The organism is Oceanobacillus sp. M60 (genome assembly GCF_053839645.1).
Genome location: NZ_JBSSNH010000007.1, coordinates 115,343 through 230,685, shown reverse-complemented (window position 1 = coordinate 230,685; position 115,343 = coordinate 115,343). Strand labels below are relative to the sequence as shown.

At 39.1% G+C, this 115,343-nt stretch carries 114 protein-coding genes and 2 pseudogenes (1 of these 116 cut by a window edge); 73 read left to right on the top strand and 43 right to left on the bottom strand.

Annotated features, from left to right (window positions below; genetic code table 11):
- From ACW0TQ_RS17925 to ACW0TQ_RS17895, 7 genes are all read left to right on the top strand, one after another.
- On the top strand, window positions 1–314 hold the end of the coding sequence (locus tag ACW0TQ_RS17925; protein WP_042533596.1) for an IlvD/Edd family dehydratase. 1,402 nt of this gene lie to the left of the window's left edge; 314 of the gene's 1,716 nt are visible here — the last part of the coding sequence; its start codon lies off the left edge, out of view; its stop codon occupies window positions 312–314.
- 58 nt (window positions 315–372) lie between these two features.
- The gene (locus ACW0TQ_RS17920; RefSeq protein ID WP_193064094.1) at window positions 373–1,218 is read left to right on the top strand and encodes an amidohydrolase family protein; all 846 of its coding nucleotides are present in this window, start codon (window positions 373–375) and stop codon (window positions 1,216–1,218) included.
- Between the two features lie 33 nt (window positions 1,219–1,251).
- On the top strand, window positions 1,252–2,142 hold the full coding sequence (locus tag ACW0TQ_RS17915; RefSeq protein WP_319022557.1) for a fumarylacetoacetate hydrolase family protein: 891 nt from the start codon (window positions 1,252–1,254) through the stop codon (window positions 2,140–2,142).
- Window positions 2,143–2,345: 203 nt separating this feature from the next.
- Window positions 2,346–3,935 carry a solute:sodium symporter family transporter gene (locus ACW0TQ_RS17910; protein WP_042533599.1) on the top strand — a complete coding sequence of 530 codons (1,590 nt, stop codon included), beginning with the start codon at window positions 2,346–2,348 and terminating at the stop codon, window positions 3,933–3,935.
- A gap of 789 nt (window positions 3,936–4,724) precedes the next feature.
- Window positions 4,725–5,069 (top strand): hypothetical protein, encoded by a 345-nt coding sequence (locus ACW0TQ_RS17905; protein WP_332093639.1) that lies wholly within the window; start codon window positions 4,725–4,727, stop codon window positions 5,067–5,069.
- An 18-nt stretch (window positions 5,070–5,087) separates the two neighbouring features.
- A complete protein-coding gene (locus tag ACW0TQ_RS17900; protein ID WP_368901601.1) occupies window positions 5,088–5,549 on the top strand; it encodes a GNAT family N-acetyltransferase in 462 nt (153 codons plus the stop codon).
- An 824-nt stretch (window positions 5,550–6,373) separates the two neighbouring features.
- Window positions 6,374–7,012, top strand: a complete 639-nt coding sequence (locus ACW0TQ_RS17895; protein ID WP_256706142.1) for a sugar O-acetyltransferase — start codon at window positions 6,374–6,376, stop codon at window positions 7,010–7,012.
- 294 nt (window positions 7,013–7,306) lie between these two features.
- Here ACW0TQ_RS17895 and ACW0TQ_RS17890 read toward each other — a convergent pair whose 3' ends face one another.
- The gene (locus ACW0TQ_RS17890) at window positions 7,307–8,674 is read right to left on the bottom strand and encodes an MFS transporter (RefSeq protein ID WP_256706143.1); all 1,368 of its coding nucleotides are present in this window, start codon (window positions 8,672–8,674) and stop codon (window positions 7,307–7,309) included.
- 59 nt (window positions 8,675–8,733) lie between these two features.
- Between ACW0TQ_RS17890 and ACW0TQ_RS17885 the strand changes: the two genes are divergently transcribed.
- The gene (locus ACW0TQ_RS17885) at window positions 8,734–9,096 is read left to right on the top strand and encodes an ArsR/SmtB family transcription factor (RefSeq protein ID WP_139089108.1); all 363 of its coding nucleotides are present in this window, start codon (window positions 8,734–8,736) and stop codon (window positions 9,094–9,096) included.
- Between the two features lie 186 nt (window positions 9,097–9,282).
- On the opposite strand, the gene ACW0TQ_RS17880 is transcribed toward ACW0TQ_RS17885, so the two are convergent.
- Together ACW0TQ_RS17880 and ACW0TQ_RS17875 are read right to left on the bottom strand one after the other, a co-directional pair.
- Window positions 9,283–10,464: an ABC transporter permease gene (locus ACW0TQ_RS17880; protein ID WP_368901588.1), complete on the bottom strand. Its 1,182-nt coding sequence runs from the start codon at window positions 10,462–10,464 to the stop codon at window positions 9,283–9,285.
- Window positions 10,442–11,164, bottom strand: coding sequence for an ABC transporter ATP-binding protein (locus tag ACW0TQ_RS17875; RefSeq protein WP_042533605.1), 723 nt, complete (start codon window positions 11,162–11,164; stop codon window positions 10,442–10,444). The genes ACW0TQ_RS17880 and ACW0TQ_RS17875 overlap by 23 nt, the downstream gene beginning before the upstream one ends.
- Window positions 11,165–11,526: 362 nt before the next feature.
- Between ACW0TQ_RS17875 and ACW0TQ_RS17870 the strand changes: the two genes are divergently transcribed.
- Window positions 11,527–12,189: a ribonuclease H family protein gene (locus ACW0TQ_RS17870; protein ID WP_455725882.1), complete on the top strand. Its 663-nt coding sequence runs from the start codon at window positions 11,527–11,529 to the stop codon at window positions 12,187–12,189.
- Between the two features lie 120 nt (window positions 12,190–12,309).
- On the opposite strand, the gene ACW0TQ_RS17865 is transcribed toward ACW0TQ_RS17870, so the two are convergent.
- The gene (locus tag ACW0TQ_RS17865) at window positions 12,310–15,003 is read right to left on the bottom strand and encodes a cation-transporting P-type ATPase (protein WP_193064088.1); all 2,694 of its coding nucleotides are present in this window, start codon (window positions 15,001–15,003) and stop codon (window positions 12,310–12,312) included.
- Window positions 15,004–15,547: 544 nt separating this feature from the next.
- On the bottom strand, window positions 15,548–16,987 hold the full coding sequence (locus ACW0TQ_RS17860; RefSeq protein ID WP_368901586.1) for an RNA-guided endonuclease TnpB family protein: 1,440 nt from the start codon (window positions 16,985–16,987) through the stop codon (window positions 15,548–15,550).
- Window positions 16,988–17,229: 242 nt separating this feature from the next.
- On the opposite strand from ACW0TQ_RS17860, the gene ACW0TQ_RS17855 reads away from it, so the two are divergent.
- On the top strand, window positions 17,230–17,439 hold the full coding sequence (locus tag ACW0TQ_RS17855) for a hypothetical protein (protein ID WP_193064087.1): 210 nt from the start codon (window positions 17,230–17,232) through the stop codon (window positions 17,437–17,439).
- A 35-nt stretch (window positions 17,440–17,474) separates the two neighbouring features.
- On the opposite strand, the gene ACW0TQ_RS17850 is transcribed toward ACW0TQ_RS17855, so the two are convergent.
- From ACW0TQ_RS17850 to ACW0TQ_RS17840, 3 genes are all read right to left on the bottom strand, one after another.
- Entirely contained in the window at window positions 17,475–18,950 is a 1,476-nt protein-coding gene (locus ACW0TQ_RS17850) for a DHA2 family efflux MFS transporter permease subunit (protein WP_368901585.1), read from the bottom strand.
- 486 nt (window positions 18,951–19,436) lie between these two features.
- Window positions 19,437–19,787: a protein YmzB gene (gene ymzB, locus ACW0TQ_RS17845; RefSeq protein WP_368901584.1), complete on the bottom strand. Its 351-nt coding sequence runs from the start codon at window positions 19,785–19,787 to the stop codon at window positions 19,437–19,439.
- A gap of 175 nt (window positions 19,788–19,962) precedes the next feature.
- Window positions 19,963–20,133, bottom strand: coding sequence for a YfhD family protein (locus ACW0TQ_RS17840; protein WP_084612954.1), 171 nt, complete (start codon window positions 20,131–20,133; stop codon window positions 19,963–19,965).
- 347 nt (window positions 20,134–20,480) lie between these two features.
- On the opposite strand from ACW0TQ_RS17840, the gene ACW0TQ_RS17835 reads away from it, so the two are divergent.
- The 3 genes from ACW0TQ_RS17835 to ACW0TQ_RS17825 all read left to right on the top strand — a co-directional run bounded on the left by ACW0TQ_RS17835 (window position 20,481) and on the right by ACW0TQ_RS17825 (window position 23,111).
- Window positions 20,481–20,714 carry a hypothetical protein gene (locus tag ACW0TQ_RS17835; RefSeq protein ID WP_042533609.1) on the top strand — a complete coding sequence of 78 codons (234 nt, stop codon included), beginning with the start codon at window positions 20,481–20,483 and terminating at the stop codon, window positions 20,712–20,714.
- 371 nt (window positions 20,715–21,085) lie between these two features.
- Window positions 21,086–22,609, top strand: a complete 1,524-nt coding sequence (locus tag ACW0TQ_RS17830; RefSeq protein WP_368901583.1) for a Na+/H+ antiporter NhaC family protein — start codon at window positions 21,086–21,088, stop codon at window positions 22,607–22,609.
- Window positions 22,610–22,676: 67 nt separating this feature from the next.
- Complete coding sequence (locus tag ACW0TQ_RS17825) at window positions 22,677–23,111, top strand: GNAT family N-acetyltransferase (protein WP_455725881.1); 435 nt, start codon at window positions 22,677–22,679, stop codon at window positions 23,109–23,111.
- 133 nt (window positions 23,112–23,244) lie between these two features.
- Here ACW0TQ_RS17825 and ACW0TQ_RS17820 read toward each other — a convergent pair whose 3' ends face one another.
- The 8 genes from ACW0TQ_RS17820 to ACW0TQ_RS17785 all read right to left on the bottom strand — a co-directional run bounded on the left by ACW0TQ_RS17820 (window position 23,245) and on the right by ACW0TQ_RS17785 (window position 29,516).
- Window positions 23,245–24,591: an MFS transporter gene (locus tag ACW0TQ_RS17820; protein WP_368901582.1), complete on the bottom strand. Its 1,347-nt coding sequence runs from the start codon at window positions 24,589–24,591 to the stop codon at window positions 23,245–23,247.
- Between the two features lie 222 nt (window positions 24,592–24,813).
- A complete protein-coding gene (locus tag ACW0TQ_RS17815; protein ID WP_042533613.1) occupies window positions 24,814–25,200 on the bottom strand; it encodes an ectoine synthase in 387 nt (128 codons plus the stop codon).
- A 31-nt stretch (window positions 25,201–25,231) separates the two neighbouring features.
- A complete protein-coding gene (gene ectB / locus ACW0TQ_RS17810) occupies window positions 25,232–26,518 on the bottom strand; it encodes a diaminobutyrate--2-oxoglutarate transaminase (RefSeq protein ID WP_226894949.1) in 1,287 nt (428 codons plus the stop codon).
- A gap of 8 nt (window positions 26,519–26,526) precedes the next feature.
- The gene (gene ectA, locus ACW0TQ_RS17805) at window positions 26,527–27,045 is read right to left on the bottom strand and encodes a diaminobutyrate acetyltransferase (RefSeq protein ID WP_319022553.1); all 519 of its coding nucleotides are present in this window, start codon (window positions 27,043–27,045) and stop codon (window positions 26,527–26,529) included.
- Between the two features lie 328 nt (window positions 27,046–27,373).
- Window positions 27,374–28,102, bottom strand: a complete 729-nt coding sequence (locus ACW0TQ_RS17800) for a polysaccharide deacetylase family protein (RefSeq protein WP_042533616.1) — start codon at window positions 28,100–28,102, stop codon at window positions 27,374–27,376.
- Between the two features lie 377 nt (window positions 28,103–28,479).
- Window positions 28,480–28,662 (bottom strand): hypothetical protein, encoded by a 183-nt coding sequence (locus tag ACW0TQ_RS17795; protein ID WP_042533617.1) that lies wholly within the window; start codon window positions 28,660–28,662, stop codon window positions 28,480–28,482.
- Between the two features lie 147 nt (window positions 28,663–28,809).
- On the bottom strand, window positions 28,810–29,007 hold the full coding sequence (locus tag ACW0TQ_RS17790; protein WP_052485043.1) for an amidase family protein: 198 nt from the start codon (window positions 29,005–29,007) through the stop codon (window positions 28,810–28,812).
- Window positions 29,004–29,516, bottom strand: a complete 513-nt coding sequence (locus tag ACW0TQ_RS17785; protein WP_226894962.1) for an amidase family protein — start codon at window positions 29,514–29,516, stop codon at window positions 29,004–29,006. The genes ACW0TQ_RS17790 and ACW0TQ_RS17785 overlap by 4 nt, the downstream gene beginning before the upstream one ends.
- Before the next feature lie 405 nt (window positions 29,517–29,921).
- Here ACW0TQ_RS17785 and ACW0TQ_RS17780 point away from each other — a divergent pair, with 405 nt between their 5' ends.
- Window positions 29,922–31,982: a catalase gene (locus tag ACW0TQ_RS17780; protein WP_332093640.1), complete on the top strand. Its 2,061-nt coding sequence runs from the start codon at window positions 29,922–29,924 to the stop codon at window positions 31,980–31,982.
- Window positions 31,983–32,200: 218 nt separating this feature from the next.
- Here ACW0TQ_RS17780 and ACW0TQ_RS17775 read toward each other — a convergent pair whose 3' ends face one another.
- Window positions 32,201–32,350 carry a hypothetical protein gene (locus tag ACW0TQ_RS17775; RefSeq protein ID WP_193064080.1) on the bottom strand — a complete coding sequence of 50 codons (150 nt, stop codon included), beginning with the start codon at window positions 32,348–32,350 and terminating at the stop codon, window positions 32,201–32,203.
- A gap of 574 nt (window positions 32,351–32,924) precedes the next feature.
- Between ACW0TQ_RS17775 and ACW0TQ_RS17770 the strand changes: the two genes are divergently transcribed.
- A complete protein-coding gene (locus ACW0TQ_RS17770; protein ID WP_354005206.1) occupies window positions 32,925–33,125 on the top strand; it encodes a DUF3231 family protein in 201 nt (66 codons plus the stop codon).
- A 420-nt stretch (window positions 33,126–33,545) separates the two neighbouring features.
- Here ACW0TQ_RS17770 and ACW0TQ_RS17765 read toward each other — a convergent pair whose 3' ends face one another.
- Window positions 33,546–33,761: a hypothetical protein gene (locus ACW0TQ_RS17765; protein ID WP_193064078.1), complete on the bottom strand. Its 216-nt coding sequence runs from the start codon at window positions 33,759–33,761 to the stop codon at window positions 33,546–33,548.
- Window positions 33,762–34,015: 254 nt separating this feature from the next.
- On the opposite strand from ACW0TQ_RS17765, the gene ACW0TQ_RS17760 reads away from it, so the two are divergent.
- The gene (locus ACW0TQ_RS17760) at window positions 34,016–34,642 is read left to right on the top strand and encodes a spore coat protein (RefSeq protein WP_193064077.1); all 627 of its coding nucleotides are present in this window, start codon (window positions 34,016–34,018) and stop codon (window positions 34,640–34,642) included.
- 109 nt (window positions 34,643–34,751) lie between these two features.
- Window positions 34,752–36,812, top strand: coding sequence for a catalase (locus ACW0TQ_RS17755; protein WP_256706153.1), 2,061 nt, complete (start codon window positions 34,752–34,754; stop codon window positions 36,810–36,812).
- A 79-nt stretch (window positions 36,813–36,891) separates the two neighbouring features.
- On the opposite strand, the gene ACW0TQ_RS17750 is transcribed toward ACW0TQ_RS17755, so the two are convergent.
- On the bottom strand, window positions 36,892–37,230 hold the full coding sequence (locus tag ACW0TQ_RS17750) for a DUF4363 family protein (protein WP_256706156.1): 339 nt from the start codon (window positions 37,228–37,230) through the stop codon (window positions 36,892–36,894).
- A 90-nt stretch (window positions 37,231–37,320) separates the two neighbouring features.
- Here ACW0TQ_RS17750 and ACW0TQ_RS17745 point away from each other — a divergent pair, with 90 nt between their 5' ends.
- Window positions 37,321–38,181, top strand: a complete 861-nt coding sequence (locus tag ACW0TQ_RS17745; RefSeq protein WP_256706157.1) for a DUF421 domain-containing protein — start codon at window positions 37,321–37,323, stop codon at window positions 38,179–38,181.
- A gap of 146 nt (window positions 38,182–38,327) precedes the next feature.
- Window positions 38,328–38,483: a hypothetical protein gene (locus tag ACW0TQ_RS17740; RefSeq protein ID WP_256706158.1), complete on the top strand. Its 156-nt coding sequence runs from the start codon at window positions 38,328–38,330 to the stop codon at window positions 38,481–38,483.
- A gap of 358 nt (window positions 38,484–38,841) precedes the next feature.
- Here the strand turns inward: ACW0TQ_RS17740 and ACW0TQ_RS17735 are convergent, their stop codons facing one another.
- On the bottom strand, window positions 38,842–39,006 hold the full coding sequence (locus tag ACW0TQ_RS17735) for a hypothetical protein (protein WP_256706159.1): 165 nt from the start codon (window positions 39,004–39,006) through the stop codon (window positions 38,842–38,844).
- 142 nt (window positions 39,007–39,148) lie between these two features.
- Here ACW0TQ_RS17735 and ACW0TQ_RS17730 point away from each other — a divergent pair, with 142 nt between their 5' ends.
- Window positions 39,149–40,147 (top strand): SDR family oxidoreductase, encoded by a 999-nt coding sequence (locus tag ACW0TQ_RS17730; protein ID WP_256706160.1) that lies wholly within the window; start codon window positions 39,149–39,151, stop codon window positions 40,145–40,147.
- A 259-nt stretch (window positions 40,148–40,406) separates the two neighbouring features.
- Here ACW0TQ_RS17730 and ACW0TQ_RS17725 read toward each other — a convergent pair whose 3' ends face one another.
- Window positions 40,407–40,559: a hypothetical protein gene (locus tag ACW0TQ_RS17725; RefSeq protein WP_256706161.1), complete on the bottom strand. Its 153-nt coding sequence runs from the start codon at window positions 40,557–40,559 to the stop codon at window positions 40,407–40,409.
- Between the two features lie 739 nt (window positions 40,560–41,298).
- Here ACW0TQ_RS17725 and ACW0TQ_RS17720 point away from each other — a divergent pair.
- From ACW0TQ_RS17720 to ACW0TQ_RS17695, 6 genes are all read left to right on the top strand, one after another.
- The gene (locus ACW0TQ_RS17720) at window positions 41,299–41,700 is read left to right on the top strand and encodes a DUF2642 domain-containing protein (protein WP_256706162.1); all 402 of its coding nucleotides are present in this window, start codon (window positions 41,299–41,301) and stop codon (window positions 41,698–41,700) included.
- A gap of 13 nt (window positions 41,701–41,713) precedes the next feature.
- On the top strand, window positions 41,714–41,926 hold the full coding sequence (locus ACW0TQ_RS17715) for a hypothetical protein (RefSeq protein WP_193064074.1): 213 nt from the start codon (window positions 41,714–41,716) through the stop codon (window positions 41,924–41,926).
- Between the two features lie 265 nt (window positions 41,927–42,191).
- Complete coding sequence (gene sat / locus ACW0TQ_RS17710; protein ID WP_256706163.1) at window positions 42,192–43,346, top strand: sulfate adenylyltransferase; 1,155 nt, start codon at window positions 42,192–42,194, stop codon at window positions 43,344–43,346.
- Between the two features lie 55 nt (window positions 43,347–43,401).
- On the top strand, window positions 43,402–45,180 hold the full coding sequence (locus tag ACW0TQ_RS17705) for an SLC13 family permease (RefSeq protein ID WP_256706164.1): 1,779 nt from the start codon (window positions 43,402–43,404) through the stop codon (window positions 45,178–45,180).
- 12 nt (window positions 45,181–45,192) lie between these two features.
- Window positions 45,193–45,810, top strand: coding sequence for an adenylyl-sulfate kinase (cysC, locus tag ACW0TQ_RS17700; protein WP_193064071.1), 618 nt, complete (start codon window positions 45,193–45,195; stop codon window positions 45,808–45,810).
- 417 nt (window positions 45,811–46,227) lie between these two features.
- The gene (locus ACW0TQ_RS17695) at window positions 46,228–47,220 is read left to right on the top strand and encodes a polysaccharide biosynthesis protein (RefSeq protein ID WP_193064070.1); all 993 of its coding nucleotides are present in this window, start codon (window positions 46,228–46,230) and stop codon (window positions 47,218–47,220) included.
- Window positions 47,221–47,403: 183 nt separating this feature from the next.
- On the opposite strand, the gene ACW0TQ_RS17690 is transcribed toward ACW0TQ_RS17695, so the two are convergent.
- The 3 genes from ACW0TQ_RS17690 to ACW0TQ_RS17680 all read right to left on the bottom strand — a co-directional run bounded on the left by ACW0TQ_RS17690 (window position 47,404) and on the right by ACW0TQ_RS17680 (window position 50,332).
- A complete protein-coding gene (locus ACW0TQ_RS17690) occupies window positions 47,404–48,330 on the bottom strand; it encodes a glycosyltransferase (RefSeq protein ID WP_256706165.1) in 927 nt (308 codons plus the stop codon).
- Window positions 48,331–48,444: 114 nt separating this feature from the next.
- Window positions 48,445–49,182, bottom strand: a complete 738-nt coding sequence (locus tag ACW0TQ_RS17685; RefSeq protein WP_193064068.1) for a sulfotransferase domain-containing protein — start codon at window positions 49,180–49,182, stop codon at window positions 48,445–48,447.
- Between the two features lie 7 nt (window positions 49,183–49,189).
- Window positions 49,190–50,332, bottom strand: a complete 1,143-nt coding sequence (locus tag ACW0TQ_RS17680) for a polysaccharide biosynthesis C-terminal domain-containing protein (protein WP_193064067.1) — start codon at window positions 50,330–50,332, stop codon at window positions 49,190–49,192.
- 167 nt (window positions 50,333–50,499) lie between these two features.
- Here ACW0TQ_RS17680 and ACW0TQ_RS17675 point away from each other — a divergent pair, with 167 nt between their 5' ends.
- Window positions 50,500–51,600, top strand: a complete 1,101-nt coding sequence (locus ACW0TQ_RS17675; RefSeq protein WP_193064066.1) for a glycosyltransferase family 61 protein — start codon at window positions 50,500–50,502, stop codon at window positions 51,598–51,600.
- 59 nt (window positions 51,601–51,659) lie between these two features.
- On the opposite strand, the gene ACW0TQ_RS17670 is transcribed toward ACW0TQ_RS17675, so the two are convergent.
- Window positions 51,660–52,937 (bottom strand): glycosyltransferase family 2 protein, encoded by a 1,278-nt coding sequence (locus ACW0TQ_RS17670; RefSeq protein WP_341172903.1) that lies wholly within the window; start codon window positions 52,935–52,937, stop codon window positions 51,660–51,662.
- A gap of 358 nt (window positions 52,938–53,295) precedes the next feature.
- On the opposite strand from ACW0TQ_RS17670, the pseudogene ACW0TQ_RS17665 reads away from it, so the two are divergent.
- The 5 genes and pseudogenes from ACW0TQ_RS17665 to ACW0TQ_RS17645 form a co-directional block, all read left to right on the top strand.
- Window positions 53,296–53,499 (top strand): annotated as a pseudogene (locus tag ACW0TQ_RS17665) (glycosyltransferase); the annotation flags it as partial.
- 292 nt (window positions 53,500–53,791) lie between these two features.
- Window positions 53,792–54,856 carry a C45 family autoproteolytic acyltransferase/hydrolase gene (locus ACW0TQ_RS17660; protein ID WP_341172904.1) on the top strand — a complete coding sequence of 355 codons (1,065 nt, stop codon included), beginning with the start codon at window positions 53,792–53,794 and terminating at the stop codon, window positions 54,854–54,856.
- A gap of 231 nt (window positions 54,857–55,087) precedes the next feature.
- Entirely contained in the window at window positions 55,088–56,260 is a 1,173-nt protein-coding gene (locus tag ACW0TQ_RS17655; protein WP_455725906.1) for a M20 metallopeptidase family protein, read from the top strand.
- 43 nt (window positions 56,261–56,303) lie between these two features.
- Complete coding sequence (locus tag ACW0TQ_RS17650) at window positions 56,304–56,738, top strand: hypothetical protein (protein ID WP_455725880.1); 435 nt, start codon at window positions 56,304–56,306, stop codon at window positions 56,736–56,738.
- Between the two features lie 208 nt (window positions 56,739–56,946).
- Window positions 56,947–57,870, top strand: a complete 924-nt coding sequence (locus ACW0TQ_RS17645; RefSeq protein WP_246529028.1) for a sugar-binding transcriptional regulator — start codon at window positions 56,947–56,949, stop codon at window positions 57,868–57,870.
- Between the two features lie 50 nt (window positions 57,871–57,920).
- Here ACW0TQ_RS17645 and ACW0TQ_RS17640 read toward each other — a convergent pair whose 3' ends face one another.
- Entirely contained in the window at window positions 57,921–58,964 is a 1,044-nt protein-coding gene (locus tag ACW0TQ_RS17640; protein ID WP_368901604.1) for an alcohol dehydrogenase catalytic domain-containing protein, read from the bottom strand.
- 12 nt (window positions 58,965–58,976) lie between these two features.
- Window positions 58,977–60,632, bottom strand: coding sequence for a glycerol-3-phosphate dehydrogenase/oxidase (locus ACW0TQ_RS17635; RefSeq protein ID WP_212929112.1), 1,656 nt, complete (start codon window positions 60,630–60,632; stop codon window positions 58,977–58,979).
- A 341-nt stretch (window positions 60,633–60,973) separates the two neighbouring features.
- Between ACW0TQ_RS17635 and ACW0TQ_RS17630 the strand changes: the two genes are divergently transcribed.
- From ACW0TQ_RS17630 to lpdA, 10 genes are all read left to right on the top strand, one after another.
- Window positions 60,974–61,921 (top strand): sugar-binding transcriptional regulator, encoded by a 948-nt coding sequence (locus tag ACW0TQ_RS17630; RefSeq protein WP_052485049.1) that lies wholly within the window; start codon window positions 60,974–60,976, stop codon window positions 61,919–61,921.
- Window positions 61,922–62,009: 88 nt separating this feature from the next.
- Window positions 62,010–62,408, top strand: coding sequence for a transcriptional regulator GutM (locus ACW0TQ_RS17625; RefSeq protein WP_052485050.1), 399 nt, complete (start codon window positions 62,010–62,012; stop codon window positions 62,406–62,408).
- The gene (srlA, locus tag ACW0TQ_RS17620) at window positions 62,396–62,926 is read left to right on the top strand and encodes a PTS glucitol/sorbitol transporter subunit IIC (RefSeq protein ID WP_042533638.1); all 531 of its coding nucleotides are present in this window, start codon (window positions 62,396–62,398) and stop codon (window positions 62,924–62,926) included. The genes ACW0TQ_RS17625 and srlA overlap by 13 nt, the downstream gene beginning before the upstream one ends.
- Window positions 62,927–62,955: 29 nt before the next feature.
- Window positions 62,956–64,008 (top strand): PTS glucitol/sorbitol transporter subunit IIB, encoded by a 1,053-nt coding sequence (gene srlE, locus ACW0TQ_RS17615; RefSeq protein WP_042533639.1) that lies wholly within the window; start codon window positions 62,956–62,958, stop codon window positions 64,006–64,008.
- Window positions 64,009–64,143: 135 nt separating this feature from the next.
- A complete protein-coding gene (locus ACW0TQ_RS17610; protein WP_042533640.1) occupies window positions 64,144–64,509 on the top strand; it encodes a PTS glucitol/sorbitol transporter subunit IIA in 366 nt (121 codons plus the stop codon).
- 26 nt (window positions 64,510–64,535) lie between these two features.
- Complete coding sequence (locus ACW0TQ_RS17605; protein WP_193062002.1) at window positions 64,536–65,825, top strand: NAD(P)H-dependent oxidoreductase; 1,290 nt, start codon at window positions 64,536–64,538, stop codon at window positions 65,823–65,825.
- A gap of 106 nt (window positions 65,826–65,931) precedes the next feature.
- Entirely contained in the window at window positions 65,932–66,912 is a 981-nt protein-coding gene (locus ACW0TQ_RS17600; protein ID WP_042533642.1) for a thiamine pyrophosphate-dependent dehydrogenase E1 component subunit alpha, read from the top strand.
- A 239-nt stretch (window positions 66,913–67,151) separates the two neighbouring features.
- Entirely contained in the window at window positions 67,152–68,135 is a 984-nt protein-coding gene (locus ACW0TQ_RS17595) for an alpha-ketoacid dehydrogenase subunit beta (RefSeq protein WP_042533643.1), read from the top strand.
- Between the two features lie 15 nt (window positions 68,136–68,150).
- Window positions 68,151–69,503 (top strand): dihydrolipoamide acetyltransferase family protein, encoded by a 1,353-nt coding sequence (locus ACW0TQ_RS17590; protein ID WP_042533644.1) that lies wholly within the window; start codon window positions 68,151–68,153, stop codon window positions 69,501–69,503.
- A gap of 12 nt (window positions 69,504–69,515) precedes the next feature.
- A complete protein-coding gene (gene lpdA, locus ACW0TQ_RS17585; protein WP_042533645.1) occupies window positions 69,516–70,889 on the top strand; it encodes a dihydrolipoyl dehydrogenase in 1,374 nt (457 codons plus the stop codon).
- 234 nt (window positions 70,890–71,123) lie between these two features.
- Here lpdA and ACW0TQ_RS17580 read toward each other — a convergent pair whose 3' ends face one another.
- Entirely contained in the window at window positions 71,124–72,701 is a 1,578-nt protein-coding gene (locus ACW0TQ_RS17580) for a PTS sugar transporter (RefSeq protein WP_193062004.1), read from the bottom strand.
- Between the two features lie 398 nt (window positions 72,702–73,099).
- Here ACW0TQ_RS17580 and ACW0TQ_RS17575 point away from each other — a divergent pair, with 398 nt between their 5' ends.
- The 9 genes from ACW0TQ_RS17575 to solA all read left to right on the top strand — a co-directional run bounded on the left by ACW0TQ_RS17575 (window position 73,100) and on the right by solA (window position 83,198).
- Window positions 73,100–73,927, top strand: a complete 828-nt coding sequence (locus tag ACW0TQ_RS17575; protein ID WP_193062005.1) for a mechanosensitive ion channel family protein — start codon at window positions 73,100–73,102, stop codon at window positions 73,925–73,927.
- A gap of 400 nt (window positions 73,928–74,327) precedes the next feature.
- Window positions 74,328–75,617, top strand: coding sequence for a globin-coupled sensor protein (locus ACW0TQ_RS17570; protein ID WP_052485051.1), 1,290 nt, complete (start codon window positions 74,328–74,330; stop codon window positions 75,615–75,617).
- A 62-nt stretch (window positions 75,618–75,679) separates the two neighbouring features.
- Entirely contained in the window at window positions 75,680–76,507 is an 828-nt protein-coding gene (locus ACW0TQ_RS17565) for an alpha/beta hydrolase (RefSeq protein ID WP_042533648.1), read from the top strand.
- A gap of 236 nt (window positions 76,508–76,743) precedes the next feature.
- Window positions 76,744–77,913 (top strand): ATP-grasp domain-containing protein, encoded by a 1,170-nt coding sequence (locus ACW0TQ_RS17560; RefSeq protein WP_193062008.1) that lies wholly within the window; start codon window positions 76,744–76,746, stop codon window positions 77,911–77,913.
- 17 nt (window positions 77,914–77,930) lie between these two features.
- Complete coding sequence (locus tag ACW0TQ_RS17555) at window positions 77,931–78,671, top strand: esterase family protein (RefSeq protein ID WP_455725879.1); 741 nt, start codon at window positions 77,931–77,933, stop codon at window positions 78,669–78,671.
- A gap of 114 nt (window positions 78,672–78,785) precedes the next feature.
- On the top strand, window positions 78,786–79,637 hold the full coding sequence (locus ACW0TQ_RS17550; protein WP_042533651.1) for a metallophosphoesterase: 852 nt from the start codon (window positions 78,786–78,788) through the stop codon (window positions 79,635–79,637).
- A gap of 152 nt (window positions 79,638–79,789) precedes the next feature.
- Window positions 79,790–81,526: a class I adenylate-forming enzyme family protein gene (locus ACW0TQ_RS17545; RefSeq protein WP_455725878.1), complete on the top strand. Its 1,737-nt coding sequence runs from the start codon at window positions 79,790–79,792 to the stop codon at window positions 81,524–81,526.
- A gap of 36 nt (window positions 81,527–81,562) precedes the next feature.
- On the top strand, window positions 81,563–82,036 hold the full coding sequence (locus tag ACW0TQ_RS17540) for an acyl-CoA thioesterase (protein WP_455725877.1): 474 nt from the start codon (window positions 81,563–81,565) through the stop codon (window positions 82,034–82,036).
- Between the two features lie 22 nt (window positions 82,037–82,058).
- Window positions 82,059–83,198 (top strand): N-methyl-L-tryptophan oxidase, encoded by a 1,140-nt coding sequence (gene solA, locus ACW0TQ_RS17535; protein WP_368901609.1) that lies wholly within the window; start codon window positions 82,059–82,061, stop codon window positions 83,196–83,198.
- Window positions 83,199–83,247: 49 nt separating this feature from the next.
- Here the strand turns inward: solA and ACW0TQ_RS17530 are convergent, their stop codons facing one another.
- From ACW0TQ_RS17530 to ACW0TQ_RS17510, 5 genes are all read right to left on the bottom strand, one after another.
- Window positions 83,248–84,237, bottom strand: a complete 990-nt coding sequence (locus tag ACW0TQ_RS17530) for an ABC transporter ATP-binding protein (RefSeq protein ID WP_455725876.1) — start codon at window positions 84,235–84,237, stop codon at window positions 83,248–83,250.
- Window positions 84,234–85,223, bottom strand: coding sequence for an ABC transporter ATP-binding protein (locus tag ACW0TQ_RS17525; protein WP_042533656.1), 990 nt, complete (start codon window positions 85,221–85,223; stop codon window positions 84,234–84,236). The genes ACW0TQ_RS17530 and ACW0TQ_RS17525 overlap by 4 nt, the downstream gene beginning before the upstream one ends.
- A 4-nt stretch (window positions 85,224–85,227) precedes the next feature.
- Window positions 85,228–86,148 (bottom strand): oligopeptide ABC transporter permease, encoded by a 921-nt coding sequence (gene opp4C, locus ACW0TQ_RS17520; protein ID WP_042533657.1) that lies wholly within the window; start codon window positions 86,146–86,148, stop codon window positions 85,228–85,230.
- A 17-nt stretch (window positions 86,149–86,165) separates the two neighbouring features.
- Entirely contained in the window at window positions 86,166–87,122 is a 957-nt protein-coding gene (locus tag ACW0TQ_RS17515; protein ID WP_042533658.1) for an ABC transporter permease, read from the bottom strand.
- Between the two features lie 184 nt (window positions 87,123–87,306).
- Window positions 87,307–89,031: an ABC transporter substrate-binding protein gene (locus tag ACW0TQ_RS17510; protein ID WP_226894660.1), complete on the bottom strand. Its 1,725-nt coding sequence runs from the start codon at window positions 89,029–89,031 to the stop codon at window positions 87,307–87,309.
- A gap of 299 nt (window positions 89,032–89,330) precedes the next feature.
- Here ACW0TQ_RS17510 and ACW0TQ_RS17505 point away from each other — a divergent pair, with 299 nt between their 5' ends.
- The 3 genes from ACW0TQ_RS17505 to ACW0TQ_RS17495 all read left to right on the top strand — a co-directional run bounded on the left by ACW0TQ_RS17505 (window position 89,331) and on the right by ACW0TQ_RS17495 (window position 91,804).
- The gene (locus ACW0TQ_RS17505) at window positions 89,331–90,077 is read left to right on the top strand and encodes a sulfite exporter TauE/SafE family protein (protein WP_332093650.1); all 747 of its coding nucleotides are present in this window, start codon (window positions 89,331–89,333) and stop codon (window positions 90,075–90,077) included.
- A 204-nt stretch (window positions 90,078–90,281) separates the two neighbouring features.
- Window positions 90,282–90,437: a hypothetical protein gene (locus ACW0TQ_RS17500; RefSeq protein WP_193062013.1), complete on the top strand. Its 156-nt coding sequence runs from the start codon at window positions 90,282–90,284 to the stop codon at window positions 90,435–90,437.
- 422 nt (window positions 90,438–90,859) lie between these two features.
- Entirely contained in the window at window positions 90,860–91,804 is a 945-nt protein-coding gene (locus ACW0TQ_RS17495; RefSeq protein WP_042533661.1) for a bile acid:sodium symporter family protein, read from the top strand.
- A 43-nt stretch (window positions 91,805–91,847) separates the two neighbouring features.
- On the opposite strand, the gene ACW0TQ_RS17490 is transcribed toward ACW0TQ_RS17495, so the two are convergent.
- Window positions 91,848–92,177 carry a hypothetical protein gene (locus ACW0TQ_RS17490; RefSeq protein ID WP_042533662.1) on the bottom strand — a complete coding sequence of 110 codons (330 nt, stop codon included), beginning with the start codon at window positions 92,175–92,177 and terminating at the stop codon, window positions 91,848–91,850.
- Window positions 92,178–92,488: 311 nt separating this feature from the next.
- Here ACW0TQ_RS17490 and ACW0TQ_RS17485 point away from each other — a divergent pair, with 311 nt between their 5' ends.
- The 4 genes from ACW0TQ_RS17485 (at window position 92,489) to ACW0TQ_RS17470 (ending at window position 95,584) form a co-directional block, all read left to right on the top strand.
- Window positions 92,489–93,301 carry a transporter substrate-binding domain-containing protein gene (locus ACW0TQ_RS17485; RefSeq protein ID WP_193062015.1) on the top strand — a complete coding sequence of 271 codons (813 nt, stop codon included), beginning with the start codon at window positions 92,489–92,491 and terminating at the stop codon, window positions 93,299–93,301.
- Between the two features lie 125 nt (window positions 93,302–93,426).
- Window positions 93,427–94,077, top strand: coding sequence for an amino acid ABC transporter permease (locus tag ACW0TQ_RS17480; protein ID WP_175297054.1), 651 nt, complete (start codon window positions 93,427–93,429; stop codon window positions 94,075–94,077).
- On the top strand, window positions 94,077–94,799 hold the full coding sequence (locus ACW0TQ_RS17475; RefSeq protein ID WP_042533665.1) for an amino acid ABC transporter ATP-binding protein: 723 nt from the start codon (window positions 94,077–94,079) through the stop codon (window positions 94,797–94,799). Before ACW0TQ_RS17480 ends, ACW0TQ_RS17475 begins: the two co-directional genes overlap by 1 nt.
- Window positions 94,800–94,939: 140 nt before the next feature.
- Window positions 94,940–95,584: a YczE/YyaS/YitT family protein gene (locus ACW0TQ_RS17470; protein ID WP_487247469.1), complete on the top strand. Its 645-nt coding sequence runs from the start codon at window positions 94,940–94,942 to the stop codon at window positions 95,582–95,584.
- A gap of 121 nt (window positions 95,585–95,705) precedes the next feature.
- Here ACW0TQ_RS17470 and ACW0TQ_RS17465 read toward each other — a convergent pair whose 3' ends face one another.
- Genes ACW0TQ_RS17465 through ACW0TQ_RS17455 form a run of 3 tightly spaced genes read right to left on the bottom strand, consistent with a single transcriptional unit; the run spans window position 95,706 to window position 97,437 of the window.
- Window positions 95,706–95,837 (bottom strand): hypothetical protein, encoded by a 132-nt coding sequence (locus ACW0TQ_RS17465; RefSeq protein ID WP_256706186.1) that lies wholly within the window; start codon window positions 95,835–95,837, stop codon window positions 95,706–95,708.
- Between the two features lie 18 nt (window positions 95,838–95,855).
- Entirely contained in the window at window positions 95,856–96,980 is a 1,125-nt protein-coding gene (locus tag ACW0TQ_RS17460) for an NAD(P)/FAD-dependent oxidoreductase (RefSeq protein WP_455725875.1), read from the bottom strand.
- Window positions 96,973–97,437 (bottom strand): DinB family protein, encoded by a 465-nt coding sequence (locus ACW0TQ_RS17455; protein ID WP_256706188.1) that lies wholly within the window; start codon window positions 97,435–97,437, stop codon window positions 96,973–96,975. Before ACW0TQ_RS17455 ends, ACW0TQ_RS17460 begins: the two co-directional genes overlap by 8 nt.
- 178 nt (window positions 97,438–97,615) lie before the next feature.
- Between ACW0TQ_RS17455 and ACW0TQ_RS17450 the strand changes: the two genes are divergently transcribed.
- Entirely contained in the window at window positions 97,616–98,539 is a 924-nt protein-coding gene (locus ACW0TQ_RS17450) for a manganese-dependent inorganic pyrophosphatase (protein WP_256706189.1), read from the top strand.
- Between the two features lie 145 nt (window positions 98,540–98,684).
- A complete protein-coding gene (locus tag ACW0TQ_RS17445; protein ID WP_042533672.1) occupies window positions 98,685–99,161 on the top strand; it encodes an SRPBCC family protein in 477 nt (158 codons plus the stop codon).
- Window positions 99,162–99,255: 94 nt separating this feature from the next.
- Here the strand turns inward: ACW0TQ_RS17445 and ACW0TQ_RS17440 are convergent, their stop codons facing one another.
- On the bottom strand, window positions 99,256–99,456 hold the full coding sequence (locus ACW0TQ_RS17440; protein WP_040982314.1) for a cold-shock protein: 201 nt from the start codon (window positions 99,454–99,456) through the stop codon (window positions 99,256–99,258).
- Between the two features lie 336 nt (window positions 99,457–99,792).
- On the opposite strand from ACW0TQ_RS17440, the gene ACW0TQ_RS17435 reads away from it, so the two are divergent.
- The 3 genes from ACW0TQ_RS17435 to ACW0TQ_RS17425 all read left to right on the top strand — a co-directional run bounded on the left by ACW0TQ_RS17435 (window position 99,793) and on the right by ACW0TQ_RS17425 (window position 101,527).
- A complete protein-coding gene (locus ACW0TQ_RS17435; protein ID WP_368901612.1) occupies window positions 99,793–100,122 on the top strand; it encodes a CotD family spore coat protein in 330 nt (109 codons plus the stop codon).
- Window positions 100,123–100,240: 118 nt separating this feature from the next.
- Window positions 100,241–100,810, top strand: coding sequence for an SLOG family protein (locus ACW0TQ_RS17430; RefSeq protein ID WP_042533674.1), 570 nt, complete (start codon window positions 100,241–100,243; stop codon window positions 100,808–100,810).
- Window positions 100,811–100,861: 51 nt separating this feature from the next.
- Entirely contained in the window at window positions 100,862–101,527 is a 666-nt protein-coding gene (locus ACW0TQ_RS17425; protein WP_042533676.1) for an SIMPL domain-containing protein, read from the top strand.
- Window positions 101,528–101,607: 80 nt separating this feature from the next.
- Here ACW0TQ_RS17425 and ACW0TQ_RS17420 read toward each other — a convergent pair whose 3' ends face one another.
- Both ACW0TQ_RS17420 and ACW0TQ_RS17415 read right to left on the bottom strand, forming a co-directional pair.
- Complete coding sequence (locus ACW0TQ_RS17420) at window positions 101,608–101,928, bottom strand: DUF5362 family protein (RefSeq protein ID WP_042533677.1); 321 nt, start codon at window positions 101,926–101,928, stop codon at window positions 101,608–101,610.
- Window positions 101,929–101,975: 47 nt separating this feature from the next.
- Window positions 101,976–102,989: a hypothetical protein gene (locus ACW0TQ_RS17415; protein ID WP_368901613.1), complete on the bottom strand. Its 1,014-nt coding sequence runs from the start codon at window positions 102,987–102,989 to the stop codon at window positions 101,976–101,978.
- Between the two features lie 500 nt (window positions 102,990–103,489).
- On the opposite strand from ACW0TQ_RS17415, the gene ACW0TQ_RS17410 reads away from it, so the two are divergent.
- The 9 genes and pseudogenes from ACW0TQ_RS17410 to ACW0TQ_RS17370 all read left to right on the top strand — a co-directional run bounded on the left by ACW0TQ_RS17410 (window position 103,490) and on the right by ACW0TQ_RS17370 (window position 112,136).
- The gene (locus tag ACW0TQ_RS17410; RefSeq protein ID WP_042533680.1) at window positions 103,490–103,987 is read left to right on the top strand and encodes a GNAT family N-acetyltransferase; all 498 of its coding nucleotides are present in this window, start codon (window positions 103,490–103,492) and stop codon (window positions 103,985–103,987) included.
- Between the two features lie 69 nt (window positions 103,988–104,056).
- Entirely contained in the window at window positions 104,057–104,908 is an 852-nt protein-coding gene (locus tag ACW0TQ_RS17405) for a MurR/RpiR family transcriptional regulator (RefSeq protein WP_042533681.1), read from the top strand.
- Between the two features lie 115 nt (window positions 104,909–105,023).
- Window positions 105,024–105,914: an N-acetylmuramic acid 6-phosphate etherase gene (gene murQ, locus ACW0TQ_RS17400; RefSeq protein ID WP_042533683.1), complete on the top strand. Its 891-nt coding sequence runs from the start codon at window positions 105,024–105,026 to the stop codon at window positions 105,912–105,914.
- A gap of 14 nt (window positions 105,915–105,928) precedes the next feature.
- On the top strand, window positions 105,929–107,302 hold the full coding sequence (locus ACW0TQ_RS17395) for a PTS transporter subunit EIIC (RefSeq protein WP_042533685.1): 1,374 nt from the start codon (window positions 105,929–105,931) through the stop codon (window positions 107,300–107,302).
- Window positions 107,303–107,362: 60 nt separating this feature from the next.
- Window positions 107,363–108,436 carry a DUF871 domain-containing protein gene (locus ACW0TQ_RS17390; protein WP_289584608.1) on the top strand — a complete coding sequence of 358 codons (1,074 nt, stop codon included), beginning with the start codon at window positions 107,363–107,365 and terminating at the stop codon, window positions 108,434–108,436.
- Window positions 108,437–108,661: 225 nt separating this feature from the next.
- A complete protein-coding gene (locus tag ACW0TQ_RS17385) occupies window positions 108,662–109,144 on the top strand; it encodes a GNAT family N-acetyltransferase (protein WP_042533689.1) in 483 nt (160 codons plus the stop codon).
- A 96-nt stretch (window positions 109,145–109,240) separates the two neighbouring features.
- Window positions 109,241–109,468, top strand: a pseudogene (locus tag ACW0TQ_RS17380) (CotD family spore coat protein); the annotation flags it as partial.
- 445 nt (window positions 109,469–109,913) lie between these two features.
- On the top strand, window positions 109,914–110,459 hold the full coding sequence (locus ACW0TQ_RS17375) for an NADPH-dependent FMN reductase (protein WP_042533691.1): 546 nt from the start codon (window positions 109,914–109,916) through the stop codon (window positions 110,457–110,459).
- 282 nt (window positions 110,460–110,741) lie between these two features.
- A complete protein-coding gene (locus tag ACW0TQ_RS17370; protein ID WP_042533693.1) occupies window positions 110,742–112,136 on the top strand; it encodes a DHA2 family efflux MFS transporter permease subunit in 1,395 nt (464 codons plus the stop codon).
- Window positions 112,137–112,192: 56 nt separating this feature from the next.
- On the opposite strand, the gene pdxK is transcribed toward ACW0TQ_RS17370, so the two are convergent.
- Complete coding sequence (pdxK, locus tag ACW0TQ_RS17365; protein WP_193062019.1) at window positions 112,193–113,023, bottom strand: pyridoxine/pyridoxal/pyridoxamine kinase; 831 nt, start codon at window positions 113,021–113,023, stop codon at window positions 112,193–112,195.
- Window positions 113,024–113,160: 137 nt separating this feature from the next.
- Window positions 113,161–114,198 (bottom strand): C45 family autoproteolytic acyltransferase/hydrolase, encoded by a 1,038-nt coding sequence (locus ACW0TQ_RS17360; protein WP_042533697.1) that lies wholly within the window; start codon window positions 114,196–114,198, stop codon window positions 113,161–113,163.
- Between the two features lie 144 nt (window positions 114,199–114,342).
- Between ACW0TQ_RS17360 and ACW0TQ_RS17355 the strand changes: the two genes are divergently transcribed.
- Complete coding sequence (locus ACW0TQ_RS17355) at window positions 114,343–115,011, top strand: endonuclease III domain-containing protein (protein ID WP_042533699.1); 669 nt, start codon at window positions 114,343–114,345, stop codon at window positions 115,009–115,011.
- Between the two features lie 48 nt (window positions 115,012–115,059).
- Here the strand turns inward: ACW0TQ_RS17355 and ACW0TQ_RS17350 are convergent, their stop codons facing one another.
- Window positions 115,060–115,332 carry a hypothetical protein gene (locus ACW0TQ_RS17350; RefSeq protein WP_042533701.1) on the bottom strand — a complete coding sequence of 91 codons (273 nt, stop codon included), beginning with the start codon at window positions 115,330–115,332 and terminating at the stop codon, window positions 115,060–115,062.
- Between the last annotated feature and the right edge of the window lie 11 nt (window positions 115,333–115,343).

Sequence of the window (115,343 nt, the reverse complement as noted above, 5' to 3'; positions counted from 1 at the left end):
ATGGAAGAATAAGCGGAACTTCTTATGGAACGTTGGTAGTTCATATATCTCCAGAATCTGCTGTCGGAGGACCGTTCGGATTAATTGAAAATGGAGATGAAATTAAATTGGATATCCATGATCGGCGTCTTCAATTACTTGTTGATGAAGAAGAATTAGAGAAGAGGAAGTCAAAATGGGTACAGCCAGAGCCATTTTATGATCGTGGCTATGGGTTGTTATTTGAAAATACAGTTTTACAAGCGGAGTTAGGATGCGATTTTGATTTTTTACTTCCTAAGGAATTGAGGGATGAATTAAAAAGCAACAGTTAAATAGAAGGTTTATCAACAAATAGGAAGAATCAGAATAAACGAGGAGGGGTTGCTTGCCATGATATTTGATAGTCACACCCATTTATTTGGACCTGGTCATGTAACGGGGGCGATGAGAGAAGCCTGTCAAAGAGCCTGGGGAGAAAAACATGAATTAATTGCATTACCGGAAGACCATCAAGAAAGTATAAAAGATGTAGATGGAGCGATCGTTTTAGCGTTTGATGCACCGGCAACCGGCACGAGGGTTCCGAATGAATATGTTTCTGAATATGTTTCCAAACATGCGGATAGATTATTTGGCTTTGCGAGTGTAGATCCGAACAATGATTTAGCGCCTAGTATATTAGAAGATGCAGTTAAGAATTTACATTTAAGCGGATTAAAATTGGGGCCGATGTATCAAAATTTCTATCCGGATGACAAGAAACATTTTGCCTTATATGCAAAAGCGAATGAATTAGATATTCCCATACTATTTCATCAAGGGACATCTTTTGTTCCAGAAGGTTTTTTAGATGCATCAAGACCAGCCGCTTTAGATCCCATTGCAAGGGCTTTCCCAGATTTAAAAATAATTATTGCTCATATGGGGCATCCCTGGGTTGGTGAATGCATTTCAGTAGTTCGTAAAAATCCGAATATGTATATGGATTTATCCGCTTTAGGGGGAAGACCATGGCAATATTACAATGCAATGGTATTAGCTATGGAATATGGTGTAACACATAAAATCTTTTTGGGTTCAGATTTCCCGTTCTTTACCATAACACAAACCATAGATACATTGTGGGAAATTAACGATGTTGTAGAAGGAACCAAGATGCCAAAGATTCCCGATCATATTATAGAGGATATTATACACCGGAATGTACCTGGAATTTTAAAATTGCGTAAAGGATAGTCGACATTATGAAATTGGATAGAGAGGAGAATAATGATGAAATTTTTAACTATTCAGAAGGAAGATAAAGAGGTTTTAGGAATTCAAACGGATAAAGGTATTATCGATTTCGATGAATTGCTCCAAAATCATAGGAATGCCACTATTCCAACGGATGTGATGGAAGTTATCCATGGAGGAAAAGATGCGGTGAAAGAAATAGCGAGTTATATAGAACAAGTAGAAACGGAATCGATTCGTTATTTGAAAGAGGGAGATATTCATTGGGGACCAGCTATTACCTCACCAAGTAAAATTATTTGCGTTGGGTTAAACTATCGAAAACATGCAGACGAAACGGGTTCACCCTATCCCGAAACACCGATTCTTTTTAACAAATTTAATAATACATTAACAGGACATAAACAAGCTATTAAAATTCCGAAAACCACAAAAAAGCTAGATTACGAGGTAGAACTAGGAATGGTCATTGGAAAAACAGCAAAAAATATTCCTGTAAACGAAGCACTAAATCATGTATTTGGCTATGTTACAGGAAATGATTTATCCGCTCGCGATTTACAATTTGTTTCTAGTCAATGGTTGCTTGGCAAGAGCTGTGATGATTTCAGTCCAGTCGGTCCCTATTTAGTAACTAGTGACGAAGTGGAGGATCCAAATAATTTGCAACTTAAAACGATTGTAAATGGGGAGGAAAAACAAAACTCAAATACTTCCGATATGATTTTTCATTGTGATGAGATTATTAGTTATATCTCTAAGTATATGACATTAACACCAGGCGATCTTATTTTAACCGGCACACCAGAGGGAGTGATTATGGGGGAATCAGAAGATAAACAAGTATTTTTAAAACCTGGGGATGAAGTAACTGTGGAAATAGAAAAACTAGGAAGTTTAACAAATAAATTTGTATACGAATGATTTTGAAAGCGCCTCAATTTCATCAATTTCCAATTGATTTGAGTTTCATATTAGCAAGGTAAGAGAGGTATAAAAATTCAAGAAACTGCTTCACATGGGAAAAGTAGGCGAGGAGGAATGAGCGGTTAATTCTCTACAAAAATCAATGAACGACATTAGAAAATAATTATTTTGTTAAAAACTATTATCATAGGAGGCCTTCAATGTCATTCATAACAATTATATCGTTTTTGTTTTTTATGGGATTGGTTGCTTTGATTTCTTATTTTTATACGCGAGGTGAAAACCTCCAAACTACAGAAGGCTATTATTTAGCAGGTAGAGGGCTTTCTGCATGGGTGATTGCTGGGTCGCTATTGTTAACAAACCTTTCTACAGAACAGCTTATTGGTTTAAGTGCGGAGGGGTATCAGTTTAGCTTATCTTCCATGGCATTTGAAGTAATAGCTGCCATTGCTCTTATTATTGTAGCGATATTTTTTCTTCCTCGGTATTTAAAAGGGAATATTATAACGATTCCTGATTTTCTGGCTGATCGTTATGATGAACAAACGAAACAAATTGTTACCATTCTTTTTTTACTTGGGTATATCACGAATTTAATGCCTCCCGTTCTATATACAGGTGCTATTGCATTTAATGGTATTTTTAATATTGACGAAATTCTGGGCGTCAGTAGATTAACCGCATTTTGGATCATTTCTGTCACTGTTGGAGGAATCGGTGCCATTTACGCTATTTTCGGTGGACTAAAAGCTGTTGCTATCAGTGATACGGTAAATGCAGTTGGTTTGTTCATTGGAGGCCTATTAATACCAATATTAGGTCTAGCCGTTTTGGGAGATGGTTCCATATTTGAAGGGATAACCACGATTGTTAATGATACACCTGAAAAATTAAATGCTATCGGCTCATCCGCAGAACCGGTCCCTTTTAGTACTTTATTTACCGGGTTGCTTTTAATCGGACTATTCTATTGGGGGACCAACCAACTTGTTATGCAACGTGCACTTGCAGCCAAAAGCTTAAAGGAAGGGCAAAAAGGGTTATTAATTGCGGCGGCATTTAAGTTATTCACGCCGATAATCATTATCTTGCCTGGAATTATTGCTTTTAATATATTCGGTCCTGAATTAGTACCTGAAGATGCGTATCCTAGACTTGTGGAACATGTGTTACCGAGCCCGTTACTTGGATTTTTTGCTGCTGTTTTAGCAGGAGCAGTGTTATCAACATTTAATTCAGCACTCAATTCATCGGTGACTCTATTTATGATAAATGTTTATAAGCCTTATATTAATCCAAATGCAACACAAGCGACTCTTGTACGAAAAGGAAAGTATATTGGTACTGGCATTGCCCTTTTTGCTATTATTGTAGCGCCGTTAATTGCACTGGTTCCGGAAGGATTTTTTGTTTATTTACAAACGGTCAATGGGTTATACAATGTGCCAATCTTAACAATTATAATTGTAGGATATCTGACAAAACGTGTACCTACCATAGCGGCGAAAATATCTTTAGCAGTATTTATCTTCGCTTATGCTTTAACACAATTGGTCTGGGATTTTGGATTAAATTACATTCATATCTTAGGAATATTATTTGTTATTTGTGTAGGATTGATGTTGATTATCGGAAAAATCAAACCGAGGGAAACAGAATTTGTTCTGAAAGAGAATAATTCCGTTGATGTTACAAATTGGAAATATTTATATCCGTTCTCTTTGGCGATAATCGCATCGATTCTTCTGATGTATATCTTTTTCTCTAAACTGGGTATTGCTGGGTAGATAAAGTGTGAATATTGTATCTTTTTAGAGAATCGAAGTAATGAGTAAAGTAGCACGACATACAAAAAATAATATGATGTTTATATAAAAGATGAGTTCGTAATTGAACTTACTATTGTTTTAACACATAAACATTTCAGGGTAGAAAATCATTTATATTCTTAGTAAATTTTAAGCAATGCTTAAGTTGGCAATCAAGCAAATATTAAATATAAAAATAATCACTACTTTGTAAAAAACAAGTAGTGATTATTTTTATTTATAAAGCTGTTGAGGATTTATTAATCAGATACTTCAAATTATTATTGTGGCATGTTAATAATCTTCACAGAAGCGACAAATTCTTTCTGTAATTTTGTTCTAAGCTTCTAACAAGGAATGGATTACTAAACTAACTTCAAAAATCCAAATAAGTCAAAATATATGTGAATTGAGAATAGATAAGGTAAACTAATCTTATTAAATAGAGCGGAGAAAGATATAATAAAAAAAGGAAGTTTTACAGCATTTATTTTTGTTCTGTTTTTATTTTTAATTGCTTGCAATAATGAAGAAACCAAAACAGAGAATCAAGAAAATGATCAGGAAAAGACTGCGGATGAGAAAGAGATATTAAGTGAGGAAGTGGAAGCCTCTTCTAATGTATAAGACCCCGAATAAGAAAAGTTATTTGATGTTATAAGACACAATATTTTAGCTAAAAATCAAGAGGATGAAGATAAGTTTTTGTCTTATTTCCATAGTGAGTCGCCAATAATGCAAGATGTTGAGGGAGAACTCACAAGCATCATGGATATAGGTGGGGAAACATGGATTACAGATATCGTTTTGGAGGAAAAAGAAGAAGATAACGCAATTATCTATACGTCACAAGAAACATATTTTGAAGATGAGTCCATACATAACTATCAACAAACGATACTGTATTCACTCCAAAAAGAGGATAGACATTGGAAAATCTATTCGATGGCTGGTACCGAAATCAGTTATATTGATGAATATGGAAATTTCCTGGAAGATATCTCTGGTTCTAGTGAGGGCGTCACATCCATTGATGAATTAGAAGGAGACTATGCAGCCCTTTTGAAAGAGATAGACTTGAGTTCGATAAACGAAGAGCTGACAGTGGATTAAGTGAACAGAATATTAACGATGGAGGTAATCGTCGGCCTTGGAAACTACTATTCAACAATGGAAGATTTAGACGGCGTACCGAATTTATTTAATTTATATCGTGTGTTTTACGAACAAACATCAGACATAGAAGGTGCGAAAGCGTACATAAAGCAGCGTTTAGAACACAAGGGTTCTGTGATATTTATGGTGAGAGATCATCAAATGTATGTCGGATTTACCCAGCTTTATCCGACATTCTCATCCATATCTATGAAAAAAGCATGGATACTAAATGATTTGTATGTAGATGCAGAAGCAAGGAATCAGGGAATAGGAGAAAAGCTTTTAAATAAAGCAAAGGATCTTGCTATGGAAACAGATGCGAAAAGCATTGTTTTGGAAACAGCACCGGATAATACTGCTTCTCAGGGATTACATGAAAAGAATGGATATATCCGGGATTCACAATTTTATCATTATGAATTAAATTTAAGTTAATCGCTGTTTGGATGCGTATTTGATTAAAGGGAGGACTCTATATCTTAGTAAATATAATTGGAATAAGCTCATTCATTATTATCTTAGGCATGGCTATTACACATACTTCTTTCAGTAAGGTTGTAGTTGTATTATTCTTTAGTTCTTTAGCTCTGTTTATCGCGAGGCTAACGATGGAAAAGGAAAGCCTGCTGCATGCTTTTATGGATTCGTTTGGCTTATTTTCTTTGATTGCTTTTATCGTGATTGTTATCAATTACTTTCGAAATCGTTCTGTTCATAATGAAACTTAATGAATCATATAATTAAAGGGAATAAAATCATATTAATTACAATCCGGCTAATAAATAAGCTCTCTAAAAAGGGCTTATTTATGCTTTGCTGGGAGTTTTAGAAGTATCCTATAGAGCATTAGCATTTAAACAACTACTAGTTTACTAAAGTGATATACAGCAAGTGAATCAGCGTGAGAAATAAGCAATGGAATTATGTTATAATAAGTGCGAATATTGCATAAGAATGAACTTAAATAATAAGATGGCAAAATGAAATGCCACCCTACCAAAACTGGGCAAGTCATTGAAGTAGGCTTCAAATCTTTTTAAGACTGTTTATTCTTAAATGTGAGAAAAGCAATCGAATTTTGGTCATTTACAATACCTTGGTAGTACCAATGGGCAAACAATCGTGACTTTTAGTATGAATAGCACTTGTTATGTTTGGCTTGTCTGTTTGTAGAATGAACTTTTGAAACAAAATTACAGGAAAAAGCGATTGGAACAAACTTGTTGATCCTGCGCTAGATTCCACTTAGGAGAATAAAAATGAGAGAAGAAGAAAAAATCTTTAAAGGTACCCTTTTTTCACCTGGAGAACCGGATTTAAAAAAAATAAAGCTGAGAACTCATAACCTATGCTCCGAATATAACCGCACGTTCGAAGATGAAACGGAAAAGAGACAAGCACTCATTTCAAATATTTTCCATGAAATTGGAGAGAGCAGCCGTCTGCAAGGTCCTATTTATATTCACTACGGAAAACATACAAAGATTGGTAATCATTTTTTTGCAAATTTTAATTTAACCATTCAAGATGATGCAGAGGTGGTTATTGGCAATCATTGTGATTTTGGTCCAAATGTGACGATCGTTACGCCTGTACATCCAATGCTTCCAGATGAACGCCGCGCCATTATGGATAAAGACGGTGTGCCTAAGCATATGTGTTATGCGAAACCGGTTAAAATTGGTAATGATTGCTGGCTTGGAGCAAATGTGGTTGTTTGTCCGGGAGTAACAATCGGGGATAATTGCGTAATTGGGGCAGGAAGTGTTGTTGTGAAGAACATTCCAAGCAATACCTTTGCGGCTGGCAACCCATGCAGAGTGATTAGAGAAATTACGGAACTGGACAGCATGAAACATAAGCCGGAAATTTTGGACGATAATAGAATTATAGAATAAAAATATTTCGGACTATGAAAGGCCTTACAGATTCCCGTTTAATACTGCGGGGCAAACGTAATTGGCGTAGTGGTTGTAATCAAGTTTTAAGAAAATATTCTACTCACTAAAGTAATTAATGGGCTATATTTTGAGTGAGAATAGAATCGTATTCGTACAATTTGACTTGAGTTGAGGGCTGTTACATAATCAGGTAATTGATTATGTAACAGCCCTTCTTTTATCAAAATAAAAAAGGAATCTATTTGAAAAACACCTGCATATCTTGAAAGCTTATATTTCCAGGTGGCGGCTTTATTCATGCATTCCGGATTTTTGATTGTTCAGTTTGTATGCAAATGCTAAGTATAGAAAAGCAAAGAATGAGATAAATATAATCACTACTAGAAAGTAAAGAATGGTCGTTGTATTTGCCAGTATATCCAATATAATTGAAACACTTATTACACCAAAAATACTGCCAATTTGACGTGCAAGGTTTACTAATGAAGAAATTTCATTATGATATTTTTCTCCCGTTGATAAAAAAGCTGCATTCATTAATACGGGAGCTATAGCTCCAGAAAAACCGAAAAGAATAAAACTAATTAAAATAAAAACAGAGTATGCTGCTATTGTGAAGTAGGTAAACAAAAATATACTGCCTGCAATAATAGCCAATAAGCATAGCTGCTGAGTCCATTTTTGTCCTAATTTATTGACCAGAACAGGTGACAAAAATGAGGATATTAGCATACCGGAAACCGTTAAGGGCAAAAATTTCACACCCGTCTCAAGCGAAGACAAAAATAAATGTTCCTGAAAATGAATAGAAAGGAAATACATCACTCCATAGATTGAAAAATTATAAGTAAATCCATTTATTAAGCTGGCAACATTCTGTTTTGTGAATAGTTGCCGCTCTATTACTTGTGTCTGATTATTTCTAAACTTGATACTATATGCATATCCAAAAATTAGTAAAGTGATTCCTCCTAAAGTAAATAACAGCGGTAACTGATAGATTACTTTATATTCCTGTATCATAAATACGAAAATTAAGATAAACAATGCAACCAGCACCTGTTCCTTGAAAAACATCGGAATTTTTTCTTTTTCTGTATCCTTGATTGCAGCAAGTCCAGTCCAGATGACAATTAAAGAAAAAGGAATATTGATAAGAAAGGTGCTTTGCCAACCCCACAATTCATTTAAAAAACCACCAACCATCGGCGAAAAGGCAAATGCGATGCCTGATGTTCCGGACCATATACCAAAGGCAGTCGCTCTTTTTTTTGGCTCTGTTACTGTCGATGATAAGAGCTTTGTTGCAATAGGTGCAAACATAGCTGCACCAACTCCTTGAATAATCCTAGAGATTACCAATTGTTCATAAGTGTTAGAGAAACCACAGAATAGCGAACCAACCATAAAGATTGAAATCCCCGTGATAAAGGCATTTCTTGCACCTATTCGTTTACTGAACCTGGCAAAAAATAGGATGAACGAAGCAAATACCAATACATAGCTATTTACGACCCAAGAGGTTTGTAAATTGCTTAAATATAATTGTTCTCTCAAAGGTGGAATAATTATATTTACGATATTTGTATCTAGAATAATTAAGAAAGATCCGATGCAAATACTGATTAAGCTTATTGTTTCTCGACGTGTGTATTTCATAAAAATCACCTTATTTCAATTTTTTTTGAACTGTAACTATTATTTCAAAAAAAATTGAAATGTCAAGAGGGAAATGTTATAATAAAATTATGAAAAATACTCATGTTACTGATATTTTTAAGGTACTTCAGGATCCAATTAGAATTCGAATTATTGAGATGTTGCGATTTGATCAAGGAAGGAGGGAGTTTTTTCCGGATTCATCTGAAGCAGAAGGTGGCTTTTGTCCAATGGATATCCTGACGATTTTGCAGGAAGAAGGGATCCATATTTCTAATACCAAATTGTCTTACCATCTCAAGGAAATGAAAAATACTCATGTTATTTACTTAGTCAAGGAGGGGAAACGTAATTTTTATCTGTTTAATAAAGATAGACTGGAAATGATTCAATCCTGGATAAATTTTATATTAAAAGGATAACCACGCATCAATTATTAAAATTAAAAATGTTAAACATTTTATTTTTAACAGGGATAATGAGTGGGTTCTTTAAGGCTAAATGAATAAAGAAAACTCTTTCCCATGAAAGCGGAGAAAGAGTTTTCGATTGATAATAGTTATAACAAATCCGTATTCTTTTTAACCTGCAGCAATCACATTAAATTCTCACACCTTCCGATACCGCCGCATACCCAAAATATTCAACGTTACAAAAACAACAATAAATAAAAACAAAATAGAGAGGGGAGCCAGAATCTCTCCAAATGTAAATCCTTTTAAAACAACATCGATCATCGCATTTCCTGCATAGTACAAAGGCATAATCGGCGCAATCCATTGCAGCCACGATTCCATGGTATCTACATTCAGCATTCCAGAGAAGAATATCTGTGGAATAATGACGAGCGGGATAAATTGAATCATCTGGAATTCACTGCTGACGAATGTAGATAACAGAAGACCAAGCCCAAGGGCAACGAAGCTTAGCAAAATATTAATAATAAACATGTTGGTGATGGAACCGGCGATTTCCATATCTAAAATATATACTGAATATAGGATGATAATCGCTGTCTGCAGAATAGCAAAAATCCCATAGCCGAATAAATAACCAAATACGATCTCAGATTTTCTGATTGGCGTGGATAATAATTTCTCCAATGTGCCGCTGCTTCTTTCTTTTAACATCGACATACCGGCGATTAAGAAGACAAAAAAGAATACAAAGAAGCTGACTAAAATGGGATTTAAAATTTCAAAAAAGGTATTGCTTTCATCGCCATAGATATATTCTACAGTAATCGGGTCTTCATCCATATCGATTTCAGAATCGATGTCTGTATCGATATTCGTGTCCATATTTATATCCATGTTCTCTGCGATTTCTGGAGGTAGCTGCTCCATCATTTCTTCTACGCCTGCTGACATATCTTTCATATTACTTATCATCTCATCGATATTATCCGAAAGGTCATTTAAATTTGTTTCCATTACAGCCTGTGAGCTTCCCTGAATAGCAGGACCCTCATCCATCGGGTTATCATTCAGAATGGTCAATGTCCAATTCCCATCCTTTTCCTCTAAAACACCGCTGGCATTTCCTTCTTCCAGATAAGATTGTATATCCATCTCGTTTTCCTGTTTTACGATGATATCATTATCTTCTAAAATATCGATTACCTCATCATTGACATTAACTGCAGCGATTGTTACCTCGTCATCCGGATCTGGAAAAATATAATTCAATAGCGTAATGACAAAAATAGGAGCCAGAAATAATAATGCAAGAGTACGTTTATCACGTAGAACCTGATTGCAAATTCGTTTAATCAGCTGAAGCATTCGCATATTCGATTTCCTCCAATTTTAAAAAGACTTGGTCAATATCGCTGACGCCAAAGTTCTCTAATATTTCCTGCGGCGTACCGCTTGCTGCAATTCCTTTATTTTTCATTAATAACAGCTGGTCACATTTCATGGCTTCATCCATAATGTGGGTCGTAATTAACAGCGTACTTTCCTTTTTCAAATCATGCAGTTGATCCCAGATATTTAATTTAAGCACGGGATCAATCCCGACCGTAGGCTCATCTAAAATCAAATACTCAGGCTGATTAATTAAAGCAATCGCAAGTGATAAGCGGCGTTTCATTCCGCCAGAGTAGTGGGCTACCAATTTATTTTTATCCTGTTCAAGCTGGACGAGATTCAGCGTGGACTGAACTGCCTTATTGGATATTTTCCTCCCGTACATATGAGCAAAAAATTGAATGTTTTCCAAACCGGTTAAATCATGGTATAGCGAATCACTTTGCGCCATATAGCCGATTTTGTTTAAAAGTTTACGGTTGGGAACCGCTGTATCATCGATTTGGATAGAACCAGTATCGTATTTTTCCATTCCCATCAAGCATTTAATCAATGTCGTTTTCCCTGTACCTGAAGGACCAATCAATCCGGTGATTTGATTGGCGCTAATATCTATGGAGACATCTTGCAGAATCGTTTGTTTTCCAAAGCTCTTGGACATATTGGATAATTGCATCATAAAACACAACACCTTTCATATAAAAGTGAGTACTCACTCATTATAATATCAGAGTAAGGCTATGATGACAAGAATCTTTTTGGAGAAACTGCTTGGGTTTACGATAAAAAATGATTGCAACAAATACAAAGTTTATCGGATCGCTATTCTGTCGCTTCTCTGAAAGTGGCAATGGCTGGTTTGCTTATAATCCATTTTTTGTGTATCTTTTTTATTGAAAGGGCTGATAGGATAAACATAAGCTACTGTTGGTGTTTCATTCCTTATCGCTTTTCTGACAGATGTATAAATAGAGGGTTATGGAAATACTATCGGAGAAAGAGAGCAGTTTTTCGTTTCCCGATATATAGACCGGAGGCAAAATGATGAAAGTACGAATCGAATATACCTATCAGACACCCAAAGGGGTTACTGCAGCTTTTACTTCTGAGGACATGGAGGCATCAAAAGCGTTATTCATCGTTGAAGATATAAGGAAAATGGGACGTATGAAAAATGTCGTATTCGTCGATTCTCATGAGCATACATGGAGTTTAAAAGAATTACGTAAGCAGATGGAAGAAATTCAAACAGAACCGCATGATATAACTGTTTATTTTGATGGGGGATTTGACCTCGAAACAAGCCATTCCGGTTTGGGCTGTGTCATCTATTATCAACAGAATAATACCTTTTACCGTTTACGAAAAAATGCAATGGTGGAAGAACTTTGTTCGAATAATGAAGCAGAATATGCTGCATTGCACTTGGCACTGGTGGAATTGGAGAGACTGGATGTCCATCATCTGCCTGTCTCTTTCTATGGCGACTCCCAGGTTGTTGTGAATCAATTAATGGGAGAGTGGCCTTGTTATGAGGAAGAATTAACAAAATGGGCAGATCGAATTGAAAATAAAATGAATCAATTGGGAGTTATCCCGGAGTATAAGCACATTTCACGTAAAAAGAATCGGGAAGCGGATCGATTGGCTGGTCAGGCATTGAAAGGGATGGAAATAACAAGCAAAAAAGAACTAGCGGAGTGAGGCAGGGAAGGGATTCTCTGCTTCTTTTGCATGTTAACGTCATTTGACTCCATACAGCTTGCATGATGACAAGCAGCTAATAACATTAAAAAGACAAGGATTATCCCTGTCTTTTTGTCGTTATGCTTTCCCATTTTCTTTGTTAAATGCTCTTGCAGCAGAAATCTTCCGGGTAATATATTTCTCGATTTCAATAATGGTAAAGGTCATCAATCCAATCGCAAAAGGATAGACCCAGTATTGCGCCTCGATTGGATATAAATCAAATACATTCCTTAAGAATGGAATATACGTCACCGTTAATTGAAGAAGGATCAGAACGCCCGCAAGCATAAAAGCGATCTTGTTTGAGAAGAAATCCTTATTAAATGCAAAATGTCGTTCATTTCGCACATTAAACACATGGAAAACCTGTGCGATTACAATGGAATGCAGCGTAATCGTTGTTAACTGTTCCGGTGTATAGTGTTCCGGATCACCAAGCAGGGTTACATTCATGGTCATAATGGCTCCGCCGACAAGCAATGATACGAGAATAATCCGGAAAATATAGTAGGGACTGAGCAGTTTTGCGTTAGCCGGGCGCGGCGGCCGCTCCATTGCTCCTGGCTCCAGTTTTTCGAATGCCAGTGCGAACGAAACGGTTACTGCTGTCACCATATTTACATAAAGGACTTGAATCGGGGAGAGCGGCATATTCATTCCTACGATTAAAGCAGAAACAATCAAGAATGCTTCCGCGCCATTGGTTGGCAGGATAAACAGAATCGTTTTCTTCAAATTATCGTAGACACGCCGTCCTTCCTTCACGGCATTGACAATCGTATTAAAATTATCGTCGACCAGCACCATTTCGGAAGCTTCTTTGGAGACTTCGGTTCCTTTGATGCCCATGGAAACACCGATATCTGCCCGTTTTAAGGCTGGAGCGTCATTGACACCATCACCTGTCATCGCTGTGATTTCTCCGTTTTCCTGCATGGCGGTTACCAACTGCAGTTTGTTCTCCGGACTGGTGCGGGCGAAAACATCTACCTTTTGGGCTGCAGTCAGCATCTCCTCTTCAGACATCTGGTCTAAATCGCGACCTTCGAGAACATTGTCTTGTTCGGTAATGCCCATTTGCTTAGCGATAGCCAGAGCTGTTGCCTTATGATCTCCTGTAATCATTTTCACCTGGATGCCAGCTTTTTTACAAACTTTCACTGCTTCCATCGCTTCTTCTCTAGGAGGATCCAGAATGCCAGCCAAACCAATTATGTTCAATTCTTCACAAACGTCTTCGTGATCAATCTGTGTTTTGTTGTTATCAACGTATTTATATGCTGTGCCGATAACTCTTTCTCCTTTGCTGGAGCGTACGAGCGTTTTATCCTCCCAAAGCTTGCGTTGTTCAGAACCTTCTGCCAAACCTGCCATATCAAACAGCCGGTCGGGGGCTCCTTTGACATAAATGATTTTTTCTCCGTCTTTTTCCACGAGTCCTGCCATGTATTTATAGCTGGAATCGAAAGGAATTTTAGAGAGGAGGGGAAGCCGGTCTATTTCCTGATTTGCTTTTTCTGCCAGCGTGACCAAACACCCTTCTGTCGGTTCGCCGCTGATTGTCCATTCTTCATCGTCATCTTTTCGCAAATAGGCATCATTGACTGTTAATACGTTACTTAAAAACAGTTGCAGTTCTTTATCCTCTGCAATATCTATTTCTTGATTATTTTCAAGAATTTTTCCTTCTGGTGCGTATCCTGTACCTGTAACATCCAAGTGCCTGTCGGAGAGTTCAATGGATTGGACGGTCATTTCATTTTTGGTAAGCGTTCCTGTTTTGTCCGAACATATCACGGTTACTGCTCCGAGTGTCTCTACAGACGGCAAATTACGCATAATAGCATTGTTTCTGGCCATTACCTGCATACCTAAGGAAAGAATGATGGAAAGAATAGCAGGCAATCCTTCGGGGATAGCAGCAACAATTAAGCTGATAACGTAGAGTAACAGCTCTCCAATCGGATAGTCATAGAAAACTGCTGCAAAAACAAATAATAAAGCAGCAATGCTGACGATAGCGATGGAAATCATTTTTCCAAAATGCGCTGTTTGTTTTAATAAAGGTGTCTTTAATTCTTCCACTTCTGCAATGGACTGGTTGATTTTACCGATTTCCGTATTTGCTCCGGTGGCTGCGACAATCCCTTGTCCCGATCCAGATACAACCGCTGTTCCGGAAAAAGCCATATTTAATCGATCTCCAAGGACCGTATCCTCCGGCAGGATGTCTGTATTTTTTTCGACGGATGTTGATTCACCAGTGAGAAGGGATTCTTCTATTGTCAGCCGGCTGGCGGCAGTCAACCGTAAATCTGCGGGAATTTTATCTCCTGGAGACAATAATACGATATCACCCGGTACCAGATCGCTGGAAGCGACTTCCTTGCGCTCCCCGTCACGAATAACTGTTGACTCCAAAGAGAGCATCTTTTTAATGCCTTCCAATGCTTTCTCGGCTTTGTTTTCTTGGAAATAGCCGATAACCGCATTAATCAGAACCACCATTAATATAACGACAGTGTCTGCATAATGTTCTAAAACAATCGTAAGAACAGCGGCAGCTAATAAAACATAAATTAACGTGTCATTAAATTGGCGTAAAAATTTTAGCCATTTTGGATCCTTCTCCGGCTCCGGTAATTCATTTTTTCCCCATTTTTGTCTGCCTTGTTCCACTTGCTCTTTGCTTAAACCATGCTTTATATCTGTTCCAAGCTCTGATTCCACTTGCTCTGTCTGCATGTTAAACCATTTTTTCTGTGCCATAAGCACGTGCCCCTTTCTTCCTGAACCCGTTTTATCTTTTACGAATAAATAGGAGTAAAACGTTTCAAGGAGGTTTAAACTAGAAATGAACGTTAAGGGGTGTTTTTCTGCTGCTTATGAATCGTTGATACAGAGGTAATGAAAAGTATCCAGCAGAAAATCACGCCTGATTTTTTATAGCTGTAACCATCATCCATCACCTCTTTCTATCTTGAAGTAAATGTATCCTCACTTATAATGATGAAGGATATATAAGGACAGTTCAAGGAGCATTGGTTGAAAATTTTCGACAATTTAGTGATGGTCTTTTTGTTAATACGGTATGAATGCTTTTAAAATGGAGGCAAGTAATCTGAAAGGAATTTTTACAGTACAGCTATGCGAAATGAATACTCCCACCACTTAATTTCTACTGAAATTTGAAGTGGGGGTTTCTGGGGTGTCGACTTTCAAGATGACGATTAACCACCAGTGGAGTTGACACGTTGGTGTGCTAAAAACACCCAACCCCGCTATCCCATTGGTCCTGCCTTTGGGACTACTTTTATTTGAGAATGATTGCTGCCGGTCGAAGCAGCATCTCAATGCAAGCGAAGGGTTCTTCAAATGCTTCCCGAAATATTTTCCTCATAATATTTCCGGCTCCATTGACATCGGCGTTCATCATAACTCCATTCTTGGACTGATAAAGCCCGCGTTTTATTCGCTTACCTGAAAAAGCTTTTTTTGAAGTCTTTTCACCGTAAACAGGGATTTCATCCTGATCAAGAAAGCTCGCTTTCGATGTGTAGGATTCTTCTGTCATAATGACTTTGATTCCATGTCTCTGAGCTTTGTATTCAATCATTTCCATCAAAAGACGATGCGGAATGGTTGTAAACGATTGGTTGTTTCGTTTCCCCATCTTGGCATGTTGTTTCCACGCTTTATTTTGCCCAATAATGATGGTATCAATATCCTCTTCCAGGGCTATTTTTTCGATTCGGTAACTCGCTTTATGAAATAAATCTTTGATTTGATTAAAGCGTCTGTAGTTGATTTTCTTCAATCGTTTAGACGTAAACAGACCTTCATTGGTGTTTTTACCCTGTCTAAGAATTCCGTGGTAATGCGCTTTCAATTGGTTGTAGCGTTGATTGATGGATTTGATATTTTTGCCCTTCACTACAACAGGCTTTCGTCCTGTATTGGTGACAATGGTTGCAAGGTTATCCATTCCTAAATCAACGGACATGTACCGTTTTTTCGATGCTTTCATTTTTTGTTCTGACGGTACTTGAAAAACCAGTTCTACGACGTAGTGACCATACTTTGGGATAAGGCGGACTTGTTTCAGTCTTCCTTCCGTAAACCCTAATTTACCGATGTTTAAACGTTCCTTCGTTTTAGGAAACTTCAAAAACTTATTCTCTTTTATGACACAATCTTGGTTTGAAAAAAGAACTTCTTTTTCTTTCTTACGACTATATCCTGGAATTTTTGGTCTTGCTTTAAACTTTGAAAGGTTCGTTTTATATTCTCGTAAACTGCCATAAAATGCTTTCCAATTTTGGAACACCGTTTTCATAACCCCTTGACTCGATTGCGTTGGCAGAGAGCGATAATCGTCTTGTGCCATGGATTTAAAAAGAGCATCCAAAAAATTGTAATCAACATAAGGGTTTTCTCTAGAAGGTTCTTTGAATACATGACACTTGATTTCTTTTCGTTCTCGGGCGGGTTTGGAATGTTCTTTTACGACCTTCTTTTGATAAACAACGAATTGGTTATCGTTGATTATTGGCATATGTTTTTGGATAGCGTCTAACACTTCTTCCTGAAGCGGCTGCAACGCTTTTTCCTGCGTGAAAGCTGTAAATACTTGCCGGATATAAAAATTGGTCGTGTTATGCATATTCTTTGCATTTTGACACATTTCTTTGAAATATCCGTACATACGGTGATTCATTTTTACCCATATTTGCATCGTTTGGTAATTCGCCATTTACTTTCCACCCCTCTAAAACGAACTAACGTTCTGTAATTTATTTTACTATAAAGGGAATAAAAATTCTAGCGAAAAAACCGCCAATTCACCTCCCACCTAAAATTCCATCGAATTTTTGAGGAAGGAGTCCTCTTGGCTGAAATGATAGATTGAACTAATAATAATCAAAATAGTTTAAAATAGGATTCGATATGTTAGCATGGAAGGGAATTGAAATAGAACACAGGGGTTGTGATACAATGCTATGGTTAATTTTATTAGCTGTTCTGATTTTAGGGGGTTATTTGATTATCAAAGGTTCAACCAGAGGGTATAAGATACTGGGATATGTCATTATAGGATTCACAGTTGTATTTGCAGTGGTGATTTTATCCAGTATCGGTGTTAAAACAAATAACATAATAAATGAACAGCCCTCAAATGAGGGGGATTCCATAATTGTTGATTAACATAAGAAAACCGGACCGCCTTTTGCCCGGTATTCTTATGTATCCTTAGGTGTATCCTTCGGGAAGAACCATAGAATAATAAAAGTCAGTGTACCAATTACGAATAGACCAAAGAACACCGTGTGAAATGCCTGGGTCCACCCATCCTGCATTAAAGCCAGTGTATCTGGCGGGATAGATTCTCGTAATCCTTCATTTAAAATAGCATTTGTATTTGGCATATCTTCATCGATTGCTTGCTGCTGATAATATTGCTGCAGGCGCAGATTAAGAATACCGCCTAACAATGCAGTACCGATTGCACTGCCAATGATACGCATAAACATATTTAAAGAGGTAGCCGACCCTCTTGCCTGCCAGGACACACTATTTTGAATGGCTACGATAAATGTTGTCGAAGTCAGCCCCATCCCTATTCCAACAATAAAAGAGCTGAAACCGGCATAAATGGGCCCTTTTTCTGCATCAAGCAGGAAAAAGAGAAATGTGCCCACAAATAATGCGATACCGCCAAGAAATGCTGTTTTTCTAAAGCCGATTCGTAATACCATATGACCGGCGGCAGTGGCTGCAATTGGCCAGCCAATGGATAAGGTGCTCAAGGTAAAACCGGCCACAATCGCTGATTCTTCCATGACTCCCTGTACATACGTAGGAAGAGAGCTGCTTAAACCTAAAATAATCATACCGGAAAGTAAGGTAGCGATATTGGCAACGATTATTAATTTGTTCTTCCATAAAGATAAAGGCATCATTGGCGCTGCGCATCTCTTCTCCTGCCAAATAAATAAGGAAATACAAATGACAAAGAGTCCAAGGAGACCGAGCGTTTCTGGTGACAACCAAGCCCAATTTGTACCTGCCTGTACAAACACGATAATCAGCGATGATATGGCTATAAAAAAGAAGCTTGTCCCAAGATAATCGATGGTTTTCTGTTCTTTATCCACTTTTTCATGAAAGAATAGGACAACTCCGGCCAAGCCGATAAGGCCAATCGGAATGTTCATCCAGAATATCCAAGCCCAATCAATGTATTGTACAATGACTCCTCCCAGAAGCGGGCCGGCAACAGAGGATATTCCCCAGACACTTGCTAAATAACCCTGTACTTTGGCGCGTTCTTCCAAATTATACATGTCTCCGACCATGGTAGTTACTATCGGATGAATGGCCCCGGCGCCCAGCCCCTGGATAAGCCGGAAGATAATAAGGGCAGTCATCGTTTCTGCTAATCCGCATAATAAAGAACCAATCAGAAAGATAACCACACCAATGACAAAGATTGGTTTGCGGCCAAATAAATCAGCTAATTTGCCATATATCATCGTGGTGACTGCCTGCATTAATAGGAAACTGGAAAAGACCCAGCTGTACAGCGTGAACCCGCCTAAATCGGATACAATGTTAGGCATGGCAGTGGCAATAATGGTTCCTTCAATTGCAGCCATAAACATAGATAATACGAGGGCAATAAGCACGATAGGCCGTTTGGTTTGTTTATGTACCATCTATAATTCCTTCCTTTACTCTAGCTATTTGTTTCTACCCACTGTGCAAGACTCTCTGGCCACAGGTGATTTTGCGAACTATCAAAAGTCTTTTCAAACCGCAGTACTAATCTATAATCCAATTAGCTTTATTGTAGCAGATGCTTTCTTATTTTGTAAGAAATGGAATGCCAGTTTCATAGTTCATTGTCCGAAATGCGTCAGCAGGGGAGGCTCGTTGAACAGATTTAATATTCCTTTGTTGGAAACCGGATAATCTATTCTTTGTTATGATATTTTCATAGAGGGTGAGGAACTATCAGTTAAAATGGATAGCTCCTATATTTTTCGCTTTCATTTTAAGTTGATTATAACTGCCTGCAATAATAAAGAAAACTTGGTTGTCACCTAGACTTTAAGTGACAACCTTAGTTACACTTATGCAATAAGAAAGTGTAAACTTTCTTAACTGCCAAAAAAAGGCTATTGCAGCCTTTTTACCGTCATTTAAACTAACTCTATTTTATATACTCCACGATCCGTAGTAATAAAAAACTTCTGTCCATTAAATTCAAATAAAGAGTTATCCTCCAAAGGGATTTCATAATTGGATGACGGAAGCGGTTCATCGCTCATCGTTGGCAGCGCTTCGATTTGTCCGTCTCCGTTTAAAAGTAAGCTATGTTTTGGAACATAGTCATCAATTCTGCGGGTATTCTGGTCATAGGATATGCTTTGCAGATGGATTACTGTTTGATCGATATCGTTTATTTCATGCTTTGTAATTTTAATTGTTCTTCCGTTCCACTGTTGTATCAGCGTATTAAACTCCTCAATGGATAAAAAACCGTGCTCCATAGAACAACCCCTCCTGTGTATAATTTTTCCTTTATGCAACGAAAATATACAGGAAGAAAGGAAATAAAAAGAGGGAAGGCTGCAGGCGGATTCTGAGCGGGAAGAGAAAGAGAATCTGAAGGGATAATGCAATGAAGCGATTCGGTTATTGAACCGAATCGCTCCGTTGTACCAATTATTTTTCATGTGCCCGTTTATCAGCAGCGCGGCTTCTTGCTTGAGCTTTTCTGTCTTCTGCATCAGCAAACTCATCTGAAAATTCAACATCTATGCCGTCAGATATTTGATTTTTTGGAGTTTGTGACAAAAAATTATTTTTTCTTTTCTTATGCTCATCTCTGCCCATTGGGAACACTCCTTTTAGGTTGTATATAATTGGTTAGTCGAACATTCGGCCAGACAGATTGAAGATTGCAATACATCGAGCCGCTCTGTGAAGGCAGCTGCTGCACCGCCTTATCCCCTAGATAACATAAGGGAAAACTGTACTGACATATCTGTATTTTTAACAGGTTTACGATACTTATTCATTTTTTCCGCTGGTAAAATTAGAACATACTGTACCGCTTAAACTTGTGGCAGTAATCTGTGACGGTTATTAAAATTTGTTCAAGCAGAAATTTTCGCATAATAATGTTTAGTAATCTGTTTAGAAAGGAAAAGTATTAAAAAGACACAGAGAGGTGGATGAAAATGTCCAACAATGAAAAGCGTTCTTCAAAAAGCGGAAAACCGAATCGGAATGAAGAGCGAAGAACCATGCTGGATGAACATGAAGAGCAGATGTTTGTCGATGACGTTCCATTGGAAGATTTAAAAATAGAAGCTAAGGATGAGAAACGAAAAACGAAATCGAAGGATGATTCGCAAAGTGAAAAGAAGCATAAGGAGAAACAAAATAAAGACAACGACAGTAAAAAACCCTGAGCATTCTTGCTGAGGGTTTTTTTGATATGGAGAGAATCTCTTGAAATTCATTAGAAGCTGCCATCGCAATGAATTAAGTTCTCTATAAATAAATAGACGGGTTTAACTGTGTAGCCAGTTATTCAGTATAATTATTCGTTAAAATGCATAAATATTAGGTATTTTGTTTCATTTATTTTTATCTTTTCCGTGATAGAATAAGGAACATATATTAATTAGCAATAATTTTTATTTTCAATTTATCATGGAGAAAAGCAAAACGCCACTGAATGAAGTTTCGTTATCTTATGAGATGAAATAACTGATAAGGATGTATGTACATATCATTCATACTTCATTTAGCAAAGCATCAAGAGAGAAGGAGAGGAAAGATGGAGCATATGGGATGGCTATCGCTAGTTCCGCCAATTTTGGCAGTGATTTTAGCGATTCTAACGAAAAACGTTATTATTTCATTATTTTTAGGCGCCTTTGTCGGCGTACTTATTATTGTAGGAGGAAATCCATTAACTGCGACAACCGAAACGATAGGGAATTTTCTGTTTCCGCAATTGACGGACAGCTACAATGCGGCGGTGCTTGTCCTGCTATTTTTTATCGGAGGATTTGTAGCTTTAATCGAAAAATCAGGGGGAGGCGCTGCACTTGCAGCAAAAACCGTCAAATCGATTAATTCCAAAGTGAAAGCTCAATTATCTGCCTGGCTGGGCGGTTTGATTATTTTCTTCTCTGATTTGGGAACACCTTTGATTGTAGGCCCTATTTTTGAAAAAATATTTGATAAAGCAAGAATTTCCAGAGAGAAGCTGGCATATATCATTGATTCCACGTCATCTCCAGTTGCAGTACTGATTCCTTTCATTGGCTGGGGAGTCTATATTATGGGGCTGATAAGAAGTGAATTTGATGCACTGGGAATAACCACATCGGAGTTCGATACCTTTGTTCAAGTCATTCCATTCCAGTTCTACGCTATTTCCGCAGTGTTAATGATTCCACTAATGGCCGTATTTAAATTAGATTTTGGTCCGATGGCAAAGGCAGAACGGAGAGTGAGAGAAACCGGAGAACTGTACTGGAAGGATTCCAAGCCGCTTCGGAGACCGGATAAGGAAGCGGACAGTAATCAAGAAGGCAAGGCGATTTTAATTTGGCTGCCTTTATTGGTATTATTCATTACATTGTTTGGCTTGCTTTCCACAAAAGGATTTCCATTTGAGCCGGTAGATGGAAATGACTTCCGCGTCTCGCTGACAACAGCTTATTTATTTTCGGCTATTACTATTTTTATTTTATTAATCAGCTTCCGTCTGAAAAAGTTTGCGGAGATTTTTGATATTTATACCTCCGGGATGCAAAAGATGGTGTATGTTGCTGCGACGTTAGTGCTTGCATGGTCGCTTGGAACGGTTATCAGTGAGATGGGGACAGCGAATTATATTGTAGAATTGATGCAGGGAAGAGTGCCGGCGTTTATCATACCAGCATTACTCTTTGTTATCGGGGCAATAGTTTCTCTTGCTTCCGGCTCTTCCTGGGGAACCTTCGCCATTATGCTTCCAATCGCTATTCCGATGGCGGTTGCATTAGATGCACAAGTACTTGTCTGTATCGGCGCTGTATTGTCAGGCGGTATTTTCGGAGATCACAGCTCCCCGATATCTGATACAAGTATTCTGTCATCAACAGGAGCTGGTGCAGACCATATTGACCATGTGAAAACACAGTTCCCTTATGCATTGACCAATGCAATCATTGCGATAATCGGTTTTGTGATTGCAGGTGTGACTGGCAGTCCGTGGACCGTAGTACTGACAATTGTATTGCTTGTGTTAGCAGCTTTTGTATTATCAAAGTTGACAAAAAATAAATATGAATCGAAAATGAATATATAACAGAAACATGCCTTGCTGGTGAAGTGAGGCATGTTTTATTTCAATTTTTTAAATGGAGGAAGTAATAATGCAATGGAAAAAGCCTGGTAGTGATGATTACGCTGCCTTAATTGAATTATGGGAGAAGTCTGTTTTGGCAACACATGATTTTTTAGCATCTGAGGATAGAGAGGCACTTAAGAAGGAGATTCCTGCTTATTTTCCGCAATTAGATATGAAAATGTGGTTTAAAGATACTACATTCGTTGGATTTTCCGGTGTGAATGCGTCTCAGCTAGAAATGCTGTTCTTAGACCCGGATCAAATAGGGAAGGGGCTTGGCAGCAGGATTTTAAATGATTTAATTGAAAAGGACGGTATTAAGACAGCAGATGTCAATAAAGATAATACATCGGCTATTGCTTTTTACCTGAAAAACAACTTCCAAGTTACTGGAGAGTCAGAACAGGATGACCAGGGGAGGGATTATCCGATACTGCATTTGTGTTTGAATGCGAAATAATATACGGACGTAAAATTGCAAGGTAAGGAGAACGAGTATTCTTTTTAACAATAGCATAGGAAAAAGGACCATTAAATAAAGCCGCTTGCTTCTTCGTGAAGCAGCGGCTTTATCTTATAGTAAATTATTTTCGTTAGGCAATTTGATGCTTTTTCACTGGTACTGCCCGGTCAAAGCTTGCATGTTTTTCTCTGACAGTAATAAAGCAAACAGCTCCAATCAAGCTTGGTACGGCAAATGCCATAAATGCATGCTGCGGGTCTAAATTGGTTGATAACAGGAGGGCGATGGCTACGGGAGCCATGATACCGCCAATCCGTCCGACACCGACAGCGATACTTAATCCGGTCGTACGAATTTCCCTCGGGTAAAATTCTGAAATATACGGATTCACTAAATTTTGAGTACCTACTGTACAAGCGCCGGTTAAGGTAATGATTAAATACAGTAAGAGCGAGCTTGTAGTGATGCTTAATAAAACAAAACAGAGTGAACCGATAAAAAACATCAGGATTAAGACGGAACGATGACCGAGACGATTCACTAACATCCCGCCGAATATGGAACCGGAAATTTGACCGACAGCAAGCATCAGATTAAAGGATAAGCTGGATGTCAGACCGTGACCGGCGTCCACCATAATTTGCGGCAGCCAGGTTGTCAGCCCGGAAATAACGAGCATGGAGCAGGTAACTGCAATCCAAAAGGCGATGGTACTGCTGGTCCGCTTATTAGAGAAAACCTTTTTAATCGGAATTTCCTTCGTGCTTTCCTTGAACGCTTCATATTCATAGTTATCAGAAGCTTGATAGTTACCGCCAGGATCAACTTTATTGAGAATCTCTGCAATTTTATCGCCTTTTTTCTTGGTCAGATAATAAGAAACGGATTCCGGAAATTGCTTTAAAAACCATGGCAGAGCAAGAAGCGGAATAATACTAATCCAATATAATAGTCTCCAGCCCACCATTTCCATCAAGTACATACCAATCAAGGAGGCAATAATAGCGCCGATGGAATAACCGCAATACATCGTAGCAATGGTTAATGGCCGTTTCTTCACCGGAGAATATTCACCCATAATAGCTACGAGGATTGGCATAATTCCTCCCAAGCCCAGCGCCGCAATCACTCTCATTATCATAAAGAGGGTGGGGTTCTGTGCAAACCCGGCTAAAAAGGTGAAAAGGCTGAACAAGATTAAGCAAATTGCAATCGCTTTTTTACGCCCAATAAGATCCGAAATAGAACCCAGCAGGAAGGTGCCAACCATCGTACTAATCAGCGTATAGCTGCTGATTGCGCCAGCCTCGATTCTGCTGATATTAAAATCCTCCATCATCAATGGCAGCCCAATCCCATAGATCGCCACATCGAAGCCATCAAAGGCAATGGCGAAAAAGCACCAGAGAAAGATAAGTAAATGAAATTTATTAAACTTACTGTTACCTAAAACCTGTGTTGTCTGAACCGTCCGCATGTTTAAAAAACGTCCTTTCCTTTAAATAATCGAAGTGTAATGATTATTTAAAATACTACCATGAAACCATGGTTATAAGGTAATTGTAAAAAGGTATCGTTCGCTATAGGTAAAAGCTATGTCAAAAAAGGAGAGGATAGAAGCAGTTGTTTGTAATAAATAAGGTACGTAAAAAAATCCTCTGATAGAAGCTATTCTTATCAGAGGATTTTAGAAAGTAATTTATTCTGTTAAAAGCGGATAATATCCTTCTTTATTATGCGTTTCTGTTCCAACTAACGGCGGGTTGAAGACACATACCATACGCATTTGGGTGCGTGCCCGCAGACGGTGCTTATCATTTTCATCTAGCAGATACATCGTGCCAGGCTTAAGCTGGTGTACCTCTCCGGTGGAGACCTTTTCGACTTCTCCTTCACCTTCAATGCAATAAACCGCTTCAATATGGTTCTTATACCAGAAGAAATTATCTGTCCCTGCTTTGATAATGGTATCATTCATGCTGAAGCCGACACCATCTTTATTTAAAATAAAGCGGCGGCTCTCCCAGTTTTCCGATTTTGTTTCATCTTCTGTTCCAATTAAATCTTCCAGTGATTTTACGATCATTTATAAATTCTCCTCTCCGTAAACCATATCTCTATTTTTTTAAAACATGCTTTATACTGTCTTCCAGAATGTCTAAACCTTTTACCAAACCTTCCTGATCAATAATCAAAGGCGGCAGGAATTTCACCACTTCATCATCTGGACCAGAGGTTTCTACAATAAGTCCGCGTTCAAATGCCTCCGCACAAATTTCACCTGCTAAACCTTCCTTCTCCACAGCAATGCCCTGCATTAAACCTCTGCCTCTAGCTTCTCCGTTTAACTCCGGATAGTGGTCAATCAATCTGTTGATTTCTGATTTAAGAAATGCGCCTTTTTCTTGTACAGCATTGGCAAAATCATCATTTTCCCAATTTTTCAGTGCTTCGGTTGCAGCAAGAAAGGCCATATTATTGCCGCGGAAGGTTCCATTATGCTCGCCCGGTCCCCATTGATCATATTCTGACTTGATTAACGTAATCGCCATCGGCAGACCAATTCCTCCAATGGATTTAGACAGGCAGACTACATCTGGTTTAATTCCCGCCGGCTCAAAGCTGAAGAAGGTGCCCGTCCGGCCATTTCCTGCCTGGACATCATCCACAATCAGGAGAATGTCCCAGCGTCTGCATAGTGCTTCTACTTTTTTCAGCCATTCCATGCGTGCAGCATTAATCCCGCCTTCTCCTTGAACGGTTTCCAGAATGATGGCAGCAGGGAGGGCAACACCGCTTCCGCTGTCTTCTAAAAAGCGATCCAGATAAGCAATCGAATCATTGTCCTCCACATAATTATCAAATGGCATCGAAACGGCATGATGCAATGGAACTCCGGCACCATGGCGCTTGAAGGAGTTTCCTGTCACAGAAAGGGAGCCAATCGTCATCCCGTGAAATGCATTGGTAAAGCTGATAACTGTTTCTCGTCCAGTTATTTTTCTGGCGATTTTCAGCGCGCTTTCTACGGTATTTGTACCGGTAGGGCCAGGGAACATAATTTTATAATCCAGATTTCGGGGCTTGAGAATGACATCAGTAAAGCGTTCCAGAAAATCTTTTCTGGGAATCGTAGCCATGTCCAGGCTGTGAATCACGCCGTCATTTTTAATATATTCAATTAATTTCTCCTGCATCGCATCGTCATTATGCCCGTAATTCAATGTACCTGCGCCTGCAAAGAAATCAATATATTCTTTTCCATCGGTATCCCACAGCTTATAGCCTTTTGATTTTTCAAAAACAGTCGGCCATCCTCTGCTGTAGCTTCTTACTTCAGATTCTAAATTTTCAAACGTTTTCATTTTCGCATCATTCCATGTTGCTGTTGTCAATGAAATCATTCCTTTAATTATTTATTTTCTGTAGCAATCGGTCCAATTGTAAACAGTAGCTCATCTTCATGTTCTTCCTCTTCATCCGGAAAATCATCCGTTACATAGCAGTCACTGATATGACACTCCGTATCAAGCTTTTTAGCGAGACCTTTAAATAAAGACTGAGAAGGTTGATTGGATGGAGAAACGGTTGCTTCTACATAATCAATCTTTTTACAAGCTTCGCGCTTTAATAATTGGCGCAGCATTTTCGTTGCTAATCCGTTACCTCGAGCGGAAGCATCTACAGCAACTTGCCAGATAAATAGTTTATTCGGATTATTCGGATTTTTATACCCGGAAATAAAACCGAGCGTTTTCCCGTTTTTTTCTGCAATGATGGAGGTTCCTGAAAAGATATCGCACCACATTAAGTAACTGTAGGAAGAATTGAGATCAAGCACCTTGGTAGCTTTAATCAGTTCCCAAACAGCTGCCCCGTCATCTTTTGCAGGTTCTCGAAAATAAAAATCGTTTTCTTTTTCAATAGTCATTGTCATATTATTTGTTGTGTTTGTATTAATGCTCTCACCTCCTGAGTGGATTTTTTACTTACCATATTAGATTAACATAAGGAAAAATAACGTCAAAACGCATATAACGGAGAATAACGCGATTATTCGTGATAAGAAGGGGTGAGGGTAAAATGATTGCCATTGGCTATAAATAGCTTTGAATATAACAGAAATAATCCGTTTTATAAACTTTTGGGGAAAATAAAATAATGAATTAAATAATTTATTATTGAAGAACAAAACAGCTGTCCGCTCATTTTTAGGGGAGTAAATGATTAAGGGACAGCAATAATAAAGCTTGAATTGATTAATTTTCTTTTAATTTTTCATCCATTTCCATCATTTCAGATACTGTAATGGTTTTATATTGGTTTTCAGCTAAATAATCAAGAATAAGCGGGAGAGCTTTAACTGTTTGCTCTCTTTTTCCTCCTGCATCATGAAACAGTACGACATCCCCCGGGGAGATATTGCTGATGACGTTATCTGCAATGGTTTTATAATCTACTCCGTCCCAGTCTTTCGTATCTTGATCCCAAGACCACAGTGCAACATGTAATTGGTTTTCTCGGGCTTTCTTTACAATCGCATCATTATAACTGCCGCCGACCGGCCGGAAAAGCTTTGGCCGATTTCCTGTGATGGCGTAAAGGATATCAGAGGTTTCTTTCATTTCTTGACTAAGTCTGCTGAGTTTCATGGTGTGATCATAGGTGTGATTGCCGAGTTCATGCCCTTCCATTACTTGCCGATGGATGATATCTGGGAATTTTTCTGCGTGAGCTCCGAGCACAAAGAAGGTAGCTGCGGCTTCGTATTCAGCTAATATATTGAGAATGGCAGGAGTGTATTTTGAATGCGGACCATCATCAAATGTTAAAGCAATTACCTTTTCCTCCGTTTTTGCATCCCAGAAAATATCTCCGTCTTTCTCAAAATCAAATCTATCTTTCGCATATATCTGCTCTTGGATGAATAGAAAAGCACAAGAAGTCAGAAGCAGGTAACTAATCGCATAAAATATTTTTTTCTTCATTTCACACCTCTCATTTTCAAAAAATAAGTTAAACTTTAAGTATTTATGGACGTAATTAGTTATTAATTAAATCTATTATTTGCTAAGAAGCACGTTTTTATCATAAGCAAATTTTGGAGAAGAAAAGAGGAAGGCTAAACCAACTTCTTCATTTTAAATATACTGTAAGAAAAGCTGTATAAAATGGATGACTTAAAAACGCATGATGGAAAGATGCTTCCAAGAAAAGGTTTTGAAAAGCAGGAGCAGAAAGGTGAAAAAATTAATTACTAAAAAGGCAAAACTTAATTAATTCCTCCAAAAGTTTAGCTATAAAAAGATACCTGAATCAGGATTACTCTCCAAGGATTCAGGTATCTGACAAAAACAGGGCTTAACTATTTGCGGTTGCGGTTATTGCGTCGCTCGTTGTTGTGGTTGTTGTTATCTTCGAAAGCATTCTCGTCGATAAATTCATTTTCATTGGCAAATTCCACGTTATTGATTTCTTGATTATTGCGGTTCTCATTATTGCGGTTTTTGCGTTCATTTCGGTTAAAGTTACGTTTATTGTTATCCATGGAAAGCCCTCCCATTATTCTTTATGAGAAAAACATTCATTTTTGAAGCGTTACTTGAAGCAGAAGCTTCCAGTACAAATGTCGTCCTCGAATTATATTTTACCCCCTTATCAAAAATTCACTCATTATTTCGAAAGCCATATTTTGTTATTTTTTACCGTCCAAACCCATTGGAACGGCAAGGCTCGGTGTGCCGGTTAAATTAACTGGAACAAATGGCAGACATCTTCTGATAACTTCCAGATTTTGCTCTACCCATTGTTCACTATAGATATGAGGCGTGATAGGTATGTTTGGACCGAGCAATATATCGACCTGTTTAAAAGCTTTCTCAAAACCTTTCACCAATTGTCTCCGGGCCTGCTGCGCCTGATATATTGCGGTGTTTCAGTTAAAGCGCCGGCCAGAAAGAAACTCCGTATGTCTGCAGAATATTCGTTTGAATGGGTCTGGAGCCATTGGTGGTGTAAAGCAGCTGCTTCGCCAGCCGCTATCGTATAGCCGGAAAAGGTTGATAAAGCTAATTCAGGAATTTCTACATCCACTATTTCAGCACCTAAATAGAGGAGTGTTTCCATGGCATGTTTGAAAAGGATTTCTATATCAGGGGCCAGGTCTTGGAGAAAGTATGCAGGGGTACCAATTTTGATTCCTTGGATTCCATTATTTAAATCGGATATATAATTTGGAACGGACACATCCAGACTTCCCGGATTATTTGCATCAAAACCCGCCATATAATAAAGCATACATACTAAATCAGAAACAGATCTTGCCATGGGACTGGCAGTATCTAAAGTCATAGCTGTAGGAAAAATACCATGCGTACTGACTAATCCATAAGTTGTCTTCAGACCGTAAATACCGCAGATGGAAGCGGGTAAGCGAATGTATTAAAATGTATCTGATCCAGCTGCAAGCTCATGCAAATTTTGCTTTCCGAGCATATTGCCGCTTGCTCTTACCAATTTATCTCCGGTTGTCGCATTTTTTTAGAAATAAAATCTATAAAAAGTCTGGAATGGAGTATATTCCGGCGTAAATGGAAGGTAGACAGAGACCGCGTCTCCCTTTGGACGTTCTCTTTAATCATGCTGAGATTTTCGAATATAACTTTCGATGCAGTAATCCAAAGGAATGATGTTTTTAGGAAGTACAAGGGATTTCTCATATTGTAGTAAAAATAGCGTTCTAATTTAAGAAAAATTACGTAAATATAGAAATGGTATGTATACTGAAAGGTTTGAAAGGGTGATTGTGTGGATGAGAAATCGTCAAGAAATCAACATTCTGATAATAGAGATGTTAAGCAGGACCAACTAGATCAGTTTCGCGTAAAGGATTCAGGGAAGCCGATGACAACACAGGAAGGGAAAAAGAGATCACAGGACCAGGACCAATTAAAGGCTGGTATACGCGGGCCTTCCTTACGTCAGGATTATGAGTTTTTTGAAAAAATGTCGCATTTTGTCCATGAAGAAATACCGGAAAGAGTAGTTCATGCAAGAGGCTACAGTGCTTATGGTGAGTTTGAATGTTATCAGTCCATGAAGCATGTGACAAAGGCAGTTTTTTTGCAGGAAGCCGGGAAAAAGACGCCAATAACTGTTCGTTTTTCTACGGTGCAAGGGGCTAAAGGATCGTATGACACCGCGAGAGACTTGCGCTGCAAAGGCGTTAAGCTGTATACGGAAGAAGGAAATGTTGACCTGACAACGATTGCCATGCCTGTATTAATTAATCAAGATGCGATGAAGTTTCCGGATGCGATGCATGCGTACCAATCTAAGCAATCTGATGATATCCCAACGGCAAGCGGAGCCCATGATCGCTTCTGGGATTACGTGGCTAATAACGATGAAGCCCTTCATATGGTGCTTTGGATAATGTCTGACCGCGGGATTTTAAGAAGCTATCGAATGATGGAATCATGGTCGATTAATACGTATTTATTTGTTAATGACCAGGATGTCGCAACCTTTGTGAGGTATGTTTGGAAACCTGTTCTTGGAGTGCACTCCCTGCTGCAGGATGAAGCACTGAAAATCGGCGGGCTTGACCCCGACTTCCATAGAAAGGACCTGCGAGAGGCCATTGATAAGGGGGCTTATCCTGAATATGAACTGGGTGTTCAATTAATTTCGATGGAAGATGAGTTTAAATTCGATTTCGATGTGCTTGACCCTGCAAAGTTTTGGCCGGAAGAGCTGGTTCCTGTTCAAATGATTGGTAAATTGACATTAAATCGAAATATTGATAACTACTTTACAGAATCAGAACAGGTTGCATTTAACCCCGGCAATGTTGTTCCGGGAATTGACTTTTCTAATGATCCTGTTTTACAAGGCAGATTGATGGCATATCGAGAAACCCAAAATCATCGGCTGGGCAGTTCCAATTATGCGGAATTACCAATTAACCGTTCTGTCTGTCCATTTCATAATAATCAGCGGCGGGGCTTTATGAGACAACGTATCGATGTTGACAAGGTAAATTATCATGAAAATTCACTGGCTGATAATACGCCATATACAGTGCCTCCAGAAGAGGGCGGCTACAAAGATTACCCTGGGAAAGTAGATGGCTATAAAATTAGAGCCAGGAGCGAATCGTTTAAAGATTATTATTCACAGCCGAGAATTTTTTGGAATAGTTTAACCCCGATTGAAAAGCAGCATACAATCGAAGGATTAAGTTATCAGGTTGGAAAAGTAAAAAGCGAATCTGTCCGGCAGCAGGTGGTTGATAAACAGCTTGTCCATGTTGATAAGGAAATGGCGTCCATTGTTGCTGATAACATTGGAGTGAATCGTCCAAGCGGATCCAATGTGTCTGTTTCTACAAGCTACCCTTCTCTTAGCCAGTCCAATACCCCTCGTTATGCATACACGCAGAAAGCAGGTGTATTGATTGGTGATGGTTTTGGAAATGAGGTCACTGAGACGCTTAACGTTTTAGAACAAAATGGCGTTTTTGTTGTCATCATCAGTGACAGACTCGGTACTGTTGCTGGTGCTGGAGGAAGAGAACTTAAAGTTGATGACACTTTTATTACGACAAGTCCCTATCTGGTAGACTCTCTTTATATTGTTGGCGGCAGCTCCAAGCATCAGGCAAAATTCGATTCCCAAGTTACAGAATATGTGCATACAGCTTATCAACACTATAAACCAATTGGTGTTGCTTCTACAGGGCAGCCATATATTCAAGCATCCAAAAATAATAATTTAGCTGGTGTTGTTTTTGCTGCGAATAATACAGACTTTGGAGAAGAATTTGTTTCTGCTATTGCAGAGCATCGTTTTTGGAATCGAACATAGTATGGAAAAAGAGCATTGTAAAAAGATGCTCTTTTTTATTCTTAAAATATTTCCTGGACTGAATCCAAAAGTCAGCATTTCCAACGAATATGAAAAGCATAGACCAAAGCAGTTTTGCCATTTGATAAATTGACTATTTGGGACGATTTATTTGTAATTATACGATACGCGTCGAGGTAATGGATTAGAAAATGCCATTACTAAAAGCGTTGATTTATTTAATTTTTATTATGCTCCGTTTCCTGCTGCCGTTCTTCTGAGCAGGTAAAACAATACAAGCGGCCCCGTTCGTTCACACCATCTAAAAAGCCGTCTTTACAGTAAATTTCTTTATTGCATGTTACACATGTACCTATATATTCCTTCATCCGTCTCCCTCATTTCTTCTTTGAATTTTATTTATTTGAACATGAAATCCACCGCTTTGTTTACATCGATATATCTCCATTGTATCTAAAAAGGGAACCAACATGGATAATTTTTAATTAATAGAAGCCTGACAATATGAAATGATTGATGAATGAAGGAGGCAGTTATAAAAACTGTTTCCTTATTAACTATAGATGGAATTTTTATTACGGTGCTCATGTGCCGTAATATGTATACATTCATAAAAAACCAAATACTACTTTTTAAATCGAACAATAAATATAGGGGGGCAACGCGCTAATGCCCAATAAACCAAAATGACTTCCTCAGAACTCGGTGCTCTATGGATGACATACCAATAAAAAATATTGATTCTTCGATATTTGGAATATTTTATAGAAACAGCAGAGAATGAAAAATCCCGAAAACTCACGTCAGGGTTATGAGAAGCACTTCATCCCAAAGTCGAAGAAATGGAAATGATGATTCAAGCGGAAAGCGCAGCCCCCCAAAGGATTTACGCATGAAGATGTGTACCTGGATGCACCAAGGAACTTTCCAAAGAAATTTTAAATGAGACGGGGGAAATTCTTCTTCGGGATGATATTCAAGCGCCAGGTACCTCCGGGGGGCACTGTGACAAGTTCAACATCCGCACCTTTTTCAGATAAACTTATGATGATAACAACCTTCTTTTTTTGTAACGTATCTCTTGGCACTCAAAGCTTTGGTGCAAATTTCAGTATGCGTAATGATTTGAATGCGAGTCTTTGAATAATGGCTGGATGGAGGAGCCGCCGAGAATGGATGTTTGAACAGCTAAATCAAATTCTTTTTCTTTCCTGCTCTTTAGACTTTGTTTCGGAACAAAAGGTTCAGCAATAAAAAAAGAAATCGTATCATCCGTAATTTATCACGGAGAACCGTCCGTAAAACTCCCGCCTCAAAATAAAGCGTGAAAATAAATTTATTTAGGCGGGAGATAACGGACGCTAACTCTCTGAATCACTTAGGCTAACTCAGTGGGAGAAGAACGGCAGACTAAATTCGCGACATCCTGGGACTGGGGCTGCGATTACTCGTCCCATCGTAAAGAGCTGTGCGTCGAAAGCTCCCACTGAGTGAAGTTTCGTTTTATTGGAAGAAAATGACCCGTGCACCAATCATCTGAAGCGCGGGTCATTATTTTTACTATTAAGATTCTGATTGCTGGGTCATGATGGCACTTTGAACTTGACTTACCGTTGTTTGAGCTGAAGCAATTTCAGTAGAAGCTTGCTTAATCGCTTCTTGAGCCAGTGCTTGATCTGAGGTGCTTTTTTCGATAGCCTGTGTTAACAATTCCTGCGTTAATGTAACAATTGCTTTTGCTTGAGTTAATTGGTTTACATCGATTGGTTGCTGAGCCATTAGAATCTCCCCTTTGTAATAATTATTACTTGTATATCTTGTACATATTAAAAAAATTATAAGCCATCTTAAATCCAATTTTTTCAGCTGTTGTCACATTCGAATGATGTTCAGTTTTATTCTGTAATTATTTGCTTTTCTTTTGTTCCAGCAGGCATTTCCTTTACAATTTCTTTGATGATTTAAAAAAAGCGTATATTTGACCATTATTTTAGCACCATATTATTGAAGGAAAACGAACTAGGAGGATTTTTATGGAAAACAACCAAATGCAAAACGAGCAAATGAATACAAATGCTGTCCCGCCGCAAATGAACCATGGAGGCCATGAAATGTTTGATGTTCACGAGGTATTATCAGGAGCAATTAATACAATGAACACCTTTACAATGCTGAACGAGCATGTCAGGGATCCGGAGCTTCGAGATATTTTAGAACGTCAAAAAGCGTTCATGCAAGAAGAGTATAATATTACGCTAGAATCCTTTAAAACAGGACAAAAGCCTGCACAACCTACACAAACTTATGAAATGAAGCAGGATAATCATTTCACTTATGGGTTAAAAGCTTCGCAGCCGAAAAAGCCAATGCAAGCATCCACTGAAATCAATGATGAAACGATTGCTAACAGCATGTTAAATGCCGTTAAATCAACTGTGCCAGCCAAAGCAGGAGCAGCCCTGGAGGTTACGAATCCCGTAGTTCGCAGAGTGCTTGCAGATTCAGTACCCAATTGTATTGAAATGGCTTATGAAATTTCTCTATATCAAAACAAGCATGGATATTATCAGGTGCCGCAGCTGACACCACAAGACATGATGCAGATGCAGGAAGGGTATGCACCTGCTGCTGTACCATCGCAAAAACCCCCTTTACATTAAAGAACTGGCCCCTCCTTTTTTTGAGGGGCATATTGTTTAGCTGCGATTTTAAGCAATTGTCAGCTCAAACAATAATATGACACGACATTTAGAAAGGGAGCTCGACCATATGATAAATGAAGATAAAAAAATAAATGCAAATAGTAAAAATGAACAATTAGAATATTTTCGAAGTGCGGATAGCGAGGATAAAAAGCTTACTACGAATCAAGGTGTGAAAGTATCGGAGGATGAGGAATCTTTAACAGCCGGAGAAAGAGGCCCAACTTTAATGGAAGATTTCCATTTCCGTGAAAAAATGACCCACTTCGATCATGAGCGAATCCCGGAACGTGTTGTGCATGCGCGCGGCTTCTCTGCTCATGGAGAATTCGAGTTATATGAATCGATGAAACCTTATACGAAAGCAAAATTCCTGCAAAATACGAATGTGAAAACACCAGTCTTCACCCGTTTTTCTACGGTTGTCGGTTCACGGGGTTCTAAGGATACCCCCAGAGATGTTAGAGGATTTGCAACGAAATTCTATACAGAAGAAGGAAACTTTGATTTAGTGGCCAATAATTTCCCTGTCTTTTTTATTCAAGACGGTATGAAATTTCCGGATGTTGTCCATGCCATCAAACCTGAGCCGCATAATGAAATGCCGCAAGCAAGCGGTGCACATGATACATTCTGGGATTGGGTTTCACAAAATCAGGAGAGTGCGCATATGGTTATGTGGCTGATGAGTGATCGGGCAATTCCCCGCAGCTTTCGAATGATGGAAGGCTTTGGTGTCCATGCGTTTCGATTTGTGAACGATGAGGGCAAAGCTCATTTTGTTAAGTTTCATTGGAAACCGGTATTAGGGACCCATTCCCTTGTATGGGATGAAGCGGAAAAACTAGGCGGTAAAGATCCTGATTTTAACCGCCGTGATCTGTGGGAATCCATTAATATGGGGAATTATGCAGAGTACGAGTTAGGTGTCCAAATTTTAGAAGAAAAAGATGAATTTAACTTTGATTTTGATATTCTTGATTCCACGAAACTTTGGCCGGAAGAGGATATTCCTGTACGTATTATTGGAAAAATGACCTTAAATCGAAATGTAGATAATGTTTTTGCGGAGAATGAACAAGTTGCTTTTCATGTGGGGAATGTTGTACCTGGAATCGACTTTACGAATGATCCGTTGCTGCAAACACGTTTATTTTCCTACACGGACACCCAGCTGCTTCGTCTTGGCGGTCCAAACTTTCATGAGATACCAATTAATCGCCCTGTTTGTCCGTTTCATAATAATCAACGGGATGGATTTCACAGACAAACAATTAATAAAGGGCAGGTCTCTTATCGAAATAATGCTTTAGCAGGTAATTCACCGCATACAGTAGATGAAAAGAATGGCGGGTTTGCCCACTATCAGGAAAAGGTTGAGGGAAGAAAAATTCAATCCCGGAGTAAAAGCTTTGAAGACCACTTCAGTCAAGCCAAATTATTTTGGAATAGCATGAGTAACGCGGAAAAGCAGCATATTATTGATGGATTTAGTTTTGAAGTTGGAAAAGTACAGTATAAGCCGGTGCAACAAAAGATTGTTGATATGTTTGGGAAAGTGGACCACGGGCTGGCTGCTGCGATTGCGCACAAACTTGATGTGAGCGTACCGCCTGCCAATATTCAAAGCAAGGTAACTAAAACGTCGCCTGCATTAAGTCAGGAGAACACACCAAAGTTGGCAGAAACGCGTAAAACAGCTGTTATTATTTCAGATGGATTTAATGGGGCGGAGGTAAAAAAAGTTATTGAGAATCTGCAAGCAGCCAAGGTTCAAGTTGCGATATTAAGTGACAGACTGGGTTCTATCACGGCCGATGACAACAGTACACTTAAAGCGAAGCATACGTTTCTTACCGATTCATCGGTTGTTTTTGATGCCGTGTATATTGCCGGAGGTATGAAAGCAGATAAAATGTTTGAAAAAAAGGCTAAAATGTTTATGCAGGAAGCATTTGATCATTTCAAACCGATTGCTGTCTCGAACGAAGGGGAACAGTGGTTTAAAGACAAACAATTACCAAGCAAAGCGGGTGTTGTTATCAATAAGCAGCAGCCAGATGATTTTTCCAAGCAATTTATTGATGCAATTGCAGCGCATCGCTTCTGGGACAGAAGTATATCATAAGGAATAAAAAGGGTTCTCTGCATGTGAGAGAGGCCTTTTTTCTTTAATAAGTGGCGTGTAGCTGTGTTGCCACTTTGAACTATAAGGAATAAATATCCTCCAAAAACGATTTGACAGTAGCAAGTTCAAGTCTAGTGCTTGTTGAATCATTTTCCTTAGCTGCCGCAATAAGATTGTTAATACTTTCATGCAATCCCTCATACTCATCCTCGTCACCTATTAATTGGATTTTCCATTTGTGATTTTTGAAAATAGTTTTTAATTCTTCCGCTAGAGTCGTAATTTCATCCCATTTTGGTTCGTCTAAAGATTGTTCCAGCTGATCAATGTGGTCAAAGAAATAATTCCCTCCGACTTGATTTTCGCATCCGGAAAGGACGATGAATAAAAGCGTAAAAATGATTATTTGCTTCTTCATTTCTCATTCTCCTTATTTAATGAATTGTTATCTATAGTTTGTCCGATAATACTAATATATTACGTATTTTAGTAAGGTGAGGGATAGGAGATGCCTGAAATTGTATTGGTACTAATCCGTTCCATAGCTGCTTTCTTTTTATTATTTTTAATGGCGCGGATGATGGGAAAAAAGCAAATTTCACAGCTCACTTTTTTTGATTATTGTGTGGGAATTACTATCGGTTCCATAGCTGCTACGTTGTCAGTGGACCAGAATGTAAAAATTATTAATGGATTAGTGTCACTGACTATTTGGGGGTTTTTCCCGATTATTCTAGCGTACCTTGGGATGAAATCAATTATTTTTTCAAAGATAACAGATGGCAAAGCAACGATATTAATTCGAAATGGCGAGGTATTAGATAAGAATATGAAGAAGAGTCTAGTAACAATTAATGAGCTATTAATGCTATTAAGGGAAAAAGGAACTTTTAAAGTTTCTGATGTAGAAATGGCTGTTTTAGAAACAAATGGTGAGCTGAGTGTTATGTTGAAGAGCAATCAACAGCCAGTTACTGCACAAACATTAGGGGTTCCATTAGAACAGGAGCATGGGCCTGCCATTTTAATTATGGATGGTAAAATAATGAAAAAGAGTTTGGAGAATCTCGGTTACTCGAAGGAATGGTTAATAGGAGAAATCCAAAAGCAAGGAGCTGAAGAGGTAAGAGATGTTTTTTTAGCTCAAATTGATTCTCGCGGCAGCTTGTATGTTGATTTATATGAGGACCAATATACAAAAACGGAGGTAGAAGAAAGACCACTGTTAGCAGCTTCGCTAAAAAAAATACAGGCTGATTTAGAGGGATTTTCACTACAGACAGATGATTCGGAAGCTAAGAAATTATATACTGAGCAAGCAGCTGAGGTTCAAAAAGTGCTGGATACGATCTTGCCTTATTTGAAGTGAAGGAAAAAGAATTTTGATTAAATTATGAATTACTTGTTATACTCTTCTAAGTCGTATAATAATGATTTATCTCTTACATGTTCGTGATAACTTGTCAGTGGAGACTGTAAAGGAGCGGTTAACAATAGAAGGGGGGGGAACGGCTAATGTCTATTGCCGAAAAAATAAGAAATGAAGGTATGAAAGAAGAAAAAATAAAAGTAGCTAAAAAGTTACTTCTGTTAAAAATAGATGAAGAACAAATAAAGGAAGCGACAGAACTAACAGCACAAGAAATAGAACAAATTAAGAAAGACCTATAGTCAAGATATGACGAAAAAGACATGGCATTTACTCACAAATATTTAGGAGTAAATGCCATGTTTTTTTATTACACATTAAGAAGTATAAAGAATTCAAGGAATAAAGTATAAGTGCAGTGCTTTGGATGGGGCGAGTAATCGCAGTACTTGCCCCACCTCCAATCCCAACTAAGGCATTCACAAAAGGCTTGTACTCCAGAGTATAAGGGATTCTAAGAAAGCAAAATACGCTTTCAAGACTCCCTTTAACGAATGCCAAGTTTTCTTTAAAGCCGATTCATTTCATTCGTCTATCGCAAATATCTGTAATCTTTCAGTTAAGACTTTTTCTCTCAATATCATTTCTATAATATTTACTTCAATGAATATGCGGATAAAAAGGTTCATATACAGGGTCGCTATAATATGGCGGTCTGATTTTAATCGACGGTGTTTTCCAGCTATAGTTCAAATAATGCATTTCCAGCTTTTCTGCTTTATTTTCTAATAAGCGTTTGACCTTAGGGTAAAATTCAAATTCCAACTTACTGCCTCCTTCTGTAAAAAGTTATGCTGTGTACGGGTGTGTTTTGCACATGCATGCGAAACGAAAGGGCCTAAATGCCATATTGCTTCACATATGCAGCCGCCTAATCATAGCCTATGAAAAGGAGGGGGAGATCGTTATGAAAAACAAAAATAATGACCGGGATCTATCCTTATCGGAGGAAGCGCTGAAACAAATTCGGGCATACCAGCAATGGTTTGAAGAAAATAAAATAGAAGATCCTTATCCGTATTACCCGATATACGGTAAAATTACGCAATACGAAGAGGTGCCTCTTACACAACCGGAGCAACGTCAGCTGATTCAGCCGGGCGTTGAAAAATTAATGGTGCCCAAACCAATTATTGAGAATCCAAACTATAAAGGAAGTGGAAAATTAAAGGGGAAGGTTGCGCTGATAACAGGAGGAGACAGCGGAATGGGCGCAGCGGCAGCAATTGCTTTTGCAAAAGAAGGCGCTGACGTTGCCATTGCCTATTTAAATGAGCACGAGGATGCTAATCGGACCAAAAGAAGAATCGAGGAGCTTTACCAGAAATGCTTATTATTACCAGGAGATTTACGTGAAAAAAAGCAATGCGAACATATAGTTATGGAAACAATCAATCACTTTAATAAATTGGATGTTTTATGTAATCATGTCGGAATTCAATTTCAGCAAAATGACGTGACTGAAATTACCGATGAACAATTTGATCAAACCTTCAAATTGAATATTTATTCGCATTTTTACACTACGAGAGCAGCACTGCCTCATTTAAAAGCGGGAAGCTCCATTATTGGAACGTCCTCAGTGGTTACTTATGCAGGAGAGCCTTTATTAATGGATTATGCAGCTACCAAAGGAGCTATTGTCGGATGGACACGTTCTTTAGCCAAAAACATTGCTAAACGACAGATTCGCGTAAATGCGATTGCCCCGGGACGAATTTGGACACCGCTTATTCCGGCAAGCTTTTCTGCAGATGAAAATGCCTTGACTGGAGGGAATTTATTTGGCAGGATGGCTCAGCCTTTTGAAGTAGCGCCGACCTTTGTTTACCTGGCATCAGATGATTCCAGGCATGTCACTGGTCAAGTGCTGCATGTAGACGGAGGAGAATCCACCAATTCCTAAGCGTGGTGTATATAGAAGGAAGATATTAAAAATAAATTTAATAGATATTGCGGTTTCGGATAATTTTTTCTTGAAAAATGGAAAAACATAATCAAATCCCGAGTACTTTAAAATGGTAAAGGTCATGTAATCTCCAAAGTCTATGAACAATCACTTCAAATTAATGAGGACATGAAATCTGTTTAGATAAGAGCTCAAATAAGCTTACATTCTAATTCATGAAGCCATCAAACATTAAATGAGGCTTCATGAATATTCATTATTGATTTCCTTTACCGCCCCAATCGTCCCGCTGAGGATGTTCAAATGGTTTATCTTGTTGCTGTTCATCTTGTGAAGTACCACATCCAGACACCATTCCCACAGAAAGGATGCAAGTAATTATACATAAAGTCAGCTTTTTGAATTTCATTACTGTCACCTCATTTCAATGATAGATCTCCCATCTTAATGATTTCCTTTTTCTCTAATCTTATGCTTATAAAAAGACTTATAAAAATATCATGGAGAACCGCCCGTAAAACTCCCGCCTCCAAATAAAGAGAGAAAATAAATTTATTTAGGCGGGGGGTAACAGGCGCTAACTCCAACTGAATGAAATTTCATTTTATGATTTTCGTCCAGCCCTTTGTGTTCAGAAAACGATATTTTAATGAATGTGTACAATCTAACCAATGAAAAAGAACATAAATTATTTTATATCTACATGAAAGGAGTGTTATTTATAACATGAAACAGACGTTGTTCTGAAAAGTCCATTCCACTTCCAATTAAGTAAGGGGAGAGGATTAAAGAATGTTGCTCCGATATATAGCAATAATGACTCTAAATACTGGGACAAACACTATGGTATAACTGCTGCATAAGAGGGGATACAGTCTAACCATGGCAAGTAAAGTTACAGCCGAATGGGAATCATTCAATCTTGGGAATACGTCGGAATTTCATGCGTAGAAGCGCAAATAGCAAATTCCTTGCAAAGCAGTACCCAAATGGGGAGGACAGCCCGTCTGGGTCTTGACTCTAAAAGGAATAAATGAGGAGGGATATCAGCTGTAAGCAAGGAGCAGTTGATTTCTCAATTTATGTTGTGGGTTTTCCTAGTACTAAAAAGGCGACCCCAAAAACATTATGGAAAGGAATGAACAAGCTTGGCTAATTTAACAGAACGGCAAAGAAGGTTGGTAAATTTGTTAAACCAGTTATCACAAAATTTAATTACGGCCAATAGTGCCAATGATAGCAATAATGATAGCACACTAAGTAATAATTTCTCTCTGAATTTACCAGGATTTAGTCTGGATTCTAATAATAATTTAAATTTGGGTTTTGGTAACTGGGGAGGAGGAAAACCGACCCCGCCCAGCACTCCAACGAATATTAGAGAAGTCCTGATGGGATTAGTAAACGAACAAGTGCAGGTTACTACTCCTTTTGACACAATATCTGGAACATTGCTTTCTGTCCAAGATGATTATGTTGTAATTATTGAAGCTTCTGGTGCACAAGCGCTGGTTCGAATTGAAAAAATTGAATTTGTCAGTAATTCGTAAAGGAGGAGTTTAAATGTTTCAAGCGACGTTTGCTGCTGAATTGGCTAATCGAATTGGGTCAAGAGTCGAAGTAGCTACGGATAATAATTTGATCGAAGGTATTCTTTCCACAGTTACTGCAGATTTAGCCCTGGTTATCGATGTGACAAGCGGTTATGGAGATAATGTCAAAATATATATTTCAGTAGATGCAATCAACTTCGTCCGTTTTCTTGTAGCGGCGTAAAAGATTATTTCACGAAGAATTATTGGTGGAATTTCCACTGAATAAAGTTTTTGTTTGATGAGCTTCCTATTTTAGGAGTATAGAGGGATAAAAAATACCCTGGCTTGCTTGACAGCCGGGGTATTCTATTCCGCTTCATTACTCCATGATATCTGAAAAATTTATTTGGCATCAATTGTTATTTGATATGATGTCATGCGTCAATTCAACCTATACTGTTGTTCAATATATTATTTTAATAAAACTGAAATTCGGAGGTTTTTTTATGGTCAACCAGCCACATGGCGGAAGGTTAGTCTGCCGGGAGTTAACAGGAAAGAAAAGGGAGGAAGCAATCAGAAATGCGGAAAGTCTTCCATCCATGACGGTGAATTCCTGGGTGCTATCTGATATAGAGTTGATTGGAACAGGAGGATTTAGTCCGCTGACCGGATTTATGGGGCAGGCTGATTATGAAAATGTTGTTGCGCATACGCGTCTTGCAGACGGCACAATTTGGAGTATTCCGATTACATTGCCGACAACCGAAGAGGAGGCTAGCCTTTTTAATATTGGTGAACAAATTGCTCTTAAAGGAAAGGATGGCATCATTTATGGAACCATCACCTTGGAGGAGAAGTATGCTTACGATAAAAATAAGGAAGCGCTCCATATCTATGGTACAACGGATGCAGCACATCCAGGGGTGAAGAAAGTGTATGAAAAAGAAGCAGTTTATCTTGGCGGACCGATTACATTGCTTCAGCGTCCTGATCACAGCCAATTTGCAGCGTATTATATGGATCCATCCGAAACACGGCAAATGTTTGCAGATTTAGGCTGGAAAACAATTGTTGGATTCCAGACACGTAATCCGGTGCACCGCGCCCATGAATATATTCAAAAGACTGCCCTTGAAGCAGTAGATGGGCTGTTGTTGAACCCGCTTGTCGGCGAAACCAAGTCGGATGATATTCCGGCTGATGTCCGGATGGAAAGCTACGAAGTGATTTTGAAAAATTACTATGTGAAAGACCGTGTACGCCTCGTTATCTATCCAGCCGCTATGCGTTATGCAGGGCCGAAAGAAGCGATTTTGCATGCCATTGTCCGCAAAAATTACGGCTGCACGCACTTCATTGTAGGGCGTGACCATGCTGGTGTTGGTGATTATTACGGAACGTACGATGCGCAACTGCTGATGGCACAATATGAAGAAGAACTCGGTATTCAGATTTTTCCATTTGAGCATGCGTTTTACTGTAAGGTCTGTGAAAATATGGCATCTGGAAAAACATGCCCGCACGGCAAGGAAAATCATGTCCATTTAAGCGGTACAAAGGTGCGCGAAATGCTCCGTCATGGCAAACGTCCACCAAAAGAGTTTTCACGTCCGGAGGTTGCCGATGTACTAATTAAAGGAATGGAGCGAAAACAATAAATCATGTTCAAAAATACGCTTTTTGAACATGTATGAAAAGAGGGTCTGATACCCAATGACATTGGAAATGATGTTTGTTCTGATTATACTTCTGACCATGTTTGCTGCAATGGTTTTCGAAGTTGCCCGGCCAGACATGGTTATTTTTTCCGTGCTGGTTATATTGATGCTATCCGGCATATTGACAGCTGAGGAAGCATTGAGCGGCTTTTCCAATGAAGGAATGCTGACCATTGCGTTATTATTCATTGTTGCGGGTGTGATACAGAAATCCGGTTTAATCCATCAAATGATGGAAAAATGGCTGCAAAACAGCCGCAGTCGCAGAGGTTCAATGATGCGATTTTTCGTGCCGACATCTGCCTTTTCGGCTTTTTTAAATAATACACCGATTGTGGTGACTCTTACCCCCATTATTAAAAAGTGGTGTGAAGATCGCGGAATCGCTCCATCTAAGTTTTTGATTCCATTGTCATATGCCACCATACTGGGCGGGATGATAACGTTAATGGGAACATCTACCAATCTTGTTATTCATGGTCTGCTGCTAGATTTTGGGCTGGAGGGGTTTTCGTTATTCACCTTAGCAGCCGTTGGTATTCCAGTCACATTGGTCGGGCTCATTTATTTATTTTCAATCGGATATAAATTGCTGCCGGATAACAAAGGCTTCAGCCAGAGACTGAAGGAAGAACCGAAGGAATATATTGCGGAAATGAAGGTAACAGAAGCTTTCGGGAATCCTGGCAAGCGTGTGGAGCAAGCCGGCCTGCGAGATTTAGAAGGGCTTTATCTGATTGAGATTATCCGCGGGAAGGAACGGATTTCACCGGTCAGGTCAACAACGGTTATTCAAGTAGGGGACCGCCTGATTTTTACCGGTTTGATTTCAACCATTGCTGACTTGCAAAAGATAAAAGGCTTGGAGCTGGAAACAGGGACGAATATTGATCTTGATGATTTGAGGGATGGAACAATCAATTTAGTGGAAGCCGTTGTGTCAGATCAGTCATCCCTTTTATCCAAGTCCATTAAACAGTCACAGTTTCGTTCACGGTATGATGCAGGGGTCATTGCAGTACATCGGAATAATGAACGGATTAAGAGCAAAATCGGGGATATCGTATTAAAGCCCGGAGATTCCTTGTTATTTTTGACTGGAACGGATTTTGTTGAAAAATACCAGCGGTCGAATGATTTTTTTGTTGTATCTTCGTTGGATACATCAGCAGTTCTGAAACTGAGTACGAAAAAAGGCTGGTTTTCCATTATCATGCTGCTGGGGATGATTGGGACAGTGACACTTGGGTGGCTCAGTATGTTTAAAGCAATGGCAGTAGCCGTATTGGTTTTTTTGGCTGCGAGAATTATTACCCCTCAAGAGGCTAAAAAATATGTTCATTTCAATGTTTTACTGTTGATTGCCAGTTCATTCGGTATTGGTGCAGCGATGAGAAAAACGGGGCTGGCAGAATGGATTGCAGATGTCTTATTGGATGTTGGGAAGCCTTTGGGGCTGCTGATTATTTTATTTATGATCTATTTCTTGACGAATTTGTTTACAGAAATGGTAAGCAATAGCACAGCGGCTGTTATCATGTTTCCGATTGGAATGGAAATGGCTCATACACTTCATGTCGATCCAACGGGGATAGCTGTTCTTATAGCGATAGCTGCCTCAGCAAGTTTTGTTACACCAATCGGTTATCAAACAAATTTGATTGTATATGGCCCTGGCGGATATACGTTTACAGATTACGTAAAAGCAGGACTTCCGCTAAGTCTAATCGTTATGGTGACGTCTGTTTTGATTATTTATCAACAATGGTTTTAGGAGGAATTATTTATGCCTGAATCAGAAAATATAAAATGGCATCATTCGAAAGTAACAAAAGAACATCGGAGAAATTTGAATAACCATAAAAGTGCTGTCATATGGTTCACCGGGCTATCCGGTTCCGGCAAATCGACTATTTCAGTTGAACTGGAAAAAGAATTGCATCACTTAGGCGTCAGGACTTATCGTTTGGACGGAGATAACATTCGCCATGGGTTGAATAAAGACCTTGGCTTTGGTCCGGACGACCGTAAAGAAAACATCCGCCGCATCGGGGAAGTATCCAAGCTGATGGCAGATGCCGGATTGCTTGTATTGACAGCATTTATTTCACCGTATCGCGCAGATCGTGATGAGGTACGTAACCTGATGGAACAGGGGGAATTTATTGAGGTATTTGTAGATGCAAGTATCGAAACATGTAAATCACGTGATCCCAAAGGACTTTATAAAAAAGTACGCGCTGGTAAGCTTAAAGGGTTTACTGGAATCGATGCACCTTATGAAGCTCCGGGGAAGCCGGAAATTACAGTGAATACGGATGTAGAGAGTGTAGAGGAATCGGTGCAGACAATCATTTCCTATTTGAGAATGAAAGGATACCTCATCAGTGATTCATGTAAATAAAAAATCACGCTGGATATATCACCGGAAATCAGCGGTCTTCTAAACAATCTAATAGTCTTGTTAATCTAGCTGCTTAACCTCGCTAATCTTCCAGCATTTTAATAGGATGGTTCGTCATATGCAAATGGTCATCATCTAATGAAAGGCTCTAATTATATAGACAGCAAATTTGGACCCGCAGCAGCTGCCTCTTTTATCTTTATTTAAACGTCTATCATGTACAGTCTACTAGTTTTTTCATAAATTGATTTAGAACCTATTTGAATGTAATGATGCCAGTTACTAAGCAGGGAATAAACGAACGTTGAAACCTGTTTTAGGGAAATTCCTGTCATCGAAATCATCAGTGGTGTTCGAATATATCTATTATCCTGATGATAAAAATAATAGGCATTATTCCTGGAGGAGTGTTTAAATGTGTTTCAAAATACAACGATATTGATTACCGGAGGAACCGGTTCCTGGGGACATGAACTAGTCAAAAAGCTGCTTTCCTTTCAACCGAAGGAAATAAGGATTTTTTCCCGTAATGAATTTGCTCAGGTGAAAATGAAAAGAGAATTCCTGGATAATCCTTGCTTAAAATTTGTGATTGGAGATGTAAGAGATTTTGAAGCGGTAAACGAAGCAGCAAAAAATGTGGACTATCTATTCCATCTTTCCGCACTAAAGCATGTACCAATATGTGAAGAACAGCCTTTAGAAGCGTTAAAAACCAATGTAAACGGAACGGAGAATATCATCAAAGCAAGTTTAAACCAAAAGGTGAAGAAAGTCATTGACGTTTCCACAGATAAAGCAGTGGAACCAGTTAACTTTTATGGACTGACAAAAGCAATCGGGGAAAAATTAATCATTCAGGCTGACCAATTAAGCAATCATACGCGCTTTGTCTGTATCCGCGGAGGCAATGTTATTGGGACAAATGGCAGTGCGATTCCGTTTTTTAAAGAACAGATTGTCAAGTATCATTCCGTGCCGCTTACATCCAGAGAAATGACGCGTTTTTTCCTGACGGTTTCGCAAGCCATTGATTTACTGATATATGCTTCCGAAAAAGCCGTTGGCGGGGAAATATTTGTTATGAAAATGAAAGCATGTGAGATTGTCGATTTAATTGGTGTTCTGGAAAAACACTTTGCTGAGAAAGCAATTCACATGAAGGAAATCGGCATTCGGCCAGGTGAGAAAATTCATGAGGTATTAGTGTCAAATTCGGAATCCCGGAATGCTTATAAATATGATGAAAATTACTATGTTATTTTGCCAGACAATGCTTCCGAAGAGGTGAAGAAAAGGTATGACGGCTTACCAAAGGCTGGCTTCACCCGATACCAATCGGATGATGAATTAATGTCATTCAGTGAAATTGAACAAATTCTTATCAAGGCAAATGTTATTACAGTGTAAGCTTTTTTTTAATACAACAATCTGTAAAGAGGTACAAAAGGAATGGAACATATTCAAAAACACTAATTTTAGGGATGGACCTGGGACAGCCCCCAGAAAAAAATGAAAAATAGTGAGCTCTCCTGTAAAGGAAGACTCACTATTTTTTTGATGGGTTTTTAAAATAAAAGCTAACGTAAGTCCTTATAATATGCTCCTTATCTGCCGGGATAATTGTTTTGCCCGATGAGCAGTTGAATGATGATTTTGAACAAAGCGCCAGCCAGCTTCGGTTATTTGTTCCCGTTCTTTCGGATGTTGCAGATAGTATGCTGCTTTTTCCGGAAAATTTTCCTCGTTTATATCCACAAAATGCTTTCCTGGTATCAAGCCAATCTCCTCAAGCTCTGGTAAGGCCGGTGCCATTAACAAGGTGCGGCACGCCGGTACCTCAAAATATTTAAAAGTCACAACCTGACGTACGGAGCCGCAGGCAAAAAACAATTTCGCCTGATTGATGGTTCTGGCATAATTTTCGCCAATTAATGATTGCTCCGCCTGTTCGCTTGTAAAATCTCGCCATCCGGGATGAGGACGATGATGAAAATGAGAACTGTCTTGATAATGCTGTAATATCTTATCTCTCAACGGGTAGATCTGCGGGAAGGCTATTTCACCCAGCATCATCAAATCGATTGTTTTCACATTGCCATAGTCTTTAAAGATGGAGGTATTCACGAATTGGGGGAGAAAAAATACCTGATGCTGTTTTTGGTGAGGGTAATGCTGGTAAAAATTATGCCGGCATATGACAAAGAATGTCTTGATTTGATTACGCGCTATAAACCTTCTTCTTTGTTCCACAAAACGATGCGCATCATTTACCATCAGACCTACAGGCGTGTCGATATCGGCTAAGCCTGTAACAACAGGGGCAAATGTTTTCCCTACATCATTTATAATTAAAATAAAATCCGGTTTGTCAGATACTTTACGCAATATTTTTTTTATCGGACCAGATTTTCGATACACCATTAAATTTGTCACTTTTGCTAATTCCTGCTCCAAATCAGCATAATTATTATTCGTAAAGCGAGAAGTATCGGCCGCAATCAATAATAGATTTAGCATTGGTTCATCACCCCTTCCTGAAGTAAAAACGCCTTCTAGATTTAGAAGACGTCTTGATTTAGCGTTTTATCATAGAGAACCGACCGTAAAATTCCCACTGGATGAAGTTTCGTGTTATTTATACCCTAGTCTTGATAAGGTCTTATAAAAAGCTTTATTGATTTGCTGCTGCTGTTCTTGGCTTAAAACCGATTTCCATTTATTTGCCTTGCCTTCTCTTACAAAAGGCAGCGCAGGATTGGTAAATTGCGAAGAACCATTTATATGCTCTTTTTGTTTTTCTTCCAATGCCTTCATATTATCGAAAGAAGCCCAATGGACTGCTTCATTGATTTCTTGTTCGGTTCTGTCTAAGTGTAAAAAGTTTATTATTCTTTTTGCTTCTTTCGCCGCGTCTGCAAGAAGATTTTCATATTTCACAAGCAGAAAACCTTTTTTGACCTTCTCCTGATTATCGAGCCAGCTTTCTATCTGCGTGTCCCACATTCCGGGCACAATATCGCCCTTCATAAAAGCAGCAAAAAAAGCAGCAAAGTCACGGCTTTCTCCATGATATTTCTGGAAATGATGATAATAGGAAATAACAACATCCCTTGGATCCCTTACCAGGTAAATTACTTGAGGATAGGATGGGTCATAACTGTCATGGCTCCATACAAGATGCGGGGAAGGGAGATTTTCGATTGGTTCGCTTGCTACATTCTGAATCATCTCTCCTTTCGTGGCCCAGTCCATTTTTTTTCGATATAATAATGTGGCGACGAGAAATAATAAGAAGTTATTTCCCGACTTTGGATAGGCTACGAGACAAATATCGTCTTTATGACATATATATGTTTGATTCGTTGACATGAGGTTATCATCCTTTCTGTTCATCCGTTTTATTCGGCTGAACATCTAATGAGATTGTATCCGGGTTCTCCGGATCAAATATTTCATTGGCCCAAAACAAAACAATTATTTCTTCCTCCGTTATGTTTTCAATGGAATGGGTGTACCCTGGAGGGATGTCTACTATTTCGATATTTTGATCTGTAACCTGATAGGTGATTTGTTTATCCGAATCTATCTTCCTTAATTTAATGCGTGCCGCTCCTTTAATAACACAAAATTTTTCTACTTTTGTATGGTGATAATGGTTTCCTCTTACAACACCCTGACGTGATGTGGATATAAAAACCTGCCCGGCCTGGTTTGATTTGATTAATTCAACTAAGCTTCCTCGTTCGTCCCGATGGACAGGTAATGCATAGGCTAAGTTATCCGCTTCTAAATAAGACAGATAAGTCGTGTAAAGGTATTTCGTAAATTGATCTGACAGGTCCGGGATAATCAGCGATTCTCGTACATTCTTTATTTGGTAAAGCTTTTCGGCCAGTTCTCCTACGGTTGTTTGGAAGGTCTGATCGATATCATAATATAACTTCTTTTCCGGCTTTTTCTGATCAAGACAATCTATAAAACTGTCTATGACATCATCAATATATACGAGGTCAATCTTTTTGTCAGCGTCATGGATTTCAATCTCTTTATCATGGGAAATTTCATGGCAGAAGGTAGCGACTACCGAATTATAATGCGGCCTGCACCACTTGCCGAAGACGCCTGGCAAACGGTAAATGCACACATCTGCACCAGTCTCTATATGATAATTTTGAAGCACTTCTTCTGCAGCTTTTTTACTCAAACCATAAGGTGTATTCCCTTCTGCTTGAATGGATGAGGTAAAAATGATTTTCGGTGTTTTATGATGTTTTTTTAAATAGTTGACAATGGATTCTGTAAGTCCTCTATTAACACTAGCAAACGCATCGCTGTTTGGGGGCCTGTTCACTCCTGCCAAATGATAGATAATATCCGATTCGTTTAAATACTCGTGCAGCAGTGACAGGTCGTCCCCGTGATGATATTGCCTGAGAGAAACACCTTTTACCCTCTGTAATCTATCAACCAGATTCTTGCCAATAAATCCTCCTGCACCGGTTACGGTTACGTTAATCATGTTTATATTCCTCCTGTTTCTATTACCCGCGCAATGGTCCAATTGGTGATAGCTGGACGATTGTTCAACACTTTTAAATACTTTTCTACATATTATGGAGTACGCTGCGAAATGTGAAAAAATAGGGCATAGGCAAGATTGTTAATTGAAAAAGAGGGGATGTATATATGGTAGATTTATCTATTCATACAAAGGATTGGCTGGAAAAAATAACACCAAAAGCAGATATACATGAAGTTTATAAGGAATTCTATACAGACGAAACGGTAACATATACGCTTCCAAAAGGAGATTCGCCGGAATGGGTCGACTGGGTAAAGCCGCCAACGTTTGGAGAGAAACATAGGTTTGAGAAAGCCTATGTTTCAAAGATAGAGAACGGGAGTGTGTGGATGTGCGATAAAGGAGAGGGCATGGTTTATGCACTGGCGCCTGATCACACATATTTTCACGATATGGTTTTCCATTTATATTGGAATTATTTTGATAAAATTGCAGTTAATTCCATTCCTTCGGTTTCTCCTTATGAGGGAACGCTGGGGGTATTGGCTTGGGCCGGGCATGCCAATTACTGGCATTGGCTGCATGATACGCTGGGACGCTATCATTTATTGCAGCTCAGCGGATTTAAGATAGATAAATATGTTCTACCTCCTCTGACGTTACCGTTTCAACGGGAGACGATTAAACTGCTTGGCATCCCAGAGGAAAAAATCTTACAGCTTACACCGGGAATGCATGTGCAAGCAGAACAGCTGATTTTGCCATCTGTGCCATTCAATGCAGGAACTTGTGTGAAATGGACAATTGAATTCCTCCGGAGCGCATTATTGAAGAAGGATTCCTATCGCTCCGCAAATCCCGAAAAGCGAATCTATATCAGCCGGGAGGATGCTTCGTGGAGAAAGGTTGCCAATGAAGGAAAGCTTTTGGAGCTTTTGACCAGAAAAGGATTTAAAAAAATTGTATTGAGTACGTTGACGGTAGAGGAGCAAATTGCTCTTTTTTCCTCGGCCGACGTAATTATAAGCCCAAACGGTGCCGGACTTGCAAATCTCATGTTTTGTCAACCGCGGACAAAAATCATTCAATTATTTACAGCTACATCAGACGAATTTATAAAAATTGGACAATACCTGGATTTGGATTATCATTTTTTGAAATGCAGGAATGCCAACCCCGTCTCCACAGAGCATGAAGTTATCAAAAACCTCGTGGTGGATGTGAAAAAAATAGCTGAGATTTTGAAGGAGGAAGGGATAGATTAGTAAGGAATATTTTAAAAATGCAGGCGCTCAGAGAAGCACCTGCATTTTTAAAGGCATTGTTATTTCAGCAATCTCAAAAATTCATTCCAGTCTGAACGGCTGGTTCTGGTTATGCTTTCCTTATGCTCTCGTACATTATATACTGTAAAATCATGATACTGAAAACGGTCGCTCTGAATCAATTGATTTAATACGCTCACATCCTCAAAAAGCTTTCCTTCTTTAAATGTTATCACAGGAAATCCTCCAATTCTTTTTAAAGCAGAAGTGCGGTATATCCTTGGTCCGAGAGGAAATCGATAGGAAAGAAGGTCAGCTCTTCCATGGATATGCCTTCCCTTTGCTGTTCCTTTAAAAAGAATATCTCCCGCCAGCTGCTTCCACTTTCGAAGATTTCCATATAATACGGATACATTTTCAGAGAGATTTGCCATACGTTTTTTTATATTGGAAACAGCGTCCGGATCCAGCCAATCATCTGCATCAAGTTCTAAGATGAAATCGGATGTCACGTGAGGTAATAAATGGTTGAGAGCGACAGCTTTTCCCTCGTTCTTTTTTTCAAAAAGCTTCACCAGCTGTCCGTCGTGCCATCGTTTGAGCCGGTGATAGGAATTGTCTGTTGAGCCGTCATCCATAATTAGTATCTGTTCCGGCAATTCATTTTGAAGCAGGCAGGAGACAACTGCAGTTTCTGCATGATTTTCCATATTATAATTGGAAAGGATGACAGATAGACTTGGATTTGCTGTTTGGATTTTATTCAGCTGGTACTTCTCTATGAATTTTTGTTTTTCTAATGTGCTGGTTGAATTGCTTCTTCTTGACTGCAGCACCAGACCTTCTTCATAGCGTCTTTTTAAACTTGATTTATCAGTAAGCCAGGCTGGCAAGAGAGCCTCCTTAAACGGCAGCTGGGTGTTTAATAGAAATGGCTGGTTTTTAAGAAAAGGAGCAGACACTAGTAATGGCCGATGAATCACACGGTTTCGATTCCGAAAGCCAGTTGTTAAAAATGACTCTGATTGGGAAAGATGAAGGGAATCAGCTTGTATAACTGGAGAAAGGTAATCTGTTTCATACAGAAATAATACATAGGGATTGGTGATTTTTTGGATCACATCATTCAATGTTTTCCCGGGATCATTCTCTTTGCATATAATCGATTGGATTTGCTTGATAGGAGTGAAATCTAGTATTCCTGCTAAAGACACGTTCTGTTCATGGAGAACCATCACAGAATGTAATCTGGATTCAATCCTTTTTAAAGATACTAATGCTTTATGAATTGCTGCTGCATCAGAATAAAGAATGAGAATCGCAGTGATATCCTTCAATCGGAATCCCCCGTTCTTTTACGATATTTCTATTTATCACGGAGAATCGTCTGTAAAGCTCCCGCTTCCAAATAAAGCGTAAGAATAAATTTATTTAGGCGGGAGATAACGGACGCTGTCTCCTTGAATCACTCAACTAATCCTTCAGTGGGGAAACGCAAAACACCCGCTGAATAAAGTTTCATTATATATATATGAAGCTAATCTGATTTTATCCCCTGTAAGTAATCAATGGGGTCTTCATGGTATCCTTTTCAAATTGAAAAAGGTTTATACAACCATTTTTTTATTCTCCGTTTCCGATAACAGCTTCTCAACATATATTATTATATCTTGTGTATTGGTGGTGTAGATATATATGATAAAAGTAAGCCTTTGTATGATTGTAAAAAATGAAGAAGAGGTGCTGCGGCAATGTCTGGACAGTGTAAATAACCTCTGCGAGGAAATCATCATTGTCGATACCGGTTCAACAGACAAAACGAAAGAAATCGCAAGAGAGTACACAGATAAAGTCATTGATTTTAAGTGGATCGATGACTTTTCAGCTGCCAGAAACTTTGCCTAATCGGAGAGAATTAATCTGGATGATGATACACTAAGCAGAATCATTTCCTTTCTGTCTTATTCTTTGTACACTTAGCGTATAAATAGTTATCGATTGACTAATGGGGATTTATTTTAATGTAAATAATGCTGCTTAAGTCCAGTTTTGGTCCAAAGGTCTTTTGATTTATGGTGCTGACACAGTCTAAATGAAGTGAGTAAGCACAGCTTATCTTTGTTTAAAAGATAAAAAATTAACTGAATATAGCTTCAGTTTATGAGCAGCTGCTGCGGGAGGAGGAATTAACTTGAAAAAAATATCATCAAGTGTTGTTCAATTTCGGGGAACACATTATGAATTTGGTTATCATCAAGGAACTTTATTAAAAAATCATATCTTAGTAAAGAATCGTGAAAATCAATGGAAGGTAAGAACGCCTTTATTTTCTATTGATATCAAAGAAACAAAAAGGATTTTTCAAGAAATAGCACCGGCAATATGGGAGGAATTATTAGGTTTTGGTGACGCGCTTGAATGGGCGATGGAGAGAGTACTGCTTGAATTTGGAGGGTATCGGGTAAATTTGAACCGTTCCGGATGTTCCATTATAACAGGAGCAGATTATATGATCAGAAATTATGATTATCATCCCAAAACATACGATGGCTTTTATTCCGTATTCCAACCGACGGATACAGGATACGCAGTTATAGGAGTTACGCAGAAAGTAACGGGACGTTGTGACGGAATGAACGAAAAGGGTTTAGCAATGGGATATACCTTTATGCATCGTAAACGCCCGAAAGATGGATTTGTCTGTCATATGATTGGAAGAATGATTTTAGAAACATGCGCTAATATCGAAGAAGCTGTTTCGTTGCTAAAACAAATTCCGCATCGGGGATCATTTAGTTATGTGTTGTTTGATAAAGATCATTCGGAATCAACGATTGTTGAGGCTTCTCCAAGAAATGTAGAGGTAAGGACTGGAGCATCATGCACGAATCATTTTCAAATACTGAAGAAGGAAAACCGTCATTATTTGAAGGATTCGAAAAGACGACTGGAAATTATGGAAAGCAGCTCAGCCAATCTTCTTCATGGGAAGGAAGCTTTTCAGCTTTTAAATGGAACAGAGAATGGTGTGTTTTCTAAATTATACGGGCAGTGGGCAGGGACAATACATACTACTGCGTATTTTCCATCGAAATTAGAAGCATGGATTGCCCTTGGCGGTGATCAGCAGCCGGTGAAATTTGATTTTGCATCATGGCTGAAGGGGAATGATTTCCCTGTTTCTGAAGTTACAGGAATGGTAGATACAGATATTCCTTTTGTTCATATGGAGAAGGCGGATTGGTATAAGAAATAATTTTATTTACCATGGTGTCTAAATGAGGCAGATTCACGATAGAGAGAGGAGCAGCCTCTTTTGCAGGAGGAAGCTGCTGCTCATATAATCTCACAAACCCTAGTTGACAACTCGGGATAAAATAGGTAGACTTATATAAAATTCAGAATTTATTTCTGAACATGTGTTAGGTAAGTCATATATACTATTGAGATGGGCGGAGATTAAACAGTGAGCACAGTAGATAATAAAATAATACATTCCATATTTAAAGAATTTGATGCGAACTTTGAAGAAGTAAAAGGCTGGAGAAGATATATGCATCAGCATCCAGAATTATCCTTTAAAGAGGAGAAAACAGCAAAATACATAGAAGAAAAATTAAAAAGCTTTGGTTTAGATGTTCAAAAAAATATCGGAGGGCATGGCTTAATAAGTATTTTGGAAGGAAAACAGCCCGGCAAAAAGATTGCTTTAAGAGCAGATTTTGATGCGCTGCCGATTGAAGATGAAAAAGAAACCGCTTATAAATCTACCAATCCCGGTGTGATGCATGCTTGTGGTCATGATGGACATACTGCAGCTTTATTAGGCGTGGCAAAAGTAGTAAGCCGATATAAGGAAAATCTGAAAGGAAGCATTGTTTTTGTATTCCAGCCGGCAGAAGAAACACCGCCTGGCGGAGCGAAGTTCATGATTGAAGAAGGAATTTTAGATGATGTAGATTATGTATTTGGAGCTCACCTTGCATCTGACATACCAATCGGGAAAGTTGGTGTTGGAGCAGGGTATCAAATGGCGGCAGTAGATAAGTTTGCCATTGATATTAAGGGACATGGCGGTCATGGCGCCCGGCCGCATGATACTACGGATTCACTGGTAATCGGAACGAGCATTGTCGAGGCTTTGCAAAAAATAGTCAGCCGGCAAATTGATCCGTTAAAATCAGCTGTGGTGACAATTGGTGTTTTTCAGGCAGGGAACGCATTTAATGTCATTCCTGATACAGCACGTATTGAGGGAACGGTGCGCAGCTTCGATCCAGAAGTACGTGATAAAGTAGAAACGGAAATTCGTTCGATATTAGATGGAATCACCAGTGCATTTCATGCGGCTTATGAGCTGGACTACTTAAGAGGATATGCTGCATTATTCAACCATCTAGAAGAAACAGACCTTGCCAGAGATTTATTCAAGAAAGCTTTTGAGCATGAGAATGTAGTAGAATTTTCTCCGGCTATGGGGGCAGAGGACTTCTCCTACTTTTTAGAAGCAAAGCCGGGGACCTATTTCCGGGTTGGTTCTAGAAACGAAGATGTAGCCACACATTACCCGCATCATCATCCTCGATTTGATATTGATGAACGGGCATTGGTGAATACGGAAAAAGCATTTGCAGCAATCATTAATCATTATTTATTGTAGAATAAAAAAATGCAGGAAAGTTTCAGCAGAAAGGAATTTAAGCATGACTCGGCCAAAGATATCTTTAATGGAAGCGTATATGATTGAAACAATGCGCGTAAACGGAATAACAAATGAAGAAATAATAGCAGGTGTAAAAGCTAAAGATGTATCAGGGTGGAAGCAAATAAATGAAAAATTTGATTTTGAACAGCTGATTGCATTAGCGGAAAAGGATTTAGCAGCTTTTGAAAAAGTAATTCATGATGGTTATGCTGTTAAATTTGTAACGGTTGGCGGTTTGGAGAGATTATTGAGTTTGAAATTTGGGAAAGAGGATGGAAAGGATTATCAAAAACAGCAAGCAGGGGTAATTGATTTGAATTTGGATGAACCAGCTCTGAGTGAGTTAAAGCAGATTCTTTCCCCTAATTGGAAAGTAGAAGATGGAGCAGAAGGTATTTCCGTGTTGTTGAAAGAACAGAAGGATTTTTCTTGAAACTTCCAAGGGAGCGCTATAAACCTATTTTTGGGTTTATAGCGCTTTTCAAATATCTAAACCTTAAATTAGGAAAGCATTAGGCATATTTGACTTTATACTGTATAGATTCTATGATTAATATAAAGAATAAAGGAAGTTTAATAATTAGTATTTATAAACTGTGAAGAGAGCGGATGTTATGCTAAGTTGGGAAGAACGGCGTTTAATGGTTAAAATTGCGCAATTATATTACTATGAAGGATGGACACAAGCAAAAATTGCAAAAAAGCAAAATGTTTCACGTCCTATCATCTCAAAATTGTTAAATAATGCCAAAAAAGAGGGTATTGTAGAAATTTATATTAAAGATGAAACGTTACATAGCGTGGAGTTGGAAAACGCTATTATGAAAAAATTTGATTTGAAAGAAGTTATTGTGGTATCCACAGCGGGCTTTGCTCCTGAGATGATAAAACGCCAGCTGGGAAAATCAGCTGCTTCTTATATAGCGAATCACTTAACGGATGTAAAAAGCTTAGGGCTTTCTTGGGGAACAACGCTATTATCTTTCGTAGAAGAGTACCCTTATAAATATAAAAAGGACACACATATTGTTCCAATTATTGGAGGAATGGGAAGCGAGTATGTTCATTTACATTCCAACCAATTAGTTTTCCATCTATCACAAAAAATGAATTCAAGCTGCTCTTATTTATATGCTCCAGCGATGGTAGAATCTATTGATTTAAAAGAAAGGTTAGTTGAGTCAAAGGATATTTCTCATGTTTTAGAGCAAGCAAGGAATGTTGATATGGCGGTTGTTGGTCTTGGGAATCCGTTTAAAAGCTCAACAATGGAAAAAATAGGATATCTAAACCAAAAAGACCTCGCATCTTTACGTAAAGCGGGAGCGGTAGGAGATATCAGTTCAAGATTTTATGATGCGATTGGAAAAGAATTAAATCATCCCTTAAACGATCGTGTTATCGGTTTAGACTTAAATGAAATTAAACAGATACCCGAAGTTATTGGGATAGTGGAAGGTTCATATAAATTAGAAAGTCTAGAATCGGCATTACAAGGTAAATATTTAGACGTATTAATTATTGATGATCGAACGGCACAGGAATTGGTTGAAAGCTATATATAAGAAACGACCCAATTATCAGAAATAGATAATTGGGTCGTTTAAAATTTTTATTATTTCCAAGGGGTTACTACGCATTTCAAACCGTTTTTATCAAGAGCGGTTTGAAACGCTTTTTTTGTATTCTGCAAAGAGAATACATCTGTGACAAATGGAGTGAAATCAATTAGTTCTTCATCAATCCATTTCACTGCTTCTACATGTAAATCACGCGGAGCTCCGTGTGTACCAACAACAGTTAATTGTTTATAGATAAAATGATTTGTATTAATTGAAGTTTCAGTAACCTTCTTATTTCCTGAGAAATATAATACTCTTCCTTTTTTTCGTACAATTTCCAAAGCCTCATTTTGAACATAAGCAGAGGGAGCAGTTACAATGGCAACATCAGCACCTAATCCATCTGATGCATCAAGAATGGTTTGCAATGTATTATCCTTAGTTGGGTCGATAACTATATCAGCGCCGATTTGCTTAGCAAGCTCTTGCCTTGCTTTGGAACGCTGTACAGCAATAACTTTCCCGGCGCCCATTTTTTTAGCTGCAGCAATATACATACACCCAATTGCGCCTGCTCCATAGACAACGACTGCATCACCGGCATTGATCTTTACTTCAGTCAGCCCGCTAAGCACACAGGCGAATGGTTCAGAAAGGCTCGCTAATTCATATGATGTAGTATCTGCAATGCGCTGGATAGATCCATATTCAATAAAGTTTCGCGGCAGCACCATATATTGAGCAAAGCCGCCATCGATTTGGTAGCCAATAGATTCTCCTTTTACACAAAAGTGGCTGTCATTTTTTTGGCAATAGTAGCATTCGCCACAAGGGAGATGTGCCCAAAGTGTGACGCGGTCTCCTAATTGAAATGATGAAACATATTTTCCTTTTTGGATGATTTCTCCTGCTATTTCATGTCCGATAATTCTAGGAAAACTTACCCGGCTGTCCCCGTTTTGGAAGATTCGTAAATCGGACCCGCAAACTCCAGTGGCATGAACCTTTAATAATATTTCATGGTCATCGATATCAGGAATCTCCTTTTCCTGATATTCGAGCTTTTCTTTACCAGTTAATGCGACTGCCTGCATCATATTTGATTCCCCCTAATCTTCTTTGAAATGGAGTGCTTTTTTGATTTGGTATTGCATTTGACGGATTTCTTGTTCTTTAACGGCGTCGTTCCACTGAAGAATATCAGCCATCTCTTTAGTAACTATTTCTAATGTTTCTTTAACAAGCTCTAAATCAAATAATAAATAGCTTGTACGACGATCATAGAAATCAGTTAATGTTGAAACCATTTCATGCTCGATTGTATAACGAAGTTCTCCTAAAATGTTCCGGTGTACGTGTTTTAGTTGCTGCCCGTTATAGCTATCTATTGTCTGCAGTAATTTTTCAGTGTTTGATCCATAACGCAATACATAGTTAGTGATGTTCTGCTGTGAAATTTCTAAATGACTATATTGTCCATGAATCCGATCCGCATACTCATAAAGTTCTTTAATATTGTTAAATTGTGATCCGGATAGTTTTAAATTTGCTGTTTTAGTTGTAGGAAGATTTAATTTGTGTTTTTTATCGATATAAGTTAGAATGCGATCTGCCATTTTACGATAACCAGTCAATTTTCCGCCAGCAATGGTAACAACACCAGAATTTGATTCGAAAATTTCATCATGACGAGATAATTCGGAAGGTTTTTTTCCGCTCTCGCCAATAAGCGGCCGAATTCCTGCCCAACTGGATGATATATCCTGAACCTGTAATTTTACATTTGGAAACATATCCTTTAAGCAGCCTAATAAATATTGAACTTCGCTAAGATGCACATGTATATCATCCATATCTTTATTGTACAGTGATTCTGTTGAACCGACATACGTACGGTTTCCTACTGGAATAACGGCTATCATTCTTCCGTTATGTTGAAAATAAACAGAGGATTTCACTGGTAATTTATCATAAGGAAATACAATATGAATTCCTTTCGCAAGAACCATATGCTTCCCGGTTATTTTCTCATCCTTCTTACGAACTTCATCAACCCAGGGGCCAGCAGCATTTACAATGTGTTTAGCATAAACAGTGAATGTCTGGTTAGCACAGTGGTCTCTTCCTACGATTCCTTTAACCATGTTATTTTCATCTTTTAGGAATTCGGTCATTTCGGCATAATTTAAAATTACAGCGCCTTTTTCTTGTGCTGTTTTTGCTACTTCCAGTGTTAAACGGCTGTCATCTGTTCTATATTCAATATAACATCCGCTTCCTTGAACGATCTTTTTGTTAAAAAGGGGTTCGTTTTGAAGCGTTTTCTTTTTTCCGTATAGGCTATGGCGTTCCTCTTTTTTTACACCGGCAAGTTTGTCATAAAGGGTGAGTCCGGCTTTTAAAGTTACTAAATTATAAGACTCTTTTTTTATCAAAGGAAAATTCATAGTAATCGGGTAAACGAGATGAAGGGCATTATTATAAACAATATCGCGTTCTGATCCAGTTTCTTTTACAACAGGAAAATCAAAGTTCTGTAAATATTTTAAACCTCCATGGATTAATTTTCCTGAGCGGCTGCTTGTTCCTGATGCGAAGTCATAACGTTCTATTAAAGCTACTTTTAGTCCTCTTGTGATAGCATCTAGGGCAATTCCGCTTCCTGTGATTCCTCCGCCAATAATCAATAAATCGAATTGTTGTTCTTCTAATTGGTGAAGGGTGCTGTCACGATGAAGTGTAGAAAAAGAATGATTATGAGACATGTCGAATCCTCCTATATTTTACAAATGTTCAAAAACGAAAATTTTGTAATTTTATAATGAGTATATAATTTGGGGAGTAACAAGTCAATAATCTAGATGGTTAAAAACCTTTATTCATGTTTGTTTATAATGGCGAGATGATTCACACAATTGGAAAATAGCTGTAGTTATACATCAATACACCAAGGATAAAGAGCTGCAAAATGGTGTTTTGCTTCTTTGTAAAGAATAAGTGTCCGCAAAATTTCAGCACAGTGAAATTTCTTCAAATTTGAATGCGTTTGCATAAAATCTGAAGAAATATGATATAATCGTGTTACATTTGTAAGGGGGTTGAAATTATGAATATTGAAGAAAGAAGATTAATGACAAAAGTAGTCAAACTGTATTATTTAGAAGGTTGGACACAAACGGAAATTGCAAAAAAAATTAACAAATCCAGGCCAATTGTCTCTAAACTTCTGAAGCAGGCAAAAGAAAAACAAATAGTTGAAATATACTTGAAGGATAGTACTGTACATACGGTTCAACTAGAGAGAGAACTGGAGCAAAAATATAATTTGAAAGAAGCAATTGTGATTGAATCCGCACATAGCGGCCCAGAATTAATTATGCGCAAACTTGGGGTAGTGACAGCGAGATATATTGAAAAAAAACTGGATCAAATAAATACAATTGGTATTTCATGGGGAACTTCTGTATATGCAGTTGTCGAAGCTTTTCAATATCAAGCAAATAAACCCGTTCATCTTATTCCGCTGATTGGCGGTATTGGACAGAACTATATTGGTTACCATACCAATTCACTGCTTTTTGAGCTTGCTCAGAAGTTAAATTCAACTTCTTCCTATCTGTATGCTCCAGCAGTTGTCGAAAGTGAAGAGTTAAGGAATCATATTGTACGTTCTAAAGATGTGAAAGAAGTTCTTACTAAAGGAAAACAAGTTGATATAGCGATCGTAGGTATTGGGAATCCAGGAATACAAAACACGATGACAGAAATGGGGTATTTATTGGAAGAAGATCAGCAAAGTCTTTTGAATGCTGGGGCCATTGGTGATATCAATTCAAATTTCTTTAATAAAGATGGTGAACTCGTTGACCACCCATTAAATAATCGCACAGTAGGAGTTAAGTTGGAAGATATTAAAAATATTTCAGAAGTAATTACAATTGTAAGAGGAGATTACAAATTATTCCCGTTGCATGTCGCACTTGAAAATAACTTTATCACTACATTAGTTATTGATAGTGATACCGCAGAGAAACTTTTAAAAAAATACAAATAAATGTTGACAAAGTTTTGAAAGCGTTTTATTATTCTATTTACAAACGTAAATTAATATTACATTTGTAAATATAAGAGGGGGATAAGTTATGTGGGGAACTTTCATTTTAATTTTTGCCTTTGTGTGGGGAGTACAGTTTCTAATGACACAACTGCAAGTAAAGCATTATCGTTCAAACATAAAGAGCTTTACCAATCGAAAGTCAGGTTTTTTAGGAACAGGTTATTTTAAAAAAAGGTTTGGAACAGGGGCGTTGGTTTTATTAGTATCTGATGAAAATTTGCAGGTAGTTGAAGCAAAAATAATGAAAGGGATTACCGTTTTTGCTCGCTTTAAAGATAGAAAAGAATTAATCGGCAAGGATTTATTTGAAGTTGAAAATATGGAGATTCTCGATGCTAAAGAGAAAAATGCCGTTCAAGGAGCAGTCAAAATGATTGAAAAAGAGTTTGAGAAGAAAGGGGAGAAAGCAGCATGGATTTCTTAATCAGTATTGCAGAAGGATTTATTGGAATGTTTGAAGAAGGCGGAGAAACTTTCATGGGGCTAGTAACGGGTATTATTCCAATGCTCGTTGTATTAATTACAGCAGTAAATGCTTTAATCAAATTTATTGGGGAAGACAGAGTAAATAGTTTTGCACAAAAGTGTACAAAATATTTTGTTTTACGATATACTGTTTTTCCGTTTTTAGCCGTTTTTTTCCTTACTAATCCAATGTGCTATACATTTGGACGTTTTTTACCGGAGAGACAGAAACCAGCTTTCTATGATTCAGCTGTTTCATTTGTCCATCCAATAACCGGGCTTTTCCCACATGCAAACCCGGCAGAATTATTTGTATATATGGGAGTAGCAGCTGGAATTACAGAACTGGGTTTATCATTAGGGCCGTTAGCTTTAAGATTTCTGTTGGTCGGAATTGTCGTTATGTTGATTAGAGGAGTTGTAACAGAGATGATTACAGCCCGTATGTTAAAAAATAAGCAAGACAGCGCAGCGTAATAGTTGAACAATTATGGGAGGGATAGAGAGTGAGTGAATTTAAAGCGGTAAAAGTTCATAAAGGACCTTCTGGATGGGGTGGTCCATTAGTAATTCAGCCTAGTGAAGAACAAAAATATATTATTTCTGTAACTGGCGGGGGAATCCATGAAGTTGCACAAGCTTTAGCAGAACAAACGGGAGCTATTGCGATAGATGGTTTTGAAAAGTCTGTACCGAAAGAAGAAATAGCAGCGGCAGTTATTAATTGCGGTGGAACGGCGAGAAGCGGGGTATATCCGCGAATGGGAGTAAAGACAATTAACACATTTAGTAATTCGCCATCCGGGCCATTAATGAAGTTTATTAATGAAGGTAATTTCGTATCCGGAGTAGAGAGTCAAAGTCAATTTGAAAGTGTGGATGCATCTGGAGAAGCAGTTACAACGGCAAAAGTTGAGAATGATGATGCACCAGATTTAATGGATAAAAAGGTTGCCCAACAGGTAAAAGAAGAAGCAAAATCAAAAGTAGCTGAATCTAAGAACGGTAATGGAAAGAAAAAGAATCCGATAATGAGATTTATTGAGATCCTGGGAAATAAAGTGGGGAATGTCGTAAGTGTCTTCTTCCAATCAGGACGAGATACAATTGAAACGGTTATTAAAAATATCTTGCCGTTTATGGCTTTTGTAAGCGCATTAATGGGTATCATCACATTTACAGGAATCGGTGATATGATTGCTAATTTAGTTGCTCCGTTAGCAACAAGTCTTATTGGAATGCTAATCCTGTCATTTATCGCTGCCATTCCAGTAATATCTCCATTACTCGCACCGGGCGCAGTAATTGCTCAGGTTGTCGGAGTACTCATTGGTGTGGAAATCGCAAATGGTAATATACCTCCACAAATGGCATTACCGGCATTGTTTGCTATTAATCCGCAAGTTGGTACAGATTTTGTGCCAGTTGGATTAACGCTTGGGGAAGCAGAAGCAGAAACGGTTGAGGTTGGAGTTCCGGCAGTATTATTCTCTAGATTAATTACTGGACCAATAGCAGTAGTTATTGCTTATCTTGCTAGTTTTGGACTTTACAGTTAATTAACTCGAGATTTTTTACAAATGTAAATATGTATAACATTTGTAAAAAGGTGAGATGTCATGTATAGTAGATTTATAAAATAAAGATTATTAGAAATTCTTACAGAAAATTTTGTGCGTTGAAGGGTGATTTAGATGAGTCAATTACAATTAGATTTAAATGTAACTGAAGTTGGGGAAGATGTAGAGCTGATGAAAGAGGAAGGTATATTGATTTTATTTAATAATACCGTGCCAGAAGATTTGAAAACGATTGCTGTTATTCACGATGGCGCATTTCATCAAGACATTAAGTCTGGCGATAACATGATAATCAACGGTGAACTTTTCCGTATCCTTCATGTTGGAGATAAAGCAAATGAAACGTTGTCACAGCTAGGCCATGCCACATTTAATTTTGAAGGTGAAACGGAATATGATATGCCGGGTACGGTTTATCTGGAAAAAAAAGAAATTCCTCATATAGAGACAGGTTCTACAATTTCATTTCACAGATTATAAATTAGTCATAGAAGGAGTGCGTTTCCATGTTAAATTTAAATAGAAAACTTGAAAAATTACAAAACGAAGGATCTTATATCAAAGTTGGTCTTGTAGGCGCCGGACAAATGGGAAGAGGGATGATTTCACAAATTGAGGGTATGAAAGGGATGCGGGTAGTAATTACTTCCGATTTAGCAGTAGAGAATGTGACAAATGCTTATAAACATGCTGGAATCGATGCTGCCAGTATTCAAGAAACAAATGATAAAGAGGCAGCGTCTAAAGCGGTTCAGGAAGATAAAGTAGTTGCTACAAAAGATATGAAACTTGTAACCTCTCTCCCTGAAGTAGACGTTGTAGTAGATGCTACGGGTATTCCAAATGTAGGAGCAGAAATTGCCTGGGATTCTATTTTAAATAATAAACATATTATTATGTTAAATGTTGAAGCGGATGTTACGGTCGGACCGCTGCTCAAAAAAATGGCGGATTCTGCCGGCGTCGTATATACAGGATCTGCAGGGGATGAGCCTGGAGCAATTATGGAATTATATGATTTTGCGGATGCGATGGGATTTGAAATTGTAGCACTCGGAAAAGGGAAAAATAATCCGTTAAATTTAGAAGCGAATCCGACAACGGCGGAAGCAGAGGCTAAAGAAAAAGGGTCATCCCCTAAAATGCTTGCATCCTTCCAAGATGGAACAAAAACAATGGTTGAGATGAATGCTGTTGCAAATGCAACTGGATTTTCACCAGATAAGCCCGGAATGCACGGTTTTGAAGCCTCTGTTCAAGAATTGCCAAAAGTCTTTCTTGAAAAGGACAAAGGCGGAGAGGTAAATGGAAAAAGAATTGTAGAGTTTATCAACGGAATCGCACCAGGCGTATTTGCCATCATTGCTTCTGATAAAGAAGAAGTTAATGCAGAAATGCAATATTTAAAAATGGGAGATGGACCAAATTATGTGTTATATCGTCCATATCATTTAACTAGTTTAGAAACGCCATTATCCATTGCTAAAGCATATATTGATCATGAGGCAACGATTGCTCCTTATTATGGATTACAGGCAGAAACGGTTACAGTAGCTAAAAAAGATTTGAAGGAAGGGGAGCATCTGGATTATATCGGCGGCTATACCGTTTATGGACATATTTTAAAAGCTGAAGAAGCTAAAGAACAAAAAGCTCTTCCGCTAGGGTTGGTTGATAGAAATGTTGTATTGAAGAAAGATATTAAAAAAGGTGAGATTATTACCTATGATGCCGTAGAACAAACAGAAGAATCTACTATTTGGAAGCTTCGTTCTATTCAAGATAGAGAGTTTTAATAAACTGGGGTTAATCAGGATGTGTTTTGCGCTTTAGCAAGGCATATTCATTTACACACATTTTTACATTTGTGCCTAATAAGAACAAAAGGAAAGGATGAAATTTATGTCAAAATTAAACGTTCCAGATAAGATTACAAATGAAAAACTGGTAGAACTCTATAAACAAATGTGGACAATCCGTTTTTTCGAAGAGAAAGTAGATCAATTCTTTGCAAAAGGTAAAATCCATGGAACAACGCACTTAGCAGTAGGACAAGAAGCAAGCGCTGCAGGCGTATGCGCTTTACTAGAGAAAGAAGATAAAATTACCAGCACGCATCGCGGGCATGGTCATTGCATCGCTAAAGGAGCTACGCCGGATAAAATGATGGCAGAGTTATTCGGCAGAACAACAGGCTATTGTAAGGGAAAAGGCGGATCCATGCATATTGCAGATGTAGAAATGGGTAATCTTGGTGCAAACGGTATCGTTGGCGGAGGGATTCCATTAGCTGTCGGCTCGGCATTAACAGCATCGATGAAAAAGTTAAATTATGTAACTGTCTGCTTTTTTGGGGATGGCGCTACGAATGAAGGAAGTTTTCATGAAGCAGTGAACCTTGCTGCAGTTTGGAATTTGCCAGTTATCTTTGTTTGCGAAAACAACCAATACGGCATGTCTGGCCCTGTGAAGGAAATGGTGAAGATAGAGGATATTGCAACAAGAGCAAAATCTTATGGCATCCCTGGAGTGGTAGCTGACGGAAATGACCTTATTGAAATGATGAATGTCACAAATGATGCGCTTGAGCGTGCTAAAAACGGGGAAGGACCAACCTTAATTGAAGCAAAAACCTATCGTTGGAAGGGTCACTCGAAAAGTGATGCTAAAAAGTATCGTACCCGTGATGAAGAAACAGAATGGAAAGAAAAAGATCCAATCAAACGACTTAAGGAACTGTTAATCAGTGAATCTATTATCACGGAAGAACAGGCGGAATCACTGCGAAAAGATGCTTTAAAAGAAATTGAAGACGCAGTTGCTTTTGCTGAAGAGGGCCCGATGCCTACGAAGGGTGATTTATTAACGGATGTATTTGCTTAAAGTGAACGTTCAAAAAGTCCTCAAATGATAAGCGGCGAATTTCTGCGTTGACGTGTTTTTTCCGATACTCACGTATCTATACACATAGGGGAACTTCTGTTAATACCGTCCACGTCCTGTGGACAACACAGAAGTCACCAGATCCTGTGGAAGTCCGTTCATAAAAAACACGTCGCCTTGAACTTCTTGCTTCTAATTTGATTACTTTTTGAACCTGTATTTAATAAGGAGGAAAGAAAATGAGAGAATTAACATATTTAGAAGCAGTTCGTGAAGCAATGAGCCAAGAGATGCGTCAAAATGAAGATGTTTTTATTCTTGGTGAAGATATAGGGGTATATGGAGGAGCTTTTGGAGTTACCCGGGGAATGATTGAAGAATTTGGTCCGGAGCGAATACGAAATACGCCAATCAGCGAATCTGGGATTGCCGGTGCGGCAGTTGGTGCAGCGTTGACTGGGATGCGCCCGATTTTAGAGCTGCAGTTTTCTGATTTTATTACGATTGCGATGGATCAAATGGTGAATCAGGCCGCGAAGATTCGTTATATGTATGGCGGAAAAGGAAAAGTTCCGATGGTTTTACGTACGCCAAGCGGATCAGGTACAGGAGCAGCTGCACAGCATTCGCAAAGTTTAGAGGCTTGGGTGGCTCATGTTCCTGGTTTGAAAGTTGTTCAGCCTTCTACAGCGCATGATGTAAAAGGACTATTAAAAGCAGCGATGGATGATGATAATCCGGTGATTTTTTATGAGCATAAATTACTTTATAAAACAAAAGGGGACGTACCGGAAGAGCAATACAGCATCCCGCTGGGAAAGGCAGATATTAAGCGGGAAGGAACAGATGTAACAATCGTAGCAACAGCTATTATGGTACACCGTGCTTTAGAAGCGGCTGAGGAGCTGGAGAAGGAAGGCATCAGTGCAGAAGTTGTTGATCCGCGCACATTAGTACCGCTGGATACAGAAACAATTATTCAATCTGTTTCCAAAACATCTCGTTTAGTTGTTGTCCATGAAGCGGTAAAAAGAGGCGGTTACGGTGCAGAGATTGCCAGTATGATTGCAGAGAGTGAAGCATTTGATTATTTAGATGCGCCGATTAAACGATTGGGCGGTGCCTCTTCGCCGATTCCATATAACCCGGAATTAGAGAAAATGCATGTGCCGCAGGTTCCAGATATTATCCAGGCAGTGAAGGAAACATTAAATAAAGCATAGAAAGGAGGGATTCAGGTGGCTAAAGAAATATTTATGCCTAAGCTAAGCAGTACGATGGAAGTGGGCACCCTGCTTCAATGGTTTAAAGAAGAGGGAGATTCTGTTGAAATGGGGGAGCCCCTATTCGAAATTATGACGGATAAAATCAATATTGAAGTTGAGTCATATGAAGAGGGCATACTGCTAAAGAAATATTTTAAAGTGGATGATGAGGTCGAAGTAAATGCTTGTATTGGTTATATAGGAGAAGCAGGAGAAAAAGTTCCTGATAATCCGCCGGCAGCTTCCGAAGAATCTGAATCAGTAGAAAATGTCCAGGAAGAAGCATCTGCTGAGGGACAGGAGCAAACAGTTAGTACCGATTCTGATCAAGAAGAAAATAAGGACGGAAAAGTCAGAGCGACTCCTGCTGCCAGACGAATTTCCCGCGAGAATGATCTTTCCTTATCCGCTATTTCCGGCTCTGGTCCAAATGGAAGGGTACATCAACAGGATGTCGAAGCAGCTCTTGTCGCAGGTGTGATAGCTGTGACGCCGTTGGCAGAGAAAATAGCAGCTGACCATGGAATTGATTTAAATCAAATTACGGGTACAGGGGCGCGCGGAAAAATTGAAAAGCAGGATGTACTTTCTTATCTGGAAAAAGCAGATGAAATTTCAAAAGAAACGGAATCTGAGCCAGCAGAACGTATAAAGCTCAAAGGACTTCGTAAAGCGGTTGCTGACAAAATGGTACAAAGCGTTCAATCCATCCCGCATGTAACCTTGACAAGCGACGTGGATATGACGAATGTTATTGACCTGCGTAAATCATTGCTTCCTGTGATTGAAAAAGATACGGGATACCGGTTATCCTTTACCGAAGTGATTATAAAAGCAACTGCCAATGCACTTATGAAGCATCCAAAATTAAATGCCTCTTTAATTGGTGATGAAATTGTGATGAACAATGAAGTCAATATCGGACTGGCAGTTGCTGTAGATAATGGATTGATTGTGCCTTCTATTAAAAATGTAAATCAAAAAGGTCTGGCTGCGTTAACTCAAACTAGTAAAGAACTGGGCAAGAAGGCAAGAGAAAATAAACTAAAACCGGATGAAATGCGCGGAAGTACCTTTACCATCAGTAACTTGGGAATGTATGCCATTGATGCCTTCACTCCTATTATTAATGGACCGGAAACAGCGATTTTAGGTGTTGGAAGAATTGTTGAAAAGCCTGTTGTTGTAGATGGAGAACTGACAGCTCGTCCAATGATGGTGCTTAGTCTGTCCTTTGATCACCGTGCAATTGATGGTGCACCAGCTGCAGCATTCTTAACGGACTTGAAGGCGAATCTTGAAAATCCATACAGTTTATTAGTTTAAGGGGCGGAGTAAATGACAAAATTTGATGTAGCGATAGTTGGCGGCGGTCCCGGAGGATATGTATCGGCAATCCGAGCTGCAAAGCTGGGCTTGTCTGTTGCGCTGGTAGAAGGAAGAGACCTGGGTGGAACTTGTTTAAATCGTGGCTGTATTCCTTCTAAAACATTATTAAAAAATGCAGAAGTGATCAATCAAATAAAAGATGCGAAAAAGTTTGGAATCCAGGTTGATTCATATTCATTGGAATTAAAAACAATGATTAATAGAAAGAATCAGGTTATTCAGCAGCTACAAAACGGGATTAACAGTCTATTAAAAGCGAATAAAATAAAGCTATATTCTGGTTATGGAACAGTGGATAATCAAAAAATAATTACGGTTGATACCGGAGAGAAAACAGAAAAGCTGGAAGCGGAATCTATTATTCTGGCAAACGGCTCCAAGCCTTTTGTTCCTAACCTTCCGGGGCTTAATGAAGTTCCTTATTATACAAGTGATACGATATTCGATATAGAAGAGGTCCCGGAGCATTTAGTTATTGTCGGCGGCGGGGTCATTGGATTGGAAATCGCCTGCATTTTTCAAAGCTTAGGAACGAAAGTAGAAATTGTGGAAATGGCAGATCGTATCATTCCTGCAGAAGACAAGGAAGCAGCTGATTATCTAGCAAATGAGCTGAAAAGAAAAGGGATAGGCATGCATACCAGTGCAAAGGTGCTGGAATTGAAGAAGGATAAGAAAACGGTGGTCAAATTAGAAAAGGACGGAAAAGAAACGAGTCTGGAAACAGATAGTGTCCTTGTTTCTGTGGGACGCGAACCTAATTTGACCGGATTGAATGACCTTTCTATTAACTATGAAGGCAAATTTGTCAAAGTGGATAAATCGATGCAGACCAATGTAAAAGGGATTTATGCTATCGGAGACTTAATTGGCGGATACCAGCTTGCACATGCAGCGAGTGAAGAAGGAATTCGTGCAGTCAGTCATATTTTAGGTGAAACACATCCAAAAGATTTCATTATGCCACGCTGTATTTATACATTTCCTGAGATTGCAAGTGTTGGGATGACAGAAGAGCAGGCGAAAGCAGCGGGCTATCAGGTGAAAGCTCAAAAAGTAGACTTAGCCGCTAATGGAAAAGGAATAGCTTCTGCCGAAAACAGCGGATTTATGAAAATTATCTCCGAAGAAAAGTATGGTGAAATCCTCGGTGTGGTGCTTGCTGGCGCCCATGTGACGGAAATGATCAGTCAGGCAACTTCTTTCATGTACTTAGAAGGGACGGTAGAAGAGTTGGAGGATATGATTTTTCCGCATCCAACCTTAGCGGAGGGAATGTTTGAAGCTGCTGCAAAATGGCTGGATAAAGGGATTCATTATTAAAAAAAGAAAAGTGCTGTATATTCCATTTGTAGTCGTAATTTCATGTAGTATAGCAGCACGATTTCGACAGGGTATACCATGCCTTTATAAGAGTTGATTTAAAATACAGTTGGTAACTAAACCGATCCGAAGAGCTGGAAATATTTCCAGCTCTTCGGATCGGTCTTTTATTTTCGTAATGTGTTTGATTTCCCTTCTAGTCATCGTTCTAACTATACTGTTTGTTTTCAATTGTTAAGCATTTACGCCTTTATCTACAATATCCACTTTTTTTCTCTTATTTGCAATCAATGTAATCGCAAAAGATAATATAAAAGCTGCAAGCATGGCGATGATAAATCCGTATGGATTATCAGATAAAAATGGTGTGGTGAATGTTGGAACGTAGGCGGTCCCGCGAACGTCGAACAGGCCGACTAGGGCACCGCCGACTCCGGCAGATAAAATGGCACCGGCGAATACGATTTTATTTGAGAACATGAACGGATAGGCTGCTTCCACAAATGTTCCGAATCCCATATTGATCAAGAATCCTGGGGTTGCAGCAGCTGCTTCTCCTTTCTCCCTCGGAGCAACGATGTTTGCTAAGTTGATTCCAGCAGATACCATAACTAAACCAACCATATCAATGGCTCCTAAGAAGCTTACGCCTGTTTTTTCCATTTCTAATAATACGATTGGCAAAATAGCTGCATGGTATATCCCGCCTAAAATGGCCGGCCAAATAAGCAGACCGCCTAGTAACCCCGCTAAAATAGGGTTATATGCAATGGCTGCCTCGATTGCAATTTTAATTCCATCCCCGATGAACAATGCGATCGGCGCGAATAAAAAGTAGACTAACAGCCCTGCGAATAAACCGGCTAGGCCTCCAGTGACGATATTTACGGTTGTCATCGGAAATTTCCAGCTGATGCATTTTTGAAAGAAATAATGTACGAAAACTCCTGCTAAAATACCACCAATGAGACCGCCAATAATACCGCCATTAACGGATAATACACCAGCTACAACCCCGGCTACAATTGATACCTCGTCTAAATTAGACACTTGTTTGGCGGCAATTGCAGCGATAATAATCGGAAGTGCTCCAATCATTATATCAAAAATATCTTCTAGACCACTGAATATCGGAATCTTACTTAACGCAAGAACAAGTGCCATCGCAATAAAACCAGGCAATGCAGAAACCATGATACCGCGGATATTCATATTTTTCCAAATGCTTCCGCTGTTTTCCGCATTCATTTTACTCGTGGTTCCAATAATTGGTTTATATGTTACATCCCAATATTTTGCAAGGGAGCTAGTGAAAGAAATTGCTCGCGTTCGGTTCGTTGTACCAGTTGTTCCTGATTTAGCAATAACATTCGCACCTTGTGCGCTGATGGTTGCCATGGACGTTCCGCCTGTTCCGACGATCGGTATGTTCCTTTGAATGGCTGCGTTAATGACATTTTGATTGGCGCACTTTGGATCCGCACTCATGACGATTAACCCATCAACTGTTTGATTAAGTATAAGCGCAGCTATCTGCTCGTCTGTCTGTTTTGCTTGTTCGTTTATTTGTTCTAATGTATTTGGAGGGCTTTGTGTAACTTGCCCTTCTTCATCTAGACTAAAAAGGCTTGTTTTCGAGCTTGCTTTTGCTTGGTCCATGGAAACGTCAGAAGCAATAAATTGAACGGCAGCGATGTTAAAATCTGCAGCACTGCATTGGTTTTCAATTTCGTCTAATAATTTCCTTGGATTTTTTCCTCCTAAATTGTACAGGTTGCCGCCGGAGCTACCTATGATAGCTATAGTTTTCAAGATTATTCCCCCAGTAGAAAATTTCAATAAACAGGTTTTTAACACATTAGTATTTTATCATACTAAAGCGATAAAGTCTTTAAAGATCTAAAAGAAAGTGATTTGAGCGGCTAGGGAATAGATTTCTAAGATTCTGTTTAACAGATATCTTCATATTAAATGTTTTGTATTTGTTGAAATGAAATTTAACGCAGTGTAACTGGCTGGGGCTGGGGCTGCGATTACTCGCCCCACCGAAGAACTGTTGTGCGTCGAAAAATCCCCACTGAAGGAAGTTTCACTTTATCGAATGCTGTTTTTGTTGATTGAATGATTTCATCGAATTTTGTCTTATTTTACTTTAGATTCCTCTTTTGATATAATCATCAATCATTGAGAGCAGTAAAGGAGAAGATGAAATGGATTGGATAGAAAATATAAATTGGGAGCAGCTTCTATTAGATACTGGATTTATTCTTTTAAAATTGATTGGAACGCTTATTGTATTTTATATTGTACGTGCTATTGGAAAGCGATTTATTCGGAATTCCTTTTCCAAAGCACAAGTGAAGAAAAAAATGTCGGCAGGCAGAACGAAAACGCTGCAGTCTTTAACCATTAGTACGTTTTCTTACGCTTTACTATTTGTTACGCTAGTGGTTGTTCTTGGTATTTTTGATATTAATGCCACTGGTTTAGTTGCCGGGGCTGGTGTGGTAGGACTGGCTATTGGCTTTGGTGCGCAAGGATTAGTCAGTGATGTAGTTACAGGCTTTTTCTTACTGCTGGAGAAGCAGGTGGATGTTGGTGATTATGTAACAGCTGCCGGATATGATGGGGTTGTAGAAGATGTCGGGCTCAGAACAATGCAAATTCGCGGCTTTGATGGCACGTTAAACTATGTACCTAACCGGGAAGTTACCTCCCTAAGCAACCACACCCGCGGGAATATGCAGGCTTTAGTGGATATTGTCATTCCATATAGTGATAATATTGATGAAGCAGTTGGCATTATTCAAACCGTCTGTGATGAAATGAAAGAAATGAATTCTAAAATCGTAGAAGGGCCCAATGTAATTGGTGTCCAAACGTTTGATACAGCTGCGGTAACTTTACGGGTTATTGCTAAGACAGAAATGATGGAGCAATGGGCAATAGAACGTGATTTACGAAAAGCGATTAAAGAAGCGCTTGATGCAAATCAGGACGATCCTGAAAAAACATATGCCGAACAGCCTCAGGGATAGGTGAAGGCATAAGGGAATAATTTAGTATGAAGAATAATGTTATTTTAAAACAAAAAGGCTTTCGATTAATCGATGCCTTTTTTGTTTGATTTTATTTAAAAGGGGGATAAAAGATGAAACAGGAGTGGTCTGGTGATTATAAGGAATAATCGCTGTTTATTTTCTTAATAAAAGAAATAATCTTAATTTTATAATAGGACTTTTGAATCAACTTTATTTCTGAAGCAGATGTTTTTTATTTAGACAGTCATAGATGCACGCACATCCTGTATAATAGTGTCATGATAAAGATACATATACAATTTTCTTTTACTAAGAAATAGAGAACAAACAAAATTTTGATTGCTGAGCAGGTAAGAAATAATGAGCATTTGCAAAATAAGCTTTAGGAGTGAGTTGGTTGAGAAGTATTTTTCGTAAAGATGAGAGAGAAGAGAGTTTATTGGAAAGCAGTAAAGAAGTAACTGTGGTTTTAGAGAAGCTGCAGCAAACCGATTTAGCGTTACAGCTGAAAATATCCAGGTTAACAAAGCAGGATTTGGCTGTTGCCAGATTATTGAAGCCGGTGATTCAAGAAAATATTGATATTATTATCGATGCTTTCTATGCTAATTTGGCACTTTCTCCAGAGTTAATGGATATTATCGAAGACAACAGTTCGGTCAGCCGATTAAAACAAACATTGGCAACACACGTTATAGAAATGTTTTCCGGAGAAATTAATCAAGCATTTATTGACAAGCGCCGGAGGATTGCCCAGGTGCATGTACATATTGGTTTGCAGCCTAAATGGTATATCGCTTCCTTTCAAGAGCTGTTCTTTCAAATATCCAAGCTAGTATCAGATACATATCAGGACAAAGAAAACTTTTTGTATGCGATACAGGTGGTAAATAAGCTGTTGAATTTCGAGCAGCAGATCGTCTTAGAAGCATATGAAGCAGATATTGAAGAGAAAAGAGCTGTGATGGATGAAAAGAATCAAAACCTGATTACTTCCATGAGAGAAACAGCTGAGAACTTGAGCTTCTTGTCTTCGGAAACGAATCAGTCTGTGATAAAAATGGTAGATCAAGCAAATCGAATCAATCAAATATCCAAGCAAGGGGAAGAAATTGCTGCCGCCACAAGTGAATCAGCACAGCAGGGGATGGAGCAGACACAGACAACGAATGCAGGCATGTCCCATTTGGATAAGCATATGGCACTTGTCGTAGAAAGGTTGGAACAATTAACAGGCAGTGCCGAAAAAATCAAATCGGTGATTTCTATTGTAGAGTCGATTGCGGGGCAGACAAATTTATTAGCTCTAAATGCGTCTATCGAAGCAGCAAGAGTTGGTGAGCAAGGAAAAGGCTTTGCTGTGGTAGCGGATGAGGTGCGTAAACTTGCGGAGCAATCAGCGAAAGCTGTTGCTGAAGTAAGCGATTTGATCCTGGAGACAAACGAACAGGTTGCAAATAGCCGGGAAGCGATTAGAGAAACACAGGAAGAAGTAACATCCGTCCGTGAACAAACAGCGAAAACAGCAGAAATATTAAGGAAGGTTTCGGAATCTATGGCCCGTATTTCGCAAAACAGCAGTCAGATTCAACAATCATTGGAAGAAAATCAGCACAGTATCAGTGAAGTAGAATCTTCCATGGGTGAGATTGAGAATTACTCTCTGAAATTTAATGAAATGGAATGATAGCTTGTTATTACCGCAATTTTAAAAACGCTTAAAGAATCTTGACGGAATGAGGAATATACATGAGACAATCCTATTTTTATTTAAAGCTGGAATCCCACGAGCTGCCAATGGCTTATAAAAAAGAGAACCGTCGTGTGCGGGTATTATTGCCAAAGGATTATGGGAAAGAAAAGGATCGGCATTATCCTGTTGTGTATATGCATGACGGGCAAAATGTTTTTTACAGCAGTGAAGCCTACAGCGGTTATTCATGGAAGGTGATTCCGGCAATAAAACGGAATCCGGATTTGCCCAAAATGATTATTGTCGGGATTGATAATGGCGAAAGAGACCGCATTAATGAATATACACCATGGAAAATAACGGAAAGCCCGCTCCCGGAGGATATTGAATTGGGAGGAAGAGGCGCTGAATTTGCTGAATTTATTATGACAGTAGTAAAGCCTTTTATCGATGAACATTATCGAACTAAACCAGATAAATACCATACGGCAATGATTGGCAGCTCCCTTGGCGGAAATATTTCTGCTTTTATGGGAATTGAATATAAGGATCAAATCGGCGGCCTGGGGATTTTTTCGCTTGCTAACTGGATTACTAACAAAGCATTTGACCATTATATGGAAAGAGAAACGTTAGATCCGGAACAGCGTGTGTATGTCCAAGTCGGGACAGAGGAGGGTGACGACGCGGACCGGCAATTAATGTATGGTAATATGAAGCAGGCGTATATCGACTGTTCGCTAAAGTATTATAAACAGCTGGTCAAAGGCGGTATTCCTATCGACCATATCGATTTAAATATTTTTTCGGATGAGGAGCATAATGAGGAAGCCTGGTCAAAGCATCTTCCGGAATGTTTTCGATTCTTAGGTGCAAATTGGTGATAGAGATAGCTGTTTAAAAATTGATAGAATCCGTCGGAAATCATTGTGAGTTTGAGTTGGTTCATGGTTGATTAACTTCATTAAATTGGATGAAACGGCGGTTTCTTTCGAGTATTTTTTTATTATCTAATCTTATTTGACAATTTTCTAAAAATTATATTGATTTTAAATTAAAAAAATGGTATTTTAACAGGTAATCTAATGATTTTTACCTAGGTAACGAAAGGAGAAATAATATGAATTATATCCTAATTTCACCATATTATCCCAAGAATTTTCAGACTTTTGCGCATCGTTTAAAAAGTGCAGGCGTTCAAGTATTTGGAATTGGGGAAGAGCCTTATGATCAATTAGGTTCAGAATTACAAAAATCGTTAAGCGAATATTATCGGGTCAATAGTTTAGAAAATGTTGATGAAGTAAAGCGTGCTGTAGCGTTTTTGTTTTTTAAGCATGGCCCGATTGACCGAATTGAGTCTAATAATGAACACTGGTTAGAGCTTGATGCGCAGCTTCGTGAACAATTTAATGTGTATGGGAATAAAACAGCTGACTTGAAAAAGGTAAAGTTTAAATCGGAAATGAAAAAGCTGTTTAAAAAAGCTGGTGTGCCAGTGGTAGAGGGCTATGTCGTAAAAAATAAAGAGGATTTGTCGAAAGCTGTGGAAAAATTAGGGCTTCCTGTAATTGCGAAGCCGGATAGTGGTGTCGGCTCGGCTGCGACCTTTAAATTGAGTTCAGATGAAGATATACGTCATTTTGAAGCGGAATGGCAGGAAACAACCGTTTATTTCCTGGAGCCTTATGTGGAAGGCGGAAAGCTGTGTACGTTTGATGGCCTGACGGATCAAAATGGAGATATTGCTTTTCAGACAAGTTTTACATATAATGTGCCGACATTAGAGCTCGTTCAGGGGCAGCTGGATCTATTCTATGTTATTCAGAAGGAAATTGATCCGAAGCTTGAAGCATACGGGAAAGCGATTGTGAAAATCTTTGGCATGAAGGAACGTTTTTTTCATATTGAGTTTTTCCAATTAGAAAATGGAGATTACGTGGCGCTGGAGTATAATAACCGTCTGGCTGGCGGCTACACCATTGATATGTATAACTATGCTTACTCGATTGATTTATTTGCACAGTATGCTTCTTTGGTAACAGGAAGCGGATTTAAGAAGCCGGATGTTCCGAATCAATATTGTATTGGAGTTACCCAGCGGGACGCCTATCAATACCAAAACAATACCAAAGCAATCCGTGATAAATTCGGAGACAGGGTAAAGTTTGCTGAGCGTATGCCGGAAGCATTTGCCCATCTGCAGGGAAATCAATTTTATGCAATCAATGCGGATACGGAAGAAGAGGTTAATGAAATTACTCGTTTTGTACATGAACGAAAAAAATAGAGACAGGGGATTTGACAATGCAGATGGAACAGTTAAGCCATTGGAGCGGAGAATTAGGAAGGGAGATGCCATTAAACAGATATGGACACAGCGGTACACCAATTATTGTGTTTCCATCATCCGGCGGGTCACATTATGAATACTATGATTTTGGAATGATTGATGCGTGTCAGGAATTTATTGAAGCGGGAAAGGTGCAATTTTTCGCGTTAGCCAGCGTGGATAGCGAGAGCTGGCTGCATGATTCCAAGCCGCCGCATGACCGCGCATTAGCTCAAGAGGCGTACGATCGTTATGTCATTTCAGAAGCAATTCCATTTATTCAACATAAAACAAACTGGTTCCATCCAATGATGACAACCGGCTGCAGCATGGGGGCTTATCATGCGCTCAACTTTTTCTTAAGGCACCCGGATGTTTTTCAGACGACGGTGGCCCTCAGCGGTATATACGATGCACGCTTCTTTTTCGGAGATTATGGAAATGACCCGCTTGTCTATGAAAATTCACCGAGTGATTATATCTGGAATCAGAATGATGGCTGGTTTATCGATCATTACCGTTCAGCCGATATTATTGTCTGTACCGGCCTTGGGGACTGGGAGCAGGATGGACTGCCTTCATTTTATACATTGAAAAAAGCGTTTGAAGAGAAGCAGATTCCTGCCTGGTTTGATGAATGGGGCGAAGATGTTTCCCATGATTGGATTTGGTGGCGGAAGCAAATGCCTTATTATCTGGAAAAATTGTTTTCCTAAAATGCTAAAACACTAGTACAATAAAAGTGCTGGTGTTTTTTAATGGGGAAAATTTGGTAGAGGGAGCAGTTATATGCTCCCTGCTGAAAAATAGATGGATAAAGAGGTTAAAAGATGAAACGAACTAAGAAAACCAAAAACAATTTAAAAAGAGGGATTATATTAAGCGTTCTCCTGCTGGCAATGCTTTCATTGCTGATTAAAGTATATTTTGATACAAACACTTTTAAGATTAATAGAGAGCAGTTTTCCAGTGTGAAGCTGGAGGCTGATAAGGAGCTATCTGTACTGCAAATAACGGATGTACATAGCCGGTTGTTTGGGGAAGATAATGAAAGGGTGCTCGAAAAGGCGAGAGAGCTGGATGCGGATATCATTGTGCTGACAGGAGATTTGATTGACCGGAAAACAGAAGATCTGGAGATAGCCTTTGAACTGGCAGAGGCTTTAGTACAGGTAAACCCGGATACCTATTTTGTCACTGGCAATCATGAGCATGAAAATCCGGAGAAAGAGGCTTTCTTGGCCGGATTAGAGAAGAGAGGAGTACGCATTCTAAGCAATGAACATACACAATTTGAAAAAGATGGACAGCTGTTTAATATGGTTGGCGTGAATGACGTATCCACAAATCATGAAGATATGTCTTCGGCTTTTTCCAACGTAGATACGGATAAATATACCATTCTACTTTCTCATGCTCCCGCCGTTATTCAGAAATACCCGGAGGTTGATGCGGATATCGTGTTAAGCGGTCATACCCATGGCGGACAGGTAAGACTGCCGTTCATAGGGGCGCTTGTTGCTCCGGATGAGGGACTGCTGCCGGAATTACAGAAGGGCGTATATCCATTAGGCGATGCGCGTTATTTGTATATTGACAGCGGTCTGGGGACTTCTGCATTGCCAATACGATTTCTTAACCAGAGTCAGATCAGTTTGATTACGATTCAACCGGAACAATAGCATGAAAGAAGCAATGCCTGTTTTTTTACGAAGGTATTGCTTCTTTTTATGCTAAAAACCTGTCATTTAATTTACGGAATATATAGTGATATAATAGAAAACAAATCGCATTTACATAAAATAAAGACAGTTTAAGGGGGATTTTCTTTTTCATGGGCAATCAACAAGGGCTAAAGACAGCTAAAACGGTAAATGAAAGAAGAGAGGAGTTATTGGAGGCTTATCCTGTTTGGAATCGGGATACTATCGCTGCTCATTTTCAAAAAAGTGTGGAAGCTTATGCGGATCAAGCTTTCATGCATATTAACGGGATGACGTATACCTATCAAAATGTATGGGACCATGCTGTAGAAATAGCAAAAGCGCTTATACATAATGGAGTGAAAAGGCGCGATCATCTTGCTGTTTTGATGGATAATGATGTGGCATATCCGTCACTGATGATTGCTTCATCCATGGTCGGAGCTGTATTCATTCCGCTGAATTCCATGCTTTCGAAAGCGGAATTAACCTATATATTACGGCAGTCAGATACGAATCATTTAGTTGTGCATGAGACAGTGAAGGATAAGCAACACGCTCAAACAGTCGCAGCGTTATGGCAAACAAAAGAATTTCAAGATAATGCTTCACTGGAAAAAGTAATCTGCATGGAGACAGAAGGAGATACGGAAATCTTGGATTCCTTTATTAAATGGGAGGATTTCCTGCACGCAGGCCAGGAGGTTTCTGATAAAGAATGGAAACAGCGTTGGAATGCCTCCCTATATCCGGATGAAGCAGCTATTATTATGTACACTTCTGGTTCCACGGGAAGTCCTAAAGGAGTCATGCTGACACATGATATGCTGCTCCGCTGTGCATTTAGTACATGCTACAGCCGGGCTATTGAGAAAGGGCGGATTACATTTGCACCATTGCCGTTCTATCATTGCTTTGCCATTGTTGAAGCGATACTGGCTATGTCTTTTGTTGGCGGTTCTTTTATTTCTGCGCTTGGAGCATCCCCGTTAAAATCACTGGAATTAATGGAAAAATATCGTGCGAATGATTACTTATGTGTTCCATCTACCCTGGTAGCCTTATTAAATCATCCAAAGGTGTCAGCATTTGATTTGTCCTCGCTTTTTGCGATGTGGTGCGGGGCTGCACCTGCTCCCGTTCCCGTATGGAAAAAAGCCATGGATACGCTGGGGTTGACGGAAATGATTACCGGGTATGGACAGACGGAGGTAAGCTCCTCGGGAGTGACAACAGAACTGGGGGATTCTTTAGAAATGATTTCGACAAGAGTAGGGCGTCCTAAATTAGCAGGTTCCAGCGGGCTTTCGGAGTTCCAAGGACATGCAACAGAATATAAAACCATCGATCCGCAAAATGGAAAGGATTTAGAAGCGGGAGCTGTTGGGGAATTAACTGTCCGCGGCCCATCTGTGACGAGCGGATACTATAATAAGCCTGAAGAAACAACGGCAGTTATTGATAAAGATGGCTGGCTGCGTACCGGCGATGTCGGAAGAATAGATGAAAATGGCTATGTACAGCTTTTAGGCCGCAGTAAAGAAATGTATAAGGTTTCTGGAGAGCTGGTTGCTCCAAGAGAAGTAGAGGCGGTTATTTCCGAACATCCAGCCGTTGCACAAGCGGGTGTGATAGGGGTTCCTGATTCGATGACAACAGAAATAGGGGCTGCGTTTATTGAAGTGTATGATGGAGAAGCTGTTACGAGAAAGGAAATCGTCCAGTGGTGTACAGATAAGCTAGCACGTTTTAAAATACCTAGATATGTCTGGGTTATATCAGCTTTTGATTGGCCGCTGACAAGCACTGGAAAAATTCAAAAATTTCGTTTGCAGGAAATGGCGGAGGAGAAGTTAAACCGCCCATAATAAGTAAGATAGAGAAACGTATAGGAGGAAATAGGAATGGCACAAGAATGGCATCAGCACCAAATGCGAGTGCAATACAAGGATACAGATCAAATGGGGGTTGTTCATCACGGGAACTATATTACCTGGTTTGAGGTAGCGCGGACAGAGTGGATGAGGCATTTTGATATGTCCTATCACGCGATTGAAGAAGAGGGGCTGCTTTTACCGGTATTGGACGTGAATGCTGTATATAAAAGCTCAGCAAGATTTGATGATTTGGTTGTATTGTTCACACGTATTGAGCAGTATTCCCCGATTCGGTTAGTTTTTGAATATGAAGCGAGAAGAATAACGGAAGAAGATTGGAAAGCTAACGGGTTGAATCATGCTACAGCGGATGAACCTTACGGGGAATTACTCACCACGGGAAAAACAACACATATGTGGATGAATAAGGAGTGGAAACCGGTGAAGCTTCGAAAAACACATCCAGAACTGTATGAAAAAATACAGCGAATTGCTGACTAGAGGAATAGGGAGGAAGCTCAAAATGGAATACGATGTGATTATTATTGGTGCGGGATCCATGGGGATGTCGGCAGGCTATTATTTAACAGAAGCGGGCCAAACAGTGGCGCTTATTGATTCCGATGACCCTCCGCATGAAGAGGGTTCTCATCATGGGGAAACAAGACTGATCCGTCATGCCTACGGAGAAGGCGGAAATTATGTTCCATTGGCATTACATGCACAAAAGCTGTGGGAAGAGCTGGATGAGAAAACGGAGGAACGCATATTTTTAAAGACAGGTGTTCTAAATTTTGGTGCAAAAGGAAATGTGTTTTTGGAGACCGTTCAAAAATCAGCAGAGGAATATCAGCTTCCGCTGGATGACATGACAGCAGAAGAAATTAACAATCGCTGGCCGGGATTTCAATTAGATGCTGACGCTGTCGGCTATTTTGAGAGAAATTCGGGCGTATTGTTCAGTGAAAATGCTGTTCGCGCCTATCGGACCTTAGCAGAAAAAAATGGTGCGGATTTATATACAAACAGATCTGTTCAAGCAATTGAAACAACAGCTGATCAAGTTACAGTAAAATTAACCGATGGCGAAATAAAAGGGAAGAAGCTGCTTATCTCTGCCGGAAAAGGTACCAATCAAGTAACAAAGCTGCTTGATACCACGCTGCCCCTCACACCTGTGCGTAAAACATTCTGCTGGTTTACAGCAGTTGAAGAAGCGAATTATACAGAAGGATACTTTCCAGGCTGGGGCTATGTTGATGAGGAAAGTACATATTATGGTTTTCCCAATATCGACGGTGCAGGTTTGAAAATTGGCAGGCATGATTTAGGACATCCATTAGACTATTCAGGAAAGCTGGATCCGTTTGGAGCATACGCTGAAGATAAACAGGAGACGCTTGTCTTTGCGCGTAAGCATTTCTCGAAGGATATAGACCTTAAAGAAGGCAGGGTGTGTACATATACAAACACACCTGATGAAGATTTTATTATAGATTATTTGCCGGGGCATACCAATATTGTCGTTGCCTGCGGATTTTCCGGTCATGGTTTTAAATTTGCCAGCGGAATTGGGGAAAGCTTAGCCAGGTTATTAACGGATAGGGAACTGGCAGTGAGTTTAGAAAGCTTCCAGCTAAATAGATTTGATGGGTATCAATAGAATGAAAACAAAGGTGCATCCGCTTGTTTAATAGGATACACCTTTGTTTTTAAGTATTTGCTTTCTCTTGATCTACTAAATGACAAGCTACAAAATGCCCTGGCTCTCTTTCCTTGAATACAGGTGTTTCATTTTTACAAATATCCATAGCAAATGGACAGCGAGTATGAAATTTGCATCCGGAAGGGGGAGATGCGGGATTAGGCAAATCTCCTTTCAACAAAATACGTTCCCGCCGTTTAGTCGGGTCAGGAATAGGAACCGCAGACAGCAATGCTTTTGTATAAGGATGCTGCGGGTTCTCGTATAATTGATCCCTGGTGGCCAGTTCCATCATGGTACCCAAATACAGTACACCTATCCGGGAGCATAGATGCTCTACCACACTTAAATCATGAGAAATAAATAGATAGGACAAGTTTCTTTTTTCCTGCAGTTCTTGAAAAAGGTTAATAATTTGCGCTTGTATGGATACATCTAGTGCGGAAACTGGCTCGTCCGCTACAATAAATTCCGGGTTCATAATCATCGCACGGGCGATGCCGATTCGCTGACGCTGACCGCCGCTGAATTCATGCGGATATTTATTGATATGGTACGTCGGCAGTCCGCATAGTTCCATTGTTTCCATCACTTTTTCCTTCACATTCTTTTTTGTTGCTAAGCCGTGGTCCAGTAAAGGCTCTGCAAGGGCATCGCCAATCCGTAACCGCGGATTTAAAGAGCTGAATGGGTCTTGAAAGACAAATTGCATCTTCGTACGCAAGTGACGCATTTCTTTTTTATCTAATTCAAAAACATTTTTTCCATGATATTTGATTTCTCCATTGGAAATATCTTGAAGGCGCAGAATTGATTTACCAATGGTGCTTTTCCCGCTGCCAGATTCTCCGACTAGTCCAAATGTTTCTCCTTCTTTAATATGAAAAGTTACATTATCAACGGCTTTGATATACTCATTGTTTTTACTAAACATTTTTTCTTTTGTTTTATATTTTTTCTCGAGCTGATGGACTTGAATAAGCGATTCCTGCGTCATTTGTGTACCACCTCATTTTCGTAAAGCCAGCAGGCGACTTTATGTTCACTGCTGTCATCGCTTTTTAGCTCGGGTGTTTGCTGTGTGCAAATCTTCATGCAGTGTTCACAGCGGTCAGCAAAGTAGCAGGAGGGCTTTAAATCAACCAGCTTCGGAACCTGCCCTGGAATGGTATACAGTTTTTTCTTTCGGGATCCGAGGACGGGCTTGGCTTGCAATAAACCCTTTGTGTAAGGGTGCTTCGGATTAGCAAATATCTCTTCCACCGTGCCTTGCTCAACTACTTTACCGGCATACATTACTACAACCCTGTCTGCTACTTCAGCTACGACACCAAGATCATGTGTGATCAGCAGCATGGACATATTTGTTTCTTCCTTTAAATCCTGTAATAAATTCAATACCTGTGCTTGTATCGTGACATCGAGCGCTGTTGTCGGTTCATCTGCAATAAGCATCTTCGGGTCGCAGGCAAGGGCAATGGCAATCATTACGCGTTGAAGCATGCCCCCCGACAATTGATGCGGATAGGATTTGATAATTTGTTCACCGCGTCCAATACCAACCATTTTTATCAGTTCAAGTGATTTCTTTGTTGCTTGTTTTTTGGAAATCGCCTGATGCTCTAATAAAACTTCTGTCATTTGTTCTCCTATTGTCATAACAGGGTTTAGGGAAGTCATTGGCTCTTGAAAAATCATAGATAGCTCATTTCCCCGAATTCTGCGCATATTTCCTTTCGAAAGCTTGGTGAGATCTTTACCTGCTAAATTTATTTCTCCTTCTACCTTTGATGTATCGGGAAGCAGCCCCATAATAGACATGGCTGTAACACTTTTTCCACATCCAGATTCTCCGACGATGCAGACAGTTTCTCCTTGATAAACGTCAAAGTTGATTCCATCCACAGCTTTTACCAATCCGTCTTCTGATTGAAAGTGTGCTTTTAACTGATGAACGGATAAAAGCGGTTCTTGTTGTGCCATGTAATTACCTTCCTTTCATGTTTGGATCAATGGAGTCGCGCAGTCCATCACCTAATAGATTTACCGCAATAACCGTAATGAAAATGGCTACACCAGGAGGAATCCAAAGCCATGGTCTGTTGGTAAAATCGATTAACGTATTCGCTGTATTAATCATGTTTCCCCATGAGGCAGTCGGCGGGACAACACCCAATCCGAAGAAGCTTAATACCGATTCGCTTAAAATAGCTCCCCCGACACTTAATGTAGCCGTTACAATTAATAAAGGAACGACGTTTGGGAGAAGATGATTTAATACTTTTCGTTTATCACGCAGCCCCAATACTTCGGTTGCTACCATAAACTCTCTTTCTCTTAAACTGAGAACCTGGCTGCGGATCAATCGCGCGAGGCTCGGCCAGTTTACCAGACTTAACATAATCATAACAATATATAATCTTTGCTCTGCCGGCACCTGCCACTCTGACATAATAGCAGCCATGATAAAAAGAAGCGGAAGGCCGGGTAAAGTCATTAAAATATCAGCAATACGCATTACAATTTGGTCGATAATACCACCATAATATCCTGCTAGAATACCAAGAATGCCGCCAATTGTTACGGCCAGGAACATTGCCCCGATTCCGACAGTCAAGGAAATTCTGCCGGCCAGCATTAATCTGGTAAGTACATCTCTTCCTAAGTGATCCGTACCAAGCCAGTGTGATAAATTAGGGGCCTGGTGAATAGCTTGCGAGTTAGTGCCAGCAGTCATATATGGGGAAAAGAAAGGCCCGACGAAACTGAATAAAAACACTAATAAAAGAATAAGTAATCCGGCAATAGCCATTTTTCTTTTTAAAAAACGTTTCAAAACTTCTTTCCATAAAGAAGATTTTTGAACAGTGTGACCTGATTGAATCATTTCATTACTTGAATAAGCCATTGTGCTCGCCCCCTCTACTATTTAACTCTGACACGAGGGTCAGCAATTCCATATAGAATATCTGCGATTAAATTACTAATAACAGTTAGTACAGCAATAAACATGGTAAAGCCCATTAATAAAGGGTAATCCCTTACAGAAAAAGCCTGCATATAGATAGCGCCGATTCCCGGCCAGTTGAAAATCTGCTCTGTGATAATTGCTCCGCTGAATAGTGCCGGAAGCTCAAAAGCAAATAAAGTGATGGCGGGGAGAAGGGCATTTCTTAATGCGTGTTTATAAATAACAACTTTTTCCTTTAACCCTTTTGCTCTTGCGGTACGCACAAAATCCTGTTTTACTACTTCCAGCATATTTGTTCGGAAATACCTGGTCAGGCCGCCAATTCCAAGCATGGTCAAAACAATGACAGGAAGCACCATATGCTCTGCGATATCTTTTATACGGGCCCAACCAGTATAATCCGCTCCTGAAGTTGTCATACCGCCGGCAGGAAACCAGCCTAGGTCAACAGCAAAAAATTTAATAGCGATTAGACCGAGAAAGAAAGAGGGGATGGCCATCGCTCCGAAAACAAGAATCGTCACAAAGGAATCAAAAAAAGAATATTGTTTCGTTGCTGAGATAACCCCGATAACAAGTGCGATTCCCCATGTTAAGAATAAAGATGCAAAAGCAACGATAAAAGAGCTCCATATGTAATCATTAAGAACTTCCGTAACAGGTCGCTGGAATTGAAGGGAGTAACCTAAATCTCCCTGAAATAAATTTCCCAACCAAATAAAGTAGCGGGTAATGGTAGGCTGGTCAAAACCGTACAGGGCATATAATTCCGCTTTTCTTTCCGCTGTTAAATTTGGATCTGTATCAATGAAATTACCTGGAATCAAGGAATACAAAAAGAAAATAAGAATAGATGCGCCAATCAGCGTTGGGATTAAATAAAGCAACCGTTTGACAAAATAATTGTTCATGTTGATGCCCTCCTTTTAACTCATGATTGATATAAGGCTGCAAATTTTAAAAACAATATGTAAAAAGTTTTTATTTCTATAAAAAAGCAAGAAGATTCCTATCTAAGATGAAGACAGGAATCAACTGCTTTATATCATTGGACCTGTATGAATAATCACTGCTTAACTATTTATTCCGGTTTTATTATTCCGCGATTCGCAAAAGCTCCAAGCTTGGTGCAATGCCGCGAATGCCATTTGGTTCAAAACCTTCTACCCGTGCATTTGTACCTGCTAATACTTTATTATAATTAAGCAGGATCATCGGCGGATCCTCTTGCAGTTTTGCATATAATTCATGATAAGCTTCTGCGCGTTCGTCAATATCGCTGACAGCTACGGCAGCATCAATCAATTCATCCACTTCTGGATTATCATAACCTCGAAAGGTGCTGTCATTATATTCTGAGTGGAATGCCTCTACACCAATATGCGGATCTGGCTGCATCGTAGTGGAGAAAGATACAAGATCATGGTCTCCGTTATCTACGCGAGATAATAATGCATTGAAGTCCATTTGTTCAATTTGCAGGTCAACTCCAATATCACGGTAGTTTTCCTGTGCTAAAGTGACAAAAATATCATTTCCGCCGCTTCCATCTGTTGTAAAGAAATAAACTCTTAATTTCTCACCATCTTTTTCACGAATGCCATCAGATCCTTCTTCCCAGCCTGCTTCTTCCAGCAATCGTTTTGCTTCTTCCGGATCATATGGGAAAGCCTCAATCTCATCTGTGTGAGCCCAGGAAACAGGTGCAACAGGAACATTAGCTAATTCAGCATAGCCTTGGAACCGTGTATCGATGTACGCTTGACGGTCCAGCCCAAGATTGAAAGCAATACGGACATTAGGATCCTGGAAAATTTCAGATTCATGGTTAAATGCAACATAGCTGTAATTAGAAGACGTGTAAAGGTCAATATTTGCATAACCTAAAGACTGTAATAATTCGAAATTATCCTGATCTGCCGGGAAAGTACTATAATCTAATTCCCCAGTTTGGAAGAATTGCTGTGAATCTCCTTCAGAGGTTCTATAAATAAATGTATCTATTTCCGGCTCGCCATTATAGTAATGCCCGTTAGAAGTGAAGCGGATTTCTTCCCCTGGATTATAAGCTTCAAATTTAAACGGACCAGCACCGACTGGTTCTAGATGATAATCACTAATATAATCTAAATCACCTTTTGAATAATCAGCACCATAGTATTCTTCGCTGAGAATTTGACCGCCAAGCATGGTTAATGCTCTTGCATTGGGCTCCTCCAGCTGGAATTCGATTGTTTGGTCATCAATGACGTTTATGCCTTCAATTTCTTCTGCATTGCCTTCTTTGTAATCCAGTCCGCCGACTACATTGGCTTCAGTGATATCCGTGGAACCTGGATAGGATGGGTCATGAAGAAGCGTGATAGTAAATGCTACATCCTCTGCAGTAAAATCTGATCCATCATCAAATTTTAAATCATCTCTTAAATGGTATGTATAAGTTAGTTCATCATCAGAAATTTCCCAATCTTCAGCTAGACGAGGGTAAGGTTCACCCGTTTCATCAATATCAACCAAGGGAGGGAACATAACGGATTGTACATTGCCATCATAACCGCTTGTATTAAAATATGGTGTAAATACACCGCCTGGTTCTTGCAGACCGACAACTACTGTATTGCCTCGATTAAGTGCTAGTTCTGGAGAGCTGTCCGGATCACTTGCTTCAATTTTTGTATCTTCTACAACATCTAATCCTTGTTCACCTTCTTCGGTTGGGGCAGCTTCACTTTCTTCGTCACCTCCCATTTCCGTATTACATGCTGCTAAAAATAAAATAAGTGCGGTAAACAAAATTAAATAGTACTTTGGAACTTTCATTGAATTTCCTCCCTGCATATAGTTTTAATGAATAACTATAATTTAACCTCATAAACCCGATAAGTCAACAGGGGATTTAAAGTAAGATTTTTCTGTTAATCTGATTTTTTATGAAAATATTGGGAGAAGCTAAGTATCGAAAGGTTTTCCGATTCAGAATAATTTTTAATTAGAACAGGAGAAGCAGTAGTAATACTTGTTTCAACAAGCCGGATTATTATATGCTTAACGCAGATTATTTTTTACTTAAACCACACGAAGCATAGAACGAGAATAATAGAATATAAAGGAGAAGAAGGATGTTAGAGCTCGGATTTCTGGATTGGATGCTGATTGGCCTGTGTGCTTTGCTGATAGGATTTTCTAAATCTGGTCTGCCAAACTTAGTTATTTTAGCAGTAACCTTAATTATGTTCGTCTTTCCAGCGAGAGATTCTGTCGGATTTTTGCTGCCGATACTGTTAGCAGGTGATTTGTTTGCGGTTACATATTATAGAAGGAATGTGGTATGGAAATATTTAATCAGCCTGGTGCCGTGGGTATTGATTGGGATTATTATGGGCTTCTTTGTTTTGCAGAATATTGATGATGCGCAGCTAAAACCGGTTATCGGTGTCATTGTATTAATGATGATTGCATTGAATTTTATTCGGCAAAAGCTGGGTGCCCGCTTTAATGAGATGCTTCCGAACTCGCTATTGTTTATAGTTTTTATTGGGATTCTTGGAGGATTCACTACGATGGTCGGAAATGCTGCAGGTGCGATAATGACTATTTATCTGCTGGTAAAAGGGCTGCCCAAAAAAGAATTTATTGGAACAGGAGCCTGGTTTTTTCTGACAGTAAATCTGATTAAATTTCCTTTTTATGTTCATCTCGATATGATTACGTTTGATACTTTCACTGTCAATATGATGATGGTGCCGATTATTTTAGCCGGCGCATTTGCCGGAGCAAAAATACTGAATTTTATTCCGCAGCGGGTATTCACCCTGTTGATTTTAATTTTCGCAACACTTGGCGGATTGAACTTGATTTTTAATTAAAAAATATATGAGAAACAGCCGTTATTCTGGAGGAGAGCAGTCGATTTTTATGGTTTGTATTGTATCTAAAAATAGTTCAATAACTTAAAAAGGGAAAGGTTCATACTTTCTTACGATTCAGAAATAAATAGTTAATGAAGTACTGAAAAAAGGAAAAGAACAATCAAAGGATCCATTTATCTGGAATGAAAGGGTGGAGAGAATATGAATAGCAAAGATTCCGTAGTGAAAACTGGAATTGGGTTCGGTTCTGTATTGGCTATAACTATCTCTTGGAGTGTAAATCAATCTATTCTATGGGCTATTATTCATGGTGTTTTTGGATGGCTCTATGTAATTTATTATGCATTAGTGAGATAAAAGAGACATGTATTTATGCAAAATATCACTTTATCAAAAATACGAAATCATTCAAATAATGAGTATTTTGGTATTTTTTAATGGATTTATGATTATAGGTATTGTTCAATTCTTAAATCGTTTTGAACACCACACTAACAGCCGATATCACTAACTCAAAAGGAGAGAGAAGACAAGATTTTTTCTTGTGTGAGAGTAAATGAAAATGGTCTGTCCTTTTTATTCAGTGATTTTTTACAAAAGGTCTAGACGTATTTATTTGATATTTGGTATGATAAAGAAATATCTTTTATTTCTTGCTAAAAAGGAGAAATGCAATGTGGCTTCCATTGAGTTCTTTCTTTCAGGGGATAGAAGATTGAATTATTTGAATTTTTATGATAAGAAGCCATTAATGAACGTATTTTTAGGAGGATTTGGAAGTGAAGATTTTAGAAAGAATCAGTGCCTTTGCAGGTAATACCTTTGCTTTATGGGTTATTTTATTTGCCATCGTCAGTTTTCTGTTTCCAGGCGGATTTACTTGGATTGCGCCGCATGTAAGTATTTTATTAGGAATTATTATGTTTGGGATGGGGTTGACACTTACACCTCAAGATTTCAAGGATGTATTAAAAGCTCCTAAAAGTGTATTCATTACTGTACTTGCACAATATATTATCATGCCGCTCTTAGCATATGGTTTGGCTGTTGTTTTTCAGTTGCCGCCTGAAATTGCAGTCGGTGTTATTCTTGTAGGGTGTTCACCTGGCGGAACGGCATCCAATGTCATTACATACTTAGCGAAAGGGAATACGGCCTTATCTGTATCCGCAACAACGGTATCCACTTTATTGGCGCCTGTGTTGACCCCGGCATTAACACTTCTATTGGCGAACCAATGGATGCCGGTTTCATTTAAGGATATGTTTATCCAAATATTACAGGTTGTCCTTGTTCCAATTATTTTAGGGTTTGTGATTCGGTTATTATTCAGTAAACAAGTAGAAAAAAGTATTTCTGTACTGCCGCTTGTTTCTGTGATTGGTATCGTCGCCGTCGCCGCAGCAGTTGTATCTGTAAATAAAGAGGCCGTAGCAACATCTGGATTACTTATTTTTGGTGTCGTTGTGCTGCATAATCTATTAGGATTGTTGCTTGGTTTTTCGATTGCCAGACTGTTTAAATTGAACTTTTCAGATCAAAAGGCAGTCTCTATTGAGGTTGGTATGCAGAACTCTGGACTTGCCTCCACCTTAGCATTAACATTCTTTTCCGCTACGCCGATAGCTGCTGTGCCAAGTGTGCTCTTTAGCATCTGGCACAATATTTCTGGTCCGGTGCTTGCCACATTCTGGTCAAAATATGATGATAAAACGAATCATTAACAAAAAATCTCTAGCAGATAGATATTCTATCTCTAGAGATTTTTTAATGTAAAGCGTTCATTTCATTCTTATTTATTTTTTCTCCATAGGCGGTTACCGTTCCATCAGATATTGCTTTTAATAGAATTTGTCCGTCCTCTAATGCACTGCTGGGGAGGATGGACGGAATAGGTCCTGAAATTGATTTTCCTTCTATATCATAAAAAAGGAATCCTTCTTTTTCATCCTTAATAAAAGCATTTACTTTCATGTTTGGGGGAATAAGCAGCGTTAATTTATCTGTATCATTCCAGATTACCTTCACTAATAATTTTTTTCTCTGTTTATTTTCAACAAATGCTTTCCATTTCAAAATGGAGATACTTTCTTCCATACGGATTCTTTCCTCCTGTGTAAATTGCCGGATCATTCACTTTCAAAAACAGTATAACAGATTCCGGTTATTTTTGCTTGAGAAACCTGAATTTGGGGATTTACCTATGAAAAAGAAAGGATTTCCGATGAATTCCAAGTTTAAAGAACGTAATCAGCGGGTGATGAGGTGAAATCACAAAATTTGCATATATTTTCTGAAATATGGGTTAATAATGAATTTTTAATAAAAATAGAATTTTGTTATACTTAGATGTATGGTACTTTATTTTATCCATATAAATGAAACTAATTCGTAGGGGGTATTTTTGGATGTTTAGTAAAAAGAAAACTTGGGTTTTCATGCTGGCACTTATTTTATTACTAGTTTTAGCTGCGTGTGGTGGTGGAGATGATACTTCAGGAGATGATGGGGAAGCAGACGCAGACAACGGTGATTATGATTTAAATGATTCGTACACTGTTGTAAGTGATAATTCTTTCGTTCCATTTGAATTTATGGAGGATGGGGAGCTAGTTGGTTTTGATATTGAATTAATTACTGCAGTTGCAGAAGAAGCGGGATTCGAAATTGATGGAGAAATTCAAACAACGAATTTCGATGGGATCATTCCAGGTTTACAAACAGGGCAATTTGAAATTGCCGTTGCTGGAATAAGTATTACGGAAGAACGAAAAGGTACAGTGGATTTCAGTGATCCTTATTATGAATCCGGTATCACCATTGCTGTCCCAGAGGATAATAAGGATATTAATAGTTTAGAGGATTTAGAAGGAAAAACAATTGCAACCCGGTTAGGATCTACCAGTTCACAATTTTTAGAGGAAAACCTGGAGGATAAGACCATTGATACTTATGAACAGCTGGATCAAGTATATATGTCAGTTGAAAATGGGAGTGCTGATGCAGCCGTATATGATCTTCCTAACGTAGAGTACTATATTGCAACAACTGGTGATGGATTAAAAGCAGTTGGTGATACTTATCAGGCAGAAGATTATGGTATTGCAATTTCAAAAGGAAATGATGAATTAGTAGCTGCGATTAACGATGCATTGGCAACGTTACATGAAAACGGAACATATGATGAGATCTATGATAAATGGTTTGGCGCTTCGGAGTAAGAAATAAAGCAACAAATGCTTAATTGAAAAGCGAACCATTAGTGCAGTTGACTTGGCAGGGATAAAATAAGGAGCTGGCAATCTTATGCACGGCTCCTTATTTTATGTACCAGAGAGGTGAGGAAATGTTTGATTTTACACAGGTAATTGATTTTTTACCGCAGTTAGGTAAAGGCTTATATTATACGCTATTAATTTCTATTATTGGCTTATTAATTGGTTTTGCTTTAGGCGCTATATTCGGTTTAGGCAGGATATCAAAAAATAAATTCTTTTTTATTATTGCATCTATTTATGTAGAAGTTATTCGAGGCACACCGGTACTTGTTCAAGCTATTTGGATTTTCTTTGCATTACCAATTATTACCCAGTACAATATGGATTCCATTACTGCCGGAGTTGTTGTTATTGCGATAAACTCTGGAGCATATATTGCAGAAATCGTTCGCGGATCGGTTGATTCGATTGATAAAGGGCAAATGGAGGCTGGACGTTCTTTAGGACTAAATAAACACCAGACAATGCGTTATATTATCTGGCCACAGGCTTTTAAGCGAATGATACCGCCGCTTGGTAATCAATTTATTATCAGTATTAAAGATACCTCCTTATTGTCTGTTATATTAGTTCCAGAATTAATGTTCCAGGGCAGATATATAGCATCGAATCATTTTAACGCAGTAGAGATTTATACAACAGTAGCTTTGTTTTACTTAGTAATTAATTTCAGTCTGTCCTTATTGCTGCGTTATATAGAAAGAAGGTTGAAGTATTGATGATTACAGTGCAGGATTTACACAAGCGTTTTGGAGATAATGAGGTTTTAAAAGGAATTCATTGTGAAGTGGAAGAAAAAGAAGTCGTGTGTGTGATTGGGCCCAGCGGATCAGGTAAGAGTACGTTTTTACGGTGTCTTAATTTATTAGAGGAAATTACAAGCGGAGATGTGATTGTAGACGGCTACAATATAAGGGATAGGGCAACAGATATTAATATGATTCGAACAGAAGTTGGAATGGTTTTTCAGCAGTTTAATCTGTTTCCGCATAAAACGGTGATTCAAAATGTGATGCTTGCACCTCAAAAGGTTCGGAAGCTTTCTCCAAAAGAAGCAAGGCAAAGGGGAGAAGCTTTATTAGAAAAGGTGGGACTTGCTGAGAAAGCAGATCAGTATCCGTCCCAATTATCCGGAGGACAGCAGCAGCGTGTAGCGATAGCAAGAGCTCTTGCTATGGAACCGAAAATGATGCTTTTTGATGAACCAACCTCTGCACTTGATCCGGAGCTTGTCGGTGAGGTTTTGGAGGTAATGAAGCAGCTTGCGAAAGAAGGCATGACAATGGTGGTGGTCACACATGAAATGGGATTTGCCAGAGAGGTTGCGGATAGAGTATTATTTATGGATGAAGGTATTATTATGGAAGAAAATACACCGGATATCATTTTCAATAATCCAGAGTCTGAGCGAACTAAAGACTTCTTAAATAAAGTTTTATAATTATAGAAGAGAGCTGGTTTCATGATTCCTCCAATCATCGGTAAACCTGCTCTTTTTATTTCCTCCCAAAAAGCGTATACTTATTATAATTATGGATATATCCTCAAGAATTATTTCATCTGGAAAGAAGGGAGCTTATTTTGGTTAAATCATTTCGATGGTTATTTTTTTTGCTGGGAATAATGATTTTCAGCGGCGGTATTTCACTGACCATTAATATGCAGCATTTAGGCATCCACCCGTGGGATGTATTAAATGTCGCGATGTTTGAAAGGGTCGGGTTTACAATTGGAACATGGAATATTATAATTTCCATGATTTTGATTGTTGTCTGTTTTATTTTAGACCGCAGATACATAAAGGCAGGTACTTTTTTTAATGCCGTTCTTGTAGGGTCATTTGTGGATTTCTATCATTGGACAGGAATTCTTCCGGAAGCGACCAATACGTGGGTGGACATTCTATTTATATTAGCTGGTATTTGTATCATGGGGTTTGGCGGAGGACTGTATAATGCGGCAGGTATCGGATCCGGCCCGCGTGACGGCTTTATGCTTTCGCTTGCAGATAAATTGAAAGCGCCGATTGGCAGAGTCCGGATTATCACGGAATGCAGTGTGCTTGTTATAGGGTGGATTATTGGTGGACCGGTATTTATCTTTACATTTATTTTTACATTCATTCAAAGTCCGATATTTCAAGCTACTTATTTAAAAATGGGGGAGTTTGTTTTAAAGGTAGAATACAACCAAAATAAGAAAAGAAAGGAAACCCATGTTTCCTAAGGATTTAAAAAGAAAGCGGCTTGATACAGAGCGGAGACAGGGAAATCGTATGTGCGTATTAGAAAAATAGATATACTTGTGTCAAAAAAAGGACCGGCTCAACCGGTCCTTTTTCCAATATTTATACTAAGTAATCAACTAAAGCTGCAATACTTTCTTGATTCTCATTAAAGTTCTGCAGCCATAACCAGGTAAAGAAGCCTGTCAGGAGAATCAGAAGAAGAATAATAAGAACAACATAAGATCCCTTCAAATGAGCCACCTCTTTTCATTACTGACGCTTTAATGCAGATGATACATCATAATGCTCTAAAATGATTTCTGTTTCTTCATGTAAAGCTAATTTTGCAAGCTGCTGTCCAAGATAAGGGCCCATCGTCAGTCCGGATGAACCGAGTCCGTTTGCTAAAAGAATATTGGAATATGCAGGCAGTTCGCCGATAACCGGCAAGAAACCGGGTGTGTACGGGCGAAAGCCGACCCGGGTTTCCAAAATGGTTGCTTCTGCTAACTCTGGTGCAATCTCAAGCCCTTGATCTAAAATTTCATGTACGGCTGCTGCGGTGACGCGATAATCAAAATTAACCTTATCCTCATGAGTTGACCCAATGACGAAGCGGTTGTCATCCTGCGTGAGTAAATATTTCGTTCCAGGAGGCATAACTACCGGCCAATGTGCTGTGTGTAAACATGGAATTTCCAGATGCATAATTTGTGCCCGCTGGAACGAAACATCCAGATGGATGTCCAAAGGGTCTACGGTTTCCTTCATCCAAGCTCCGTTCGCCAAAATGACTTTTTCGGCATCAATGACCTCATTATTATACTCCACACCGGTTACCGTATTACCAGCTGTGTATAATTTGGCATCTCCAGATAGAAGGGAAGCCCCATTTGCTTTGGCAGCATTTCTTAAAGCCTTTACTAATTTTCTTCCATCGACCCGCGCTGCTCCACTGATAAAGACAGCCTGGTAATCCTTTTGCAAAATGGGAAAGCGCTGATATGTTTCTTCGGCATCCAGACGGATAATATCACCGATTTCTGGAGCGTCTTCCCGGCGTTTATACGCTCTTTCTTCCATACCGTCTACTTTTTTGGAGTCTGTATGGAGGCTGAGTGCTCCTACCTGTTTATAACCGGTATCCTTCTCGCCGAGATTTTCTAAATCCGCTATAAGCGATGGATATATCCGGGCGCCATTTTTAGCAAGATGATACCACTTTTTGTTACGGCGCTGGGAAACCCACGGGCAAATAATTCCTGCTGCTGCGTCCGTTGCTTGACCTTCATCGTGCCGGTCAATCAGAATGACCTCTGCACCTTGTTTTGAAAGATAATAGGCGGTGCTGGAACCTAAAATGCCGCCGCCAATAATAATATAAGGTTTACTCATTTTTATCCCTTGAAATAACCTGATACATGGCTTTGATTTTACCCAAAAGCTCTGCTTCGCGGAAGGAAAGCATAATCAGCAAATCGCCCTGAGTCTCAACGCTGCCGAATGGAACTTTAAATTGTACATTCGATTTCCAGAATAAATCATTAAATTCATTAATACGCTGTTGTTGCAGCTCTAATGCTTCTAATAACGTTTCTAAACTGGGCGGTTCTTCCGTCCAATCCTTTGGGCTTGTCCCAGAGCTGAAAAGTTCAGCATAGCCAGCTGGTATATTTTCTGATTTTACAGGGTAGCGGAATAAGAATTTTTCCATGGTTACGAGCGCGTGGCCTAAATGCCAGCGGATCGTTGTATCAAAATAGTCTGCCTGCACATCGATACTATTATCATCCAGCTCGGAAGCAAAGGTGAGCAAAGCAGTACGTGTTAAGTTAAATTGTTTTCTTGTCATTTCATCAATCCTCCAATGATACTAATTATAATCTAATAATGATTATTTTTACAGTATTTTGAGGCGGAATCAATAATATTTCCAGCATTTTTTTACAGAAACAAGATTAGGGCTGGAGCATAGGACATTAAATGTGATAATCTATATATGGAAAGTTTGTCGAGGGAGGAAATCAAAAATGTCAAAAACACTTATTTTCGGACATAAAAATCCAGATACGGATACTATTTGTTCCGCATTAGCTTACGCTGATTTAAAAACAAAATTGGGGGAAGACGTAAGTCCTGCACGCTTAGGTGAAGTAAATGGGGAAACAAAATTTGCTTTAGAGCAATTTGGAGTAGAAGCTCCAGCACTTGTTCAGAAATTAGAAGATGGCGCTGATGTTATTTTAGTAGACCATAATGAATTCCAGCAAAGTGCTGATAACATTGAAAACGCGGTTATCCACGAAGTAATCGATCACCACCGTGTATCCAATTTCCAAACCAAAGAGCCGCTTTATTTCCGTGCCGAGCCAGTGGGATGTACCGCAACTATTTTAAACAAAATGTACAAAGAAAAACAAATTGAATTAGATAAACACATTGCAGGATTATTATTATCCGCTATTGTTTCCGATTCTTTATTATTAAAATCACCGACGTGTACAGAAGAAGATGTAAAAGCAGCGCAAGAATTAGCTGAAAAGGCTGGAGTGGACCTGGAAGAATACGGTTTAGAAATGTTAAAAGCCGGTGCAGATATCAGTGATAAAACGGTTAAAGAATTGATTACCATGGATGCTAAGGAATTTGCAATGGGCGATGCAAAGGTAGAAATCGCTCAGGTAAATGCAGTCGATGTCAGTGAGATTTATCAGCTTCATGATGAATTAGTAAGTGAAATCACGGCAACTGTAAATGAAAAAGGATTGGATTTATTCTTGTTTGTTGCAACTGATATTCTAAATAATGATTCCGAAGTATTAGCAGTAGGACCAGAAAAAGCTAATGTTGAAAAAGCATTCCATGCCACTTTAGATGAAAATGATCGTGCTTTATTAAAAGGTGTTGTTTCCCGTAAGAAACAGATTGTGACAGCTTTAACAGAGCAATTTTAAAACGGTATATAAAAAAGTGAAATCCCCTTACCTGATTGGTGAGGGGATTTTGTTGATATCGATTTACTAGTAGAAGGATGTTGAGCAATTGATAAGAAATTTTAAGCGTTTTGATTTGATAAACTGAAAAAGAGGAGGGATTTTGATGAAGGAGGAACCGATAAAAAGAAGGGTAGACACTGCATCAAGAGTGATTATGGCATCCCCACAAACCATTTATCAAGCATTTATAAACCAGGAAGCACTGATTTCATGGCTGCCGCCAAAAGGAATGTCAGGTCATGTGGATGCATTTGACCCTAGGCAGGGAGGAACTTATAGGATAACTCTTACGTACGAAATGGATAGTGCGCATTCTGGTAAAACTACAGATAATACAGACGTAACGCAAGGCAGGTTTTTGGAGCTGGTTCCAAACAAGCGCATCGTTCAATCCGTCAATTTCGATTCCGGAGACTCGTTATTTTCAGGAGAGATGATTCAAAAATGGCTTTTTGAAGACGCTTCAGAAGGCACAAAAGTTACTGTCATTTGCGAGAACGTACCTGAAGGAATACGAAAGGAGGATCATGATATAGGTTTAAAATCCACATTGGAGAATCTTGCTGTCTTTACGGAATAAAAAAAGTAACCATTGTTTTAAATCCTCCCTATAGAAAAATGATAAATAAAAAAAGCTGATCAATGATGATCAGCTTTTTTCGATTATCTGCTTATTAGTTTTTAACAACGTTAGCAGCTTGTGGTCCGCGGTTTCCTTCTTCGATATCGAAAGTAACTGTTTGACCTTCTTCTAAAGTTTTGAAACCTTCGCCTTGGATTGCAGAGAAATGTACGAATACATCGTCTCCACCTTCGACTTCGATGAAACCGAAGCCTTTTTCAGCGTTAAACCATTTTACAGAACCTGTGTTCATTCTTTTACCTCCACGTGCAATTGTTGCACTGTTTATTACTATTTAGTTCAAAGTTAAATTTCAAGACGAAAGATGTATCCCATCCTGTATTTCTACCGAATCTAAATAAGTATCCTTATTATAGCATCTACAATGATAAAAGCCAACCTTTTTAGGAAAAAAGTTTCTAAACCTGCTTATACACAAATTTTTTAACCGATTATTTTTCTGAAATCACTTAAAGAGCGGGCTTTCCGGCTATTATTAAAAATCAAAATAAATCTGGGTATCTGTCTTGCTCGACTTGTACGTTTATCACATATAGTAAAAAGAGAGAACAAAAAGGAGGAAGAAACGATGCAAGGTAAAGAGCGATTTCATCCGCAGCGATCGAATGAAAAGACCATTGTGCATCCGACAAAGCATCAATATGTCCACACGTCATCCGAATCTGTTGTTAATCATATTCATCCTGTCCATACAACGTATGTAAATCACCATAGTATAAAAAAGCAGCATCCGCACCCGTATGGAAAAAATGCCTTTATGGGCAGACCGCAAATTGGACCACGTCCGCCATTCCCTTCTGCGCCGTTCGCTTTACCAGGACCAATGCCTCCTGGACACATGGGAGAAATGAGAAATCACCCAGGCATTCGTCCGCCGAGAAGACCGGGAATGTGGTGAAAATAACAATGGGCAGTGCGGACTGCCTTTTTGTTAAACAGAGACAAGCTTTCAAATCAAGTATTCCTGCGTTAAAATAGGAGATAACTTAAGCTTGTAATGAAGAAAGGATATTACTGTGAAAATTTTACATGTAACAGGCTATAAGCCGACGGAATTAGGCATCTTCAAAGAAAATGATCCCAGAATTGTTTTTATTAAGGCAGCTTTAGAGAAAAGGCTGCGCACCTTTATAGAAGAAGGATTAGAATGGATTATTATTTCTGGACAGATGGGTATTGAGCTGTGGGCTGCTGCTGTGATAATGGATTTAAAAGAAACCTATGAGGTACAAGTAGGTGTTTTTCCGCCGTTTGAAAATCAGGATGAACGTTGGCCGGACCCGATCAAGGAAAAATATGAAGAATTAATGATGACAGCCGATTTTTTCAAACCGCTGTATAGAGGTGGGTATCAGGGGGCGTACCAATTTCGGGCGAAGGATTTATGGCTGATTGATAAAAGTGATGCTGCTTTACTCCTCGTGGATGAAGAATATCCCGGCAGCGTTCGCTATTTTTATGATGCAGTGAATCGGACGTCCAAGGAGTACCCCGTTTTTACGATTACACCTCAGGACTTAGAGGATGTTGTCGAAGAACTGCAAATGCAGGACCCCGATTACTGGGATTCTCCGGATAATTATTGAATGGTACAGCCCTTATACAACATAGGATGGTATGAGGGAGGGATGTTCGCAATGTATTATACTTATGGACCGCCTAATTATGGGCATAGAATGTATGAGCGACAAAATAATCAGCAGGGGACCATCACGGTCACTGGCGTGGGCACGGTTATAGTTTCGCCGAGTATTGCCCGTATTCAATTGGTTGTTTCCACCGTCAGCAGCTCTTTAGAGGAAGCGCAGAAAGAAAATACAGGACGAATGAATCAGGCTCTGGATACCTTGCAGCAAATTGGTGTTCCTAGAGAGCAGATTCAAACTACCAGCTTTTCTGCAAGACCGATGTATAGCTATCAGGATGGCAATCAGATATTACAGGGCTACGAGGTTCGAAATGAAATCACTGTAGTTACGGATGATATGGATCGAATTGGAGAAATCATTGATCGTGTCACCGAAAATGGCGTAAATGAAGTTGTTTCGATTGAGTTTTCGGTAAATGATCCGGAGAACTTTTATATGGAAGCATTAAGCTTTGCACTTACAGATGCAAAGAAGAAGGCAGAAAGCTTAGCTGAACAGCTTGGCGCTAATTTAAACACGGTTCCATTAAAGATTAACGAACAGACTGCTTCGCCAGGGGTTGGACCTGCGCAGGTATTCAAGATGGTGTCTACGCCAATTGAACCGGGAAATCAATCGATAGAAGCACGCCTGGAAGTAGTGTATCAGCTTTAAGAAAGGAAATATAAAAAAATACAAATCAAGCATGTTGAAAGTACTTGATTTGTATTTTTTTATTGTAAGCGTGGCATTCCCTATATACAAATAGAGATAATGTATAAAATGATTGCCGCTATAAACAGCAGTCCGTTAATCATTAAAAATAAGCCATAGTATTTTAACATTTCTTCCAAAGCCTGCTTGCTTTTTCTGTCCGACCTCAAAAGACGGCCTGCTTCCATTCCGCTTTTATACAAATAAACACCCAGCAAAATAGATGCGAGCCCGGGAACAGGCCCGATAATGGACGGGAAATTCTGAATGATGATGAAAATTCCGTACAGAATGATGATAATACCGAGAAATTTGCTTAAAATATGAATCCATTTAAAGTATTTTGGGTGCAAGTATTCCAAAAAAAATGCTCCTTTCCGAAAGTGATGTTTTTTATTTAACATCTTTTCTAAAGCTCCAAATCGCTTAAGTATCCTTCCCCTGTGTGAATATATTGGTATATCTCGTATAAATCCTTATCCAATTTGTTATCTTTAACGGTCTCCTCCATATTCTCTGACATGTAGTCCGTCGCTTTGAACCATTCCTCATTCTCGAGTGCTCCTTCCGGATAGGGAATGTCAGGGGAGATAGCGTGAACTTCCTCGAGCCTTTCTATCATTTGATACGTACGCCAACTTGGATATAATTTGATATCCCGCCAGTTCTCTTTCTCTCTTAATAGATTTTGTTCCTTTATATCTCCATCAATAATAATGGCATATAAATGCCAAAAATCAGATGCTTCTGCGTTTTTATCAAGATCTGGCTCCCATTCTTCAAGATCTTTTTCTTCCAGAATGTCGGGAATATTGTGGAATGCAGCATTCAGCGGATTTTCCAATCCAGAAAAGGCCCTGTCGATAAAATCCTCTTTGATGGCAGAAGCATATAATTTTTCCAATGATCCAATAACGGCTTCTTCGTCTAACCGCTGTAAAACATCACCGGAATATGTAAGAGGATCAAAGCGAAAAACATTTGCTTGACGCCCGTCATCCAATACGATATTGAGTGCATAATCATTAAAAGAACGTCCTTTGTAGTTTATTTCCTCTATTGTCAGGGATTCCTCTTTTTCCGATATCATGAAAGCATAAAAATATTCCAGCATTGAAAAATATAATTTGTCATAGCTGTCATTATACGATTCTTCCTCATTTATACAGGTGGAGTAGACGGCGGTTGCGAGTTCTTCTTCTAAGTACTCCTTAGAAACCAATACATCCTCATTAAGCTTTTCCTTTAAAGGTTCATACGTATCCCTTTCAAAAAGAGAAACTCTTTCCTCCAGCGCTTCTTCTGTACCTGCTTCCATAGAGCTGCAATTTACTTCCACGTCAAATGAACTTTCTTCTAGGTTGTCTGTTCCACAAGCTGAGAGGATAATGGTCAGAATCAGGATAAATGATAATTTTTTCATATTAATTCCCTCTCTCCTATGTAATAAAAATAAAAAAGATAAGATAAAACAAAATAATTAAGCTGGCCAATATGCTAGTCAGCAGCAGGAACCAAAGATGATTTTTGAAAAAATTTTCTAATACATATATTCTTGATGCATCTTTTTTGAGTTCTCCCGCAAACTTTCCCGTTTTAAATAAAAAGCTTCCTAATATCATCAGGATAAGCCCCGGAACAGGAGCAATAAGAGCAGAAGAAAAACCGGTGAAAAATAGAAGCAATCCATAGATAAATAAAATAATTCCGACAAATATTCCCCAAATCTGGATGCGTGTCAGGTATTTTTGGTTTAGCGTTTCGATACCTATCCCTCCTTATTTTTTGATACACCTCTGAATTATTAGTAGATAATGAAACATATTACCATAATTTTGTTTTAAAATGGAAGAGCAGTACTATCATTAAATGAAGTTTCGCTTTATAATAAAAACATCATTTTGTTCAAAGGGAGTGGGCTGTATGAATTACCATGTAAGATTGGCAGAAGAGACAGATATTGGTGCTGTTCAGCGTATTGTTTGCCAAAGCTGGCATGATACATATGAAGGCATTATACCCAGAAGCATTCAGGATGCATTTTTAAATAAATCATATAGTAATCAAACCATGCTTCAGCGTATCGAGCTTTCCAGTCTATATGTTGTGGAGTCGGATAAACGAATAGAAGGGTTTGCGAATTTTAGCCGGGTATCAGAAAAAGGAATCAGTACGCTTTATGCTATTTACTTGTATCCGGATACACAAGGGAACGGAATGGGAACAGCGTTATTAGAATATGGGATAGAGGATTTGAAACCTGCGTTTATTCAGCTAAATGTAGAAAAGGAAAATGCAAAAGGGATGGCGTTTTATAAAGCAAGAGGTTTCAAGATTATTTCTGAATTCACCGAAGACCTCAGCGGGCACACGTTACATACCTGTACAATGGAATTAGAAGTAAATCGTTCCTCTAATTAATCATTAGAACACGCTTCTGATTTTTGCTATACTAAGGAACATAACCGAATTGGAATAGGAGAAGTTGACATGGCGACAACACTACTAACTAGAATCAACGAACGGCTCCATCAATTTTCTAAAACTGAGAAAAAGATTTCGAAGTATATTTTACATCATGCAGAGCTTATTCCAAATATGACAACGAAAGAATTAGCGAATAAGGCGGATGTGAGCGAAGCAAGTGTTATTCGTTTTGCAAAGACAATCGGAATTGGAAGTTTTAAAACCTTTAAAATTTCCTTGGCACAGGAGTTAGCGGTAACAGATGATTATATCACTGACTTTTCTATTTTACAGAAAAAAGATTCTCCCTATGAATTGTTTCAAAAAGTCGTTCATGTGAATAAAAATGCGATCGAGCTGACGATGGAATCTTTAGAAAAAAAAGAGTTGGATGATGCAGTCAACGTGCTAAAAAATGCTCGTAAGATTATATTTTATGGTGTAGGCGGCTCATCGATTGCTGCGCTCGATGCGGTATATAAATTTACGAAACTCGGATATGAAGTGGAGTTTAATGCAGATTTTCACTACATGCTGTCAAAGGTGCCTCATTTTAACAGCCAGGATGTATTTGTAGCCATCAGTATGTCTGGAAAGACGAAGGATGTTTTAGATTTAGCACGATTGGCTCAAGAAAAAGGAGCTAAGGTTATTGCAATAACGAACATGAATAAGTCCCCGCTATATAAAGAAGCAGATATTCGATTAGCGACACCGAATGTAGAGCAGGATTTCCGGATTGGAAGTATTACTTCAAGAATGACCCAGCTGACGATGGTAGACAGCTTGTATATCAGTATTTTTAATATCATCGGTGAAAATGTGCTGGATGAATATCAAGAAGCTAGAGATTATGTTGTGAAATTAAGAAGATAGCTTCTTTTTTTATTATAAAATGAAATTTAATTTCACAAAATATATAAATCTTATTGACTTTTAATTTCAAAAACATTTAAAATAGAGTTATAAGCGAATAGAGGAGAGTGATGATATGCTCGATAAGTTAACAACAGAAATGCGAAATCAGCATTCGATGCATTTAGATGAGATGTCGACAATGGAAATTTTAGAGACAATGAATAAAGAAGATGAGCAGGTTTTAACAGCAATCAAGGAGCAGCTGCCGCAAATTGAGAAAGCTTCAAAATATGCGATTGAATCGTTTAAGAAAAATGGAAGACTGATTTATGTCGGAGCTGGTACAAGCGGCAGGTTAGGCGTTTTAGACGCAGTGGAATGTGTTCCTACATTTGGTACGCCGTCAGAGATGGTTCAGGGAGTTATTGCGGGTGGTATGAAAGCGCTTTACGAAGCCGCAGAAGGTGCGGAGGATAATCCGGAGCTCGGCGCTGCTGACCTTAAAAACATTCAGCTCTCAGAAAACGATACAGTAATTGGAATAGCTGCGAGCGGACGTACACCGTATGTTATCGGCGCTTTGCAATATGCTGATTCGAAAAAAGCGAATACAGTCAGCGTATCCTGTAATAAAGATGCTGTCATGAGCCAGTATGCTTCTGTAGCAATTGAACTGAAAACAGACGCGGAGGTGCTGACTGGTTCTACAAGATTAAAGGCCGGGACTGCTCAGAAAATGACTTTAAATATGATTTCGACTGCAGCAATGGTAGGCATTGGCAAGGTTTATCAAAACTTTATGGTGGATTTAAAGCCGACGAATGAAAAATTATTGGAAAGGTCTAAACGAAACATAATGGAAATCACTGGAGCCGACTATGATACAGCAGCCTCCTATTTTGAAAAGGCAAACAACCAGGTGAAGGTTGCGATTGTGATGATACTGCTGGAATGCTCCTATGATGATGCGGTGAATAGATTGAATAATTCGGATGGATTTGTTCGACATGCGCTGACAAAATAAAGGGAGGGTTTACCATGAAGAAAGAACAGAGAATGGCCGCGGAAATTTTAGAACAGGCAGGCGGTAAAGGTAATCTCCAGCGGATTGCTCACTGTATGACACGGCTGCGCTTATCTTTAAAGGATGATTCGAAAGCTGATTTGGCAGGGTTAAAACAGATTGATGGCGTAATGGGCGTGGTTGAAGATGAGACACTGCAAATCGTAATCGGGCCTGGTACTGTCAATAAGGTTGCTGCAGAAATGAGCCAGCTGACTGGATTTGGCATCGGGGAAGACGCAAATGCGGATGATTTAACGTTTGAAGAAAAAGCAGCACTGGATAAACAAAATATGAAAGCAAAGAACCGGACCCCCTTTAAAAACTTTTTACGTAAGCTTGGAAATATTTTTATACCTTTAATTCCGGGCCTTGTAGCATCAGGAGTTATTAATGGCGGAGCGAACTTTGCAGTCAACGCAGGGGTGGATCCAGAGCAAAACTGGATGCAGATATTGCTCTTGTTTGGCGGCGTTATCTTTGCTTCCTTAGGAATCTTAGTAGGCTGGAATACTTCAAAGGAATTTGGCGGAACTCCGGTATTAGGTGCTATAGCAGGAATGATTTTATTTAGCCCGCAGCTTGAAAATATTGCGATTTTTGGAGAGGAATTAACTCCCGGCAGAGGCGGTTTGTTTGGTGTTATCTTTGCTGCCTGGCTGATGACGGTTGTTGAGAAAAATGTGCGTAAAGTGATGTGGAATGCAGTTGATATTATTTTTACTCCTTTAATTACCGTGCTGGTTGTTGGATTTGTATCCTTATTTGCCATTATGCCGGCAGCAGGTTTATTATCCGATGGAATCACTAAAGGGTTGATTGCCTTGATTGAGACGGGCGGCGTTCTAGCAGGGGCCGTTCTGGCAGGGTTCTTCCTGCCATTGGTTACGGTTGGCCTGCATCACGGTTTGACACCGATTCACTTAGAGTTGATTAATGCATTTAATGAAACGGCACTGTTGACCATTTTAGCGATGGGCGGCGCCGGGCAGGTTGGCGCAGCGATTGCGATTTATGTAAAAACCAAAAATAAGCATTTAAAAAATATTATCAAAGGAGCTGCTCCGGTTGGCTTTTTAGGGATTGGTGAGCCGTTAATGTACGGGGTGACACTGCCGCTTGGAAGACCGTTCTTAACCGCTTGTTTAGGAGCATCCATCGGCGGAGCGTTCCAGGCAGTGATGAATACAGCAGCTGCAGGAATTGGCGTTTCAGGCTTATCATTGATACCATTAATAACAAATGGGCAGTATATAAGCTATTTTCTAGGACTTGTTATTTCGTATGTATTTGGTTTCTTATTTACGTATGCGTTCGGCTTTAAGGATAGTATGGCAGATGGAATTTAAGAAGAAACAGGAGGCTGCGGCCTCCTGTTTCTTCTTAATATAATAGATGGAGGGATAGTTATGTTAGGAATTTCTGTTTATTTAGGGAATACACCAATAGAACAACAGATTCCCTATATTCGAAAAATGAAGGAAAGTGGATTTCATTCCATTTTCACCTCTTTGCATATTCCGGAGGATGATCAGACAATATACAAAGAGCAGCTTCAGGCGCTTGGTAAAGCAGCGAGTGAATTAGATATGGAACTCATGGCGGATATTTCACCAAATTCGTTGCAGGCATTAGGCTTTAACTGGGAGAATGCAGATCAATTACTAAACTGGGGACTCTCCGGTCTAAGGATTGACTACGGTATTGATGACCAGACAATCATTGATTTATCACATGAAATGCGGATTGCATTAAATGCCAGTACCATTGACGTGGACGCGTTAAATCATTTGAGGGCGAAAGGTCTCCATATGGAAGCAGTAGAAGCATGGCATAATTATTATCCGCGTCCGGAAACCGGGTTAGGGTCCGTAGATTTTATTCAAAAAAATAGGGCATTAAAAGAAGCTGGTTTAACCGTAATGGCTTTTATACCGGGAGATAAGCAATCACGGGGCCCGCTATACGAAAAATTGCCAACCTTGGAACAGCACCGCGGGTATTCCCCATTTGCTGCATATCTGGAATTAGAAAAATTTGGTGAAGCTGATAAAATCGTTGTTGGTGATGTTGAAATAGGAGAGGATTCTCTGGAACAATTTCAGGCCTATATCGAGAAGGATGAAATACTAATCCGGGCTGTTTCTGATAAACGAGCAGACTCTGAAATAATCCGTAAAGCAGCGGCTGCAATGACCAACCGGGCGGATTATGCAAGAGATTGTATCCGTGCCGTTGAATCGAGAAGCTATGCGCAATTTGGAGAATCAGGTGTTCAGGCTCAAAATAATGCGGAGCGTCCTGTAGGTTCTGTAACGATAGATAATGAAAAATATTTGCGTTACCAGGGTGAAATTCAAATCACCTTAGCCGATTTACCGGCGGATGAAAGGGTAAATGTGCTGGGGCAGGTAATTGAAAATGATTTACCGCTGCTTCCATGGATTAAGGGGAATCAGAGATTTCGGATTGAATGGCTGTAACGGACTAAATCCTGCAGGGATATCCATTAACTAATGATGAGCTTTTTCATTTTATACAGAGAGGGGAGAGCTGCGGCCTTTCATTTTCCTAGCCATATTATTTCTATAACAGATTAGGAGTGCATCTTATTTTATTTGATAATCAGATGATATGAGATATTTATTCACCTCGAATGAAAAATGTGAAATAATATAGGAAGGTTACAGGAAAAGTGGGGATGCTTAGTGGATATACATATTGTTCGGATGACACAAAAGTATGCAGTGGAGGCACTTTGCTGGAAGTACGAAAAACCGTATGACTTTTATAATAATGTGTTAACGACTAGTGCGATTGTAGAATTGCTTGGCGGCGGCTATTACGCAATGGTAGATTCATCTCACAGGTTAATTGGTTTCTTTTGCACTGGCCGTTCAGCCAAGGTTCCTGCCGGAGATAGAAATGCAGCTTATATAGAAGATTGTGTTGATTTAGGTTTGGGAATGAATCCACAGTTGACTGGAAAAGGAAACGGAGATTCATTTTTAAAAAGAATTCTTCATTTTATTGAGCAGGAGCATAGAGGCAAGGCGATTCGGCTTACCGTTGCGTCTTTCAATAAACGAGCAATCCAATTATATGAGAAAAATCACTTTATTAAAGAACATCAATTTCGATATAAAGGAATAGAGTTTATAACGATGAAACGTAACAATCCAGCAATATAGACAAAACGTACATTTATCGGATTAATAGTTATTTGCGTAGGACAAAACCGCCTTCTTTCATAAGATGTATTATGCATTGGAAAGGAGGGAGTCCGAATGAGCCGAGATAAATGTCAATGTAGCCGTTGTCGCAATTCGAACCGGGATGAGGATGTACGTGTTCATCCAACAAGGCATGAGGTTCGTACTACTAATAGCGTGAAAACTGTAAAAAACATTCATCCGACAGAAATTAAAAATGTGCATCGCACAATTGTCCGCAATGAAAATTATTATCCAGTCAGAGAATCCAATGTGAACGAAACGGTTGTTGAAAATTATGATTGTGGCAGCGACGTAAACGATTCAAGTAACTGCCGCAGAGTAGGTGGTTCAAATAATGGCGGGGGTGGAAATCACCATCATTCCGACCATTGCGGCAAACGTTCTGAGAACCGCTGCGAAAGAAAACGTTCCTGCGGTTGCGGCAGAAACCGTAATTGGTTCTTCTAAAAATTGAAATATTATTAGCTGGAGAGCCTGCGCTTCTCCTGGTTATCATGATGTCGTAAAATAACTCTTATTAAGAAAGCTTTTTCAATGGGAAGAAGATAACCCGTGAAAGGCTTCTTAATAAGAGTATTTTTTGTGTTTTAGAAAGGCGTTTTTCTTGAGCAGATATCTTGAGGTAGATAAATGATTATGGTAATAATATTAATTGTGTTTAAAAAACGACAAGCATTTGTGATAAACATAACATTTTAAACGAAGAAATATTGGAGGTATACGAATGAAAATTGCAGCAATGATTGGAAGCAACCGCGCAGAATCTTACAACAAACAACTTGTTGAATATATGAAGGACCGTTATCAGGAAAAAATAGAAATTGATATTTTGCCGATAGAAAAATTACCTTTCTATAATCAGGATGAGGAATTAAATCCGCCAGAAATTGTAAAAGAAATTCGTCAGCGTATCAAAGATAGTGACGCTATTTTATTTGCTACACCTGAATACAATGGGTCTATTTCGGGTATGTTAAAAAATGCAATTGACTGGTTCTCCCGTGTTGATTTAGTTATGGTAAATAAACCTGGAATGGTAGTAGGAGCTTCAATGGGAGCCCTCGGTACAGTAAAAGCTCAACTACAGCTTCGTCAAATTTTAAATTCTCGCGGAGTCGGGGTATTGACTCTGCCAGGAAATGAAGTATTAATTGGTTCCGTTCAGAACAAAATGAACGAGCAAGGAAATCTGACGGATGAACAAACCATTGATTTTCTTGATTCCGTTGTTCATAACTTTATCGAGTGGTGCGATACGTTAAAGAATTAATTTTATTGCGGTCCCGTGAAACTGCGGGTCGGCCTTTGTTCTTTTTAAATTTCAGCAGGGGTAACTCCCGCTGAATAAAGCTTCAGTTTATGCCGGTGATTTTACAGTCACCGGTTTTGTCTTTTTTCACACTGAAACCATTCAATTGGAGAACCGAAAGCTCCGGCTGAATAAAGTTTCGTTTTATAGTGAAGCAAAATTGGGAAAGAAATAATTATATGAAAAATAATGACTCACCGATAGCTAAATAAAAATATATTTTTAATGAAAGAAGGGTCGTAAATGGATGAGAGTCATGAATCATCAATAGATACAAAAAATATTAGCCGGGCGCCCATTCTGATTGTTTTATTATCCGGAGCCTTTGTAGCTATTCTGAATCAGACGTTACTAGGAACGGCATTGCCTCATATGATGGCGGATTTAGATATTGATGCAAATACAGTACAATGGCTGCAATCTGCTTTTATGCTCGTGAATGGGATTATGATCCCGATTACAGCCTTTTTAATTGGGACGTTTACGACGCGAAGTTTATTTCTAACCGCGATGTCCTTGTTTACAATAGGTACACTGGTTTGTGGCGTTGCACCAGAGTTTTTCTCACTACTATTGGGGCGTGTTCTGCAGGCAGCGGGTGCCGGAATTATGATGCCGCTGATGCAGACCATTTTGATTTTAATTTATCCAAAGGAAAAACGGGGCAGTGCAATGGGAATGTTCGGTTTAGTTATTTCCTTCGCACCCGCCATCGGACCGACGCTATCTGGGTATATTGTAGAGCATTTTCCTTGGAGAACATTATTCTTCATGGTTCTGCCAATTGCTATTTTAAACATAATTATCGCTTACTTTTTACTTAAAAATGTGACGAAACGAACCTTTCCTGAATTAGATAAGTTATCCATTTTATTATCTACACTTGGTTTCGGCGGTATTCTATACGGATTCAGCACCGCTGGAAATGCAGGCTGGTTAAGCTATCAGGTTATCGGTTCCTTAGTCATCGGCGGAGTTATGCTGGCATGGTTTATTACCAGACAAATGCATTTGAAAACACCTATTTTAGAATTTCGGGTATTTAAATATCGGATATTTACAATTACTACGGTATTAGGTATGGTTACGTTTATGACAATGATCGGAGCTGCTGTCATTTTGCCGCTTTATATGCAGCAAATGTTAGGATTCAGCGCCTTTCATTCAGGACTGGCTCTGCTGGCAGGTGCTGTTATACAAGGGTTAATGAACCCGATTACCGGAAGGCTTTTTGACCGATACGGTGCCAGGTATTTGGCAATGATTGGTTTAGTGCTGATTGTCGGTACGACCTTTATGTTAAGCACGTTAACGACAGAAACAAGCTTTATATTTATCGCAACGATTCATGCCTTGAGAATGCTGGGGGTGGCTATGGCGATGATGCCTGTTACAACAGCAGGTCTCAATGTATTGCCCGAAAAGTATATTTCGCATGGCACAGCAGTGAACAATACTTTAAGACAGGTTTCCGGAGCAATCGGTACAGCATTGCCAATTACCATTATGTCTACAGCATCTATCCCTGAACAGGGAATCCAAGGGATGGTTCATGGTGTCAATGTTTCTTTCCTTGTCACTGGAATAATCTCTATCATTGCGCTGGTATTGACATTCTTTATCCATGATCGGGATTAACTATTTAATATAATGAAAAAGACCTTAGAACATCCGGTGTTCTAAGGTCTTTTTCATTATACGCTGAATACTTCTACTTTTTTGCTGTCTGTTTTGTTGTAAGCTCCGTGCATCACAGGACCAACATACTCGTTTAGCTTCCAGCCGTTAGCAATAGCAGCTGCAACGAAGGTTTTTGCTGCTTTTACGGCATCGTGCACGTTTTCACCGTGAGCTAAGTTTGCAGTGATTGCCGCAGCGAAAGTACATCCTGCTCCATGGTTATAGCTTGTTTCTATTTTTTCGCTTTCTAATAAGTCAAAGTCTGTTCCGTCATAGAACAGGTCAACAGCTTTATCGTGGTCAAGCTGTTTTCCGCCTTTAACGACAACATTTTTTGCACCTAAGGCGTGAATTTTTTTAGCAGCTTCCTTCATTTGCTCTATGGTCTTAATTGGAGCCATTTGAGCTAATTGCGCTGCTTCAAACAAATTAGGCGTTACAACCAGAGAACGAGGCAATAATTCTTCACGCATCGCGTCTGTGTTTTCCGGCTGAAGCACTTCATCTTCCCCTTTACATACCATGACAGGGTCAAGAACATACTTCTCAATATTGTATTCATCAATTTTTTTTGCGCCTAAATTAATAATATCTACAGATCCCAGCATTCCGGATTTCATTGCATCTACGCCGACAGAAAGGATCGTGTTCAATTGTTTTTCAACGACTTCCGCATCAATCGGTGTAACGTCATGTCCCCAGCCTTCTGGATTCATTGTCACAATGGAAGTCAGAGCGGTCATGCCATATACATTATGCTCCTGAAAGGTTTTTAAATCTGCAGCAATCCCGGCTCCGCCGCTAGAGTCAGAACCAGCAAGGGTTAATGCTTTTTTCATAGTCATTGGTTTTCCTCCTTAAAGTCAGTTATACTCATAAATTAAATGATGCTGACTCTCTAAAAATTACTTTTCCTTTGTTGCTAGGATAATCCTTTCTAACTCAATTGTAAAGCCATCGAAATGCGACAGGCAAGATGCCGCTATACGTTAATAAACGAATCGGTTGCATTAATCTGTCCCTTTATCTTCGTTGCATGTAATTTTTCTCCCTGCAGCCATTTTTGAAAAGAGAAAATAAATGGCTGACGATTGCCTCCCAACGCAAACCAAGCAGCTTGTTCTTTTGGCAAGTACAGTGCTGTATGCAGTGTCCCTGCCCATGCACCGTATTTTTCAGAAAAGATTCCTTGTTCGATATCATTTAACATACGAAACGCTTCATAAGGTGTATGAATATCCCTCTGCTTTGTTAGGATTCTCTCCAGCCGTTCCATTGATTCATCTGAACGGTACCGGTTCTCTTCTGTTAATGCATTGAAATGGTTTGTACAGCTGCTATCTTCCCGGACAAAGAAAGAGCGGGGGGAAACCTCCACAACGAGTGATTTTCCAGTTGTATCTAATAATACATAGTTGAAGGTATTCCGGTGCGGGATCTCACGCAGTAATTGAACGGCTTCTTCCACAGTGGCACAGTTTTCTAAAAGCAGTCTGCCGATCATATTGCAGACAAAGCCATCGCCGGATTTTTTACGGTTGACGAAATTATAGCCCATCGTCAGCCCTTTTTCATTGATTCCGTCCGTACGCCCGGTGATTTGCATGGAAGGACCGGCACTGGCATATCCGGAATCAGAGGGGGCGAATAAAACATAACGGCCTTCATAGGAATGGGGGGCATTATCATAATTTCGTACCAGGTAATCCTGCTTGGTATTAATGGAACAGCCGCTGCGGCCGTATTCATAATAGTAACCGCCGAATTCGCGAATGGCATCATTCCAGGGGATGCCTAATCCATCACTTAATCCTTTTATTTCTTCCCAAATAGCCGGAGAAAATGCTTTGAATACTGCTTTTACTTCTTCTTCATCAACAAGGAAGTTTCTCCAGCGTTTGCTGAGCAGTGCTTTCCGATGGTTGATTATGGGTGAATTCTTTAGTTTTTCCGCCTGAAAAAGTCCGAATTGATAATGGCCTCCACGGAATTGTATAATATCAGCATGAACAGATTTCATTGTTGCTCTCCATTTCTTTCGTAAATGTATTGCTAGTGTATCTTGTTTAGAGTGATTAGAAAAGAAATCAGCTTTATCATGGAGAATCGTTCGTAAAACTCCTGCTAAGTGAACTTTCGTTTAATGGAAAAAAAGGAGATTCAGATGACAGAAAAGATAAGCTATACGGAATTATATCAAAAATTATTTCATTACTATGGCCCTCAAGGGTGGTGGCCAGCAGCTTCTGATTTTCAAATGCTGATCAGCGCTATTTTGGTTCAGCGGACAAATTGGAAAAATGTCGAGTTGGCTCTGGCGAACCTGGGGAAAGATGCAGCTGCTGAGCGTTTAATACAAATGGAAGAAGCAGTGCTTGCCGAAAAAATACGCCCAAGCGGCTTCTATCGAATGAAAGCGAAGAAAATTAAGGCCTGGCTGCATTGGTTTCAAAAATATGACTTTCAGGTAGAGAGGATTCAAAGCGTTGATCAAGCTGTTCTCCGTAAAGAACTGCTGGCAATCCATGGAATCGGAGAGGAAACTGCGGATGCGATGATGCTGTATGCTTTTGATAAAGCCGGTTTTATTGCGGATAACTATGCGATGCGGTTGTTTCATCGAATCGGCTATCAGCTTCCCAAAACCTATCATGCGCTTAAAATTGAAGTGGAAAATTTCTTTCCGCATGACTTAAAAATGCATCAGGAATTTCACGCATTAATTGTGGAGCATGGAAAACAATATTGTAAGAAGACGCCGTTATGTGAAAACTGTCCGCTTCTTTCGTTTTGCTGGACGGGGGAGAAAAAAGAACGGAATCTGTTAAGTTAAGAAGAATAAACTTTTAAAAAGGTGAATCAGGGACAGGAAATGAATTATCTACTGCCCTTGATTCTCTAATCGATCTATTTTTTTCTGTAAAAGGTCAAGCTGCTGCTGCATTTCTAACAGCTGGCGGCTCGTAACAGGTGAATTTTCTTCAAAAGCTGCTTCTTCCTCTTCTACATCTTCATTGTATAGAATCGTTGATCCGACGAGGGACATAATACTTCCTAATGTAGTAACCACTCCGCCATAATAAAGTAATTTATCACCAAGGCTTTTCTCGCTCACATTAAAATTTGTTGGGGTGTTAAGGAAAAAATTAGACATGATAGGACACT

Bases quoted from the DNA above. Each gene is read 5' to 3' on its own strand.
- ymzB (WP_368901584.1), bottom strand. From the start codon at position 19,787: ATGGAGCACGGTTTTTTATCCATTGAGGAGTTTAATACGCTGATACAA.
- ACW0TQ_RS17485 (WP_193062015.1), top strand. From the start codon at position 92,489: ATGTTTAGTAAAAAGAAAACTTGGGTTTTCATGCTGGCACTTATTTTA.
- ACW0TQ_RS17895 (WP_256706142.1), top strand. From the start codon at position 6,374: ATGAGAGAAGAAGAAAAAATCTTTAAAGGTACCCTTTTTTCACCTGGA.
- ACW0TQ_RS17770 (WP_354005206.1), top strand. From the start codon at position 32,925: ATGAGACGGGGGAAATTCTTCTTCGGGATGATATTCAAGCGCCAGGTA.
- ACW0TQ_RS17390 (WP_289584608.1), top strand. From the start codon at position 107,363: ATGTTAGGAATTTCTGTTTATTTAGGGAATACACCAATAGAACAACAG.
- ACW0TQ_RS17560 (WP_193062008.1), top strand. From the start codon at position 76,744: ATGAATTATATCCTAATTTCACCATATTATCCCAAGAATTTTCAGACT.
- ACW0TQ_RS17395 (WP_042533685.1), top strand. From the start codon at position 105,929: ATGAAGAAAGAACAGAGAATGGCCGCGGAAATTTTAGAACAGGCAGGC.
- opp4C (WP_042533657.1), bottom strand. From the start codon at position 86,148: ATGGCTTATTCAAGTAATGAAATGATTCAATCAGGTCACACTGTTCAA.
- ACW0TQ_RS17410 (WP_042533680.1), top strand. From the start codon at position 103,490: ATGAATTACCATGTAAGATTGGCAGAAGAGACAGATATTGGTGCTGTT.
- ACW0TQ_RS17920 (WP_193064094.1), top strand. From the start codon at position 373: ATGATATTTGATAGTCACACCCATTTATTTGGACCTGGTCATGTAACG.
- lpdA (WP_042533645.1), top strand. From the start codon at position 69,516: ATGACAAAATTTGATGTAGCGATAGTTGGCGGCGGTCCCGGAGGATAT.
- ACW0TQ_RS17350 (WP_042533701.1), bottom strand. From the start codon at position 115,332: ATGTCTAATTTTTTCCTTAACACCCCAACAAATTTTAATGTGAGCGAG.
- ACW0TQ_RS17630 (WP_052485049.1), top strand. From the start codon at position 60,974: ATGAATATTGAAGAAAGAAGATTAATGACAAAAGTAGTCAAACTGTAT.
- srlA (WP_042533638.1), top strand. From the start codon at position 62,396: ATGGATTTCTTAATCAGTATTGCAGAAGGATTTATTGGAATGTTTGAA.
- ACW0TQ_RS17685 (WP_193064068.1), bottom strand. From the start codon at position 49,182: ATGTCAACGAATCAAACATATATATGTCATAAAGACGATATTTGTCTC.
- ACW0TQ_RS17850 (WP_368901585.1), bottom strand. From the start codon at position 18,950: ATGGTACATAAACAAACCAAACGGCCTATCGTGCTTATTGCCCTCGTA.
- ACW0TQ_RS17555 (WP_455725879.1), top strand. From the start codon at position 77,931: ATGCAGATGGAACAGTTAAGCCATTGGAGCGGAGAATTAGGAAGGGAG.
- ACW0TQ_RS17480 (WP_175297054.1), top strand. From the start codon at position 93,427: ATGTTTGATTTTACACAGGTAATTGATTTTTTACCGCAGTTAGGTAAA.
- ACW0TQ_RS17880 (WP_368901588.1), bottom strand. From the start codon at position 10,464: ATGCGAATGCTTCAGCTGATTAAACGAATTTGCAATCAGGTTCTACGT.
- ACW0TQ_RS17860 (WP_368901586.1), bottom strand. From the start codon at position 16,987: ATGGCGAATTACCAAACGATGCAAATATGGGTAAAAATGAATCACCGT.
- ACW0TQ_RS17715 (WP_193064074.1), top strand. From the start codon at position 41,714: ATGTTTCAAGCGACGTTTGCTGCTGAATTGGCTAATCGAATTGGGTCA.
- ACW0TQ_RS17510 (WP_226894660.1), bottom strand. From the start codon at position 89,031: ATGAAAGTTCCAAAGTACTATTTAATTTTGTTTACCGCACTTATTTTA.
- ACW0TQ_RS17750 (WP_256706156.1), bottom strand. From the start codon at position 37,230: ATGAAGAAGCAAATAATCATTTTTACGCTTTTATTCATCGTCCTTTCC.
- ACW0TQ_RS17415 (WP_368901613.1), bottom strand. From the start codon at position 102,989: ATGAAAAAATTATCATTTATCCTGATTCTGACCATTATCCTCTCAGCT.
- ACW0TQ_RS17915 (WP_319022557.1), top strand. From the start codon at position 1,252: ATGATGAAATTTTTAACTATTCAGAAGGAAGATAAAGAGGTTTTAGGA.
- ACW0TQ_RS17755 (WP_256706153.1), top strand. From the start codon at position 34,752: ATGATAAATGAAGATAAAAAAATAAATGCAAATAGTAAAAATGAACAA.
- ACW0TQ_RS17865 (WP_193064088.1), bottom strand. From the start codon at position 15,003: ATGGCACAGAAAAAATGGTTTAACATGCAGACAGAGCAAGTGGAATCA.
- ACW0TQ_RS17875 (WP_042533605.1), bottom strand. From the start codon at position 11,164: ATGATGCAATTATCCAATATGTCCAAGAGCTTTGGAAAACAAACGATT.
- ACW0TQ_RS17355 (WP_042533699.1), top strand. From the start codon at position 114,343: ATGACAGAAAAGATAAGCTATACGGAATTATATCAAAAATTATTTCAT.
- ACW0TQ_RS17445 (WP_042533672.1), top strand. From the start codon at position 98,685: ATGAAGGAGGAACCGATAAAAAGAAGGGTAGACACTGCATCAAGAGTG.
- ACW0TQ_RS17425 (WP_042533676.1), top strand. From the start codon at position 100,862: ATGTATTATACTTATGGACCGCCTAATTATGGGCATAGAATGTATGAG.
- ACW0TQ_RS17725 (WP_256706161.1), bottom strand. From the start codon at position 40,559: ATGAAATTCAAAAAGCTGACTTTATGTATAATTACTTGCATCCTTTCT.
- ACW0TQ_RS17800 (WP_042533616.1), bottom strand. From the start codon at position 28,102: ATGAAGAAAAAAATATTTTATGCGATTAGTTACCTGCTTCTGACTTCT.
- ACW0TQ_RS17890 (WP_256706143.1), bottom strand. From the start codon at position 8,674: ATGAAATACACACGTCGAGAAACAATAAGCTTAATCAGTATTTGCATC.
- ACW0TQ_RS17855 (WP_193064087.1), top strand. From the start codon at position 17,230: ATGCTATGGTTAATTTTATTAGCTGTTCTGATTTTAGGGGGTTATTTG.
- ACW0TQ_RS17740 (WP_256706158.1), top strand. From the start codon at position 38,328: ATGTCTATTGCCGAAAAAATAAGAAATGAAGGTATGAAAGAAGAAAAA.
- ACW0TQ_RS17640 (WP_368901604.1), bottom strand. From the start codon at position 58,964: ATGATGCAGGCAGTCGCATTAACTGGTAAAGAAAAGCTCGAATATCAG.
- sat (WP_256706163.1), top strand. From the start codon at position 42,192: ATGGTCAACCAGCCACATGGCGGAAGGTTAGTCTGCCGGGAGTTAACA.
- ACW0TQ_RS17440 (WP_040982314.1), bottom strand. From the start codon at position 99,456: ATGAACACAGGTTCTGTAAAATGGTTTAACGCTGAAAAAGGCTTCGGT.
- ACW0TQ_RS17370 (WP_042533693.1), top strand. From the start codon at position 110,742: ATGGATGAGAGTCATGAATCATCAATAGATACAAAAAATATTAGCCGG.
- ACW0TQ_RS17645 (WP_246529028.1), top strand. From the start codon at position 56,947: ATGGTTAAAATTGCGCAATTATATTACTATGAAGGATGGACACAAGCA.
- ACW0TQ_RS17550 (WP_042533651.1), top strand. From the start codon at position 78,786: ATGAAACGAACTAAGAAAACCAAAAACAATTTAAAAAGAGGGATTATA.
- ACW0TQ_RS17500 (WP_193062013.1), top strand. From the start codon at position 90,282: ATGAATAGCAAAGATTCCGTAGTGAAAACTGGAATTGGGTTCGGTTCT.
- ACW0TQ_RS17820 (WP_368901582.1), bottom strand. From the start codon at position 24,591: ATGCGGACGGTTCAGACAACACAGGTTTTAGGTAACAGTAAGTTTAAT.
- ACW0TQ_RS17705 (WP_256706164.1), top strand. From the start codon at position 43,402: ATGACATTGGAAATGATGTTTGTTCTGATTATACTTCTGACCATGTTT.
- ectA (WP_319022553.1), bottom strand. From the start codon at position 27,045: ATGACTATTGAAAAAGAAAACGATTTTTATTTTCGAGAACCTGCAAAA.
- ACW0TQ_RS17360 (WP_042533697.1), bottom strand. From the start codon at position 114,198: ATGAAATCTGTTCATGCTGATATTATACAATTCCGTGGAGGCCATTAT.
- ACW0TQ_RS17625 (WP_052485050.1), top strand. From the start codon at position 62,010: ATGTGGGGAACTTTCATTTTAATTTTTGCCTTTGTGTGGGGAGTACAG.
- solA (WP_368901609.1), top strand. From the start codon at position 82,059: ATGGAATACGATGTGATTATTATTGGTGCGGGATCCATGGGGATGTCG.
- ACW0TQ_RS17450 (WP_256706189.1), top strand. From the start codon at position 97,616: ATGTCAAAAACACTTATTTTCGGACATAAAAATCCAGATACGGATACT.
- ACW0TQ_RS17815 (WP_042533613.1), bottom strand. From the start codon at position 25,200: ATGATCGTAAAATCACTGGAAGATTTAATTGGAACAGAAGATGAAACA.
- ACW0TQ_RS17760 (WP_193064077.1), top strand. From the start codon at position 34,016: ATGGAAAACAACCAAATGCAAAACGAGCAAATGAATACAAATGCTGTC.
- ACW0TQ_RS17910 (WP_042533599.1), top strand. From the start codon at position 2,346: ATGTCATTCATAACAATTATATCGTTTTTGTTTTTTATGGGATTGGTT.
- ACW0TQ_RS17765 (WP_193064078.1), bottom strand. From the start codon at position 33,761: ATGGCTCAGCAACCAATCGATGTAAACCAATTAACTCAAGCAAAAGCA.
- ACW0TQ_RS17605 (WP_193062002.1), top strand. From the start codon at position 64,536: ATGTTAAATTTAAATAGAAAACTTGAAAAATTACAAAACGAAGGATCT.
- ACW0TQ_RS17795 (WP_042533617.1), bottom strand. From the start codon at position 28,662: ATGGATAACAATAAACGTAACTTTAACCGAAATGAACGCAAAAACCGC.
- ACW0TQ_RS17600 (WP_042533642.1), top strand. From the start codon at position 65,932: ATGTCAAAATTAAACGTTCCAGATAAGATTACAAATGAAAAACTGGTA.
- ACW0TQ_RS17540 (WP_455725877.1), top strand. From the start codon at position 81,563: ATGGCACAAGAATGGCATCAGCACCAAATGCGAGTGCAATACAAGGAT.
- ACW0TQ_RS17610 (WP_042533640.1), top strand. From the start codon at position 64,144: ATGAGTCAATTACAATTAGATTTAAATGTAACTGAAGTTGGGGAAGAT.
- murQ (WP_042533683.1), top strand. From the start codon at position 105,024: ATGCTCGATAAGTTAACAACAGAAATGCGAAATCAGCATTCGATGCAT.
- ACW0TQ_RS17525 (WP_042533656.1), bottom strand. From the start codon at position 85,223: ATGGCACAACAAGAACCGCTTTTATCCGTTCATCAGTTAAAAGCACAC.
- ACW0TQ_RS17515 (WP_042533658.1), bottom strand. From the start codon at position 87,122: ATGAACAATTATTTTGTCAAACGGTTGCTTTATTTAATCCCAACGCTG.
- cysC (WP_193064071.1), top strand. From the start codon at position 45,193: ATGCCTGAATCAGAAAATATAAAATGGCATCATTCGAAAGTAACAAAA.
- ACW0TQ_RS17825 (WP_455725881.1), top strand. From the start codon at position 22,677: ATGCAATGGAAAAAGCCTGGTAGTGATGATTACGCTGCCTTAATTGAA.
- ACW0TQ_RS17575 (WP_193062005.1), top strand. From the start codon at position 73,100: ATGGATTGGATAGAAAATATAAATTGGGAGCAGCTTCTATTAGATACT.
- ACW0TQ_RS17680 (WP_193064067.1), bottom strand. From the start codon at position 50,332: ATGATTAACGTAACCGTAACCGGTGCAGGAGGATTTATTGGCAAGAAT.
- ACW0TQ_RS17690 (WP_256706165.1), bottom strand. From the start codon at position 48,330: ATGCTAAATCTATTATTGATTGCGGCCGATACTTCTCGCTTTACGAAT.
- ACW0TQ_RS17870 (WP_455725882.1), top strand. From the start codon at position 11,527: ATGATGAAAGTACGAATCGAATATACCTATCAGACACCCAAAGGGGTT.
- ACW0TQ_RS17650 (WP_455725880.1), top strand. From the start codon at position 56,304: ATGACTCGGCCAAAGATATCTTTAATGGAAGCGTATATGATTGAAACA.
- pdxK (WP_193062019.1), bottom strand. From the start codon at position 113,023: ATGACTATGAAAAAAGCATTAACCCTTGCTGGTTCTGACTCTAGCGGC.
- ACW0TQ_RS17905 (WP_332093639.1), top strand. From the start codon at position 4,725: ATGGATATAGGTGGGGAAACATGGATTACAGATATCGTTTTGGAGGAA.
- ACW0TQ_RS17730 (WP_256706160.1), top strand. From the start codon at position 39,149: ATGAAAAACAAAAATAATGACCGGGATCTATCCTTATCGGAGGAAGCG.
- ACW0TQ_RS17900 (WP_368901601.1), top strand. From the start codon at position 5,088: ATGGAGGTAATCGTCGGCCTTGGAAACTACTATTCAACAATGGAAGAT.
- ACW0TQ_RS17595 (WP_042533643.1), top strand. From the start codon at position 67,152: ATGAGAGAATTAACATATTTAGAAGCAGTTCGTGAAGCAATGAGCCAA.
- ACW0TQ_RS17885 (WP_139089108.1), top strand. From the start codon at position 8,734: ATGTCAAGAGGGAAATGTTATAATAAAATTATGAAAAATACTCATGTT.
- ACW0TQ_RS17460 (WP_455725875.1), bottom strand. From the start codon at position 96,980: ATGAGTAAACCTTATATTATTATTGGCGGCGGCATTTTAGGTTCCAGC.
- ACW0TQ_RS17455 (WP_256706188.1), bottom strand. From the start codon at position 97,437: ATGACAAGAAAACAATTTAACTTAACACGTACTGCTTTGCTCACCTTT.
- ACW0TQ_RS17475 (WP_042533665.1), top strand. From the start codon at position 94,077: ATGATTACAGTGCAGGATTTACACAAGCGTTTTGGAGATAATGAGGTT.
- ACW0TQ_RS17835 (WP_042533609.1), top strand. From the start codon at position 20,481: ATGTCCAACAATGAAAAGCGTTCTTCAAAAAGCGGAAAACCGAATCGG.
- ACW0TQ_RS17545 (WP_455725878.1), top strand. From the start codon at position 79,790: ATGGGCAATCAACAAGGGCTAAAGACAGCTAAAACGGTAAATGAAAGA.
- ACW0TQ_RS17435 (WP_368901612.1), top strand. From the start codon at position 99,793: ATGCAAGGTAAAGAGCGATTTCATCCGCAGCGATCGAATGAAAAGACC.
- ectB (WP_226894949.1), bottom strand. From the start codon at position 26,518: ATGATTTCATTGACAACAGCAACATGGAATGATGCGAAAATGAAAACG.
- ACW0TQ_RS17675 (WP_193064066.1), top strand. From the start codon at position 50,500: ATGGTAGATTTATCTATTCATACAAAGGATTGGCTGGAAAAAATAACA.
- ACW0TQ_RS17530 (WP_455725876.1), bottom strand. From the start codon at position 84,237: ATGACGCAGGAATCGCTTATTCAAGTCCATCAGCTCGAGAAAAAATAT.
- ACW0TQ_RS17775 (WP_193064080.1), bottom strand. From the start codon at position 32,350: ATGAAGGAATATATAGGTACATGTGTAACATGCAATAAAGAAATTTAC.
- ACW0TQ_RS17840 (WP_084612954.1), bottom strand. From the start codon at position 20,133: ATGGGCAGAGATGAGCATAAGAAAAGAAAAAATAATTTTTTGTCACAA.
- ACW0TQ_RS17635 (WP_212929112.1), bottom strand. From the start codon at position 60,632: ATGTCTCATAATCATTCTTTTTCTACACTTCATCGTGACAGCACCCTT.
- ACW0TQ_RS17565 (WP_042533648.1), top strand. From the start codon at position 75,680: ATGAGACAATCCTATTTTTATTTAAAGCTGGAATCCCACGAGCTGCCA.
- ACW0TQ_RS17490 (WP_042533662.1), bottom strand. From the start codon at position 92,177: ATGGAAGAAAGTATCTCCATTTTGAAATGGAAAGCATTTGTTGAAAAT.
- ACW0TQ_RS17505 (WP_332093650.1), top strand. From the start codon at position 89,331: ATGTTAGAGCTCGGATTTCTGGATTGGATGCTGATTGGCCTGTGTGCT.
- ACW0TQ_RS17405 (WP_042533681.1), top strand. From the start codon at position 104,057: ATGGCGACAACACTACTAACTAGAATCAACGAACGGCTCCATCAATTT.
- ACW0TQ_RS17375 (WP_042533691.1), top strand. From the start codon at position 109,914: ATGAAAATTGCAGCAATGATTGGAAGCAACCGCGCAGAATCTTACAAC.
- ACW0TQ_RS17830 (WP_368901583.1), top strand. From the start codon at position 21,086: ATGGAGCATATGGGATGGCTATCGCTAGTTCCGCCAATTTTGGCAGTG.
- ACW0TQ_RS17745 (WP_256706157.1), top strand. From the start codon at position 37,321: ATGCCTGAAATTGTATTGGTACTAATCCGTTCCATAGCTGCTTTCTTT.